At 66.5% G+C, this 97,193-nt stretch carries 102 protein-coding genes, 1 tRNA gene and 1 pseudogene; 47 read left to right on the forward strand and 57 right to left on the reverse strand.

Going from position 1 to position 97,193, the window contains the following annotated elements:
- Window positions 1–153: 153 nt before the first annotated feature.
- Genes AC07X5_RS25205 through AC07X5_RS25220 form a run of 4 tightly spaced genes read right to left on the reverse strand, consistent with a single transcriptional unit; the run spans window position 154 to window position 4,042 of the window.
- Window positions 154–1,320, reverse strand: coding sequence for a DSD1 family PLP-dependent enzyme (locus tag AC07X5_RS25205; RefSeq protein ID WP_494772346.1), 1,167 nt, complete (start codon window positions 1,318–1,320; stop codon window positions 154–156).
- A gap of 23 nt (window positions 1,321–1,343) precedes the next feature.
- A complete protein-coding gene (locus AC07X5_RS25210) occupies window positions 1,344–2,321 on the reverse strand; it encodes a threo-3-hydroxy-L-aspartate ammonia-lyase (RefSeq protein ID WP_494772347.1) in 978 nt (325 codons plus the stop codon).
- 53 nt (window positions 2,322–2,374) lie between these two features.
- Window positions 2,375–3,373 (reverse strand): ornithine cyclodeaminase family protein, encoded by a 999-nt coding sequence (locus tag AC07X5_RS25215; protein ID WP_494772348.1) that lies wholly within the window; start codon window positions 3,371–3,373, stop codon window positions 2,375–2,377.
- A 9-nt stretch (window positions 3,374–3,382) separates the two neighbouring features.
- Window positions 3,383–4,042 carry a helix-turn-helix transcriptional regulator gene (locus tag AC07X5_RS25220; RefSeq protein ID WP_494772349.1) on the reverse strand — a complete coding sequence of 220 codons (660 nt, stop codon included), beginning with the start codon at window positions 4,040–4,042 and terminating at the stop codon, window positions 3,383–3,385.
- 203 nt (window positions 4,043–4,245) lie between these two features.
- On the opposite strand from AC07X5_RS25220, the gene AC07X5_RS25225 reads away from it, so the two are divergent.
- The 4 genes from AC07X5_RS25225 to AC07X5_RS25240 are packed head-to-tail and all read left to right on the forward strand — an operon-like array spanning window position 4,246 to window position 7,552.
- Window positions 4,246–4,572: a hypothetical protein gene (locus AC07X5_RS25225; RefSeq protein ID WP_494772350.1), complete on the forward strand. Its 327-nt coding sequence runs from the start codon at window positions 4,246–4,248 to the stop codon at window positions 4,570–4,572.
- A 26-nt stretch (window positions 4,573–4,598) separates the two neighbouring features.
- Window positions 4,599–5,411 (forward strand): MlaA family lipoprotein, encoded by an 813-nt coding sequence (locus AC07X5_RS25230; protein ID WP_494772351.1) that lies wholly within the window; start codon window positions 4,599–4,601, stop codon window positions 5,409–5,411.
- Window positions 5,412–5,456: 45 nt separating this feature from the next.
- Window positions 5,457–6,338: a MipA/OmpV family protein gene (locus AC07X5_RS25235; RefSeq protein WP_494772352.1), complete on the forward strand. Its 882-nt coding sequence runs from the start codon at window positions 5,457–5,459 to the stop codon at window positions 6,336–6,338.
- 2 nt (window positions 6,339–6,340) lie between these two features.
- On the forward strand, window positions 6,341–7,552 hold the full coding sequence (locus tag AC07X5_RS25240; protein WP_494772353.1) for an alpha/beta hydrolase: 1,212 nt from the start codon (window positions 6,341–6,343) through the stop codon (window positions 7,550–7,552).
- A 13-nt stretch (window positions 7,553–7,565) separates the two neighbouring features.
- Here the strand turns inward: AC07X5_RS25240 and AC07X5_RS25245 are convergent, their stop codons facing one another.
- Complete coding sequence (locus tag AC07X5_RS25245; protein ID WP_494772354.1) at window positions 7,566–8,960, reverse strand: sensor histidine kinase; 1,395 nt, start codon at window positions 8,958–8,960, stop codon at window positions 7,566–7,568.
- Window positions 8,957–9,631 carry a response regulator transcription factor gene (locus AC07X5_RS25250; RefSeq protein ID WP_494772355.1) on the reverse strand — a complete coding sequence of 225 codons (675 nt, stop codon included), beginning with the start codon at window positions 9,629–9,631 and terminating at the stop codon, window positions 8,957–8,959. Before AC07X5_RS25250 ends, AC07X5_RS25245 begins: the two co-directional genes overlap by 4 nt.
- A 230-nt stretch (window positions 9,632–9,861) precedes the next feature.
- On the opposite strand from AC07X5_RS25250, the gene AC07X5_RS25255 reads away from it, so the two are divergent.
- Entirely contained in the window at window positions 9,862–10,185 is a 324-nt protein-coding gene (locus tag AC07X5_RS25255; RefSeq protein ID WP_494772356.1) for a hypothetical protein, read from the forward strand.
- 67 nt (window positions 10,186–10,252) lie between these two features.
- Here AC07X5_RS25255 and AC07X5_RS25260 read toward each other — a convergent pair whose 3' ends face one another.
- From AC07X5_RS25260 to AC07X5_RS25290, 7 genes are all read right to left on the reverse strand, one after another.
- Window positions 10,253–12,394, reverse strand: coding sequence for an NHL repeat-containing protein (locus tag AC07X5_RS25260; protein ID WP_494772357.1), 2,142 nt, complete (start codon window positions 12,392–12,394; stop codon window positions 10,253–10,255).
- 154 nt (window positions 12,395–12,548) lie between these two features.
- Window positions 12,549–13,379 carry a M90 family metallopeptidase gene (locus tag AC07X5_RS25265; protein WP_494772358.1) on the reverse strand — a complete coding sequence of 277 codons (831 nt, stop codon included), beginning with the start codon at window positions 13,377–13,379 and terminating at the stop codon, window positions 12,549–12,551.
- 50 nt (window positions 13,380–13,429) lie between these two features.
- Window positions 13,430–14,209: a UDP-2,3-diacylglucosamine diphosphatase gene (locus AC07X5_RS25270; protein ID WP_494772359.1), complete on the reverse strand. Its 780-nt coding sequence runs from the start codon at window positions 14,207–14,209 to the stop codon at window positions 13,430–13,432.
- A gap of 25 nt (window positions 14,210–14,234) precedes the next feature.
- Window positions 14,235–14,741 (reverse strand): peptidylprolyl isomerase, encoded by a 507-nt coding sequence (locus AC07X5_RS25275; protein ID WP_409961171.1) that lies wholly within the window; start codon window positions 14,739–14,741, stop codon window positions 14,235–14,237.
- Window positions 14,742–14,775: 34 nt separating this feature from the next.
- The gene (locus AC07X5_RS25280) at window positions 14,776–15,348 is read right to left on the reverse strand and encodes a peptidylprolyl isomerase (RefSeq protein WP_494772360.1); all 573 of its coding nucleotides are present in this window, start codon (window positions 15,346–15,348) and stop codon (window positions 14,776–14,778) included.
- A complete protein-coding gene (locus tag AC07X5_RS25285; protein WP_494772361.1) occupies window positions 15,345–16,625 on the reverse strand; it encodes a L,D-transpeptidase family protein in 1,281 nt (426 codons plus the stop codon). Before AC07X5_RS25285 ends, AC07X5_RS25280 begins: the two co-directional genes overlap by 4 nt.
- Before the next feature lie 84 nt (window positions 16,626–16,709).
- Window positions 16,710–17,792 carry a L,D-transpeptidase Cds6 family protein gene (locus tag AC07X5_RS25290; RefSeq protein WP_409961176.1) on the reverse strand — a complete coding sequence of 361 codons (1,083 nt, stop codon included), beginning with the start codon at window positions 17,790–17,792 and terminating at the stop codon, window positions 16,710–16,712.
- Between the two features lie 221 nt (window positions 17,793–18,013).
- Between AC07X5_RS25290 and cysS the strand changes: the two genes are divergently transcribed.
- From cysS to AC07X5_RS25325, 7 genes are all read left to right on the forward strand, one after another.
- Complete coding sequence (cysS, locus tag AC07X5_RS25295) at window positions 18,014–19,393, forward strand: cysteine--tRNA ligase (protein WP_494772362.1); 1,380 nt, start codon at window positions 18,014–18,016, stop codon at window positions 19,391–19,393.
- Window positions 19,394–19,530: 137 nt separating this feature from the next.
- On the forward strand, window positions 19,531–20,265 hold the full coding sequence (locus AC07X5_RS25300) for a DNA-3-methyladenine glycosylase family protein (protein WP_409961180.1): 735 nt from the start codon (window positions 19,531–19,533) through the stop codon (window positions 20,263–20,265).
- A gap of 211 nt (window positions 20,266–20,476) precedes the next feature.
- Window positions 20,477–21,454, forward strand: a complete 978-nt coding sequence (locus tag AC07X5_RS25305) for an acetyl-CoA carboxylase carboxyltransferase subunit alpha (protein WP_494772363.1) — start codon at window positions 20,477–20,479, stop codon at window positions 21,452–21,454.
- Window positions 21,455–21,619: 165 nt separating this feature from the next.
- On the forward strand, window positions 21,620–23,476 hold the full coding sequence (locus AC07X5_RS25310) for a methyl-accepting chemotaxis protein (protein ID WP_494772364.1): 1,857 nt from the start codon (window positions 21,620–21,622) through the stop codon (window positions 23,474–23,476).
- 93 nt (window positions 23,477–23,569) lie between these two features.
- A complete protein-coding gene (gene tilS / locus AC07X5_RS25315; protein ID WP_494772365.1) occupies window positions 23,570–24,541 on the forward strand; it encodes a tRNA lysidine(34) synthetase TilS in 972 nt (323 codons plus the stop codon).
- A 147-nt stretch (window positions 24,542–24,688) separates the two neighbouring features.
- Entirely contained in the window at window positions 24,689–25,957 is a 1,269-nt protein-coding gene (locus tag AC07X5_RS25320; protein WP_494772366.1) for an aspartate kinase, read from the forward strand.
- Between the two features lie 60 nt (window positions 25,958–26,017).
- Window positions 26,018–26,110 (forward strand) — tRNA-Ser (locus AC07X5_RS25325).
- Window positions 26,111–26,348: 238 nt separating this feature from the next.
- On the opposite strand, the gene AC07X5_RS25330 is transcribed toward AC07X5_RS25325, so the two are convergent.
- The 3 genes from AC07X5_RS25330 to AC07X5_RS25340 form a co-directional block, all read right to left on the reverse strand.
- Window positions 26,349–28,181, reverse strand: a complete 1,833-nt coding sequence (locus tag AC07X5_RS25330) for a putative bifunctional diguanylate cyclase/phosphodiesterase (RefSeq protein ID WP_494772367.1) — start codon at window positions 28,179–28,181, stop codon at window positions 26,349–26,351.
- A 165-nt stretch (window positions 28,182–28,346) separates the two neighbouring features.
- Window positions 28,347–30,497 carry a putative bifunctional diguanylate cyclase/phosphodiesterase gene (locus AC07X5_RS25335; RefSeq protein WP_494772437.1) on the reverse strand — a complete coding sequence of 717 codons (2,151 nt, stop codon included), beginning with the start codon at window positions 30,495–30,497 and terminating at the stop codon, window positions 28,347–28,349.
- Window positions 30,498–30,831: 334 nt separating this feature from the next.
- Window positions 30,832–31,140, reverse strand: a complete 309-nt coding sequence (locus tag AC07X5_RS25340) for a hypothetical protein (protein WP_494772368.1) — start codon at window positions 31,138–31,140, stop codon at window positions 30,832–30,834.
- A gap of 142 nt (window positions 31,141–31,282) precedes the next feature.
- Here AC07X5_RS25340 and AC07X5_RS25345 point away from each other — a divergent pair, with 142 nt between their 5' ends.
- Both AC07X5_RS25345 and AC07X5_RS25350 read left to right on the forward strand, forming a co-directional pair.
- Window positions 31,283–31,669 (forward strand): hypothetical protein, encoded by a 387-nt coding sequence (locus AC07X5_RS25345; RefSeq protein WP_494772369.1) that lies wholly within the window; start codon window positions 31,283–31,285, stop codon window positions 31,667–31,669.
- Window positions 31,670–31,900: 231 nt separating this feature from the next.
- Window positions 31,901–33,499, forward strand: coding sequence for a methyl-accepting chemotaxis protein (locus tag AC07X5_RS25350; RefSeq protein WP_494772370.1), 1,599 nt, complete (start codon window positions 31,901–31,903; stop codon window positions 33,497–33,499).
- A gap of 525 nt (window positions 33,500–34,024) precedes the next feature.
- On the opposite strand, the gene AC07X5_RS25355 is transcribed toward AC07X5_RS25350, so the two are convergent.
- The 3 genes from AC07X5_RS25355 to AC07X5_RS25365 are packed head-to-tail and all read right to left on the reverse strand — an operon-like array spanning window position 34,025 to window position 36,620.
- Window positions 34,025–34,453: an RNA-binding S4 domain-containing protein gene (locus tag AC07X5_RS25355; protein ID WP_409958558.1), complete on the reverse strand. Its 429-nt coding sequence runs from the start codon at window positions 34,451–34,453 to the stop codon at window positions 34,025–34,027.
- Window positions 34,450–35,925: a sensor histidine kinase gene (locus AC07X5_RS25360; RefSeq protein ID WP_409958560.1), complete on the reverse strand. Its 1,476-nt coding sequence runs from the start codon at window positions 35,923–35,925 to the stop codon at window positions 34,450–34,452. Before AC07X5_RS25360 ends, AC07X5_RS25355 begins: the two co-directional genes overlap by 4 nt.
- The gene (locus tag AC07X5_RS25365; protein ID WP_409958562.1) at window positions 35,922–36,620 is read right to left on the reverse strand and encodes a response regulator; all 699 of its coding nucleotides are present in this window, start codon (window positions 36,618–36,620) and stop codon (window positions 35,922–35,924) included. Before AC07X5_RS25365 ends, AC07X5_RS25360 begins: the two co-directional genes overlap by 4 nt.
- Window positions 36,621–36,809: 189 nt before the next feature.
- On the opposite strand from AC07X5_RS25365, the gene AC07X5_RS25370 reads away from it, so the two are divergent.
- From AC07X5_RS25370 to AC07X5_RS25380, 3 genes are all read left to right on the forward strand, one after another.
- Window positions 36,810–37,769 (forward strand): Bug family tripartite tricarboxylate transporter substrate binding protein, encoded by a 960-nt coding sequence (locus AC07X5_RS25370; protein WP_409958564.1) that lies wholly within the window; start codon window positions 36,810–36,812, stop codon window positions 37,767–37,769.
- Between the two features lie 109 nt (window positions 37,770–37,878).
- Window positions 37,879–38,394 (forward strand): tripartite tricarboxylate transporter TctB family protein, encoded by a 516-nt coding sequence (locus AC07X5_RS25375; protein ID WP_494772371.1) that lies wholly within the window; start codon window positions 37,879–37,881, stop codon window positions 38,392–38,394.
- A gap of 15 nt (window positions 38,395–38,409) precedes the next feature.
- Window positions 38,410–39,927: a tripartite tricarboxylate transporter permease gene (locus AC07X5_RS25380; protein ID WP_494772372.1), complete on the forward strand. Its 1,518-nt coding sequence runs from the start codon at window positions 38,410–38,412 to the stop codon at window positions 39,925–39,927.
- A gap of 90 nt (window positions 39,928–40,017) precedes the next feature.
- On the opposite strand, the gene AC07X5_RS25385 is transcribed toward AC07X5_RS25380, so the two are convergent.
- On the reverse strand, window positions 40,018–40,896 hold the full coding sequence (locus AC07X5_RS25385) for a LysR family transcriptional regulator (RefSeq protein ID WP_494772373.1): 879 nt from the start codon (window positions 40,894–40,896) through the stop codon (window positions 40,018–40,020).
- 99 nt (window positions 40,897–40,995) lie between these two features.
- On the opposite strand from AC07X5_RS25385, the gene AC07X5_RS25390 reads away from it, so the two are divergent.
- Window positions 40,996–41,778 (forward strand): class I SAM-dependent methyltransferase, encoded by a 783-nt coding sequence (locus AC07X5_RS25390; RefSeq protein ID WP_409958571.1) that lies wholly within the window; start codon window positions 40,996–40,998, stop codon window positions 41,776–41,778.
- A gap of 85 nt (window positions 41,779–41,863) precedes the next feature.
- On the opposite strand, the gene AC07X5_RS25395 is transcribed toward AC07X5_RS25390, so the two are convergent.
- Complete coding sequence (locus tag AC07X5_RS25395; RefSeq protein WP_494772374.1) at window positions 41,864–42,169, reverse strand: hypothetical protein; 306 nt, start codon at window positions 42,167–42,169, stop codon at window positions 41,864–41,866.
- A gap of 301 nt (window positions 42,170–42,470) precedes the next feature.
- On the opposite strand from AC07X5_RS25395, the gene AC07X5_RS25400 reads away from it, so the two are divergent.
- The 14 genes from AC07X5_RS25400 (at window position 42,471) to AC07X5_RS25465 (ending at window position 57,865) form a co-directional block, all read left to right on the forward strand.
- Window positions 42,471–43,076 (forward strand): DUF2325 domain-containing protein, encoded by a 606-nt coding sequence (locus AC07X5_RS25400; RefSeq protein WP_494772375.1) that lies wholly within the window; start codon window positions 42,471–42,473, stop codon window positions 43,074–43,076.
- Window positions 43,077–43,111: 35 nt separating this feature from the next.
- Complete coding sequence (locus AC07X5_RS25405; RefSeq protein WP_494772376.1) at window positions 43,112–44,632, forward strand: sigma-54 interaction domain-containing protein; 1,521 nt, start codon at window positions 43,112–43,114, stop codon at window positions 44,630–44,632.
- A 152-nt stretch (window positions 44,633–44,784) separates the two neighbouring features.
- Complete coding sequence (locus tag AC07X5_RS25410; protein ID WP_494772377.1) at window positions 44,785–45,981, forward strand: substrate-binding domain-containing protein; 1,197 nt, start codon at window positions 44,785–44,787, stop codon at window positions 45,979–45,981.
- Between the two features lie 323 nt (window positions 45,982–46,304).
- Window positions 46,305–47,789 (forward strand): extracellular catalytic domain type 2 short-chain-length polyhydroxyalkanoate depolymerase, encoded by a 1,485-nt coding sequence (locus tag AC07X5_RS25415; protein WP_494772378.1) that lies wholly within the window; start codon window positions 46,305–46,307, stop codon window positions 47,787–47,789.
- A 238-nt stretch (window positions 47,790–48,027) separates the two neighbouring features.
- Window positions 48,028–48,801 carry an ABC transporter ATP-binding protein gene (locus AC07X5_RS25420; protein ID WP_494772379.1) on the forward strand — a complete coding sequence of 258 codons (774 nt, stop codon included), beginning with the start codon at window positions 48,028–48,030 and terminating at the stop codon, window positions 48,799–48,801.
- On the forward strand, window positions 48,798–49,535 hold the full coding sequence (locus AC07X5_RS25425) for an ABC transporter ATP-binding protein (RefSeq protein WP_494772380.1): 738 nt from the start codon (window positions 48,798–48,800) through the stop codon (window positions 49,533–49,535). The genes AC07X5_RS25420 and AC07X5_RS25425 overlap by 4 nt, the downstream gene beginning before the upstream one ends.
- On the forward strand, window positions 49,532–50,560 hold the full coding sequence (locus AC07X5_RS25430) for a branched-chain amino acid ABC transporter permease (RefSeq protein ID WP_494772381.1): 1,029 nt from the start codon (window positions 49,532–49,534) through the stop codon (window positions 50,558–50,560). The genes AC07X5_RS25425 and AC07X5_RS25430 overlap by 4 nt, the downstream gene beginning before the upstream one ends.
- A gap of 16 nt (window positions 50,561–50,576) precedes the next feature.
- Complete coding sequence (locus AC07X5_RS25435) at window positions 50,577–51,650, forward strand: branched-chain amino acid ABC transporter permease (RefSeq protein WP_494772382.1); 1,074 nt, start codon at window positions 50,577–50,579, stop codon at window positions 51,648–51,650.
- 76 nt (window positions 51,651–51,726) lie between these two features.
- A complete protein-coding gene (locus AC07X5_RS25440; protein ID WP_494772383.1) occupies window positions 51,727–53,883 on the forward strand; it encodes a D-(-)-3-hydroxybutyrate oligomer hydrolase in 2,157 nt (718 codons plus the stop codon).
- 66 nt (window positions 53,884–53,949) lie between these two features.
- On the forward strand, window positions 53,950–55,113 hold the full coding sequence (locus tag AC07X5_RS25445) for an ABC transporter substrate-binding protein (RefSeq protein ID WP_494772384.1): 1,164 nt from the start codon (window positions 53,950–53,952) through the stop codon (window positions 55,111–55,113).
- 59 nt (window positions 55,114–55,172) lie between these two features.
- On the forward strand, window positions 55,173–56,147 hold the full coding sequence (locus AC07X5_RS25450) for an alpha/beta fold hydrolase (protein ID WP_494772385.1): 975 nt from the start codon (window positions 55,173–55,175) through the stop codon (window positions 56,145–56,147).
- Between the two features lie 69 nt (window positions 56,148–56,216).
- Entirely contained in the window at window positions 56,217–56,927 is a 711-nt protein-coding gene (locus tag AC07X5_RS25455) for an SDR family NAD(P)-dependent oxidoreductase (RefSeq protein ID WP_494772386.1), read from the forward strand.
- 107 nt (window positions 56,928–57,034) lie between these two features.
- Window positions 57,035–57,304 (forward strand): hypothetical protein, encoded by a 270-nt coding sequence (locus tag AC07X5_RS25460; RefSeq protein ID WP_494772387.1) that lies wholly within the window; start codon window positions 57,035–57,037, stop codon window positions 57,302–57,304.
- 183 nt (window positions 57,305–57,487) lie between these two features.
- Window positions 57,488–57,865, forward strand: a complete 378-nt coding sequence (locus tag AC07X5_RS25465; RefSeq protein WP_494772388.1) for a response regulator — start codon at window positions 57,488–57,490, stop codon at window positions 57,863–57,865.
- A 1-nt stretch (window position 57,866) separates the two neighbouring features.
- Here AC07X5_RS25465 and AC07X5_RS25470 read toward each other — a convergent pair whose 3' ends face one another.
- The 34 genes from AC07X5_RS25470 to AC07X5_RS25635 form a co-directional block, all read right to left on the reverse strand.
- The gene (locus tag AC07X5_RS25470; RefSeq protein WP_494772389.1) at window positions 57,867–58,661 is read right to left on the reverse strand and encodes a DNA adenine methylase; all 795 of its coding nucleotides are present in this window, start codon (window positions 58,659–58,661) and stop codon (window positions 57,867–57,869) included.
- Window positions 58,609–58,821, reverse strand: a complete 213-nt coding sequence (locus AC07X5_RS25475; protein WP_494772438.1) for a Com family DNA-binding transcriptional regulator — start codon at window positions 58,819–58,821, stop codon at window positions 58,609–58,611. Before AC07X5_RS25475 ends, AC07X5_RS25470 begins: the two co-directional genes overlap by 53 nt.
- 153 nt (window positions 58,822–58,974) lie before the next feature.
- A complete protein-coding gene (locus AC07X5_RS25480; RefSeq protein ID WP_494772390.1) occupies window positions 58,975–59,196 on the reverse strand; it encodes a hypothetical protein in 222 nt (73 codons plus the stop codon).
- On the reverse strand, window positions 59,189–61,036 hold the full coding sequence (locus AC07X5_RS25485) for a hypothetical protein (protein ID WP_494772391.1): 1,848 nt from the start codon (window positions 61,034–61,036) through the stop codon (window positions 59,189–59,191). The genes AC07X5_RS25480 and AC07X5_RS25485 overlap by 8 nt, the downstream gene beginning before the upstream one ends.
- A 52-nt stretch (window positions 61,037–61,088) precedes the next feature.
- Window positions 61,089–61,526: a hypothetical protein gene (locus AC07X5_RS25490; RefSeq protein ID WP_494772392.1), complete on the reverse strand. Its 438-nt coding sequence runs from the start codon at window positions 61,524–61,526 to the stop codon at window positions 61,089–61,091.
- The gene (locus AC07X5_RS25495; RefSeq protein ID WP_494772393.1) at window positions 61,523–63,004 is read right to left on the reverse strand and encodes a LamG domain-containing protein; all 1,482 of its coding nucleotides are present in this window, start codon (window positions 63,002–63,004) and stop codon (window positions 61,523–61,525) included. The genes AC07X5_RS25490 and AC07X5_RS25495 overlap by 4 nt, the downstream gene beginning before the upstream one ends.
- A 3-nt stretch (window positions 63,005–63,007) precedes the next feature.
- The gene (locus AC07X5_RS25500) at window positions 63,008–64,234 is read right to left on the reverse strand and encodes a hypothetical protein (protein ID WP_494772394.1); all 1,227 of its coding nucleotides are present in this window, start codon (window positions 64,232–64,234) and stop codon (window positions 63,008–63,010) included.
- Window positions 64,235–64,272: 38 nt separating this feature from the next.
- Window positions 64,273–66,141, reverse strand: coding sequence for a hypothetical protein (locus AC07X5_RS25505; protein ID WP_494772395.1), 1,869 nt, complete (start codon window positions 66,139–66,141; stop codon window positions 64,273–64,275).
- A gap of 7 nt (window positions 66,142–66,148) precedes the next feature.
- Window positions 66,149–67,894 (reverse strand): hypothetical protein, encoded by a 1,746-nt coding sequence (locus tag AC07X5_RS25510; RefSeq protein ID WP_494772396.1) that lies wholly within the window; start codon window positions 67,892–67,894, stop codon window positions 66,149–66,151.
- A gap of 3 nt (window positions 67,895–67,897) precedes the next feature.
- On the reverse strand, window positions 67,898–68,296 hold the full coding sequence (locus AC07X5_RS25515) for a hypothetical protein (protein ID WP_494772397.1): 399 nt from the start codon (window positions 68,294–68,296) through the stop codon (window positions 67,898–67,900).
- Window positions 68,297–68,298: 2 nt separating this feature from the next.
- The gene (locus AC07X5_RS25520; RefSeq protein ID WP_494772398.1) at window positions 68,299–71,769 is read right to left on the reverse strand and encodes a tape measure protein; all 3,471 of its coding nucleotides are present in this window, start codon (window positions 71,767–71,769) and stop codon (window positions 68,299–68,301) included.
- Between the two features lie 131 nt (window positions 71,770–71,900).
- Entirely contained in the window at window positions 71,901–72,653 is a 753-nt protein-coding gene (locus AC07X5_RS25525; protein WP_494772399.1) for a phage tail tube protein, read from the reverse strand.
- A gap of 14 nt (window positions 72,654–72,667) precedes the next feature.
- Window positions 72,668–73,141, reverse strand: coding sequence for a phage tail terminator protein (locus AC07X5_RS25530; RefSeq protein WP_494772400.1), 474 nt, complete (start codon window positions 73,139–73,141; stop codon window positions 72,668–72,670).
- The gene (locus AC07X5_RS25535; RefSeq protein ID WP_494772401.1) at window positions 73,138–73,632 is read right to left on the reverse strand and encodes a gp436 family protein; all 495 of its coding nucleotides are present in this window, start codon (window positions 73,630–73,632) and stop codon (window positions 73,138–73,140) included. The genes AC07X5_RS25530 and AC07X5_RS25535 overlap by 4 nt, the downstream gene beginning before the upstream one ends.
- Before the next feature lie 17 nt (window positions 73,633–73,649).
- Entirely contained in the window at window positions 73,650–74,024 is a 375-nt protein-coding gene (locus AC07X5_RS25540) for a capsid cement protein (RefSeq protein WP_494772402.1), read from the reverse strand.
- Between the two features lie 62 nt (window positions 74,025–74,086).
- Complete coding sequence (locus AC07X5_RS25545; protein ID WP_494772403.1) at window positions 74,087–74,470, reverse strand: hypothetical protein; 384 nt, start codon at window positions 74,468–74,470, stop codon at window positions 74,087–74,089.
- Window positions 74,471–74,569: 99 nt separating this feature from the next.
- Window positions 74,570–75,535, reverse strand: coding sequence for a major capsid protein (locus AC07X5_RS25550; protein WP_494772404.1), 966 nt, complete (start codon window positions 75,533–75,535; stop codon window positions 74,570–74,572).
- Window positions 75,536–75,571: 36 nt separating this feature from the next.
- Complete coding sequence (locus AC07X5_RS25555) at window positions 75,572–76,639, reverse strand: hypothetical protein (protein ID WP_494772405.1); 1,068 nt, start codon at window positions 76,637–76,639, stop codon at window positions 75,572–75,574.
- Window positions 76,640–76,758: 119 nt separating this feature from the next.
- Window positions 76,759–77,184 (reverse strand): Mor transcription activator family protein, encoded by a 426-nt coding sequence (locus AC07X5_RS25560; RefSeq protein WP_494772406.1) that lies wholly within the window; start codon window positions 77,182–77,184, stop codon window positions 76,759–76,761.
- Window positions 77,177–77,638, reverse strand: a complete 462-nt coding sequence (locus tag AC07X5_RS25565) for a regulatory protein GemA (protein WP_494772407.1) — start codon at window positions 77,636–77,638, stop codon at window positions 77,177–77,179. Before AC07X5_RS25565 ends, AC07X5_RS25560 begins: the two co-directional genes overlap by 8 nt.
- The gene (locus AC07X5_RS25570; RefSeq protein WP_494772408.1) at window positions 77,635–77,904 is read right to left on the reverse strand and encodes a hypothetical protein; all 270 of its coding nucleotides are present in this window, start codon (window positions 77,902–77,904) and stop codon (window positions 77,635–77,637) included. Before AC07X5_RS25570 ends, AC07X5_RS25565 begins: the two co-directional genes overlap by 4 nt.
- A gap of 343 nt (window positions 77,905–78,247) precedes the next feature.
- The gene (locus AC07X5_RS25575; protein WP_494772409.1) at window positions 78,248–78,472 is read right to left on the reverse strand and encodes a hypothetical protein; all 225 of its coding nucleotides are present in this window, start codon (window positions 78,470–78,472) and stop codon (window positions 78,248–78,250) included.
- The gene (locus tag AC07X5_RS25580) at window positions 78,469–79,170 is read right to left on the reverse strand and encodes a DUF2786 domain-containing protein (protein WP_494772410.1); all 702 of its coding nucleotides are present in this window, start codon (window positions 79,168–79,170) and stop codon (window positions 78,469–78,471) included. The genes AC07X5_RS25575 and AC07X5_RS25580 overlap by 4 nt, the downstream gene beginning before the upstream one ends.
- Window positions 79,167–79,565, reverse strand: coding sequence for a DUF2528 family protein (locus tag AC07X5_RS25585; RefSeq protein ID WP_494772411.1), 399 nt, complete (start codon window positions 79,563–79,565; stop codon window positions 79,167–79,169). Before AC07X5_RS25585 ends, AC07X5_RS25580 begins: the two co-directional genes overlap by 4 nt.
- Window positions 79,562–80,179: a DUF3164 family protein gene (locus tag AC07X5_RS25590; protein ID WP_494772412.1), complete on the reverse strand. Its 618-nt coding sequence runs from the start codon at window positions 80,177–80,179 to the stop codon at window positions 79,562–79,564. The genes AC07X5_RS25585 and AC07X5_RS25590 overlap by 4 nt, the downstream gene beginning before the upstream one ends.
- Window positions 80,180–80,191: 12 nt before the next feature.
- Window positions 80,192–80,491, reverse strand: coding sequence for a hypothetical protein (locus AC07X5_RS25595; protein WP_494772413.1), 300 nt, complete (start codon window positions 80,489–80,491; stop codon window positions 80,192–80,194).
- A 3-nt stretch (window positions 80,492–80,494) separates the two neighbouring features.
- The gene (locus AC07X5_RS25600) at window positions 80,495–80,920 is read right to left on the reverse strand and encodes a hypothetical protein (RefSeq protein WP_494772414.1); all 426 of its coding nucleotides are present in this window, start codon (window positions 80,918–80,920) and stop codon (window positions 80,495–80,497) included.
- A complete protein-coding gene (locus AC07X5_RS25605) occupies window positions 80,917–81,555 on the reverse strand; it encodes an HI_1489 N-terminal domain-containing protein (protein ID WP_494772415.1) in 639 nt (212 codons plus the stop codon). The genes AC07X5_RS25600 and AC07X5_RS25605 overlap by 4 nt, the downstream gene beginning before the upstream one ends.
- Complete coding sequence (locus AC07X5_RS25610) at window positions 81,552–81,938, reverse strand: hypothetical protein (protein ID WP_494772416.1); 387 nt, start codon at window positions 81,936–81,938, stop codon at window positions 81,552–81,554. The genes AC07X5_RS25605 and AC07X5_RS25610 overlap by 4 nt, the downstream gene beginning before the upstream one ends.
- Window positions 81,939–81,948: 10 nt before the next feature.
- Window positions 81,949–83,142, reverse strand: a complete 1,194-nt coding sequence (locus AC07X5_RS25615) for an ExeA family protein (RefSeq protein ID WP_494772417.1) — start codon at window positions 83,140–83,142, stop codon at window positions 81,949–81,951.
- Window positions 83,139–84,935 carry an integrase catalytic domain-containing protein gene (locus AC07X5_RS25620; protein WP_494772418.1) on the reverse strand — a complete coding sequence of 599 codons (1,797 nt, stop codon included), beginning with the start codon at window positions 84,933–84,935 and terminating at the stop codon, window positions 83,139–83,141. The genes AC07X5_RS25615 and AC07X5_RS25620 overlap by 4 nt, the downstream gene beginning before the upstream one ends.
- 8 nt (window positions 84,936–84,943) lie before the next feature.
- A complete protein-coding gene (locus AC07X5_RS25625) occupies window positions 84,944–85,951 on the reverse strand; it encodes a hypothetical protein (protein WP_494772419.1) in 1,008 nt (335 codons plus the stop codon).
- 30 nt (window positions 85,952–85,981) lie between these two features.
- Window positions 85,982–86,287: an HTH domain-containing protein gene (locus tag AC07X5_RS25630; RefSeq protein ID WP_494772420.1), complete on the reverse strand. Its 306-nt coding sequence runs from the start codon at window positions 86,285–86,287 to the stop codon at window positions 85,982–85,984.
- Entirely contained in the window at window positions 86,284–86,526 is a 243-nt protein-coding gene (locus tag AC07X5_RS25635; protein WP_494772421.1) for a helix-turn-helix domain-containing protein, read from the reverse strand. The genes AC07X5_RS25630 and AC07X5_RS25635 overlap by 4 nt, the downstream gene beginning before the upstream one ends.
- Window positions 86,527–86,633: 107 nt before the next feature.
- Between AC07X5_RS25635 and AC07X5_RS25640 the strand changes: the two genes are divergently transcribed.
- The 15 genes from AC07X5_RS25640 (at window position 86,634) to AC07X5_RS25710 (ending at window position 95,868) form a co-directional block, all read left to right on the forward strand.
- Window positions 86,634–87,089 carry a helix-turn-helix domain-containing protein gene (locus tag AC07X5_RS25640; protein ID WP_494772422.1) on the forward strand — a complete coding sequence of 152 codons (456 nt, stop codon included), beginning with the start codon at window positions 86,634–86,636 and terminating at the stop codon, window positions 87,087–87,089.
- Window positions 87,090–87,215: 126 nt separating this feature from the next.
- On the forward strand, window positions 87,216–87,455 hold the full coding sequence (locus AC07X5_RS25645; RefSeq protein ID WP_494772423.1) for a hypothetical protein: 240 nt from the start codon (window positions 87,216–87,218) through the stop codon (window positions 87,453–87,455).
- Window positions 87,452–87,955: a hypothetical protein gene (locus tag AC07X5_RS25650; RefSeq protein ID WP_494772424.1), complete on the forward strand. Its 504-nt coding sequence runs from the start codon at window positions 87,452–87,454 to the stop codon at window positions 87,953–87,955. Before AC07X5_RS25645 ends, AC07X5_RS25650 begins: the two co-directional genes overlap by 4 nt.
- Window positions 87,956–87,973: 18 nt before the next feature.
- Window positions 87,974–88,504, forward strand: a complete 531-nt coding sequence (locus AC07X5_RS25655; RefSeq protein WP_494772425.1) for a hypothetical protein — start codon at window positions 87,974–87,976, stop codon at window positions 88,502–88,504.
- Window positions 88,505–88,587: 83 nt separating this feature from the next.
- Entirely contained in the window at window positions 88,588–88,956 is a 369-nt protein-coding gene (locus AC07X5_RS25660; RefSeq protein ID WP_494772426.1) for a putative holin, read from the forward strand.
- Window positions 88,956–89,570 (forward strand): transglycosylase SLT domain-containing protein, encoded by a 615-nt coding sequence (locus AC07X5_RS25665; RefSeq protein ID WP_494772427.1) that lies wholly within the window; start codon window positions 88,956–88,958, stop codon window positions 89,568–89,570. Before AC07X5_RS25660 ends, AC07X5_RS25665 begins: the two co-directional genes overlap by 1 nt.
- Window positions 89,567–89,983, forward strand: a complete 417-nt coding sequence (locus tag AC07X5_RS25670; RefSeq protein WP_494772428.1) for a hypothetical protein — start codon at window positions 89,567–89,569, stop codon at window positions 89,981–89,983. The genes AC07X5_RS25665 and AC07X5_RS25670 overlap by 4 nt, the downstream gene beginning before the upstream one ends.
- A gap of 102 nt (window positions 89,984–90,085) precedes the next feature.
- Complete coding sequence (locus tag AC07X5_RS25675) at window positions 90,086–90,421, forward strand: DUF2730 family protein (protein WP_494772429.1); 336 nt, start codon at window positions 90,086–90,088, stop codon at window positions 90,419–90,421.
- Between the two features lie 3 nt (window positions 90,422–90,424).
- Window positions 90,425–90,730, forward strand: a complete 306-nt coding sequence (locus AC07X5_RS25680; protein ID WP_494772430.1) for a VpaChn25_0724 family phage protein — start codon at window positions 90,425–90,427, stop codon at window positions 90,728–90,730.
- A gap of 3 nt (window positions 90,731–90,733) precedes the next feature.
- A complete protein-coding gene (locus tag AC07X5_RS25685; protein ID WP_494772431.1) occupies window positions 90,734–91,279 on the forward strand; it encodes a phage protein Gp27 family protein in 546 nt (181 codons plus the stop codon).
- Window positions 91,279–92,694 carry a phage terminase large subunit family protein gene (locus AC07X5_RS25690; RefSeq protein ID WP_494772432.1) on the forward strand — a complete coding sequence of 472 codons (1,416 nt, stop codon included), beginning with the start codon at window positions 91,279–91,281 and terminating at the stop codon, window positions 92,692–92,694. Before AC07X5_RS25685 ends, AC07X5_RS25690 begins: the two co-directional genes overlap by 1 nt.
- Window positions 92,687–94,249 (forward strand): DUF935 domain-containing protein, encoded by a 1,563-nt coding sequence (locus AC07X5_RS25695; protein ID WP_494772433.1) that lies wholly within the window; start codon window positions 92,687–92,689, stop codon window positions 94,247–94,249. Before AC07X5_RS25690 ends, AC07X5_RS25695 begins: the two co-directional genes overlap by 8 nt.
- 3 nt (window positions 94,250–94,252) lie before the next feature.
- Window positions 94,253–95,125 carry a phage head morphogenesis protein gene (locus AC07X5_RS25700; protein WP_494772434.1) on the forward strand — a complete coding sequence of 291 codons (873 nt, stop codon included), beginning with the start codon at window positions 94,253–94,255 and terminating at the stop codon, window positions 95,123–95,125.
- Between the two features lie 4 nt (window positions 95,126–95,129).
- Window positions 95,130–95,582 carry a phage virion morphogenesis protein gene (locus tag AC07X5_RS25705; RefSeq protein ID WP_494772435.1) on the forward strand — a complete coding sequence of 151 codons (453 nt, stop codon included), beginning with the start codon at window positions 95,130–95,132 and terminating at the stop codon, window positions 95,580–95,582.
- Window positions 95,583–95,631: 49 nt separating this feature from the next.
- Window positions 95,632–95,868: a hypothetical protein gene (locus tag AC07X5_RS25710; protein ID WP_494772436.1), complete on the forward strand. Its 237-nt coding sequence runs from the start codon at window positions 95,632–95,634 to the stop codon at window positions 95,866–95,868.
- Between the two features lie 380 nt (window positions 95,869–96,248).
- Here the strand turns inward: AC07X5_RS25710 and AC07X5_RS25715 are convergent, their stop codons facing one another.
- Both AC07X5_RS25715 and AC07X5_RS25720 read right to left on the reverse strand, forming a co-directional pair.
- Window positions 96,249–96,491, reverse strand: a complete 243-nt coding sequence (locus tag AC07X5_RS25715; protein ID WP_409961758.1) for a hypothetical protein — start codon at window positions 96,489–96,491, stop codon at window positions 96,249–96,251.
- A gap of 153 nt (window positions 96,492–96,644) precedes the next feature.
- A pseudogene (locus AC07X5_RS25720) lies at window positions 96,645–97,193 on the reverse strand (hypothetical protein); the annotation flags it as partial.

Here is a 97,193-nt window from a genome sequence, read left to right on the forward strand (position 1 = left end):
GCCGCTTGGGTCTGGCTGGCGCAGGCTCGCATGCTCCTTGCGCGGCTCAAATAGATTTCTTCTACACCCTCTTGGCGGCCAAAAGAAAGTTACTGCGCCGCCGGGCGCACATCCCGGCTCCCGCCCTCCACCAAGGCATGCGGCAACCAGATCTCACCAGCCCCCAAACCGCTCCCACTGCGCCACCACGGCACCATCCTGCACAGCCTGGTACTGCGCATACTGCGCGCCCGTGGCACACGCATGGTTCGGCAGGATCCGCAACTGCCGCCCCACCGGGAACCGCTGCGCGATGTCGCCAGCGTCCGCCGACCCGGGGCCCGCGGCCAGCGACAGGATCCCATGCTCCTGGTTGGCGCCGCTCAGCACATAGCCTTCGAGCACCGTGCCGTCCACATCGCACACCTGGCCGTAGCCATAGTCGTGCGACTGCTTTTGTGTGCCCCGGTCGCGGCTCATGGCCATCCAGCCGGCATCGACGATCGCCCAGCCCTTGTCCACCTGGTGGCCGATCACGGTGGTGAGCACGCTCAGCGCGATGTCGTCGGTGCTGCACACGCCCACGTTGTGCATCACCAGGTCGAAGAACACATACACGCCGGCGCGCACCTCGGTCACGCCCGCGAGGTCCGCCGCCGACAGGGCCGTGGGCGTTGAGCCCACGCTCACCACGGCGCAGGGCAGGCCGGCGGCGCGCAGGCGCTCGGCCGCGCGCACGCAGCCGGCGCGCTCCTGCTCGGCCAGGGCGGTGAGGGCCTCGGGGGTGTTGAGGTCGTAGCTGCCGCCTGCATGCGTCATCACGCCGGCCAGGCGCATGCCGCCGTCGTGCAGTGCGCGGCCCACGTCGATCAGCACCGCCTCGTCGGGTCGGATGCCCGAGCGGTGGCCATCGGTGTCCACCTCGATCAGCACCTCGAACACCTCGCCGTGCTCGCGGCCAAAGGCCGCGATGGCCTGGGCCGCGGCGAGGTTGTCGGTGATGATCTTCAGGTCGCAGCCCTGGCGGCGCAGCGCCAGCACCTGTGGCAGCTTGTGCGGCACGGTGCCCACGGCGTAGAGGATGTCGGTGATGCCGTGGGCGAAGAACTCGGCCGCCTCCTTGAGGGTGGAGACGGTGATGCCCTGCGCGCCGGCGGCGATCTGCGCGTCGGTCACGGCCGGGCATTTGGCCGTCTTGGCGTGCGGGCGAAAGCGCACGCCCAGCGCGTTCATGCGCTCCTGCATGCGCGTGATGTTGCGCCGCATGCGCGGCAGTTCGATCAGGGCGGCAGGGGTGTCCAGGGTGTCGAGCGATTGCGCGGTGGTGGCGGCGTCAGGCATGGTGGAGGACTCCTCTGGATGGCTTATTGCTGGGTGGCCAGAAGGGCGCAGAAGCGCTCCATGTCCACGTTGCCGCCGCTGATCAGCACGCCCACCTTCCTGCCCTGGAGCTCGGCGGCGCGGGCACGCGCTGCGGCAAAGCCCAGGCAGCCGGTGGGCTCCACCACCAGCTTCATGCGGGTGGCGAAGAAGCGCATGGCGTCCACCAGCTGGGCATCGCTCACGGTGAGGATGTCGTCCACGTCGCGGCGGATGATGGGGAAGGTGATGTTGCCCAGGTGCTGCGTCTGCGCGCCGTCGGCAATGGTCTTGGGCGTGTCGATGTGCACGATGGCGCCGCTGCGGAACGACTGCTGCCCGTCGTTGCCGGCCTCGGGCTCCACGCCGTAGAGCTTGCACTTCGGCGACAGCGCGCGCGTGGACAGGGCCGAGCCCGAGAGCAGGCCGCCGCCGCCCAGGCAGACGAAGAAGGCGTCGAGCTCGCCCACCTCTTCGAACAGCTCCTTGGCGGCCGTGCCCTGGCCGGCCAGCACGTCGGCGTGGTCATACGGCGGTATCAGGGTCAGGCCGTTGCGCTCGGCCAGGTCGCGCGTGATCTGTTCGCGGTCTTGCGTGTAGCGGTCGTAGAACACCACGTTGGCGCCATAGCCCTGCGTGGCCGCTACCTTGGCGGCGGGTGCGTCCTGCGGCATGACGATGGTGGCGGGCATGCCCAGCTCGCGCGCTGCCAGGGCGATGCCCTGCGCATGGTTGCCCGAAGAGAAAGCGATCACCCCGGCCTTGCGCTGCGCGGCATCGAATTGGGCGAGCGCGTTGTAGGCGCCGCGGAACTTGAAGGCGCCCATGCGCTGCAGGTTCTCGCACTTGAAGAACACCTGGGCGCCCAGCTCGGCATCCACGGTGCGCGAGGTGAGCACGGGCGTGCGGTGCGCAATGCCCGCGATGCGGCCGGCAGCGGCGACGACGTCGTCATAGGTGGGAAGTTGTTGGGCAGTGGTCATGGCAGTGGTGGGTGTGGTGGATGGAGAAGAAAGCGAAAAAGCGCGGGCGGGCATCACCAGGGCCAGGCCAGCGCGGTGCCCAGCCCCCGCGCCAGCGCCTGGGTGCGCAGCATGCGGGCGACGGTCAGGTCCTGCAGGGCCAGGCCGGTCATGTCGAAGACGGTGATGTCCTGCGCGCTGCGCTGCACGGGCGCCTGGCCCGTGAGCACATCGCCCAGTTCGGTGCAGGGCAGGTCGGGGGCGGCCCATTGCGTCTCGCCGATGCTGCGGGCCTGGGCCGTGTCGTCCACGAACACATGGGCGCGCTCCAGCAGGCCTTGGGGCAGCTCGCGCTTGCCGCGCGTGTCGGTGCCCACGGCGTTGATGTGGGTGCCAGGCTGTACAGCTGCCGCATCGAACAGCGCGCCGCAGCCCGGCGTGGCGGTGATGACCACGTCGCTCGCGGCCACGGTGGCGTTCGCGTCGGTGGCGTGGGCGATGTCGCAGCAGCCCCGGAACTCTGCCTCGAAATCGGGCCGCGGCTGGCCGTCGTGCGTGAGGTAGTGCACGTGGGTGAGCGCGGGCAGCACCTGCAGCGCAAAGCGCAGCTGCACGCGCGCCTGCACGCCGGTGCCGAACAGGCACAGGCGCGTGCTCTCGGCGCGGGCCAGGTGCTGCAGGCCCAGCGCCCCGGCCGCGCCCGTGCGCTCGGTGGTGATGGCATTGCCGTCCAGCACGCATAGCGGGCGGCCCGTGGCCGGGTCGATCAGCAGCACCGTGGCCTGGTGCGGCTCGCCGCCCCGCGCCCGGTTGGCGGGCCAGAAGCCGGCGGCCTTCAAGCCCAGCAGCCCCTGCGCGGACACGTCTCCCGACTTGATGCCGAACACACCGCCCGTGGGCAGCGCCTCTCGCACCACGGGGAAGACCCGGCCCGCGCGCTGGCTGTGCAGGGTGAAGGCCTCGTGTACCGCACGCAGCACGTCCTCGGGCTGCAGCAGGGCCGTGACCTGGTGGGTGTCGAGCAGCAGCAGGGATGCCTGCGTGCGGTCGGTGGTGGCGGGGTTGGCACTCATGGTGTCACCTCACTTGGCCACATCGCCGTACACCGTGGCGCGCGATACGCCCAGGTGCTGCGCCACCACTTCCATGGCGCGGCGCACCTCCAGGCTGCCCGACTCGCGCAACTCGCGCAGCAGGGCGCGCCGCTCGGCCGCCTTGAGCGCACGCGGCGCGGTGGACAGGCGCGCCGCGAACTGGTCGATGCGCTGGCGGATGGCCTCGGCCCCGGCCGGGTCCAGCGATTCGGTGAGCCCTGCGGTGGCGCCATCGATGGCCGTGAACTGGCCCACCATGCTCTGCAGGCTGCGGAACTGCGTGAGGTCCACGTTCAGGCACAGCGCGGCGATGTACTGGCCCGTCGAATCCTTGATGCCCACCGAGGTGCTCTTGGCCTGCCTGCCATCCGCGAACTGGTTGGCGTAGTTGGCAATGACCTGCGGATAGTCGGGGTTTGCTATGCGCGCCAGGCCCAGCTCGGTCGTGGGCTCGCCCACGGCACGGCCCGAAAGGTTGTTGTGGATGGCCAGGATCGACTGCCCCGGATCCAGCAGGTCGTGCACCACCACCTCGCAGAACGGCGCAAAGGTGGCGGCCAGCCCCTGGGCCACCTGCTCGATCTGGGAGAGCAGGGCTTTTTGTTCGGGGGTGCGGTGCGGGGCGGGGGAGGGCGTGCGTTTTGGCATTTGGATAATTTATCCAAAAATAGATAAATTGTCAAAGCTGCAGCAAATTGAACACGACCGCCGTTTCCGGTGATGAACCCGGCTTTCTGCGCTGCCTTAAAAAATTCTTAATTGCGCTAAGAAGTCCTTAAAGCCGGGCCGGCACCATGCGGTTCAGCGGCGGCGAAACCCTCGCCGCACCTGTTGTTGAAAGAGTCGCCACCATGCCCCATGTCCGGTTCGCTTCGGGTCTTGCCCTTCTGTCCCTGTCGCTGCTGCTGTCCGCGTGCACCAGCATCCCGCAAAGTGCCATGCCCAAGGAGAGTTTTGCGCAGCTTGGCTGCCATGAGCTGGACAACGAGCTCGCCATGGCGCAAGAGAGCAACCGGGTGGCCGGCGAGGCCAAGAGCGCCTCCTGGCAGCTGGTGCTGCCGGTGGCGGTGGCGGCGCGCTATTTCAACGCCAACTCCGTGCAGATCGATTCCGAGCTGCGCATGGTGAGCTTGCGGGAGCAGCGCCGCAGCAAGGGCTGCCAGCAGGTGGCTGGCTGATGCCCCGGCAGCGCAGGGCCATGCACATGGCTGCGCGGGTCGCTGCGGCCGGGCTGCTCGCCCTGCTGCCCGTGCTGGCAGGCTGCGCCACCGCTGCCCAGCCCGACCCTCTGGAGCCCTGGAACCGCGGCGTCTTTCGCTTCAACGAGGCGGTGGATGGCGCTGTGCTGGCCCCTCTCGCGCGGGGTTACGCCCGCGTGCTGCCGCAGGGCGTGCAGACCAGCCTGGGCCATTTCTTCACCAACCCGCAGGACATCGGCTCGGCGGCCAACCTGCTGCTGCAGGGGCGGCCGGGGGCTGCGGCGTCGGACCTGGCCCGAGTGGCCGTGAACACCACCGTGGGCGTGCTCGGCCTGTTCGATGTGGCCACGCCCATGGGCCTGGTGCGCCACGGCGCTGACACGGGCCAGACGCTGGGCCGCTGGGGGCTGGGCGCGGGCGCCTACATCGTCTGGCCGCTGCTGGGCCCGTCCACCGTGCGCGATACGGCGGGCCTGCCGGCCGAGCTGCTGCTGGCGCCGCAAACCCTGGCTGCCAGCACAGCGGTGCGCAACGGCCTCACGGTTTTGCAGGCCACCCAGGCGCGGGCCGAACTGCTGCCCGCCACGCAGGTGATCGACCGCATTGCGCTGGACAAGTACCTCTTTGTGCGCGATGCCTACCTGCAGCACCGCCGCGCGCTGGTGCACGGTGAGGCGCAGGTGCCGGGCGATGCTCCGCCGGACTCGGCCGCTGCGGGTGGCGATGAGCGTTTCGACCTGGACGCCGGCTCCGATGCCGGCACCGCTGCTGCACCCGCCTTCCGCAGCGATGGCAGTGGCGGTGAGCAAGCGCCCTGAATTTCAATTTTCTGCTACGTTGTTTCAACCCTGAGGATCCCGACCATGCTCCCGTTCCCTTTCATCCCCGTCCCTGCAACCACCGGCCTGCGCTGGCGTGCGCGGCCTGCACCGGGCGCCCCCGCACCCACTCCGAGTGCTCCTGTGAATCGCCTGCGCGCTGCCGTGGCCGCAGCCGCCCTGGGTGTGCTGGCTTCGCCGGCAGCCTGGGCGCAGGACGGCAGCACACCCGGTGGCACATCGGGCACCGGCGCTGCTTCGCAATGGGGCCTGGGCCTTGGCGTGGCGGTGGACCGGGCCCCCTACCGCGACTTCGACGACAAGGTGCAGGGGCTGCCGCTCATCTACTTCGAAAACCGCTGGGTCAGCGTGCTCGGTCCCTCGCTGGACGTCAAGCTGCCGTCTGCCGGGCCGGTATCGCTCAGGCTGCGTGCGCGCTATGCGGGCGAAGGGTATGAGGCCGAGGATTCGCCCTACCTCACTGGCATGGACGAGCGCAAGGCCAGTTTCTGGGTGGGCGGCGCGGCCATCTGGCGCACCGGGTTGGCCAATGTCTCGGGCGAGTGGCTCGGCGATGCCTCGGGCCACAGCAAGGGGCAAAGGATCAAGCTGCAGGTGGATCGCCGCTTCCAGCAGGGGGCCTTCGACTTCACTCCGCGCCTGGCCGCGCACTGGGCCGACAGCAAGTATGTGGACTACTATTACGGCGTGAAATCCTCCGAAGCACTGCCCCAGCGCCGGGCCTACCAGGGCGATGCCAGCGTCAACCTGGAGCTGGGCCTGCGCGTGGGCTATGCCATCGCCCCACGGCAGAGCATGTTCCTGGACATCAGCACCACCCACCTGGGCAGCGGCATCAAGGACAGCCCGCTGGTGGACCGCTCCAGCACCACTGGCCTACGCCTGGGCTACCTGTACCGGTTCTGATGGTGCGGCATCTGCAACCGAGCCAAGCCACCCGGCAGTGGTCCCGCGCCCTGGCGCTGTTGGCCGCCATGGCATGCGCGGGCTGCGCTGCGCCGCGCGGGCCCATGGTGCCGTTGGGCCAGGGCAGCTTTGCCCAGTACCGCAGCGAAACGCAGGACTGGATGGCGCAGCACCGCGCCTTCCAGAGCGACGAGCGCGACAGCGAGCTGGCGCGCAACGCGCCCATGGAGTGGCGGCCGGCGCAGGCCGCGCGCAAGGGCGTGGTGCTGTTCCACGGCCTGGGCGATTCGCCCTGGTCGTTTGCCGACGTCGGGCAGGCGCTGGCGGGCCAGGGCTTTCTGGTGCGCACGGCGCTGCTGCCCGGCCACGGCACGCGCCCGGCCGACCTGATCGGCGTGGACCTGGACGACTGGCGCCGCCTGGTGGCGCAGCAGGCAGCCCTGCTGGCGCAGGAGGTGCCTGAGGTCTACCTGGGCGGCTTTTCCACCGGCGCCAACCTGGCGCTGGAATACGCGCTGGACCACCCCGAGGTCGCAGGCCTGGTGCTCTTCTCTCCGGCTTTGAAGTCGGGCGTGCCGCTGGACTGGATCGTGCCCTGGGTGGCGCGCGTGCGCACCTGGCTGCGCCAGCCCGATTCCGCCCAGCCCCAGCAGACCACCCTGCGCTACCTCAACGTGCCGACCAATGGCTTTGCGCAGTACTACCGCAGCGCCGCCGCCGTGCGCGAGAAGATTGCGCGCCAGCCCTATGCCAGGCCGGCCCTGTTGGTGCTGGCGCAGCACGACTCGGTGGTGGATGTGGAGCATGTGCTCGGCACCTTCGAGACCCGCTTCACACACCCCGCCAGCCGCCTCATCTGGTATGGCGAGCTGCCAGCGGCGCGTGCTGGCGACACGCCACAGCGCGAAGGCACCGGGCAGCACACGCGTGTGCTGGTGCGCACCGACAGGCTGCCGCAGCAGCGCATCAGCCAGTTCTCGCACATGGGCGTGCTGTTCTCCCCGGCCAACCCGCTTTACGGGACCGAAGGGACCCAGCGCATGTGCTGGAACGGGCAGGACGCCGCCGACCAGGCCCGCTGCATGGCGGGCGAGCCGGTGTGGTACTCGGACTGGGGCTACCGCGAGAGCGCCAAGGTGCACGCGCGGCTGACCTTCAACCCCTATTTCGACTGGCAGGCCGAGGTCATGCGCGAAGTGCTGGCCGCCGAATGATTTCGCGGGGTGTTCAGCCCGCCGCTTCACCATTGCCCTGCACCGCAGGAAAAAGCACACACACGCAGAAGCCTCGGCCCTCCAGCCCTGCGCAGGTGCTGATGGTGGCACCGTGCAGCTGCGCGATGCCGGCCACCAGCGACAGGCCGATGCCGCTGCCCTTCACGGCGCTGCCTGCCACGCGGTGAAAGCGCTGGAAGATCGCCTCGCGCTCCGAATCGGGGACGCCGGGGCCGTCGTCCGCCACCTCCAGGCATGCCTGGGTGGCGCCATCCTGGTCCACTTCGACGGGCCCGCAGGCGATGCGCACGCGACCGCCGGGCGCGGTGTAGCGCAGGGCGTTGTCCACCAGGTTGCGCAGGAGGATTCCGATCTCGTCGATGTCGCAGGCAATGGTGCAGGGCTGCAGGTCCAGCAGCAGGTGGCGCTGCTGCTGGTGCGCCTGCATGTCGAACTCGCGGCTCACATACGCGGCCAGCTCGCTCAGGTCGGCCAGTGCCTGGTGCGTGGCACGGGCGCCTGCGTTCAGCCGCGCCAGGTCCAGCAGCTGCTCCGACAGGCGCGTGCTGCGCTCGGCCACTGCCAGCAGCTTGGCCAGCGCGGCATCCTTGTCTGCCAGGGTGGTGGCGCGCACGGCCACCTGGGCCTGGGCCTGCAAGGCGGCCAAAGGCGTGCGCAGTTCGTGCGCAGCGTCGCCGATGAAGCGGCGCTCTCCCTCCACCGCCTCGTCCAACTGGTGCAGCACATGGTTGAAGGCGCCCACCAGCGGCTGCAGCTCGGCCGGCAGCGCGTCCGTGGGCAGCGGGGTGAGGTCGAATTTCTGGCGCTGGTGCAGCGCTGCCTCCATCGCGGCCACGGGCAGCAGGGCGCGGCGCACGGCGAACCCCATGAACGAGCCTATCAGCACCAGCAGCGCGGTGGCGATGCCCATCGCGATCAACGCTTTCTTGCGCAGTTCCGCGTCGATCACGCTGTGCAGGTTGCCCACCTGCACGGTAATGCGGCCCGTGCTGTCCGAGACGGAATACACGCGCCAGCGCTGCCCCTCGACCATGGTGCTGGCAAAGCCATCGGCGAAGTCTGGCTTGAGGGGCGTGCGGGGCGACCCTGGCGTGCCTACCGCGCGTTGGCTGCGGTACACCCACACCTGAAACGCCAGGTTCTCCTGCTGCGCCAAGGCATCGGCCCGCACCTGTTCGCTTTGCTCCACGCCACGCAGCTTGGCGTGGCTAGGTACCGTCTGCAGGATCTTGTGGGCAATGCCGCGCAGCCGCTTGTCCTCGATGCTGCTCTGGCTCAGCGCAAAGTAGCCGGCCAGCACCGCCAGCGCCACCCCCCAGCACAGCACGATGGTGGCGCCCCCGGCCAGCAGCATGCGGCTGCGCAGCGACCTCGCGGTCTTCGTCATGGACGCCATGCCCCCGCCTCGCCGAACAGGTAGCCGTGGCCATGCACCGTGGTGATCAGGTCGTCCCCCAGCTTGCGCCGCAGCTGGTGGATGAAGACGGCGATGGTGTTGCTCTCGACGGTGCTGGCATGGCCATACACCACGTCTTCCAGGTGGTCGCGCGTCACCACATGGCCCGGGCGCTCCAGCAGGGCCAGCAGCGTGCGGTACTCGTGGCTGCTCAGTGCCACGCGCTCGCCGCCGCGCAGCACCAGCCGCTTGCTGCGGTCGAGTTCGATGTCCCGGTACTTGAAGACCGGCACCACCCGCCCCTGCGTGCGCCGCACCACCGCGCGCACCCGTGCCCACAGCTCATCGACCTGGAAGGGCTTGATCATGTAGTCGTCCGCCCCGGCATCGAGCCCCAGGATGCGCTCGCTCAGCTGCCCGCGCGCGGTGAGGATCAGCACCGGCGTCACGTCGTAGCGGGCGCGCATGGCCTTGAGCACGGTAAGACCCGACTCGCGCGGCAGCCCCAGGTCCAGCAGCACCGCTCCGTAGGCATGGTCCACCAGCGCCAGCCGCGCGCCCGCCGCGTCGCATACCCGGTCGATGCGCCAGGCGTTCTGGTGCGCTGCATCGCACACGGCTTCGGCGAGCATGTCGTCGTCTTCGACGAGGAGGAGGTGCACGGAATTTTTCCTGGTTGCGTTGCCACGGACGGAGCCCGGGGGCTCCCGCGCTGGGCTTCGATCATCGTCCGAGGGGATTAACGACTTGTTAAGAGGCCTTGTCCCAGCCTCTTGGCCAATGGCCGTCAGTGTGCCCATGTTTGCCCACAGGCCCGGTGGCTGCAAATGCGCCGATTTGGTTTTACAGTGGGTACCTTGCCCAGGGTGCTTGGCCGGGGCGCCCCCAACCCATGCCCAAACCCCATCACAACGTCTACGTCGTGGAGCCCTCCATGGCGGTGCTGAGCGAGCGCAAGTTCCGCAGGTGCAACCCGAACTACATCGAGGGCAAGCCCTGCGTGTACGTGGGCATGACCGGGCTGGACCCGGATGTGCGCTTCGACAAGCACAAGGCCGGCATCCAGGCCAACCGCTTCGTGCTGCAGTATGGGCTGCGGCTGTTGCCCGATCTGTACGAGGGCTTCAACCCCATGCGCTACCAGGACGCGGTGGACCGCGAGATCGAAATCGGCATTGATCTGCGCTCGGCCGGGTTCGGGGTTTGGCAGGCCTGAGCAAAAAAGCCCTCGGACCACGTGCCAGAGCACGGAGTCCGAGGGCCTTGCTATCCCCCGGGATCGATCAGGGCAGCTTGACCTGGATCACCGCATTCGCGATGCTGGCGTACAGCACGGAATCACGGATGGCGATGCCACCGGGGCGGTTGATCACGCCTGGCAGATCACCCGCGGCGAATCCCTTGCGTCCCACCTGGCCCACCAGGGTACTGACCTGGCCGGCAGGGGTGATCTTGCGGATCACGCTGTTGGCGGGGTCGGAGACATACACGTTGCCGTTCTTGTCCACCGCAAGGCTGGCTGTTTTGAGCGATTCTCGCCAGTCCACCGAGAACAGTGCGGCTGCGCCAACGCCGTCGGCGTAGCCGGGTGCGGCATTGGGGTTGCCAGCCAGCGTGGTGACCACGCCTTCTGGCGTGATCTTGCGGATGGTCGGGCCCAGCTTGGCGCTGTAGTACAGGCCATCGACCACGTAGACGTTGCCCGCCGCATCGGTGGCCATTTGGCCCAGCCACGCGAATTGTGCGGCCTGGCCTGCGCCATCCCGGTGCCCCACCGTGCCTTCGGTACCCGCAAACAGGGTGGCCGTCCCCTTGGTATCGACCTTGTAGATGGCACCCAGGTAGGCGGACACATAGACGTTGCCCGCCGTGTCCGCCGCAATGCCGGTCAGGGCATTGGAGAGGAAGCGGTTCATCAGCGGTTTCAGGTCTGCCAGGAGAACGACCTCGCACTTGTTGCTGCCCATCTTCAGGATGCGCGAGTCGATGTACGAGTAGAGGTTGCCTGCGCCATCAGTGGCCAGGGCGAATTCGCGGGTCAGCAGTTCGCTCGCGAGGCCGGTGAGCGCAGTGCACTGCCCGCCGGGCTGGCCCAGGGTGCGTACCTGCCCATCGGCCTGCACCGTGCGGATGGTGCCGTTGCCCTTGTCGCGCACATACAGGGTGCCCGATGGACTGGCGACCAGCGACCAGGGGTTGTCAAAGCGTGCATCGGCGCCCTGCGCATCGTTGGTGCCCGTGGAGGCCACGGGGCCTGCGGCCACCGTGTACGTGCCCTGCTCGGTGTAGCTGCGCAACTGCAGGAAGGGGTTGAGCCTGTCGCGGCCGTAGCTGCGTTCGGCCACCAGGAGTTGGCCGTCGGCCTTGGCCACCATGGCGAGAGGCTGGCACAGGTCACTCACGGCGAAGGTGGAACATGCGAACTGGGAACGGACCAGGGTCGTGACGCTGCCATCGCTGCCGATACGGTGGATGGATGGTTGGTTGATGACGCCAAACACGGTGGTCGACGAGCTGTCCACAACGTTGTCCAGAACGAACAGACGATCCGCCGGGTCGAAGGCGATGGCCCTGATATTGCGGAACCTGCCACCAGACACCACAGTGGCTTGACCATCCGCATTGTATTTTCGGATCACCTGGTCGTTGGAGTCTGCCGAATAGAGGGTTCCCGCAGAATCGGTTGCCAGGAGCAGGGGCTTGTAGGCCGTGAAGCCGTAGCCCATGTTCGAGGGGCTCTGGCTGGCCTGGCCGACCAGGGTGCTGACTGTGCCATTGGCCGTGATCTTGCGGATCCGTCCCGACAGAGCGGGGTCCGTGCCCGACGAATCAAAGCGGCCGGTGGCTTCCGCCACATACACGCTGCCGGCCTTGTCCACGGCGATGCTGGTGGGGCTGCAGAGCGTGGCGCTGGTGCCTGCGCCATCCTGGTTGGCGCAGACCCCTGCCTGGCCTGCCAGGGTGGTGACGGCGCCCGCTGGGGTGATCTTGCGCACCAGGTGGTTCCCGGTGTCTGCCACATAGGTGTTTCCGGCGGCGTCCACGGCCACTGCGGTGGGGGCGTTGAACGCGCCAGGACCCGTGCCGCCGGCCAGGGTGCTGACCTGTTCCTGGTTGGCGCTGAGCTTGCGGATCAGGTTGTTGCCGGTGTCGGCGATGAGCACTTCGCCCGAAGGGCCCAGGGCCAGTCCCGCGACCCGCGTGCTGAAGCTTGCGGAGTTTTTGCTGGCGCCATCCTGGTTGCCATCGCCAATTGGGTTGCCGGCCAGCAGCGACACGGCGGTGGCGGGGGCTGGAGGCGGCGGTGGGGCGGGTGGTTCACCCGAGTCGCCAGAGCTGCCTCCGCAGGCGGTGAGCATGGGAACCACCAAAGCGGCCAGCAGGCCGATGCGTTGCAGTCGTTCGTTGAGGGCGGTGTCTGGCATGAATTCTCCCAAGGTTGGATATCGGTTCTTGTCGCGCGGGGCGAGGCCGCGGCGCTTTATTGCGTCCCTTGCATTTCGTGTAACGTTTTGTTGCGAGGAAGCAAGCGTTGAGACAAGGGCTATTCCAACAAGGAGCTCTTCAGGAGTCTGTGATTCAGCGCACCTCTTTGGGGCGGAAAAATGCATCCAGCACCGGCACCAGCCCCGCAAACTCCTGCGCGAAGCGCGCGCGGTTGACGAAGTAGGCCTCGCAGGCCACGGCAAAGAATTCCGATGGCGAGGTGGCCCCGTAGGCATCCAGCCAGGGCATCGGGGCGCCGAAACGCTCGGCCTTGATGACGGCCTCGCGGAAGTCCTCGTAGGCCGGCTCCCAGGCGTTCCACCAGGCTTCGTACGCGCCGCGGCCGGTGCGCGTGCCCATGAAGCCGGCAGGCAGGGGCGGGCAGCCGTTGGGTTCGCGGCCACCACGCATATCGAGCTTGTGCACGAACTCGTGCACCACCACGTTGGTGCCGCGCTCGGTGTTCTCGCGGCCGTTGGAGGCGTGCTCCCAACTGAGCATGATGGGCCCGCGGTCCATGGCCTCGCCCAGCAGCACCTGTTCATGTTCGTGCACTACACCGGCCTCGTCCACGGTCTGCCGCCTGGCCACGGCCTCGCCGGGGTGCAGCACGATGCCCACGAAATCGTCGTACCAGGCGAGCGCCTTGGCCGGATCGCCCCAGTGCAGCAGGGGCAGACAGGCCTGCGCGGCGATGTCGATGGCCATGGCGTCCGTCACTTCCAGGCCATGCGCGCCGTGGAAGCGCTTGTCGTGCAGGAAGAGGGCGGCGAGCGCGCGCAGCTTGGACTGGTCGTGCAGCGACAGCGCGGCCAGGAAGGGGTAGCGCTGCAGTGTATCGAGCCAGAGCGTGGCCGAGATGTCGGGCACGGGAGCGACGGTGGTGCGCACACGGCGCCAAAGCCGATTGAGGATGGGGGGCATGGTGTCAGAGCATGCCAAGAAAGGCATGCGCTTGGAATTCAGGACACCTGCTAACTGGGGGTGAGGGCGATCCGTTCCAAGCCCGCATCCGATAAACGCAATGTTTCCAACCGCGGGGGCAATGCGGCGGCATCCCAGTCGCTGAGCACCACGCGGGTAAGGCCGGGCGCGAGGGTGTGCTCGGCAGGCCGATGGGTGTGGCCGTGCACCAGCGTGCCGGCATTCGCGGCCTGCAGCCAGGCGATGGAGGCGGGGGCGTCCAGGTCGGCATATGTCGCGCCCGACTGCTTCTTGTTCTCGCTCTCCTGCCGGATGCCGCGCGCCTGGGTGCGGCGTGTGGCCAGGGGCTGGGCCAGAAAGGCCTGCTGCCAGGCGCTGCTGCGCGCCTGAACGCGAAAGCGCTGGTAGTCCACATCGTCCAGGCACAGCAGGTCGCCATGGCTGAGCACCATGCGCTGGCCGCCAAAGACCAGCACCGTGGGGTCGGCCAGCCCGGTCATGCCTGTGCGCTGCAGAAAGGCCGGGCCGGCCAGGAAGTCGCGGTTGCCGTGCATGAAGTACAGCGGCAGGCGCTGCGAGGCGGCGAAGAGGGCGGCGCAGCCCTCGGCCTCGAAGCTGCCGGGCTCGTCGATGGCGTCGTCGCCCACCCAGACCTCGAACAGGTCGCCCAGGATAAACAGGGCATCGGCCGGGGTGGTTCGCAGGTAATGGTGGAATGCGGCCACCGTGGCGGGCTCGCTGCCCTGAAGGTGCAGGTCCGAAATGAATTCGACCGTGCGCCAGCCCGAGGGAGCGATCAGCTCCTCGAACCGGGGCACGGTCGTGGTCACGGGGTGACGCTGCTGGCGCTTGTGATTACAGGGCCACAGCCTTTTCGATGATCACGTCTTCCTTCGGCACGTCGTCATGGAAGCCCTTGCGGCCGGTCTTCACGGCCTTGATCTTGTCCACCACGTCGGTGCCCGAGATGACCTTGCCGAACACGGCGTAGCCCCAGCCCTGGGCCGAGGGGGCAGTGTGGTTCAGGAAGCCGTTGTCAGCCACGTTGATGAAGAACTGGGCGGTCGCAGAGTGCGGGTCGCTCGTGCGGGCCATGGCCACGGTGTAGTTGGCGTTCTTCAGGCCGTTGTTGGCTTCATTCTGGATCGGGGCATCGCTGGGCTTTTGCGACATGCCGGGCTCGAAGCCGCCGCCCTGGACCATGAAGCCGGGGATCACGCGGTGGAAGATGGTGTTGTTGTAGTGGCCCTTGTTCACGTAGGCCAGGAAGTTCTCGGTCGACTTGGGAGCCTTGTCGGCGTCGAGTTCGAGGGTGATGACGCCGTAGCCGGCGATGTGCAGTTCGACTTGGGGGTTGCTCATGGGCAATGCTTTCTTCAGAGGGGGTGGAAAGGGCTTACTTCACGACCGTGGCGGAGGTGATGACGACCTGCGTGGTTGGGACATCGGCACCGGCGGTGGGCACGGCCTTGATCTTGTCGACGACTTCGGTGCCGCTGATGACCTTGCCAAACACGGCATAGCCGTTGCCATCGGGGCTGTTGGCCGCATTGAGGAAATCATTGTTCTTCACGTTGATGAAGAACTGCGCGGTGGCCGAGTTGGGGTTGGGGGTGCGCGCCATGGCCACCGTGTAAAGGTCGTTTTTCAGGCCGTTCTTGGCTTCCAGCGGAATGGGCGGGTTGGTGGGCTTTTGCTTCATGTCGGGCGTGAAGCCGCCGCCCTGGATCATGAAGTTGTTGATCACGCGGTGGAAGATGGTGCCGTCGTAGTGCTTGGCGTTTACGTAGGCCAGGAAGTTCTCGACCGACTTGGGGGCCTTGGCGGGGTCGAGCTGCAGCACGATGTCGCCCATGGAGGTGGCCAGCTTGACCTTGGGGGCATCCTGCGCCTGGGCGGGGGACAGGCCAACCAGGGCCGACAGTGCCATGCCGGCCAGCGACAGGGCCGCGTTTCTCTTGGAAATCATCCAATCACTCCTTCAAAGAATATTTGCCATTGCTGGCCCTTGCGTTTCCAGTACTGGCGCTTGACGGGGCCGGTGCGTGCGCCTTCGGCGACTTCGCCGAACGTTACCACCATGGTGTCGGCCGCGTCTGTCCAGCGCAGGTAAGACCTGTCCTTGAGCTGTATCTCCCGGCCCTTGAGGGCGCGCGACTCGGCCTGCAGCACGCTGGTCCATTCGGCCAGGGGCTTTTGCCGGTAGCTCTGGAAGTCGGGGGCATAGAAGCTGGTCAGCCGGGCCATGTCGCCTTGCGACTTGGCGCTGCGCCAGGCGTTGAGCACGGCCTCGAAGGCCTTGCGCTCGGCCTGCACGCTGTGCGCGGTCACCCACTGCAACTGGCGGGCGATGACCACGGGCGTGGAGCGGGGCTCCACCTGGCGCAGGATGCGTTCGAGGTCAGGGTTGGCCAGCACTACGCAGCCATCGGTGGCCAGCGGCGCGCGCGCGAACTGGTCGGGCGGCGTGCCATGCAGCCAGATGCCGCTGCCGGTCTTGCCGCGGCTCTGGTCCAGCGGGTTGGGGTAGTTGATGGGCAGGGCCCCGGCGCCGTAGAAGTCCTTGAGCGTGGCGGGGTCCAGGCGGCTGGTGATGAAGTAGACGCCCAGCGGCGTGCGCTGGTCGCCTTCGACCAGCTTTTCGATACCGAGCTTGCCGACCGAGGCGTAGTAGTCGGCCACCAGTTGCAGGCCCTTGTCCGTGTTCTCGAACAGGTACAGGCGCGAGCGCGATGCGTCGATGGCGATCGCATGGCGCGAGCGCGAGGACAGCTCCAGGAACTGGGCCGGGATGCGGTCTGCGCCCGGCCGGTGCTTGTGCGCCTGCACGCGCTGCAGCGATTCGGTGCGCAGCTCGTCGAGCATGCCGCCGGCTTCGGGGGCGCGCGCGGCGTCGCCCTCGGGCACGTCACCGAGCTTGCGCACCGGGCGCACGCGGGCGTTGAGCAGGTCACCGAGGGCCAGTTGCGCGAGCTGGAAGTTGGGGTAGTCGCGCGCCAGGCTCTCGGCGCGGGCCAGGGCCTCGCGGCCACGGCCTTCACTGGTGAGCTGGTAGACCTCGAGCAGGCGCGTTTCGGCCTGGCCGTCGCGCAGCGCCTCGGGGGCCTTTGCGGGCTTGGCCGCAGCGCCATTGCGCATGCGTGCCTGCGGGTTTTGCGCGAAGGCGGGCAGGGCCTGCGCCGTGCAGGCCATGGCAATGACAACGGCCGCCGTGCGGCGGCCCCAGAGGGACGGCTCCACCATCATGTCCGTGCTTCGCTCAGGGGCTGGTGGCGCAATGCCCGCCAGCCCACGCGGTGGTGGGCGCCGTCGCCATGTCGTGCACGCCCATCAGCCGCCGGTGGATTCCCGCACGATGGCCCAACGGCCGCCGTTCTGCACCAGGTCCAGCGTCTTGCGGCTGGTCACGTTGAGCGCATCGGCGCTGTAGGCCTGGCGAAAGCGCGCCGTGGCCTTGTTGCCGCTCACGCTCACGGTGATGTCGGAGACCTGCACCGCGATCTTGGACTTGCCGACGATGCGCGATTCGCGCTCCTTCTCCCAGGCGGCACGGGTCAGGCGGCCTGGCGGGTCGAAGTCCTTGTCGTAGGCGGCCAGGTAGGCCTTCATGTCCTTGGCGGCCCAGGCCGCGGCCCAGGCCTGCACGGCAGCGGTGACATCCTGGGTGGAGGCGGAGGCCGATGCGGCTGCTGGCGCTGCTGCTGGTGCCGGGGCGGCAGCCGCGGGGGCTGGCGCGGGCGTTGGCGCTGCGGCGGCAGGGGCTGGAGCGGGTGCTGCCGGGGCCGGGGTGGGCGCCGCAGCGGGCGCAGGTGTGGGTGCCGGGCGCTGCGTGGCGACCACGGCAGGCGCCGGTGCGGCAGCGGCGGGGCGCTTGCCGGCCGGGTCGGCCGAGAACAGTTCGCGGATCAGCGCCAGCTTGGGCTTGACGGAGTTGGCGTTGGTGGCGTCGAGCTGCAGCGCCTTGTTGTAGGCCTGGCTGGCCAGCTTGGCGTAGATGTCGCCCAGGTTTTCGTGCGCGGTGGCGTAGCTGGGGTTGGTGCGGATCGCCATTTCCAGCGCGGTTCGGGCCTTGTCCAGCTGGTTCTGGTTGGCGTAGAGCACGGCCAGGTTGTTGTAGGGCTCGGGCAGCTCGGGGTATTCCTCGGTCAGCTTGGTGAAGGTGGCAATGGCGTCGGCGGGCTTGCCCGAGTCGGACTGGGCCACGCCGCGCAGAAAGCGCAGCTGCGGGTCGCGCGGGCTGGCGGCCAGGCGCTGGTCGGCCTTGGCCAGGGCCTCGCCTGCCTTGCCGGCCCTGAGCAATTGCGTGATGTCGGCGTAGTCGTCCGCCGCGTGCGCCGCAAAGCCGGCGCTCACTGCGGCGGTCAGGGCCAGCAGGCGCAGGAGTCGGGGGAGGGTGCGGCGGACTTGCTTCATGAGGTTATGGAAGGTGTTTGACAGCGTCGGACCCCGGCGGGGCTTATACTGCGGCGGATTGTAGCTGAGGGGGTGGTCATGACGGTGCGCTGTTGCCGCTGGTGATTTCGATGGGCGTTCGCTGACGAACGCACCCCCAAGAGGGGGCCGGTTCCCCCTGGCTGCTGCCGGGTGAACGGGCTTCACCCGCACCCCCCGCCGATTTCCCCTACTGACATCCCATGAGTCTGCGCATCTACAACACGCTTTCGCGTGAATTGGAGAACTTTTCCCCGCTCGAACCTGGCCATGTGCGCATGTATGTGTGCGGCATGACCATTTACGACCTGTGTCATATCGGCCACGCCCGCATGATGATGGCGTTCGACGTGGTGCAGCGCTGGCTCCGTGCCAGCGGCCTGCGCGTGACCTACGTGCGCAACATCACCGACATCGACGACAAGATCATCAAGCGCGCGCTGGAGCGCGGCATCACCATCCGCGAACTCACGGACGAGATGATCGCCGCCATGCACACCGACATCGCGGCCCTGGGCATCGAGCCGCCCTCCATCGAGCCGCGCGCCACCGAATACGTGCCGCAGATGCTTGCGCTCATCGGCACGCTGGAGGCCAAGGGCCTGGCCTACCGCGCCAGCAACGGCGACGTGAACTACTCCGTGCGCAAGTTCGACGGCTACGGCAAGCTCTCGGGCAAGTCCATCGACGAGCTGCGCGCCGGCGAGCGCGTGGCCGTGCTCGATGGCAAGGAAGACCCGCTCGATTTCGTGCTGTGGAAGGCCTCCAAGCCCGAAGAGCCGCCACAAGCCAAGTGGGACAGCGCATTCGGCTCGGGCCGCCCCGGCTGGCACATCGAGTGCTCGGCCATGTGCGGCGCCACGCTGGGCGAGACCTTCGACATCCACGGTGGCGGCATGGACCTGCAGTTCCCGCACCACGAGAACGAGATCGCCCAGAGCGAAGGTGCCAATGGCAAGCCGCTGGCGAAGTTCTGGGTGCACAACGGCTTCGTGCGTGTGGACAACGAGAAGATGAGCAAGTCGCTCGGCAACTTCTTCACCATCCGCGAGGTGCTGGCGAAGTACGACCCCGAGACGGTGCGCTTTTTCATCGTGCGCGCCCACTACCGCAGCGCGCTGAACTACAGCGATGCCCACCTGGACGATGCCCGCAACGCCCTGAAGCGCCTGTACACCGCACTGAGCCTGGTGGCACCGGCCCCGGTGGCGGCCATCGACTGGGCCGACCCCTATGCCGCGCGCTTCAAGACCGCGATGGACGAGGATTTCGGCACGCCCGAAGCCATGGCTGTGCTGTTCGAGTTGGCGGGCGAGGTGAACAAGACCCGTTCGCCCGAATTGGCCGGCCTGCTCAAGGCCCTGGGCGCTTGCCTGGGCGTGCTGCAGGGTGATCCACAGGCCTTTTTGCAGGCAGGTGCCGGGCTGGACGAGGCCGCCATCGCCCAGCAGATCGTTGCGCGCGCCGCTGCCAAGGCCGCGAAGAATTTTGCCGAGGCGGACCGCATCCGCCAGGCGCTGCTGGCCAAGGGCATCGTGCTCAAGGATTCCGCTGCCGGCACCACCTGGGAAGCCGCCCAGTAAGCGACAGCCAGACCCGATAGATAGACAGACAGATAGACAGTTGAAAACAAGCAAGAACCGCATGCTCCCGAACGACCGACGAATGAACGAACAAGACCCCAAGAAGAACAACAAACATGGCTGCGGTAAGCAAAAAAATGGCTAAAGAAGAACTGTTGGCCCCCGAAGTCGCCGCCGCTGCCGCGGCCTTTGTATCCGCTGCTGCCGCCGCATCGTCGTCTGCTGCGGCCCCTGCCAAGTCCGTGGTCGTTTCCACGCCCACCTACTGGGCCGAGGCCTGCAAGCACCTGATGAAGAAGGACCGGGTGATGAAGCGCCTGATCCCGCAGTTCGGCGACGCCGCACTGCAGACACGGCGTGATGCCTTCACCACGCTGGCGCGCTCCATCGTGGGCCAACAGGTTTCGGCCCAGGCCGCCCAGGCTGTGTGGGAGCGCTTCTCCAAACTGCCGCGCAGCATGAAGCCGTCCAACGTGCTCAAGCTCAAGGTGGACGACATGCGCGCGGCCGGCCTGTCGGCGCGCAAGGTGGACTACCTGGTGGACCTGGCACTGCACTTCGACGGCGGCAAGCTGCATGTGAAGGATTGGGCGTCGATGGACGACGAGGCCATCATCGCCGAGCTGGTGGCGATTCGCGGCATCGGCCGCTGGACGGCCGAGATGTTCCTGATCTTCTACCTGATGCGCCCCAATGTCCTGCCCCTGGACGACCCGGGGCTGATCAGCGGCATCAGCCACAACTACTTCTCGGGCGAAACGGTGAGCCGCAGCGAAGCCCGCGAAGTTGCCGAGGCCTGGCGGCCGTGGGCGAGTGTGGCGACTTGGTATATTTGGCGCTCCATGGATCCGCAGCCCGTCGTGGCGGTATGAGCCAAGCCAAGGCGCCACCGTTTCGGCGGGGTGGCCTCGCAAAGTGGCCTTGCAGTGGGCCGTTGCCGCAGGCAAACGGTGGCGAAACAAGCGCTGCGCAGTGGATAGTTTTTATTTAGACAGGCGTCAAACCAAACTCGTAACGCGTCGGTTACAGTGCGTGCCTCATTCATGGCACGCCGCCTTCCGGCGCGACCCAAGGAGAACAACGTTGGCGAAAAAGACCTTTCTGGATTTCGAGCAGCCGATTGCCGAACTCGAAACCAAAATCGAAGAACTGCGCTACGTGCAGACCGAGAGCGCCGTCGACATCTCGGAAGAGATCGACCAGCTGAGCAAGAAGAGCCAGCAGCTCACCAAGGACATCTACGCCGAGCTCACGCCCTGGCAGATCACCAAGATCGCCCGCCACCCCGAGCGCCCCTACACGCTCGACTACGTGCGTGACATCTTCACCGACTTCGTGGAGCTGCACGGTGACCGCCACTACGCGGACGATCTGTCCATCGTGGGGGGGCTGGCGCGCTTCAATGGCCATGCCTGCATGGTGCTGGGCCACCAGAAGGGGCGCGACACCAAGGAGCGCGCGATGCGCAACTTCGGCATGAGCAAGCCCGAGGGCTACCGCAAGGCCCTGCGCCTGATGAAGACGGCCGAGAAATTCAAGCTGCCGGTGTTCACCTTCGTGGACACGCCCGGCGCCTACCCTGGCATCGACGCCGAGGAGCGCGGCCAGTCCGAGGCCATCGGCCGCAACATCTTCGAGATGGCGCAGCTGGAAGTGCCCATCATCACCACCATCATCGGCGAAGGCGGCTCCGGCGGCGCGCTGGCCATCAGCGTGGCCGACCAGGTGGTGATGCTGCAGTACGCCATCTACTCCGTGATCAGCCCCGAGGGCTGTGCCTCCATTCTCTGGAAGACCAGCGAGAAGGCCCAGGACGCGGCCGATGCGCTGGGCATCACCGCCCACCGCCTCAAGGCCCTGGGCCTGGTGGACAAGATCGTGAACGAGCCGGTGGGCGGCGGTCACCGCGACCACAAGCAGATGGCGGCCTTCTTGAAGCGTGCGCTGGGCGATGCCTTCCGCCAGGTGGCGGATTTGAAAACCAAGGACCTGCTGGAGCGCCGCTACGAGCGCCTGCAGAGCTATGGTCGCTTCAGCGATACCAAGGCGGATGCGCGCTGAGCGCCCGGCTGCCAACGCCTCCCCTCCAACGGCCCCTCGCGGGCCGTTGTTGTTTTTACGCCTGTGGCAGCCTGGGCGTGCCAACCCTCTGGCGCCGCGACCGTAACCGGATGTAGCATGACTGGTCGCCGTCCGTTCGGGGGCGGGTGATTCGAAGGGGGCAGCATGTCGTTCCTGAAGACTCTCAAGGGCCAGATCCTTCTGGTCTCCATCGCCTGCCTGGTGGCGGGGCTCTTGGCCCTGACGGTGGCCAACTACCTCACGGCCCGGTCCCAGGCCTATGCGTCGCTCACGGCGCAGTCGCAGGCCCTGGCCCACAGCCACATCGAGACCCTGCGCGACTGGGCGCGCGGCAAGGCCATGGTGGTCGAGTCGGCCGCCGCCGCGCTCGACGATGCCGAGGCCGCCAAGCCGCTGCTGATGCTGGCCAAGGCCGGCAACTTCCTCACCACCTATTTCGGCTATGCCGACAAGCGCACGGTGTTCTCGGAAAAGCAGAACCTGCCGCCCGACTACGACCCCACCTCGCGCCCCTGGTACAAACAGGCGGCCGAGGCGCAGGCCACCATCCTCACGGCACCGTATGCCGACGCGGGTGGCGCCGGCCTGGTGGTCACCTTCGCCAAGGCCGCACGCGAGGGCAGCGGCGTGAAGGCCGTGATGGCGGGCGATGTCTCGCTGTCGGCGGTGGTGGCCAATGTGGCATCGATCAAGCCCACGCCCGCGAGCTATGCGTTTCTGGTGGGGAGCGATGGCAACATCATCGCCCACCCCGAAGTGAAGCTGGCCCTGAAGCCCGCGACCGACCTCGCCCCTTCGCTCACGGCGAGCGCCCTGGCCGACATGGCCAAGCGCGCCGACCTCAACGCCGTGGACCTGCAGGGCCGGGCCATGCTGCTCACCGTGGCGCCTGTGACCGGCACACCATGGCTGCTGGCGATTGCGCTGGACCGGGGCGAGGCGCTGGCTGCCATCCGCACCATGCTGGGGGTGTCGCTGGGCGCGGGCATCGTGGTGCTGCTGGTGGCCCTGGTGGTGCTGGCGGGCATCCTGTCGCGGCGCTTGCGCCAGCTGACCCTGGTGCGCGACGCCATGCACGAGATCGGCGCGGGTGGCGGCGACCTGTCGCGCCGCATCGATGCGCAGGGCGAGGACGAACTGGCACAGATCGCGGCCAGCTTCAACAGCTTTGCGGGCAAGTTGTCGGGCGTGCTGTCGCAGATCCGCGATGCCAGCAACTCGGTGCGCGTGGCGGCCGAGGAGATCGCCACCGGCAACCATGACCTGAGCGGGCGCACGGAGCTCACCGCATCGAGCCTGGAGGAAACCTCGGCCTCGATGCAGCAACTAACCGAGACCGTGCGCCACAACGCCGATGCCGCGCGCCAGGCCAACCAGCTCGTGGGCCAGGCCGCCAGCGTGGCCCAGCACGGTGGCACGGTGGTGGGCAATGTGGTGACCACCATGGACGAGATCAACGCCGCATCGCGCAAGATCAACGACATCATCGGCACCATCGACTCCATCGCCTTCCAGACCAATATCCTGGCGCTCAATGCCGCCGTGGAAGCGGCGCGTGCGGGCGAGCAGGGCCGTGGGTTTGCCGTGGTGGCCAGCGAGGTGCGCAGCCTGGCCAGCCGCAGCGCCGAGGCCGCGCGCGAGATCAAGCAGCTCATCAGCGCCTCGGTGGAGCGGGTGGAGAATGGCTCGCGCCTGGTGCACGACGCCGGCGCCACCATGACCGACATCGTCAACTCGGTGCAGCGCGTGACGGACATCATGGCCGAGATCACCGCCTCGACCAATGAGCAGAGCACCAGCATCAACGAGGTGGGCCAGGCCGTGTCGCACCTGGACCAGATGACGCAGCAGAATGCTGCCCTGGTGGAAGAGAGCGCTGCGGCGGCGCAGAGCCTCAAGGACCAGTCGGTGCGCCTGTCGGAGGTGGTGGGCACCTTCAGGCTGTCGGCCGATGGCGGCGCCCAGGGCGCGGCCCGGCTGTCTGGGCCGCAGCAACACTGAGGCACCGCGATAATCGGCAGCCATGTGCTGCCTGCCCGCAACCTCCGTTCATCATGCCCTGCCACCTGCAGGCGGGGCACGGGGGCTCTGCGCATGACCCAGTCTTTCGACGCCGCCATGGCGGCCTTTGCGCCCGCTTTGCCGCTGGCCGTGGGGCTGAGCGGTGGCGCGGATTCGACGGCCCTGGTGCTGGCCTGCGCACGCCGCTGGCCGGGGCAGGTGCGCGCCATCCATGTGCACCATGGGCTGCAGGCGGCGGCAGACGGTTTCGAGCGCCACTGCGCGGACCTGTGCGCGCGCCTGGCCGTGCCGCTGGTTGTGCAGCGCATCGACGCCCGGCCGGCGCCTGGCCAGAGCCCCGAGGATGCTGCGCGCCAGGGCCGCTATGCAGCGCTGGATGCGGCGCTGCAGACAGTCCCCGCCATGGCCGGCATCGCAACGGTCGCACTGGCCCAGCATGCCGATGACCAGGTGGAGACGCTGCTGCTGGCCCTGTCGCGCGGCGCCGGCGTGGCGGGCCTGGCCTCCATGCCTGCGCAGTGGCAGCGTGTGGGTCTGCCCTGGCACCGCCCGCTGCTGCAGGTGCCCGGCCAGGCCGTGCGTGGCTGGCTGCGGGCGCAGGGCGAGCCCTGGGTGGAAGATCCCACCAACGCCGATCTGCACTACACGCGCAACCGCATCCGTGCACAGGTCCTGCCGGTGCTCGAAGCCGCGTTCCCCGCGTTCCGCGATACCTTTGCCCGCTCGGCTGCCAATGCGGCGCAGGCCAGCGAACTGCTCGACGAGGTGGCCATGGCCGACCTCGCCCAGGTGGGCACCCCGCCGCAGCTGGCGGCCTTGCAGGCCCTTACCCGTGCCCGCCAGGCCAATGTGCTGCGCCACTGGCTGCGCAGCGTGCACCGCACCACGCCCAGTGCCGCGCAACTGGCCGAGCTGCTGGACCAGGTGCGCGCCTGCACCACGCGCGGGCACCGCATCCGCATCAAGGTGGGGACCGGATTCGTGGTGCGCGTGGAGGGCGGGCTCGATTGGTACAATCCCCAGGTTTTGGTCCCTGGGGACTGATCCGTGTCGCCCTGATGAAACCGGCCCCGGTTTCTGCAGCCAACACGGGCCGGGCCCTGCTTTCCCATCTGCACGAAATCAACGGCGGCGCGCCAAAACAGTGTCCAACCGGCGCCGTGGCACGTGTTTCGTCACCCCAGAAATCCAATGGCATTGATCGTTCACAAATACGGCGGCACGTCGATGGGCTCTCCGGAGCGCATCCGCAACGTCGCCAAGCGCGTGGCCAAGTGGGCCCGCGCAGGCCACCAACTGGTGGTCGTGCCCAGCGCCATGAGTGGCGAAACCAACCGCCTGCTCGCCCTGGCCAAGGAACTGGCACCCCCGCGCGCCACCGAGGCCTACAACCGCGAGCTGGACATGCTGGCCGCCACCGGCGAGCAGGCCTCCTCGGCCCTTCTGGCGATTGCGCTGCAGACCGAAGGCATGGGCTCGGTGAGCTATGCCGGCTGGCAGGTACCGATTCGCACCGACAGCAGCTACACCAAGGCCCGCATCGAATCCATCGACGACCAGCGCGTGCGTGCCGACCTGGCCCAGGGCAAGGTCGTGATCGTCACGGGTTTCCAGGGTATCGATGACGAAGGCAACATCACCACGCTGGGCCGTGGTGGTTCGGACACTTCCGCCGTTGCAGTGGCCGCCGCGATGAAGGCCGACGAGTGCCTGATCTACACCGACGTGGACGGCGTGTACACCACCGACCCCCGCGTCGTGCCCGAAGCGCGCCGCCTGCACACCGTCAGCTTCGAAGAGATGCTGGAGATGGCCAGCCTGGGCAGCAAGGTGCTGCAGATCCGCTCCGTGGAATTCGCAGGCAAGTACAAGGTGCCCATGCGCGTGCTGTCGAGCTTCACGCCCTGGGACATCGACATCAACGAAGAAGCCAAGTCCGGCACGCTGATCACTTTTGAGGAAGACGAAAAAATGGAACAAGCCGTTGTATCCGGCATCGCATTCAACCGCGACGAGGCCAAGATCTCCGTGCTGGGCGTGCCCGACAAGCCAGGCATCGCCTACCAGATCCTGGGCGCCGTGGCCGATGCCAACATCGAAGTCGACGTGATCATCCAGAACCTGAGCAAGGACGGCAAGACCGACTTCAGCTTCACGGTGAACCGCGGCGACTACGCGCGCACCGTGGACCTGCTCAAGGAAAAGGTCGTGCCCGAGCTGGGCGCGCAGGAAGTCGTCGGCGACGCCAAGATCTGCAAGGTGAGCATCGTCGGCATCGGCATGCGCAGCCACGTTGGCGTGGCCAGCAAGATGTTCCGCGTGCTGAGCGAAGAGGGCATCAACATCCAGATGATCTCCACCTCGGAAATCAAGACCTCGGTCGTGATCGACGAAAAGTACGTCGAGCTGGCCGTGCGTGCCCTGCACAAGGCCTTCGAGCTGGACCAGCCGGCCGCCTGAGCGGCATTAGGCCCCCAACTCGGCTGAAGCGCCCCGAAAATGGGGCATAATAGCGGGATTGGAAACGTGACCGAGTGGCCGAAGGTGCTCCCCTGCTAAGGGAGTATGGGGTGTAGAGCCTCATCGAGGGTTCGAATCCCTCCGTTTCCGCCAAGATAGAGCCCTGCAAGTCATTGATTTGCAGGGCTTTTTTCTTGCCCGGCGGATCTCATTCAGATCGCTGAACCCGTTCTGGACCCATATCGCGCATATCGATCCTAGACCGCGTTTTTCTGGGCCTGCGTGGTGCCCTCAATTGCCAGGTTCACGGTAGCCAGGTTCGCCCGCTTGTCAGCGCTGGGGATCCAATTCGTCTTCCCTGCCGAATGAGGCCCTTGAGCGACCTGTGCTGCTAGGCGAGCGTGGCTTGCGTGTGCCCGGCCTCGAGCGCAGGCCCAGCCGGGGCGGGGTGTGCCGCCATGAAGCCGGGGATATCCGCCGCTTCCAGCGGGCGGGACAGGTAGTAGCCCTGGATGGCGTCGCAACCGGCTTCCACCACCAGGTCGTAGACGGCGCGGGTCTCCACGCCCTCGGCCAGCATGCGGTAGCCCAGGGAGTGGCCCATGAACACCAGCGACTTCACCAGGTGCAAGGCGCGCGGGTTGGTGTCCACGGGCTTGATGAGCGACTGGTCGAGCTTGAGCATCTCCACCGGCAGCTCGCGCAGGCAGGCGAGGTTGGAGTAGCCCATGCCGAAGTCGTCCAGAGAGATCTGCGCACCCATCTGCTGGAAGGCGGTCAGGGCGTCGCGCGTTTCCTGCTTGGTCATCACGGCGGTTTCGGTGCACTCGATGTGCAGGCTGTCCGGTGGCACGCCGTGGCGTGCACAGACCTTGCGCACCTGCTCGACGAAACCGGCCTCATCGAGGTTGCGGGGGGAGACGTTGAACGCCATCGTCAACTGGATGCCCTGTTCACGCCATTGCGCCAGTTGGCCGATGGCGGTGTTCAGCACCCATAGCGTGAAGGCATGGATCAGCGGCGTGCCTTCGATCAGGGCAATGAACTCCCCTGGCGCGATGTCGCCCAGGGTGGGGTGCTGCCAGCGTGCCAGGGCCTCCACCCCGCTGAAGGTGCGCTGGCGCAGGTTCAGCTTGGGCTGGTAGACCAGGCGGAAGCGGCCCTGTTCCAGGCCTGCCGGAACGTCCTGCAGCAGATGGAAGGCGCGCTGGTGCGCAGCGTCGAAGGCGTCGTCGTGCCAGAGGTAGTCACGCCCGCGCGCAGCGGCCTCCTGCATGGCCGAGGATGCCTTGCGCAGCGCGTCGGCCGCATTCTCGATGTGCGGCCGGTAGGCCACGAGCCCGGCCCGGGGCGTCAGCTCCACCGCCACGCCGCCGTGCTGGAACGGGGCCTGCAGCCCGGCCAGCAGCTGCTGCGCGAAGCGCTCCTGCTGCGCCGTGTCGGCCCCGCGCAGGGGAACGCAGAACCGCGTTTCCGACACATGGTAGATGGGCCAGTCGGCGCCCACGATGGCGCGCAGTTTGGCGGCGATCTCGCGCAGGATCTGCTCCAGCCGCCCGATGCCGACCGCGCGCACGGCGGCCTGCAGGCGCAGGTGGCCCAGGAGGTCGATGAGCACCATGCCACCGCCGGCCGTGCCCTGCGCCGATTGCGCGCGCAGGTCCTGCAGGTCGTGCATCAGCTGGGCGCGGTTGGGCAGGCGCGTCACCTCGTGCACGCGGCCGGCGCGCTGGTGCAGTTCGATCTGCGCCATGGCCAGCGAGGCCAGGGTGGCCAGTTGGCCCTGCTGCTGGCGGTTGAAGCTGCGTGCCTTGGTGTCGATGACGCACAGGCTGCCCAGGGCGTGCCCGCTGGCGAGGAGCAGCGGCGCACCGGCATAGAAGACGATGTGCGGAGTGCCCTGCACCAGGGCGTTGTCGGCAAAGCGCGGGTCGCGGGTGGCGTCTTCCACCACCAACACGTTGCGCTGCTCGATGGTCCAGGCGCAGAAGGCGTCGTCGCGGCTGGTTTCCTGCACATCGGCCATGCCCACGCTGGATTTGAACCATTGGCGGTGCGCATCGACCAGGGTGATGAGCGAGATCGGCATGTTGAAGATCTCGCTGGCCAGGCGGGTGATCTGGTCGAGGGTGTCCAGGGGCGCCGTGTCCAGCAGGTTCATGGCACGCAGGGCCATGAGGCGGTCCTGCTCGGCTGCGGGATCACGGGGTTGCCGGTGCTCCATCGTCTGGACTTTCCTGAAAGGAGTGAAGAAGGCCTGCCTCCCGAAAGATAGGCTTGCTTGCATTTGTTCCTTGTAGGACGCGAGCCAGCGATGGGGGCTGCGTGCAATGCCGCCCTGCGGATAAGAACCTGTTCAAAGGACTGGCGCAGCACCTGCCCGCCGGCTTCACAGGGGCGACAGCGCCCCCACCAGCGAAGGAGTGAAGTCCGCGCCGCCTTCGGGCTTGGCGCCATGGGCCCAGGCCAGCAGCGCGGCGGGCGGCATGGGCCGGGCAAAGAGAAAGCCCTGCAGTTCGTCGCAGTCCATGGCCAGCAGGATGTCGCGCTGACCCGGGGTCTCCACCCCTTCAGCCACCACGCGCAGGCCCAGGGCGTGGGCCAGGCCCACCACGGCGGCCACGACAGCGCGCGCATTGGCGCTGTGCTCCAGGTCGCCCACGAAGCTGCGGTCGATCTTGAGCTGCTGGGCGGGCAACTGGCTCAGGTAGCGCAGGCTGGAGTAGCCGGTGCCGAAGTCGTCGATGGACAGGAAGACACCGATGGCACCGAGGCCCTCGAAGGTGCGCTGCACGGCCTTGATGTCTTCCATGGCCACGGTCTCCGTGATCTCGCACAGCAGCTGCGACGCTGCGAGGCCATGGTCCTGCAGGGTCTGGGCGATGCGCTCGACCAGGTGCTTGTCGCGCAGTTGGTGCACCGAGAGGTTCACCGACACGCGCATGCGCAGGCCGTCGCGGCCCCATTCGGCAATCTGGCGGCAGGCTTCGTTGATGACCCACTGGCCCAGCTTGCCGATGAGCCCGATGCGTTCCGCCAGGGGAATGAAGACCAGCGGGCTGACCATGCCGTGGCGCGGGTGGTTCCAGCGCAGCAGTGCCTCGACCCCGCTGATCTGGCCACGCCGGCCGTCGAACTTGGGCTGGTAGTTCAGGGCCAGTTGCCCGCGCTCCAGCGCGTGGCGCAGCTCGTTCTGCAGTTCCAGTTGCTCGGACACGTCGGACACCATGTGCGGCTCGAACAGCGCGTAGCAGCTGCCCCCGGCGCGCTTGGCGGCGTACATCGCAGCGTCGGCATTGGCCACGATCTTGCTGCTCTCGCCCGGTCCGGGGTGCAGCACGATGCCGATGGAGCAGGAGATCTCGATGCGCCGGCCTGCTGCCTCGAACGGTTGCGACAGCGATGCCAGCACCCGCTGGGCCACGCGGATGGAGGCCTCTTCATCGGCCACGTCGTTGAGCAGGATGAGGAATTCGTCGCCGCCCACCCGCGCCACGGTGTCGCAGTCGCGCGCCTCGTCGCGCAGGCGCGTTGCCGCCTTGCGGATCACCACGTCGCCCACGGCATGCCCGAACGAGTCGTTGATGGGCTTGAATCCGTCCAGGTCCACGAAGAGCACGGCCATGCGCTCGACCACGCCGCCGTGGTTGCTGCGCTCCAGCCGCCGCGTGGCCTGGGCCAGGCGGTCCTCGAACAGCAGGCGGTTGGGCAGGCCCGTCAGCGGATCGGCGAAGGCGCGTTGCTTGAGCTCTTCGTTGGCGGCCTGCAGCCGGGCGTTGCTCTCGTGCATGGAGTGCGATGCGCCGCGCGCGGCGCGCTGCAGCCGCGCATCCAGGATGGACGTGAGCAAGGTGACCACCAGCAGGCCGCCGGCAATCATCGCCACCGCCGTCTGCAGGCCCGGGCCGCTGAGTTCATCGGCGGTGAGGCACACCGAGCCCACGGCAAAGCTGGCAGCCGCCATGCCCAGGTAGTGCGTGCCGCAGATCGCCAGGGCTAACACGAACGAGGCTGCCAGCTGGTAGCCGGTGCGCCGGGGCCGCTCCACCTGGCGCAGCAGCTTGAAGATGAGCAGCGCCAGCGCCGACGCGAGGACGGACACCAGCACCGACAGTGCCACCAGCGGCACATCCCAGGTGATGCCGGGCGACATGGCCATGGCTGCCATGCCCAGGTAGTGCATGGCGATGATGCCCCCGCCCATGGCCACGGCGCCGAGCACGATGCGCGGGTGGTCCAGCCGCTTGCGGCTGGCCAACTCCAGCGCCACGCCGGAGGCCGCCACCGCGGCCACCCAGGACACGAAGGTCAGCCCCGGGGAGTAGCCTACGGGAATGGGCAGCTCCAGCGCCTGCATGCCCACGAAGTGCATGGACCAGATGCCCGTGCCCATGACCAGCGAGCCGGCGGCCCACCAGGCCAGGCCGATGCCACGCTGCGAGGTGCGCACACGCCGCGCCATGTCAAAGCTCACGTAGGAGGCGAACATCGCCATGGCCAGCGACCCTGCCACCAGGAAAAGGTTGTAGCTGAAGGGCATGAACGCTGTCACGTGGGGCTTCCGATCCTGGTCAGGGGGGTGCAGAGGGCGCGTGGCTGCCGGCAGGCTGGTGCGAGCACTGTCTGCCCGCGCGCAAAAGAAAAGCCGCCCCCGGGGAAATCCCATGCCCCCCGGACTGGCTTGCGCCGCAGTGCCAGGGTACAGGTCCCGCCGAGAGACAACCGTCACGAATTGCAATTTCCGGCCAGCCATCATCCGAGGGCCGAGCACCGCGTGGTGTAGGCCAATCGCTTGAACAGGCCCCTGAGGACGGCACACTCAGTGCCCGATTGGCAGTGCGGAAAGGGCCCGGTGAGGCCGGCTGGGCCTGGCCCTAGCGAAACAGCGCGAACCAGAGCAGCGGCCCCACGACCAGGGCGCTCACGCCGCTGAGGACGGCTTCGGTTCTGGGGGAGAAGCGCCCCGATGTCTGCGCAACCTGCTGGACCAGCCAGCCTACACCGCTGCTCAATGCAAGCAGGTAGGCCAGGTTCAGTACGCCGACCAGGGCCACGGAGCCGCGCGGCGAGTCCATTGCCGCAACGGCAATGGCAGGAACGAAACAGATGGCCACCACGATCCAACGCATGGTTTCCCCCTTTGGACGCTGATGATTGTGCGCACCGGTGCTGCGTTTGACCATCACCGATTCGGGGGATGGGGAGGATCGGCTGGGGGCGCCAGGCCGATCTGCCAACAATTGGGTACATTCTCCGGTGGCTGCACGCCGCCGCGCGGGGGGCGAGGCCGTTGCCGGCGCTACCGATACAAGGAAACGAGAGCGAATGTTGAAAAGCAAGTTCATGCGCTGGATCTGCCTGCTGCCGGCCGCCTTCGCTGCCGCCTTTGTGGCGCAGCGCCTGACCAAGTTCGTCAGCGCCTGGCAGATGGGCCACGGCGTGTTGGGCACGCTGCTCATCGAACTGGGCTCCGGCGCGGTGCTGGGCGCCGTGTTCGTGCTGGCCGGCGTGGTCATGGCGCCGTCGCACCGGCGGCAGGTGGCGATGGCGCTGTTCACCATGGTGGCCATCGTCTTCGGGATCACGGTCTTCACCGCGCTCCTGTTCGAGGGCGAGATGTGGGTCTATGCGAACGGGACGGCCATGCTCGTGGGCGCCCTGGTGGTGGCGTACCCGCGCATCTCTGCCACCGGCCCGGCGCGCCGGGCATAGGCGACCAGCGGCCAGAGGTGGCAAGAAAACACTTGCAAGCGGGCGGCAGGAGGCGCAAGGTAGCGGCATTGAGCAGCGAGACGCCTGCACAGTGCCCACAATCCATACTTGAGCGGGCGGTGCAGTTTGCCAGCGAGGGGTTGGCAGGCGGTGTTCTGGGCAGATCACGCTGGACACCGGCCTTGGCCGGTGGATGTCGCGCATGCGCGCCCAAAGCAGGAGAACTTCGCCATGAATTTTCTGCAACGCCTGAGCATCCGGGCGCGTCTGGCCACCGGCTACGCCGTGCTGGCCTGCGCCCTTGTCCTGGTGGCCATCATGGGTATACGGGGGCAGTCGCTGACCCAGGCCAACCTGGACAATCAGGTCAACCACCTCGATGTGATCAAGAACCTGGGCAGCAGCGTCCTTGATGCGGCCAACGCCCGCGCGGTGGCTGCCCGCAATCTGGTGATCACCAGCACCCCGGCCGATGCCGAGGCCGAGGTCAAGCTCATCGCCGCTGCCCACGACGCGGTGGGCAAGGGGATCAAGAAGCTGGAAGAGGCCCTGGCGCAGGCCGGGCCCGAGGCGGCGGCCCCGCTGCAGAAGCTGCTGGCCAAGATCCAGGCCACCGAGACGGCCTACGGCCCCATTGCGCTGGAGATCACGCGCCTGGGCAGCTCCGGGGAGAAGGAGGCCGCCATCAAGAAGATCAATGCCGAGTGCCGCCCGTTGCTGGTGCGCCTGGTGGGGGACATCAATGCCTTTCTCGCCGAGGGCGACAGGATCAGCCAGCAGGCCAGCGAGCAGTCGATGCGCCAGTTCGAGTCGCTGCGCATGCAGCTCATCGTGCTGAGCGTGGTGGTCGTGGCGTTTGCCGTGGTGCTGGGCTACCTGACCACGCGCTCCATCGTCGGGCCGCTCCGGGAGGCCGGTGCAGCGACCCAGGAGTTTGCCCATGGCAACCTGGCGCGCCCGCTGGTGGCCCATGGCAATGACGAGATCGCCTCGCTGGTCGGCGCGATGGAGGCCATGCGCCGCAGCCTGTCGAATCTGGTGGCGGGCGTGCGCGAGGGGTCGGTGAGCGTGTCCACCGCCAGCTCCGAGATCGCCCAGGGCAACCACAACCTGTCCACCCGCACCGAGCAGCAGGCCAGTGCCCTGCAGCAGACGGCGGCGTCGATGGAGCAGCTGGGGTCCACCGTGCGCCAGAACGCCGACAACGCGGTCAACGCCAACCGGCTGGCGCATTCGGCCTCGACCATCGCCCAGCAGGGCGGGGAGGTGGTGGCGCAGGTGGTGGAGACCATGAAGGGCATCAACGATTCGAGCCGCAAGATCAACGACATCATCAGCGTGATCGACGGCATCGCCTTCCAGACCAATATCCTGGCGCTCAATGCCGCCGTGGAGGCGGCGCGCGCGGGCGACCAGGGGCGCGGCTTTGCGGTGGTGGCCGGCGAAGTGCGCACCCTGGCCCAGCGCAGCGCCCAGGCGGCCAAGGAGATCAAGCAGCTGATCACCGAGAGCGTGGGCCGCGTGGAGCATGGCTCGGCCCTGGTGGACAAGGCCGGCACCACCATGGACGAGGTGGTGGCCAGCATCCAGAGCGTGACCCGCCTCATGGGCGAGATCAGCTCTGCCAGCACCGAGCAGAGTTCGGGCGTTTCCCAGGTGGGTGAAGCGGTCACGCTGATGGACCAGGCCACGCAGCAGAACGCGGCGCTGGTGGAGGAGATGGCGGCCGCGGCATCCAGCCTGCGCTCGCAGGCCGACGACCTGGTGAAGTCGGTCTCGGTGTTCAAGATCGAGGGCCACCACGGGCAGCAGCAACTGCTGCTGCACTGAGTGAGCCCGATAGCGGGGTGCCCCAGGCGCCGGGCAGGGGCGGCGCAGGCTCTGGCACCCTGCATCTCCTGCAGGCGCCGCTGCGGACCTGCTCGGCAACGGGATCCTGGTGCTCAACCAGTCCGTGCGCCAGACGGAGCGTGCGCTCAGCTGCGCGCCCACGGTGCCCGTGTCGGCAGAGCCCTTCGATCCGGTCTATCGCGGGCCGGTGCCGGGGGCCGCAAAACCTGTCGCGCGCACCAAGCCCGCCATCTGGACCGGCCTCACCGAGGACGAGCGCCTGGCCATCGCTTCGCGGTGGCGGGTCGAGCTGCTGCATGCGGGGCGGTATGGCTGGATTGCCGACGCCCAGACGGTGGATGAGTCCACCCCTGGTACCACGGGCGGCGCCGTGCTGGGTGGTGCGCTGGGCCGGGCCGCCCACCCGGTTGTTCCGCACGCGCTACCACGTGCGCACGGAAGACGGCAGCAAGTACCTGCAGGGGTGGCGGTGCCTAGCGGCAGAAATCGGCCGCACCCAGACGCTTACTCTTCGATCGACGCGCTCCAGCGGCTGTCCCAGTCCGGAGCGCTCACGCGCTCGATGTTGCGCCGGTCACGCTTGGTCGGCCGGCCTTCCTGCAGCGTGGCGGCTGGTTCGGGCGCCAGGCGGCGCTGTTCGGCCGCAGCCTCGCGCGCAGCAATGCTCTCGGCCGTTTCTTCGTACAGCAGCTGGGCCACGGGCGCGGGGCCGCGCATGCCGCTCAGGCCGCGCACGGTCACGGTACGGGCCACGGGGCCCTGGCGCAGGGCCACGGTGTCGCCGGGACGCACATCGCGTGCGGGCTTGGCGGCCTGGCCGTTGACGGTGACACGGCCCTTGCCGATCTCTTCGGTGGCCAGGCCACGGGTCTTGTAGAAGCGGGCGCACCAGAGCCATTTGTCCAGGCGCATCGTCTCGGTAGCAACGTTCATGGCGGCGATTGTGCCGTGTCCGGCATGCCCATGTTGTCGGCGAGGGGCAGGCGCACCACAGCGTCGAGCCCGAGCACCCGGCCTGCCTGGGTGCGGTTGGTCAATGCAATGCTGCCACCCAGCGCCTGCACGATCTCCTGGCAGATGGCCAGGCCCAGGCCGCTGCCGGTGCGCACGTCGCCGGCCGAGAAAGGCTGGAACAGGCGCAGTGCCAGCTCGTCGTCGATGCCGGGGCCGTGGTCGCTCACGGTCAGGGCCGCGTGGCGGCCATCAGCGCGCAGATCCACCGACAGCTCGCTGCCCGGCGGCGCATGGCGCACGGCGTTGTGCAGCAGGTTGCGCGTGAGCTCGCGCAGCATCCATTCGTGCGCGACGACGGGCGCGGGGTCGGTGTGGATGCCGAAGTCCAGGTCGCGCTGGGCGATCAGCGGCGAGATGTCGAGCGCCACGCCGCGCAGGATCTCGTCGAAACGGGTGACGGGCGGGGCGCTCTGCTGGCGCAACTGCTCCACCTTGGCCAGGGCCAGCATCTGGTTGGCCAATTGCGTGGCGCGGTCGACCGTGTCGCGGATCTCGTGCAGCGCCTGCTCGGCCGGCATGTCGCCGCGCAGGGCCGACTGGACCTGGGTCTTGAGCACCGCCAGCGGCGTGCGCAGCTGGTGCGAGGCATCGCGCACGAAGCGCTTCTGGTGGCGCAGCAGGTGGCGCAGGCGCTGCAGGAACTCGTTCGTGCCTTCGATCAGCGGCTGCAGCTCGCGCGGTGCGGCCGGTGCGGTGATGGGGCTGAGGTCGCCCTCCTGGCGGGCCTGCAGCTCCTGGCTGAGCTGGCGCACGGGCTGGGTGGCGCGCTGCACCACCAGCACCACCGTGATGCCGATCACGGCGATCAGCAGGGCCTGGCGCAGCAGGGTGTTGCGCAGGTTCTGCAGCGCCAGGGTTTCGCGCACCTCCAGCGTCTCGGCCACCTGGATCACGGCCATGGCGCGGCCTTTGGAGCTGGCCACGGGCTGCAGCAGCACGGCCACGCGCACCGGCATGCCGCGGAAGGTGTCGTCGTAGAAATCCACCAGCGCCGCATAGGGCGGGCGCGCGGGGATGGTGCCCGTCCACAGCGGCAGTTCGTCAAAGCCCGAGATCAGCTCGCCCTGCAGGTTGGATACGCGGTAGTACATGCGGCTCTTGTTGTCCGCCTCGAAGGCCTCCAGCGCCGAGTAGGGCACGATGGCGCGCAGGTGCGCCGCTTCCTCGTAGCCGGTCACGTCCAGCTGTTCGCTGATGCTCTTGGCCGACGCCAGCAGCGTGCGGTCGTAGGCGGTGTTCAGCGAGGCCAGGGTCTGCTGGTAGCCGCTCACGGTGTTGTAGGTGATGAACACCACCACCGGCAGCAGAATGCCCAGCAGCAGCCGGCGGCGCAGCGAATGGGGCCGCGGCGTGGAGGGCGTGCGGGGTGTGCCCGGGGGCTTGATCTTCATGCATCCGTCCGCAGCAGGTAGCCCAGGCCGCGCAGCGTCATGAGCGTGAGGCCGGTACCCGCGAGCTTCTTGCGCAGCCGGTAGACCACCACCTCGATGGCCTCGTACTGCACGTCAAGCTGGCCGGGGAAGACCAGTTCGTACAGCCGCTCCTTGGTCACGGCATGGCCGGGCTGGGCCAGCAGGGCATGCATCAGCGCCAGCTCGCGCGGGGTGAACTCCATCACCTCGCCGTTCAGGTAGATGGCGCCGCTGTTGGTGTCATAGCGGATGGCGCCGATCTGCTGCACGCTGGGCGGCAGGGCGCTGCTGGCCACCGGGTCGGCGCTGCGCCGCACCAGGGCGCGCAGGCGCGCCTCCAATTCGTCCAGGTCGAAAGGCTTGGGCAGGTAGTCGTCGGCACCGGAGTTCAGGCCCATGATGCGGTCGCCCACGGTGCCCCGCGCCGTGAGGATGATCACCGGCGTGCGCAGCCCGCGCGTGCGCGCCTGCTGCAGCACCTGCAGGCCATCGAGGCCGGGCAGGGTCAGGTCCAGCACCACCGCATCGGGCGGCTGGGCCGCCCACTGCGCCAGCGCCGCCCGGCCATCGCCCACGGGCGTCACCTCCATGCCCCGGCGGCTCAGCGCCCGGTGCAAGGTCGCCTGCATGGTGGGATCGTCTTCGACAAGCAGCAATTTCATGCGCGGGACCATATCACTCCGCGTAGGCTTTTGGGTGCTCCTGTGGCCGCCCTGCCGCACGGGGAGCGTCTCTCTTGGGGGAAGGCGCGAAGCGACACAGGGGGCTTGCTGTCACGGGGTTTTCCCTAATCCTTTGGACAGCCGTTTGACAGGCAGGGCGCGCATCATCGACAGGTTCGCCAATCATTCAAGGAGACAACGATGCGTCGCGATACCTTCCTCAAGTCCCTGGCCGCCATGGCGGCAGCCGGTGCCTTGCCGCTGACCGCCCAGGCCGCTGCAGCCATCAAGATGATGATCCCTGCCAACCCCGGTGGCGGCTGGGACACCACGGGCCGTGCCCTGGGCAAGGCCATGCAGGACGCAGGCGTGGCCAGCTCGGTCACCTATGACAACAAGGGCGGCGCCGCTGGCGCCATCGGCCTGGCCCAGTTCGCCAACGCCAGCAAGGGCGACCCGAATGCGCTGATGGCCATGGGCGCCGTGATGCTGGGCGGCATCATCACCGGCAAGCCGCCGGTGGGCCTGGACAAGGTGACGCCGCTGGTGCGACTGAGCAGCGAGTACAACGTGTTCGTGCTGCCTGCCAACTCGCCCTTCAAGACCATGAAGGACGTGGTCGACCAGCTCAAGAAGGACCCCGGCAGCGTGAAGTGGGGCGGTGGCTCGCGCGGATCCACCGAGCACATCGCGGCCGCCATGATCGCCCGCGAAGTGGGCGTGGACCCGGCCAAGATCAACTACGTGGCCTTCCGTGGGGGCGGTGAGGCCACCGCCGCCATCCTGGGCGGCAACGTCACCGTGGGCGGCAGCGGCTACAGCGAGTTTGCCGAGTACATCACCGCTGGCAAGATGCGCGCCGTGGGCGTGACCTCGGCCACGCGCCTGAAGGGTGTGAACGTGCCCACACTCAAGGAGCAGGGCATCAACGTCGAGATCGGCAACTGGCGCGGCGTGTACGGCGCGGCCGGCATCACCGCCGAGCAGCGCAAGGAGCTGATCGACGCGCTGTCCAAGACCTACAAGCACAAGTCCTGGCAGGACGCGATGGAGAAGAACGGCTGGACGCCTGCCTGGCTGGCCGGCGACGAGTTCGCCAACTTCGTCGATTCCGAGTTCGCGAGCCTGCGCGCCACGATGGCCAAGTCCGGCATGATCTGACGCCGGGCCTAGAGCCCGGCGCAAGCCCATCGTCGTACCCTCCGGGCGGCGCGCAATACGGTGCTGGCAACAGTCCTCTGCGCGCCGCTCTTCCTTGCGGGATAAAAACATGACACAACATTCCTCTCGCTCCACGGCCCTGCAGACCGTGGTGGGCGCTGGCACGCTGCTGCTGGGCTGTCTGCTGGCCTGGGGCGCCACCTCCATCAGCTCCGAGGCGGGCTATGGCGGCGTGGGCCCCAACTTCTTCCCCTGGGTGGTGGCCATCGCGCTCATCGTCTGCGGGGTGCTGGCCGTCATCCATGCGCAGACGGGCGGCTTTCGCGACCTGGAGGAGGGCTCGGGTGACGAGACCGCTCACTGGAAGGGCTTCGTCTGGGTCTCCGCCGGCCTGCTGCTCAATGCCCTGCTTATTACCACGCTGGGCTTCATCCTGAGCTGCGCACTGTGCTTCGTGCTCGCGGTGCGCGGCTTCAAGAGCTCCGAGGGCAAGCTCGACCTGCGCCCGGTGGCCTGGATCAAGGACCTCTTCATCGGCGTGGCCGTGGCCGCCCCGGTGTTCTGGATGTTTACCCAATTGCTGGCGATCAACCTGCCCGGCCTCACGAACACGGGGTGGCTGTAAAGCCCGCGCGACACCATGGAAACCTGGAACCTCCTGCTGCAGGGCTTCATCACTGCAGCCACGCCCATCAACCTGATGTGGGCCTTCGTCGGCTGTGTCATCGGCACCGCCGTGGGCGTGCTGCCCGGCATCGGCCCCGCCGTGGCCGTGGCCATGCTGCTGCCCATCACCGTCAAGGTGGAAGCCACCGCGTCGATGATCTTCTTCGCCGGCATCTACTACGGCGCCATGTACGGTGGCTCGACCACCTCCATCCTGCTCAACACGCCCGGTGAGGCCGGCTCCATGGTCACGGCCATGGAGGGCAACAAGATGGCCAAGAACGGCCGCGCCGGCGCGGCGCTGGCCACGGCGGCCATCGGCTCCTTCGTGGCGGGCACCATCGCCACGGTGCTGGTGACCTTCTTCGCGCCCCTGGTGGCGGAGTACGCAGTGCGCCTGGGTCCGCCCGAGTACTTCATGCTCATGGTGCTGGCCTTCACCACGGTGAGCGCGGTGCTGGGCAAGAGCACGCTGCGCGGCATGCTGGCGCTGTTCCTGGGCCTGGCGCTGGGGCTGATCGGTATCGACCAGCTCACCGCCCAGGCGCGCTACACCTTTGGCGTGCCCGAGCTGATGGATGGCATCGAGGTGGTGCTGATCGCCGTGGGCCTGTTCGCCGTGGGCGAGGCCCTGTACAACGTGATGTACGAGGGCAAGACCGACGAGACGCAGAACAAGCTGACCAGTACGCACATGACCAGGCAGGAGTGGCGCCGCTCCTGGCCCGCCTGGCTGCGTGCAACGGCCATCGGCTTCCCCTTCGGCACCGTGCCCGCAGGCGGCAGCGAGATCCCGACCTTCCTGAGCTATGCGGCCGAGAAGAAGCTGAGCAAGCACAAGGAAGAGTTCGGCACCACCGGCGCCATCGAAGGCGTGGCCGGCCCCGAGGCGGCCAACAACGCGGCCATCACGGCCACCTTGATCCCGCTGCTCACGCTGGGCATTCCCACGTCGAACACCACGGCCATTTTGCTGGGCGCGTTCCAGAACTACGGCATCCAGCCGGGCCCGCAGCTGTTCAGCAGCAACGGCGCGCTGGTCTGGGCGCTGATCGCCTCGATGTACATCGGCAACGTGATGCTGCTGATCCTGAACCTGCCGCTGGTGGGCCTGTGGGTCAAGCTGCTCAAGATCCCCAAGTCCTACCTGTACGCCGGCATCCTGGTGTTCGCCACGCTGGGCGTGTACGGCATGCGCCAGAGCGCGTTCGACCTGGTGCTGCTGTACGCCATCGGCCTGCTCGGCGTGGTCATGCGCCGCTTCGACATCCCTTCGGCCCCGGTGGTCGTGGGCATGATCCTCGGCCCCCTGGCCGAAGCGCAGATGCGCAACGCAGTGGCCATCGGTGAAGGCAAGTGGACCATCTTCCTGGAGCGCCCGGGCTCGGTCACGCTGATCGTCATCGTGCTGGCCGTGCTGATCCTGCCGCGCCTGGCGCGCCGCTGGGCCGCGCGCAAGGCAGCGGCCGAAGGGGTCACGGCTGCGGGCTGAGGCTGAACACTGTTTTGGGTAGTTGGGGCGGCACGGCAGTTTCTGCAGTGCCGCCCTTTTTTCATCCCCAGCGCGCGCCTGCAGGCCGCTTCATCCTGCTTGCAGGCCCTGCGCCAGCGCCTCGAAGACCACCCGGATGCGCCGCGCCGTGCGCAGCTCGCGGTGGCTGACGAGCCAGATCGGGAAGCGCACGGGCGGCACATCGTCGAGCACGCGCACCACGCCCGGGGTGTCCCGGGCGATCTCTTCCATCATGGCGCCGATGCCCAGGCCCTGGCGTACCAGGGCCCAGTGGGCCACCGTGTGGTCGGCATAGGCGCTGAAGTTCGCCTCGGTCACAGGCAGGCCGTGGCGTTGCAGGTAGCTCAGGTACTGGCCTGAGCGGTCCGATCCCACGAAGGGCAGGCGGGCCGCGTCTTCGGCGCTGCGCGGGTGGCCATGGGCCTGCACCCAGTCTTCGGAGGCATAGAAGCGGGCCGAGGCCTCGCGGATCAGCCGGGCGATCAGCTCGGGCTGTTCTGGTTTTGCGTGGCGCACGGCGATGTCGGCTTCGCGGCGCAGCAGGTCGCTGAAGGCATTGGTCGGGATCACCTCGACCACGATGCCCGGCTCCTGCTCGCGCAGGCGCTGCACCAGCGGGGGCAGCAGAAAGGTGGCCACCGCGTCGCTGGCCGAGACCGACACCACACCGCCGACCTCTTGCGAGCGCCCGCTGGCTGCCACGCCCAGGGCCTGGGCCGCGGCGCCCATGGCGCGGGCGTGCTCCAGCAGGTCCAGCCCCGTGGGCGTCAGCGCCATGGCCTTGCCCACGCGCTCGAACAGGGTCACGCCCATGCGCTGCTCGATGGCGGCCACCTGGCGGCTCAGCGTCGGCTGGGTCAGGCCCAGCTTGCGGGCGGCGGCCGACAGGGAGCCGGCTTCGGCGGTTTCCAGAAAGGCCCGGAGCTGGTTCCAGTCGAGTTTATCCATGCATAAATGTATATGCTCACTGCAATTTGCGGCAATTCCCTGCGGTGGTGCGCATGGATAGCATCCATTGCTGTCCATCGCAAAGAGTTTGTCCCGCCCATGCCGACCACCACGTCCCCTGCGCCTGTCAAAGCTTCCGTGCAGCCCCCGCCGCCGGGCGCCGCTGCCGCCCGCAAAGCCCTTTTCTGGGACCGCATCGCCCCGAAGTACGCGGCCGATCCGATTGCCGACATGGCGGGCTACGAGGCCACCCTGCAGCGCGTGCAGGGCCTGCTGTCTGCCGGGCAGGAGGTGCTGGAGATCGGCTGCGGCACGGGCAGCACCGCACTGCGCCTGGCCCCTTTCACCCGCCGCCTGCTGGCGACCGACGTCTCGCCCGGCATGATCGCCATTGCCCAGGCCAGGCTGGCGGCCCAGCCGACGCCGCAACTGGGCTTCGCGGTGGCCGACGCCGATGCGCCCGGGTGGGGGCAGGGCACCTACGATGTGGTGATGGCCTTCAACATGCTGCACCTGGTGAGCGATCTGGACCACACGCTGCAGCTGGCCGTGCAGGCGCTGCGGCCGGGCGGCCTGCTGATCTCCAAGACGCCCTGCATCGCCGAGATGAACCCGCTCATTCCCTGGCTGGCGATACCGCTGATGCGCGCCATCGGCAAGGCGCCCGCCGTGCTGAGCTTCGAAGGGCCGGGGCTGCACGCGGCCATCGCCCGGCAGGGCATGGACATCGTGTCGGTCGAACGGCACGGCACCCGGGGCAAGGACATCCGGCTGTTCATCGTGGCCCGCAAGCCGCCCGAGTTTCCGCACTCGCCCAGCCGGCTGTTGCCCAGGCCGGGGGGCCGCGGTCCCGACCATTTCATCAACCGCGGCAATCCGTGAATCCGCCGCACCCCGTGCAAGCGATGCGTGGGCCTTCACCCTTGGGATGCGCTGCCTGCCTTGCTGCGCATTGCGGGACAGCACACTAATGGGGCGCCAGGAGCTCCGTGCCCTCCTGCCGGGGGCTGACGGACATGCGCAGGGCGGAGGACACCGCGACACCGAGCTTGCCGCACCACGATTCGAGGTCGCTCCTGGACGTGGCATCGTTGCTTTCATCCCAGGTGAGGGTGGCGACCAGCAGGTGGGGCAAGTCCATGAGCGGGTCGAAGGAGCGGCCTTGGCCCATCGACCAGTTCACAAGCACCGCATGCGCATAGGTCGAGGCGCTCGCGCCCTGGGGGGCAGGGCCCGGGCTGGCGCGCGTGAATTCAAACAGTGCGGTGATCACGGATCGGCTGCGGCAGTGGCTTCGTAGAACGGATTGAAGCGCAAGATGCCGCGATGCGGTATCCCCCAAAGGTCGGAGCGCGAGGGTGCAGCGGACGGCGAGCTGCCTGGCTTGCAGGGGTGGCGGGCAGGCCTTGGCGCACTGGGATGGTCCTGGGTGCACCTTGGCCTTGCCCGCCCAGCAAACTTCGCAAGCCAGACACCAAGGGCTCGCTTCCTTCGGTATCCCCCACCAGGTGGCTTGCTTAGACGGGCAAATCATACCATAAAATGCGAATCATTCTTATTATCGAGGATGGCGCATGCATACCCTGTCCGAAGAGTTCCTGGTGCTGTGCCGCCAGTTGGGGGAGGCGCAGACGCGCTGCAGCGATGCCCTGGCGCGGCAGGCGGACGAGCTGGAGCAGTTGCGGGCAGAGGTGGTGCGCCTGCGCGCGGCCGTGGTGGTGCGCGACACGCGGCTTGCCATGGCGCAGGACGAACTGCAGCAGCTGCAGGCGGCGCAGCCGGGCCTGAAACGCCGGCGCGACATGGCGCGCCACATCGCCGCGCTGGCCGAGCGCATCGCCAGCCTCTCGCGCGAGTGCCTGCGCTGGCGCCTGCAGGCGGTGGCACAGGTGGAGCAAAAGGCGCAGGCGGCGGTTCCCGAGGCCCTGGCCCCTGCACCGTCGCCGGCGCTCGATTCGAGCCTGGCGGCGGCCGACCTCGTGATCTGCCAGACCGGCTGCATCAGCCACGACGAGTACTGGCGCGTGCAGGACCACTGCCGCCGCACCGGCAAGCCCTGCATCCTGGTGGACCAGCCCCTGGGTGCGTCGGAAACGGCCCAGCCCGTGGTGGTGCTGCGCATGGCGCGTGGGCTGAGGGCGGTGAGCGGCCTGCAGTCCGCTCCGGCCACGGCGGATTGACCCGGGGCGGGTGGCGGGCTTGCTACCATCCGCACATGCCCGCGCTCATCGACGACGCCCCCGCCCTGCCGCTGGATGCCCAGGGCATCCTGGAACTGGCGGCGCGGTCCATGTTCCACCTGTTCTCCAGCGTCAGCCAGGGCATGTTCCTGGTGGACCTGAGCGGGCGCATCGTCTGGGTGAACGAGGGCTACCAGCGCTTCCTGCCCGACCTCGGCTTTTCGTCGCTGGACCAATTCCTGGGCCGCATGGTGGAGGAAGTGATCCCCAACACCGGCATGCGCCGCGTGCTGGAGACCGGCAACCCGGTGCTGATCGATCTGCTCACCAACAAGGCCGGCACCTTCGTGGTCAGCCGCATCCCGCTGCGCGACGATGCGGGCAGCGTCATCGGGGCCATCGGCATCGTGCTGTTCGACCACCCCGAGACCACGCTGCAGCCGCTGATCAGCAAGTTCGCGCTGCTGCAGCGCGACCTCGATGATGCGCGGCGCGAGCTGGCCAGCCAGCGCCGGCGCAGCCTGGTGGCGGCGGCTGCGGCGGGCGATGGCGAGCGACGCTCCAAATACACCTTTGCCAGCTTCATCGGTTCGAGCCCGGCCGCGGCCGAGGTCAAGCGCCAGGCGCGCCGCGCCGCGCAGTCCTCCAGCCCGGTGCTGCTGCTGGGCGAGACGGGCACGGGCAAGGAACTGCTGGCCCATGCCATCCACGCGGCATCGAGCCGCGCGGGCGGCCCCTTCGTGAGCGTGAACATCGCGGCCGTGCCCGACACGCTGCTGGAGGCCGAGTTCTTCGGCGTGGCACCGGGTGCCTATACCGGCGCATCGGCCAAGGGGCGCGACGGCAAGTTCAAACTGGCCGATGGCGGCACGCTGTTTCTCGACGAGATCGGCGACATGCCGCAGAGCCTGCAGGCCAAGCTCTTGCGTGCGCTGCAGGAGGGCGAGATCGAGCCGCTGGGCTCGAACAAGCTGGTGCCGTTCAATGTGCGCATCCTGGCAGCCACCTCGCGCGACCTGGCGGCGCTGGTGCGCGAGGGCAGGTTCCGCGAAGACCTGTTCTACCGCCTGCACGTGCTGCCGGTGCGCGTGCCGCCGCTGCGCGCGCGGCGCAGCGATATCCCGGCGCTGGTCGAGTCGCTGGGCGACGACCTGGCGCTGCGCAACGGCACCCCACCGCCCGAAGTGCTGTCCGATGCCATGGCCCTGCTGGCAGGCCAGCCCTGGCGCGGCAACATCCGCGAGTTGCGCAACGTGATCGAGCAGGCGGTGATGCGCAGCGAGGGCCAGTCCATCGACGCGGCGCAGCTTGAACGCATCCTGCGCGAAGCGGGCGTGGAGCCCGCGGCCCCGGTGCAGGACACCACCGCCGTGGTGGTGGTCGAGGCCGAGGACGAGTCGCGGTACCTGCGCCCGCTGGCCGAGCAGGTGGCGGAACTGGAGCGCAGGGCCATCCAGGCGGCCATGAAGGCGCATGGCGGCAACAAGCTGGCCACGGCGCGGCAGCTCGGTATCTCGCGCGCCACACTCTATGGACGTCTGGAAAACCCTGAATAAATTTCAGCCAAATGTCTAAAATTCAGACAAATTGATTGTCTAAAAATCAGACAAACCCATTCGGGTGATGTGTGCAAACCCATACGAATCAACAGCTTGTGCCTTGGCACGAACTGTGCAATGTTCAGGCATCACTACAAGGAGACATCGCCATGCACCGTCGCACCCTGGTCGCCCTCGCCACCGCTGCAGTCACTGCAGCCGCCACGCTTTCCGCTCCCGCATTCGCACAGTCCAACGAGATCCGCATCGCCCACATCTACAGCAAGACCGGCCCGCTCGAGGCCTACGGCAAGCAGACCCAGGTGGGCCTGATGATGGGCCTGAACTACGCCACCGGCGGCACCATGGCCATCAACGGCAAGAAGATCGTCGTGATCGAGAAGGACGACCAGGGCAAGCCCGACCTGGGCAAGAGCCTGCTGGCCTCGGCCTATTCGGACGACAAGGCCGACATCGCTGTTGGCCCGTCGTCCTCGGGCGTGGCCCTGGCCCTGCTGCCCGTGGCCGAGGAGTACAAGAAGATCCTGCTGGTCGAGCCTGCCGTGGCCGACGCCATCACCGGCGACAAGTGGAACAAGTACATCTTCCGCACCGGCCGCAACAGCAGCCAGGACGCCATCTCCAACGCCGTGGCCATCGACAAGGCCGGCGTGACCGTGGCCACGCTGGCGCAGGACTACGCCTTCGGCCGCGACGGCGTGAAGGCCTTCAAGGACGCGCTCAAGAACGCCAAGCTGGTGCACGAGGAGTACCTGCCCACGACCACCACCGACTTCACCGCCGGTGCCCAGCGCCTGATCGACAAGCTCAAGGACGTGCCCGGCCGCAAGGTCATCTTCATCATCTGGGCCGGCGCCGGCAACCCCTTCAAGATCGCCGACCTGGACCTGAAGCGCTACGGCATCGAGATCGCCACGGGCGGCAACATTTTGCCGGCCATGGCCAGCTACAAGAACTTCCCCGGCATGGAAGGCGCTACCTACTACTACTTCGGCATCCCCAAGAATCCGGTGAACGAAGCCATGGTGGCCGCGCACTACAAGGAGTTCAAGACGCCGCCGGACTTCTTCACCGCGGGCGGCTTCACCGCTGCCATGGCGCTGACCACGGCTTTCAAGGCCACTGCGGGCGACACCAACACCAACAAGCTCATCAAGACCATGGAGGGCATGAGCTTCGATACGCCCAAGGGCAAGATGACCTTCCGCAAGGAAGACCACCAGGCCATGCAGAGCATGTACCACTTCAAGATCAAGGTGGACCCGGCCTTTGCCTGGGGCGTGCCCGAGTTGGTGCGCGAGATCAAGCCTGAAGAGATGCAAGTGCCGATTCGCAACCAGCGATAAGGCTGCGCTGGACAGGTCTGAGTGATGGCGAGCACCCTGGTTTGGGATGAGCTGCAAGGCGCAAACCGCAGCCATGGCCTGTGCTATGGCGAGGATTTGCAACGCGGCAGATCGCCCAAGGCAGGGATGCTCGACACGCGAGAGACCTGTTCAGCGGAGCCTTAGGGTTTGCGTGGCCCCGCTGGCTGACGATCAATCAGCCCGGTGGGGATCCATCCCGCGGGGGCGGCCGCCCCTTTTTTTCCAGTGAATTGATGCATGAACCCCCGGGTCTACACGGGGGCTGGGTCGGTTTTTCTCAAAATTATTTGGAGACAAGACAAATGGCTTTCAACTTCATTCTCAGGTCGGCCGCAACCGCCGCTACCATCGCGGCAATGGGCATGGGCAGTGCACTCGCAGCGGTCAACCTCCCCGCGCTCAAGATCGACAAGACGCAAACCACCGTATCGGGCCTGTCGGCCGGCGGCTTCATGGCCGTGCAGCTGCACGTGGCCTACTCGGCCACCTTCGCCAAGGGCGCGGGCGTGGTTGCGGGCGGTCCGTTCTATTGCGCCGAGGGCTCCATCGTCAATGCCACCGGGCGCTGCATGGCCAGCCCTGCGGGCATTCCCACCAGCACGCTGGTGAACACCACCAACACCTGGGCCGGCCAGGGGCTGATCGACCCCGTGGCCAACCTGCAGGCCTCCAAGGTCTACCTGTTCTCGGGCTCGCTGGACAGCACGGTCAAGCCCGGCGTGATGGACGCGCTGCGCACCTACTACAACAGCTTCGTGCCGGCCGCCAACGTGGTCTACAAGAAAGACATCGCGGCCGAGCACGCCATGGTCACCGACGACTACGGCAACGGCTGCTCCACCAAGGCCGCGCCCTACATCAGCGACTGCAACTTCGACCTGGCCGGCGCCATGCTGCAGCACCTGTACGGCACGCTGAACGCGCGCAACAACGCCACCTTGCCCACGGGCAACTACGTGGAGTTCAACCAGAGCCAGTTCATCACCAACCACGGCATGGCGACCACGGGCTGGGCCTACATCCCGCAGGCCTGCCAGGCCGGCGGCAGCGCCATCTGCCGCCTGCACGTGGTGCTGCACGGCTGCAAGCAGAACGTGAGCGACGTGCAGCAGCAGTACGTGCGCAACACCGGCTACAACCGCTGGGCCGACAGCAACAACATCGTGATGCTCTACCCGCAGACCAGCCTGGCAGCCACCAACAGCTGCTTCGACTGGTGGGGTTATGACAACGCCAACTACGCCAAGAAGTCCGGCCCGCAGATGGCGGCCATCAAGGCCATGGTGGACCAGATCAGCAGCGGCGGCGGTACGACCAACCCGCCCACCAACCCCGCGCTGCCAGCCCCCACGGGCGTGGGCACCTCGGGCGCCACGGCGAGCAGCATGGTGGTGGGCTGGGGTGCCGTATCCGGCGCGGCCAGCTACAACGTGTACCGCAACGCCAACAAGGTCAACGCCCTGCCGGTGAGCGGCACGAGCTACACCGACACCGGCCTGGCCGCCTCCACCACCTACAGCTGGACGGTGCGCGCCGCCGATGCCAACGGTGCCGAGGGTGCCACCTCGGCCGCGGCCTCGGGCACCACGCTGGCAGGCTCGGGCGGCACCGCCACCTGCACCACGGCCAGCAACTATGCGCATGTGCAGGCCGGCCGCGCCACGCAGACCGGCGGCTACACCTATGCCAAGGGATCGAACCAGAACATGGGCCTGTGGAACGTGTTCGTGACCACGACCCTCAAGCAGACGAGCCCGAACTATTACGTCATCGGCACCTGCCCTTGAGATGAGGCACCCCCCTGAGTCGCTTCGCGCCTTCACCCCTCTCTCGCATTGCTGCGCAATGCGGGAGGGGGACGCTCCCAGCGCGGCGGGGCGGCCCTTGCGCGGGAGCACTGGCGTGGGCTGCGCCAGTGGCGCAGTGCGGTGGACAATGGAAATGAAGCAAGGCCTTGGCAACTGTCTCTGGGTTGCCAGGCTCCGTAAGTGAAAGACGACGACCCGTGAAAGTGAAGCACCACCCATGAGCACCTTGGCCACCAAGGACTTGACCATCCGCTTCGGCGGCCACGTGGCGGTCAACGCCGTGACCTGCTCCTTCGAGCCCGGCACGCTGACCGCCATCGTGGGCCCGAACGGTGCGGGCAAGACCACGTACTTCAACCTCATCTCGGGGCAGTTGCGCGCCAGCGCGGGCAGCGTGACCCTGGGCGGGCAGGACCTTACGGGCCAGTCGGTCTCGGCGCGCACGCATGCGGGCCTGGGGCGTGCCTTCCAGCTCACCAACCTGTTTCCCAACCTCAGCGTGCTGGAGAACGTGCGCCTGGCCGTGCAGGCCACGCAGGAAGGCAAGCACCGCCGCGGGCTGAACCTGTGGAGCATCTGGAGCGACCACCGCGCGCTGACGGAGCGCGCCCGCGCCATCCTGCAGGCCGTGGCCATGCTGGAGCGGCAGGACACGCCCGTGGCCAGCCTGCCGCACGGCGACCAGCGCAAGCTCGAAGTGGCCTTGCTGATGGCGCTGGAGCCGCAGGTCTACATGTTCGACGAACCCACGGCCGGCATGAGCCATGACGAGGCGCCCGTGATCCTGAACCTGATCCGCGAACTCAAGAAGGACAAGACCAAGATCATCCTGCTGGTGGAGCACAAGATGGACGTGGTGCGCGAGCTGGCCGACCGCATCATCGTGCTGACCAACGGCACCCTGGTGGCCGACGGCGCACCGGCCGAGGTGATCGCCTCGCCCGTGGTGCAGGAAGCCTACCTGGGCGTCACCAAGGAGGCCACGGCATGACCACCAGCACCTCCAACAACCTGCTCGAACTCAAGGGCGTGCACACCCACATCGGCGCGTACCACATCCTGCACGGCGTGGATCTGGCCGTGCCCAAGGGCCAGCTCACCATGCTGCTGGGGCGCAACGGCGCGGGCAAGACCACCACGCTGCGCACCATCATGGGCCTGTGGCATGCGTCGCAGGGCACCATCCATTTCGGTGGCAAGGACATCACGGCGCTCAACACGCCGCAGATCGCGGGCATGAACATCGCCTACGTGCCCGAGAACATGGGCATCTTCGCCGACCTCACGGTCAAGGAGAACATGCTGCTGGCCGCGCGCGGCGCCAAGAACGCCGCGCAGATGGACAGCTCGCGGCTCGAATGGATCTTCAAGCTCTTCCCGGCGGTGGAGAAGTTCTGGAACCACCCTGCGGGCAAGCTCTCGGGCGGGCAAAAACAGATGGTGGCGGTGAGCCGCGCCATCGTGGAGCCGCGCGACCTGCTCATCGTGGACGAGCCCAGCAAGGGCCTGGCGCCGGCCATCATCAACAACATGATCGACGCGTTCGACCAGCTCAAGAAGAGCGGCGTGACCATTCTGCTCGTGGAGCAGAACATCAATTTCGCCAAGCGGCTCGGCGACACCGTGGCCGTGATGGACAACGGCCAGGTGGTGCATGCGGGCAGCATGGCCGCTTTGGCGCAGGACGAGGCATTGCAGCGATCGCTGCTGGGGTTGGCACTATGAACACCACCACCGCAACCACATCCACCGCGGCAGCCGGCAAAAGCCTGCTGCGCGATTTCGACTGGAAGCCGCTGGCCCTGGTGCCGGCACTGGCGCTGCTGGTGCTGCCCTTCATCGGCTCGCCCAGTACCTGGCTCACGCTCACCGTCGCAGGCCTGGCCATGGGCATGATCATCTTCATCATTGCCTCGGGCCTCACGCTGGTGTTCGGGCTGATGGACGTGCTCAACTTCGGCCACGGCGTGTTCATCGCGCTGGGCGCCTTCGTGGCCACCAGCGTGCTGGGTGCCATGGGCGACTGGACCGGCTCGGCCCAGCTGTGGCGCAACCTGGTGGCGGTGCTGCCGGCCATGCTGGTGGCCATGGCCGTGGCAGGCGCCGTGGGCCTGGCGTTCGAGCGCTTCATCGTGCGGCCGGTGTATGGCCAGCATCTGAAGCAGATCCTCATCACCATGGGCGGCATGATCATCGGCGAAGAGCTGATCAAGGTCATCTGGGGCCCGCAGCAGATTCCGCTGCCGCTGCCCGAGGGCATGCGCGGCTCGCTGCTCATCGGCGATGCCGCCATCGAGAAGTACCGCCTGGTGGCGGTGGCCGTGGGCCTGCTGGTCTTCGGCGTGCTGGCCTGGACGCTGTCGCGCACCAAGGTCGGCCTCTTGATCCGCGCCGGCGTGCAGGACCGCGAAATGGTCGAGTCGCTGGGCTACCGCATCCGCCGGCTGTTCGTGGGCGTGTTCGTCGTGGGCTCGGCCCTGGCCGGCCTGGGCGGCGTAATGTGGGGCCTGTACCAGCAGAACGTGGTGCCGCAGATGGGCGCGCAGGTCAATGTGCTGATCTTCATCGTGATCATCATCGGCGGCCTGGGGTCCACGGGCGGCGCGCTCATCGGCGCGCTGCTGGTGGGGCTGATGGCCAACTACACCGGCTTCCTGGTGCCCAAGGTGGCACTGTTCTCCAACATTGCCCTCATGGTGGCGATCCTGCTCTGGCGCCCGCAAGGTGTGTACCCAGTGGCGAACCGCTGAAGCGAGGCACAAAGACATGCTGAACCGACTTCTCTCCGGTGACTACCCGCGCAGCAAGGTGCTGGCGGTGATCCTCGTGGCCATCTTCCTGGGCCTGGCGTTCGCGCCCTTCCTGTTCCCTGGCGTCAAGGCCCTCTCCGTCGCGGCCAAGGTGCTGATCTTCGTGGTGCTGGTCGCCAGCTTCGACCTGCTGCTGGGCTACACCGGCATCGTGAGCTTTGCGCACACCATGTTCTTCGGCATCGGGGCCTATGGCATCGCAGTGGCCACCACGCGCATGGGGCCGACCTGGTCGGCGCTGGCCGTGGGCCTGGGTGGCGCGCTGGTGCTCTCGCTGCTGCTGTCGCTGGCGGTGGGGCTCTTTTCGCTGCGCGTGCGCGCCATCTTCTTCGCCATGATCACGCTGGCCGTGGCGGCCGCGTTCCAGACGCTGGCCTCGCAGCTGTCGGACATCACGGGCGGCGAGGACGGGCTGACCTTCAAGGTACCTGGCCTGCTGTCGCCGAGCTTCGAGCCCTTTGACGAGCCTTTCCTGGGCGTGACCATCGACGGCCGGCTGATCTGCTACTACCTGCTCTTCGTGGTGGCCGTGGCCCTGGTGCTGGCGCTGCTGCGCATCGTGAACTCGCCTTTCGGCCGCGTGCTGCAGGCGATCCGCGAGAACGAGTTCCGCGCCGAGGCCATCGGCTACCGCGTGGTGGTGTACCGCACCACGTCGAGCGTGCTGTCGGCCCTGTTCGCCTGCTGCGCGGGCGCCATGCTCGCGCTCTGGCTGCGCTACAACGGGCCCGATACCTCGCTGAGCTTCGAGATCATGATGGACTGCCTGCTCATCGTGGTCATCGGCGGCATGGGCACGATCTATGGCTCGGCCATCGGCGCCGTGCTGTTCCTGGTGGCGCAAAGCTACCTGCAGGACCTGCTGCGCCTGGGCAGCGAGGCGGCCTCGGGCCTGCCCTGGCTGTCGGCGCTGCTCTCGCCCGACCGCTGGCTGCTGTGGCTGGGCGTGCTCTTCGTGCTTTCCGTTTACTACTTCCCCACGGGTGTGGTGGGGCGCCTGCGCGCGGCAGCAGCGCGCAAGGTGGCGTGAGGGCCGGGCCCGCGAGCCGGCCAGGGTAAAGCTGCGTTCCAGAAGTTCCAAAAAACACAACTCGGAGACAAACGCAATGAGCAACCTGAAAGCAAAGACGACGCAAAGAACCGCGCTGCTGGCCGTGTCTGCCGCCGTGCTCGCCGCCTGTGGCGGTGGGGGCGGTGACAGCGGCTCGGGCGGCGGCGCGAACCTGCGACCGGCCTACCTGGGCACCATCACCGAAACCCGCTACGACGGCGCCAGCAACGACCTGCTCACCGCCGGCCTGGGCGCCAGCGGCCTGGCCTCGGCCACGCCGCCGGCCTATGCCGATGCGGCCAAGCCGACCGCTGCCGAGCTGCGCCGTGCCGCCATCTACGTCAACTACCGCGCCATGCTGGACATGACGGCCGCAGGCGGCTACGGCACGCTGTACGGCCCCAATGTGGACGCCCAGGGCCGCGTGACCACGGGCGAGGGCAAGGTGCCCGGCACCGAGTACATCGCCTATGCCGACGACGGCAGCGGCCGCCAGAACGTGACCCTGATGGTGCAGGTGCCCGACAGCTTCAACCCCGCACGGCCCTGCATGATCACGGCCACGGCATCGGGTTCGCGCGGCGTTTACGGCGGCATCTCCACGGGTGAATGGGGCCTCAAGCGCGGCTGCGCCGTGGCCTATTCCGACAAGGGCACGGGCGCGGCCCCGCACGACCTGCAGAACGACACGGTGCCGCTGATCGACGGCACGCGCACCACGGCGGCGGCCGCCGGCAAGAACGCGGCCTTCAATGCCAACCTCACGCCCGCGCAGCTCGCGGCCTTCAACGCGGCCACGCCCAACCGCTTCGCCTTCAAGCACGCGCACTCGGGCCAGAACGCCGAGAAGGACTGGGGCACGACCACGCTGCAGGCGGTGGAGTTCGGCTACTACGTTCTCAACGAGCGCTATGGCGCGTTGCTCCCCACGGGCCTGCGCATCAAGTCGCTGACGCCGGGCAACACCATCGTCATCGCGTCCAGCATTTCCAATGGCGGCGGCGCTGCCATTGCCGCGGCCGAACTCGATACCCAGGGCCTGATCAGCGGCGTGGCCGTGTCCGAGCCCGCGGTGGAACTGCCGGCCAACCCCGGCGTCACGGTGCAGCGCGGCGGCACGCAGATTGCCGTCACCGGCCGCCCGCTGATCGACTACACCACCCAGGCCAACCTGTACCAGGCCTGCGCCTCGCTGGCGCCCTCGGTCAGCACCAGCCCCTATGCGGCGGCCTTTGCCGCCGGCTTTGCCGGCACCGCGCTGCCCATCGCCCCGGGGCGCTGCGCGGCCCTGCGTGCGCGCGGCCTGCTCACCGCCGACACCACGGCGGCCCAGGCCGAGGAATCGCTGCGCAAGCTGCGTGACTATGGCTGGGAGCCCGAGTCCAACGACCTGCATGCCTCGCTCGCCGCCTTCGAGGTGGCGCCCGCCGTGGCCGTGACCTTTGCCAACTCGCTCTCGCGCGCCAGTGTGCAGGACCACCTGTGCGGCTTCAGCTACGCGGCGGCCACGACCGCTGGGGCCGTCACCCCGCTCACGCCCCCGGCGGCGCTGGCCAGCATGTTCGCCACGGGCAATGGGGTGCCGCCTGCCGGCGGCGTGCAGCTCATCAACAACCGCGCCAAGCAGGGCCCGGCGCGCGACTTCCTGTCCGTGGCCGACAGCGGTGCCTTCGATTGGAACACCGAGGGTGCCGTCTGCCTGCGCAACCTGGTCACCGGCAGCGATGCCGCGGCGCGCAAGCTGCAGGCCGGTGTGGACGAAACGCGCCGCAGCGGCAACCTGCGCGGCAAGCCGGCCATCATCGTGCACGGCCGCGCCGATGCGCTCTTGCCCGTGAGCCACACCTCGCGCCCCTACACCGCGCTCAACAAGCGCGTGGAGGGCGCGGCCAGCAAACTGAGCTATGTGGAGGTGGCCAATGCCCAGCACTTCGACAGCTTCATCGGCCTGCCCACCGTGCTGCCGGGCTATGACACCCGCTATGTGCCGCTGCACGTGTACCTGAACCGCGCGCTGGACGCCGTGTACGACCACCTGGCCAGCGGCAAGGCCCTGCCCGCCAGCCAGGTGGTGCGCACCGTGCCGCGCGGCGGCACGCCGGGCAGTGCGCCGGCCATCACCGCCGCCAACGTGCCGCCGCTGGCCGACGTGCCTGCGGCGGGCAACGCCATCGCCGTGACGGCAGCCGGAGCCATTGCCATCCCCGAATAAGAACGACGACCCACCACAACAAAGCCGCCAGGGTGCATTGCGCACCCGGCGGCACAAAGGACGGACATGAACACATGGATCACATGGGGCCGCCGCATGGGCGCGGCACTCGCGATGCTGGGGGTGATGGGGCTGCTGGCGCTGCCGGCGGCGGCGCAGCCGCGCGGCACGGAGCTGGTGGTCGGCCAGGTGGCGCCGCTGTCGGGCGTGCTGGCGAGCACGGGCACGCAGATGGTGCTGGGCGGCAAGATCTACTTCGACGCCATCAATGCCCAGGGCGGCGTGCATGGCGCCACCATCCGCCAGTGGGTGGTGGACGATGGCTACAAGGTGCCCGACACGGTGCGCCTGACGCGCGAGATGCTGGCCAAGCCCGAGGTGGTGGCGTTGTACGGCTTTGCCGGCACGGCCAACATCACCCAGCTGCTGAGCGATGGCGTGCTGGAGCAGGGTGGGGCGGCCCTGGTGGCTCCCTATACCGGCGGCGAGTCGCTGCGCAGCCCGTTCAACCCCTGGATCTTCCACGTGCGCGCGGGCTACGGCGATGAGGCCGAGCACATGGTGCAGCAGCTCACCACGCTGGGCATGAACCGCGTGGCCGTGATGTACCAGGACGATGGCTTCGGCAAGGCCGGCCTGGCGGGGGTGGAGGCCGCGCTGGCGCGGCGCAACCTGAAGCTTGTCGTCTCGGCCGGCTACGAGCGCAACACCGACAAGGTGGACGATGCCGTCAAGGCCATCAAGGCCGCCGACGTGCATGCCGTGATCATGATCGCGATCAACAAGCCCGCGGCCGCCTTTATCCAGCGCTACCGCGAGCAGGGCGGTGGCGCGCAGCTGTACAACATCTCGGTGGTGGACCCGACCGAGCTGGTGAAGCTGGCGGGCCTGAAGAACGCGCACGGCCTGGGCATCAGCCAGGTGGTGCCGTACCCCTTTCGCCCGCAACTCCCCGTGGTGCGCGAGTACCAGACGCTGCTCAAGAAGTATGCGCCCGAGGCCGAGGTCAACTACACCAGCTTCGAGCAGTTCCTGGGCGCCAAGGTGCTGGTGGAGGCGCTGCGCCGCGCCGGCCCCGCGCCCACGCGCGCCAAGGTGGTCAAAGCCCTCGAATCGCTGCAGAACTACGACCTGGGCGGTATCAGCCTGGGCTACTCCCCTACCAACCGCATCGGCTCGCGGTATGTCGAAGTCACCGTCATCGGCGCCAACGGGCGCTTGATGAAGTAGCTGAACGCGCATGCCACCGGGCCGATCCACCCATCCACTGACTCACAAGGTTGTCCACCATGACCCCGTTATCGCGCTATGCCACCTGCGCCGGCTATGAAGTCCACTACACCGAATGGGGTGCGCCCGATGCCCCGGTGGTGGTGGCCTGGCATGGCCTGGCGCGCACCGGGCGCGACATGGACGACCTGGCCGCCCACCTGGCGCCGCGCTTTCGTGTGATCTGCCCCGACACCATTGGCCGGGGGCTGAGCCAGTGGGCGCGCAATCCGTCCGAGGAGTACCAGCTGCGCTTTTATGCGCGCATCGCGGCAGACCTGTTCGATGCCCTGGGGATCGAGCAGGCGCACTGGGTGGGCACTTCCATGGGCGGTGCCATCGGCACGGTGTGCGCGTCGGGCCTGTTCGAGCCACAGCTCAAGGGCCGCATCCGCAGCCTGCTGCTCAACGACAACGCGCCGCGCCTGGCGGACGATGCGCTCGGCCGCATCAAGGCCTATGCCGGGCAGCCACCGGCCTTCGATACGGTGGCCGAGCTGGAGGCCTTCTTCCGCCAGGTCTACCAGCCCTATGGCTGGCTCAGCGATGCGCAGTGGCGCCGGCTGACCGAGACCAGCACGCGCCGCCTGCCCGACGGCCGCGTGACCCCGCACTACGACCCGGCCATGGTGCAGCAGTTCACCCACCATGCCAACGACTACCTGATCTGGAACCACTACGACGCGCTCGACATCCCCGTGCTGTGCCTGCGCGGCGAGGATTCGGACCTGGTGCTGCGCGAGACCACCATCGAGATGCTGACGCGCGGCCCCGGCGCACGCGGCCAGGCGCGCGTGGTCGAGGTGCCGGGCTGCGGCCATGCCCCGGCCCTGAATGTGCCCGAACACTATGCGCTGGTGGACCGCTTCTTCGTGCATGGCGTGCAGGATCCCGGGCCCGCGGAACCGGTGCTGGTGCGCACGGCCGGCGGGCCTGCGGCGAATGCGCTGCCGCGCTCGCAATACCGGGCGCCCACGCGGCTGCAGTGGCCCTGAGATGATGGCGTGCTGACCGGATAGACTGCATGCCATGGCGCATCATCTGGGCACAGGCATTTCCTTCACATGCTGACAGACCACCTGCGTTCGTTCCCGCAAGGTTTTCGCGCCCTCGTCCTGGGTGCCTCGGGCGGCATCGGCAGCGCCTTCGTGCGGCACCTGCAGGCCGACCCGCGCTGTGGGTTGGTGGTCGGGCTGGGAAGAGGCACGGTGCCACCCGTCGATTTCGAGCGCGAAGCCACCGTGGCCGAGGCCGCAGCAGCGCTGGCGCCGCAGGGCCCGTTTCACCTCCTCATCGTCGCCACCGGCATGCTGCACGGCCCCGAAGGCATGCCCGAAAAGCGCCTGGGCCAGCTCCACTATGCGCAGATGCAGGCCTGCCTGCGCACCAACGCCATGGGCCCGGCGCTGGTCATGGCGCAGTTTGCGCCGTTGCTGTCCAAGGACCGCAGCGTGCTGGCGGTGCTGTCGGCCAAGGTGGGCAGCATTGGCGACAACCGCCTGGGCGGCTGGTACAGCTACCGCGCCTCGAAGGCGGCACTGAACATGTTCGTCAAGACTGCCGCGATTGAAGTGCAGCGCGGCAACCCTCTGGCCGTGCTGGTGGCGCTGCACCCCGGTACGGTGGACTCTGCCCTGTCGGCCCCGTTCCGCGGTGCCGAGATCGGCCGCCCGGCGGTGGACGCGGCGGCCGATATGCTGCGTGTGATCGACGGGCTCACGCCCGAATGCACGGGGGGTTTTTACGCCTACAGCGGGCAGCCCCTGCCCTGGTAAGGCCGCCCCGCAGGGGAGTTTGCGGTGTTCGCCTACAAAGAGCTTGGTACAGGCAGTACACCATGCGAAGGCTTTTCTCCTCGCTGTTTCCCTGACCTGCCAAGCCGATGCGTACCCAATCCGAAACCTTCAAATTCACCCGCGCTCGCAAGGTGGCCCACGGAAGATTCGCCCACGCCAGCACGGATGCCATCGGGGTACTGCAGTTCTGGACGGCGCTGGGCGCGGGCCGGTCGGGGGAAATTCTCTCGCAGCCGGGCGACGAGTGCCTGGTGGCCCGTATCACCTATCCGCTGCAGCAAAGCATGCTGGCCACCAGTGAACTGCATCAGTGCTGTGTGGCCCGTGGCATCACGCGCGAATCGGTACAGGAATAGCTCTTGGAGTGGCTGACTGAAGCGCGCCGCGATATTTGACGTCTCGGAAGCGAGATAAATCGAGGCGTCTCCGCTTTCACCCTACGAAAGGAAATTGCATACTGACGGGGTGGGTGCCGAAAGGGTGTAGGCTTCGGGAAGAGCAACCCTGAGGGAAAGGCAGTGCCGCGATCAATCCTGTTGGTGGACGACCAACCCGACATGCTGGAAGTCATGAAAGAGCTTTTTGAGCTCGATGGCCGGTCCGTGCGCACCGCTACCAGCGGAGCCGATGCAATCGCCCAGATGAAAGAGCAGCGCGCCTCCGTGGTCGTCATAGACGACGAGCTCCCTGACATCTGCAGCAGCGACCTGGCCTTTCACCTGAAGGCAGTGGTGGACACGCTCTGGCCCAAGCTGCCTTGCTTCACCATCGCGCTCAGAGGAGATTTGTTTCCTGCTGAGCTGGATAGCTGGCCCGGCTTCGATTACCTATTGACCAAACCAGTCGTCTTCGAGGAGCTCTCCAGCGTGCTTTCTCGATGCGACAAAGAGCTCGTCCAGCGCCTGGCTGCCCTGTGATTCAGAACAGCCCAGCCGGCTCGGCCTGGCGGTCCCAGCTGTAAATCACTAATTCACCCCGCTCGACCCGGTTGGCGCCGCCTCCCACCGTGTAATCGATCTTGAGCGCCTCCATTTCGTAAGCCGCGAAGCACTGGCGTATGGCCGGGTGGTCGTTGATGCTGATGACCGCCTTGCCCTTGATCTCCTTGAGCCTGGCCGCCATCAGTTCGTACTGCTCCCAGGGGAATGGCACGCCGTAGCCCTCGGTCTCCCAGTACGGCGGATCCAGGTAGAACAGGGTGTGCGGTCGGTCGTAGCGGGCCACGCAGTCAGCCCAGTCGAGCTGCTCGATGTATACGCCGTTCGCCAGGCGCAGGTGCGCCGCCGACAGGTTCTCTTCGATCCTCAATAGGTTGATGCTGGGGGCCGTGGTGGCGGTGCCCCAGGTTTGGCCCGCCACGCGGCCGCCGAAGGACTGTTGCTGAAGGTAGAAGAACCTGGCCGCTCGCTGGACGTCGGTGAGGGTTTCGGGGCGGGTCTCCTGCATCCATTTAAAGATCTGGCGGCTGGAGAGCGCCCATTTGAACTGGCGGACGAACTCCTCCAGGTGGTGGGTGACGACGCGGTAGAGGTTGACCAGGTCGCCGTTGACGTCGTTCAGGACTTCCACCTCGGCGGGGTGGCGGGTGAAGAACACCGCTGCGCCTCCCGCGAAGACCTCGACGTAGCAGCTGTGAGGGGGAAAGCGGCCGAGCAGCAGCTCAGCCAGGCGGCGCTTGCCGCCGATCCAAGGAATGATGGGATGGGGTGCCATGGGTAGGTCTCATTGCTTTCGACGCTCCATGGCGCTCTGGTGGGGGGCTCGCGGCCCTCAGAACGTTCATTGCCCCGCAGCGGGGGCACTTGATGGTGAGGACGGTGAACTCGCCCTCGCCCAACTTCTTGCGGCACGCGCCGCACCTGATCTCTTCCATTTTTTGCAAGCCTGTTTCTCTGTGCGAAAACTCTGGTAGGCTCGGCCGCACTCTGTACAGGGTGGCGGGCCTCGCCGGCTTGCAGGTCTACTCTGCAGTTGGGGCTTGGAAAGGTGTGACAGCACCCGACCAGGTCGCCCGTCTTTTTATCGTCTAGCCTTCCTCCTCTACGTAGGTCAGTGCGGGCGCCGGTCCCTCGATCACACCATCCCGTACCCACACGCGGCCGGTAATGCCGTCCTGGCCACGCGCGTGAATCCGAGCGCCGCCCGACAGCTCGATGGTGTAAACGCCGGCATCAAACCCTGCCACCGTGCCCACCTGCAGGGGCCGCTGTGGCAGCAGGTCCAAGAACTCGCGGAACAGGTTAGGCATGGGTCTCGATCTCCAGGGACTGGCGCAGCGTGGGGCGGTTCCACTCGACCGAGGTGCCTCGAACGATGCCGGCGACCGTGCGGTGCTTGCCCACATAGCGCACGAACTTACCCGGGTGAATGATCCCCGTGTCGGGCCGCACCTGCATGCGCAGGGTGACGGTGGTCTGCTGCCCGGTGTCGGATAGCTCGGCCTTGGCGCGCTGGCGCCAGGCTGGCAGATCGGTAATGAGTGCATGGGTGACGGCGGGAGCCAGGTTGGTGCCGTCTGTACCCGAGCGTGTGAAAGGCCCGAACACGCCGGCACTCACACCGCCCACAAACACCCGGTTGTAGGCGGGCCGGTCGACATAGTCATAGCCCGCGATCTCGGCGGCCGCAGCGGGGATCTCGATGTCCGGCGCCACGGTGTCCCACTCCCACGAGGGCGTGGGATAGCGCCGCAGCACGCGCAGCACCGCATCGGTCGGATGCGGCTGCACATAGCCCCCGGCCGCACCCGCGATATCGTTGATCGCCTCGATGTATTTGCCCTGCATGGCCCAGGCCCCGGCCGGCACCAGCCAGTCGTCCAGCGAGAAATCCACGCCCCACCCGATGGAAACTCCGTTGATGGTGAGCACATCGGCCATGAGCTGGGCGGCCGTGCGCTCGACGGTGTTGCCATAGGAGAGCACTGGCGCGCGCCAATCACCCAGGATGGAGGCCTTGCCCTGGCCCGATACGGCCCAGCGCCGGGGGCTGAACCGCTCATCCAGCTGCCTGCTGACAAGGCGCAGCCGGAACGGCCAGCCGTTGACGGACACCGCCAGCTCGGCGGGATCGCCGTTCAACTCGCGGCCCAGGTGCGGCTCCGCGTCATGGTGCAGGGATGCGGACCAGGACCACGTCCAAGACTTGCTGTCCAGCGACATGGAGAACGTGTGCGCGCGCAGCTCGGCGCCGGTGTCCACCCGGTGGAGCGTTATCGAATTAAGCACGATGTAGACCTTCTGTGTGGGGACGACGACAAGGGCCGGGGGCGTGGTGTGGCGCTCGCAGACGAACACCAGGCGCACCGGCAGCGAGCTGCTCGCCCGGTCCTTGAACAGGAGGCGGACGGGCAGCGTGGGCAGGTAGCACGGGTCGGGCAGTGGCGGCTCGGTCGGCACGATGACACTGCGCCCTGGGCGCGGTGGCCAGGCCACTTGAAAGTGGCTCCTCGTGGCCGATTGCAGCCGCACTGCAATACCCATGTCGTCCCTGACGCCTGCCCCGAGCTGCTCAGCCTGCTGGAACACCTGGCGCACAGCGCTGTAACGGTCGCGGTAGGCCTGCTGGAAGCCTTGACGCGCACCAATGGCCAGGCGCACCGCTGTCTGGAAATGCTGGCGCACTGCGGCCGGCGTGGGCACGCCCTGCTGGAAGTCGGAGCGCACGGGCGGCACGTCCAGGCGCGCGGCCTGCTCGTATCCCGTGTGCACAGCGTGCTGCAAGCGCTGGGTCTGCTGCCAGCCCGAACGGATGGCGGCTGGGGCGCGCTCGGCATCCTGCCAGCGCGATGCCACCGCCACAGGCAGCGGTGCCGACTGCTGCCAGCCGTCCAGCGTGCCGAGCTGCAAGGTGCCGGCCTCCTGCCAACGGTCTTGCACCTGGCCCACTGTGGGGCGTGAGACGTTGACGTTGTACGAGGCGGTGAAATGGCCTCGCAGCCCCGACAGCCTGGCCGTGCTGTTGAGCCGCGCCACTGTCCGCAGGGTGAAATGCCCGCGCAGGCCAGAAAGGCGCCCCGAGCCGTGCAGCGTGGCAGGCGGAATGCCTGGCCCGCCGTCTTCCTCGCCGAAGACGAGACGCACCGGCATGCCGGAAACCGGCGGCAGGGTGAATAGGAGCTTGACGGACGCCACATCGCCCTCAACCGAAAGTCAGCGCGCCGAGCTGCACCAAGCCCCCGGCCTGCAGCGTTGGGCTCTCGTCGCCTGGCGCGGTCACGGCGCCTTCAACGCGGAATTTGCCCAGGTGCGCAGGGTCCATGTCCACTACCTTGCCAGCGGCTAGCAACTTGCCATCCGAGCGCACCCAGCGGCCCCACAGGGGCACGCCCGAGGCCATCACCATCGAGCCCGCTGGCGCGGCCACATGGAGCGTCAGACCTTCGGCAGCGACAGAGCCGCAGGGCTTCGCCATCACCACCTCCACCTGGTGGGCCACGGGCGGCTCTTCGAGCTCCGATGCCGGCAGCATCGTGTACAGGAGGATGCGCGAAGCACCTGCAGGCGCGTCAGCGAACACCACCGTAGCGGCAAGGTGGGCAGCAGCGAGCTCGGGCCCGATGACCAGGTAGTCGCTCATGCCATCAGCTCCGGTGTGAGGTTGTCAGCGATGGTGGCGCGCTTGTCGCGCAGATGGTCGAAAGCCTGCACGCAGTACACCTCGTTCATGTTGAGGTAGTCAAAGCTCCAGGTTCCATCGGCGTTGCTCCACTTCTCGGCGATGGTGTAGCCATCCTTCTCCTTTTGAAGGCGCACCTTGCAACGCTTCGGAAAGTCTGGCGAGCCATCCACCTCGGTGGTCCCGTACAGGCGGCCACGGCCGCCGTGGTACAGGTCGAAGGCCATGCCAGCGGTTGGGCGCATCAGGGCCAGCGGGCTGGCGACACCGGGCAGGATCTGCCCATTGATCAACCCCAGCGCCACATTGAGGGTGTTCCGCAGGAACGGTGACGCGCCCACCAGGGCTTCATAGGGCGCAGTGGGCGGCGTGAAACTGGCGGTCCATGGGGCGAGGCCCTTCACCACCCGCAGTTCATCGATGTAGCCAGTGACAACCCCGAAAGGTCCGCCGCCGCCATAGAAGTAGCTGCCCACCACGCTCGGCCGCGTAGGGCTCACCACGCAAGGCGTGGCGTGCGTTGCGGTGTTCTCCAGCACCCCATTGACGAAGATGCGGAACACATTGCCCTCGCGGGAAATGGCGACGTGATACCAGGTGTTCAGCGCCAGGGTCGTCGTAGCCAGCAGGGAGAAGTTCCCGAGGCTGTTGTTCTCCACGAAGAACTCAGGCTTGCCGCCTGTCACGTACAGGCCATAGCCTCCGATGCGAGGCCCGTCATTGGAGCCGAACAGGCACGGCGAGTTGCCCCCGCCGGCATGGGTGTCCAGGCGCACCCAGCAATCAATGCCGAAGTTGCCCGTCTGCATGTCGAACGCGGGGTGCCCGGTTGGGCCCACGTAGCAGTAGGTGCTGCCGTTGCAGCGCAGCGAGGTGGTGCCGAACTTGGCAGCGGCGCTGCTGAAGGCCCCGCCGCTGCCGCTGAGGGTGAAACTGTTGGGGCTGCTCTCAATCGTCCCGCTCGCAAGGGCGCCGCTCGTGCCCTCGAAGTGCACAAGGGCCGAGGTAATCGCAGAGAAGACCGTGAAGGAAATTTCAGTGCCGAGCGTGCTGGCGCCAGGCCAGGCAAAGCTGCCGATGGTCCCGATGGGCTCCCAGTTCGTGCCGCTCCAATACTGCAGGTCCAGCTGCGCCGGAAAGAGGTCTTTCGCGGTGCCGCCGCCGATGCGAATCCCTGTCACCTCTGCAGCGGATGCGAGTTCCCATTCCAGCCAGAAGCCCGGCGAGCTGAAGTCTTTCCGTGCAAATGTGCAGAGGGTGGATAGGTTGGCGTCCTGCAGGTTGGCCAGGCTGCCTACAGAAGGCGCGTGGCTACAGGTGATCGTGGCCGTTGCATCCACGCGCGTGGCCCCTGCATAGAGCTGCAGCGAGGATATGGACAGGGCCCCGGTGCCATAGGCCACGGGGGAGCGCACACGCCATTTGGTGACAGCTGGCATCGCTTAGGCCCGCCAGTCACGGGTGACATCAAAGAAGATGGGGAAGTCTTGGCCGGATGAGCTGAGCGTGCCCCCGCCGATGAGGGACATGAGCTTGACCCCCGCATAGACACCAGAACCATCAACGAAGCCACCGCGCGAAAACTGGTTGTTGTTCGCCCCTGATTGAGGCATATAGGCCACGCCAGGGAACACCCCCCTCGGGCCGTTGGTTTCCAGCGGAGCGTGCCCTAGGACGATGTCGCAAAGGATCATCCCGTTATTGGCCTGCGCCGGGAACGGGCCCAGGCCGGCTGTATCGGCTCCGGAAACACCGGCGGTCGATGTAGAGGCCAGCCCCCGCCACGCAAGCACACGCGAGTTGCCCAGGCCGGTATGGGACCGCATGATGTGGCCAATGAATGAAGTGGCCGAATTGCTCCCCTGCTGCACAGTGCCAGAAGGCGTAGCGTTGACCTCGGATATGGCGGCCAGCAGGACACCGCAATAGGGATCGCCAGGCTTGTATGGCTTGATGTCCCCGAAGTAGTGAATTGTGCTTCCCAGGGTGGAAGAGCCAGAGAAGTGGGTGCAGGGCGCGAAGTAAAAGCCACGGCTGTCGCCCACGAGGGACCAAGCCTGCGCGGCCGATGTATTGGCGTTCGTCTTCCACCAGTAGTTCCCGTTCGCCAGGTTCGTGGTCGTGGGGCTTTGGTTGGTGCCGGTGTCCACATCCGTCATGGACTCGAACATGTGGACCCGCGCAGAAAAGGCACTGGCCGGCGCTGCTGCGGTGTCGAGCACGCGCAGGTAGGGCCGCGAGGAGGCTGGGTCCAGGGGCCGGAAAACCGCCTTGTTGGTGCCGGTGTAGATCTTTTCCCAGCCGAGGGGGGCAATCTTGAACGTGGCAGACGACAACGTCGCAGTGCCGTCCGGCATGTCGGTCAGGAAGGTGGCCGAGGTGGTCGAGACCGTCTTGACCCGCTGCTCCCCATTTAGCGCGGCATACGTGCCTGTGATGCCGGCCAGCAGAATGACGGCCTCAGGCGCCGCGGCGCTGGCCGGCGCGGCAAACCCGATGGTGGCCACGCCACCGGCGATCACCAGGGAGGTGATCGACTTGATGCCGAAGCCGGTCACAAGCACTGCGTCCAGCAGCGCAATCGCGCTCCCTGCCGCGTTGTTGAGGACAGGCGCGCCTGCCATCGTGTCGAAAATGATTTTGGTAGAGGTGCTGACGAGAGAAGCCATGGATGTGGTCCTATGAAATTGAGGCGTTCGAAGTTGCGTCAGGCGCTCGGCGGGCGGTCCACGTCGCCCCGGCACAGCAGCTCGAAGCTGTAGTCGGTGCCCACGGGGGGGCCGATCTTGATGGTGCGCACAGCAGCGAACGAAGCCATGGCGCCCACGGTGTGCACGAATAGCGCATTGCCTTGCGCCCAGCTTTCGCCCCACCCGATGGCGGGCAGCGTGAAGAACGGCACGCCGGCATCCGGGTTGATGGGGGCGAAATCCACGTTCATGCTGTGGATGCCCAGCGAGCCGGTGTACTCGCCGATGCACTCGAACGTGCTGCTGCTGCGAGCGAGCATCACCCAGCGCTGGGTGATGGCGCCGGCATTTGTGACCGTGATGGTCGCGTTGTAGCTGGCCAGGGCCGGGTTCCCGACGATGCTGTCCGTCCACACCTGATTCCATGTGGCCTGGTCCCAGTGAGGCAACACACGCGCGGTGAGGTTGCCTGCCAGCAGGGCCGAAGACACGACGGAGCCGTTGGGGAAATCGTGCGAGAGCTGGCCCACGAGGGTGAGCGTGCCGTTGATCTGCACGTCACCCACGCGGATTAGCTGCTCGATGCGGTGCTCATAGGTGACGGGCTGCGCCCAGCCAGTGACGTCCACCACTGAAAGCGTCCCGGCGTCGAGGTCCACGGTGTAGCCGGTGTGGATCGCCTGGCCATCGCTGCCAGTGACGCGCACCCGTGAGAGCCGCTCGCGCCCCATGGCGATAGTCTGTCCGTTGGACGCCGCAGCGGGGCCGACGAAGCCCGAGTGGCCCAGGACCACCATATCGCCCTTGCGCACCATGGGCACGCGGCCATCCTGCGGCAGGCGCACCGGGTCGAGGCCGAGGATGTCGGCGTCGATGGGCAGGTAGTAGTACGCCACGCTGTTGTAGCGCAGCGTGGTCGGATCGACCGGCCACGGGCGCCAGATCTTGTCCGCCTGCACCGCGCCCACGTCGGCTGGGTCGTACCACCATTCCAGCTTCTGAGCCGCCGTGAGCGAACTGTCGAGCACGAAGTCGCCGAACTGGATCTCGAAGACGCCCGTCTGGTAGTCCAGGCGGCCTTGCAGGTGGGTGCCGACCAGCAAGCCATCCGGGTCGGCCGTGGCCGTGAGAGAGTTGCCTTGCGTATCGGTGAGCTGCAACACGAAGCCGCCCGGGGCCAGGGGCGCTGCCTGGGTGCGACCCATCAACGTGGCGGTTTTCCATGGTGCGCGGCGGGTCCAGAGGCTTTCCAAGGTGAAGGCGTCAGGGCTCCCGTTGACAACCCAGTCCGTCATATGAGCCAGGCCCTGCGAGTAGTCCATGGTGCCCGAGGCGACACCAGGGTTGGCGTCGGTCCGGCCACGGTAGATGTTGCCCTCGAAGTCCCTGTACGTGTGGCCCATCCACGTGAATTGCACGCTGCCTGGCACCACGTAATCGGCTGAGAGCGGGCACAGGTCGATGGTGAGCAGTGGCGGGGCGAAGGTCTGAATGTGCTCGTTCGTGTCGGTGAAGCCCGTCGTGTAAATCACGTACACGTTGCCGCCGGCCAGCTCCTCGCTCACGGCCGAGGTTGAGTAGACCCCGCCCTTCGCGCTGTCGCTGCCACCGCCACCTTGGCCATTGGAGATCTGCGCGAACAGCTCCGCGTTCTCGTAATCGGTGTTGTAGCTCTGGGTGCGCGAGTCCTGCGACGCCACGCGGACTGACAAGGTCTTGGCGGTGTAGTTGCACACGCCGTGATAGGGGCCGAAGGTGCCGGCGCCGTTGTCGTGCAGCTCGTGGGCAATCAGCTCCTGCGTCTTGGACGTGGTCGACCGGGCCACGTTGTGCACGGCCTTGGCGCCGGGGATGCCGAATGATTGCTGTGTGGAGGTGTATGCCATGGTGAGATCAGTAGTCAGCGCGGAAGGCGTTTGGAGACATGCGGTCTTGCAGCCAGCCGTAGGCCACGTTGGCTGTGGACCCAGGGGTCACGGATGCCGGCGCGCTCGCGGTGGTGGTGACCACCTCGGTGGGGGTGGCCACGCCGCCCGAGTACGCCAGGCCAGGCTCTTTCTGCAGGTTGGTGCCCGAGTTGCTGCCCTCGGTGGCGGAGGTCGTGCGCGTGGTGAGCCACAAGACAACCATGGTTCCGGGCGTGGGCACCTCGGCCAAGGACATGTTCACGAAGCCTGAGCCGTCCGGGCTCAGCCCGCTGAAGGTCTCGACCTGGGTCTCCGAGAACTCGAAAGTGATTTGAAACTCTGCCCCCGGGTCAGGCATGGCCGAGGGCCGGATGCGCAGGCGGCCGGTGGCGTAGAGGATCTGCCCTGCGGCGTCGCCCGTGAGCCCGCCGCTGCCGTTATCGGTGGCGGTCTTGGTGACACCTCCGGACAGCCAGCTCACGGACAGGGTGCCAGGCTTGACCTCGTCGTGTTCGAGCACCAGGTCGTACTCAGGCTTGCGGAAGGTCGCGCCGCCCGAGCGGTTGGTGTAGCCGACCTTCTCACCCCATTGGATGATGACGCTGCTGCCGACATCCGGCATCTCCTGCAGGGTGATGGCCACGCTGCCGGTGGTGTAAACGATCTGGCCGGCGCCTGGGCCAGTGAAGGCACCGGCGCCGTCGTCCACCACGGTGTACCAGTTGCCCAGGGCCATGTAACTGATGACCACCGTGCCAGGCGCAGGAAGCGGGAGCAGCAGGTCGGTGTAGGCGCGGCGGCGGTTTTCTTGGCCCACCTTAATCCGGCGCGTATGCGGTGCCGCGCCCACTTCCACCCGTCGCGGCGCCTCAGCCAGGACCATGTTGCGCACTGCGGCCGGGCGCAGATCGAGCGCCACGGTCTCGGTCCGTGCGCTGGGCACGAGCTGGGTGTAGACGCTTTCCACCTTGATGGTCGATGCGCCCAGGTCGGCCGCAGCTGTCAGCGTGGTGGCACCGTAGTAGGTGGCAGCATCGGCCACCGTGGTATCCCGCAGCACCGTGCGTGCGGCGTTGCGCACAAACGCCCGGTCGGGGGCGGAACCTGGGAAGTTGTAGCGCAGGTCGTCGCTCAGCTCGCAGACCACCACATCGGCGGTGTAGTCCACAAACCCATTGCCCACGGAGTAGGTGAAGGTTCGCGTCTGCACTTCCACGCGGTTGACGCGGATGAACTGGCGTCGCTCGGTCGGCAGGTCTTCGTTGTAGACCAGCACCAGGGTGCGCCCGATTGCTGGGACCTGCGAGCCAGGCCGCTGGAAGATCTGAATGCTGTTCTGGCCCGCAACATGGTTCTCCAGTAGGTAGCCGGACCACTCACTGCTCTGGATCAGATAGCTCTCGATGGTGTTGGATATCTCGGGCCGGCGGGCAAAGGGCGCGCACTTGGCCAGGGTGATGGACACGTTCGGATCGTTGGGCGGCCGGGACACGATGATCTGCGCGTCTTGATAGGTGCCGGTGTTGTTGGTGCGCACCGCATAGTGAAGCGAGCGAATGGACACGTCCCCGATAGAACGGTCCAGTTCGGTGGCGTCATGGAAGACGCCGTTGCTACCGCCGTCGGCAACGACAACACCCGAGGGGCCGCCGCCGCCCTCCGGGTCATCGCTCATCACCTTGGATGCGAGCAGCTTGATGTCGCCTGCAAGGATGGGTGCGGGGGTGCTCATGGATCAAACCTCCAGAAAATGAAAGGTGGGCAGGTAGACAAGCTCGGGCGTGATCTCGCCGTCGAGCAGCTTCCAGATGGGCCGAGCTGTAAAGCCGCCCTGGGCGTGGTCGAAGATCACCGTGCGGGCGACGCCACGCACCACGAGTACGAGCTGGATGCCGGGCAGGGCCTGCCAGGCCTGGAGCGTGTCGCACAGCGCGCGCGAGATCCACGCGGCTGTTTCGGTGCCGACCAGCGTGATTGGCCGGCCTGCGGCCTTTGTGGCGACGTCCACGAGGAGCGCTCCCGTGGTGCTGTACGCAGTGGCCTGCTCCACTGGGCTCCAGTCGTACTCATCGGTCCAGTCGAGCCGATCGCTGATGTGCGCCGTGGTGCCGCTGTAGGTAAGGGTGATTGCCATGGTCAGATCGAGGACTGCTTGGCCTGGGCGAGTTTGCGGATCAGGCTTTCGTTGGTGCGCTGGCTCTCCTGGTCGGCATAGCGCACGGCGCCGCTGCCCACGCCGGTGATGTTCAGGTTGGTCATGTAGGTCGGGCTGCCCGCCCCGCTGGACATGCCAGAGGAGGAGGACGGGGCCGAGGCGGTGGGTGGTGCGTCGCGGCTCTCGGGACGCGCCTGGCTGGATGTCGGCGTGCTGGGCTGCTCGGTGCCGCCAGCTTTGCGCCGCGCCGCTTCGAGCACCGCGTTGCTGATCGCGTCATCCAGCGGCTGCAGGTTTACGAAGGGCGTGCCGCGCGAGCCGGTGTCCTTGAGCCTGTTCATGTCGAACGAGTCAGCAAGGGCGATGGCTTCCTCTTCGCTCAGGCCGGCCGTTTTTGCGCGGTCGTAGATGCCCTTGCGGGTCGGAATTCCGGTCTCTTCGCGCACCTTGCCTTCGGCGTCGAGGCTGCGGTGCTGGCTGTCCATGTTCCACTTCTTCTGGTACAGCTCCATCTCGCGCTCTTTGAGCTGGTTGGCCTTCTCCTGGGCCGCGATCTCGCGCTCACGGACCGCGTTCAAGCGCTCCAGCTCGGTGGTCGCGTCTCGGGTGGCGCGGTTGGAGCGGCCCTGGGCATCGGCGGCGCTGTTCGTGGCGTCTCTCAGGCGCAGGGTGCTCTTGCCGGCCGCGTCCACCTCCACGTTGAAGCCGCGCAGGGTGGCGCTGGCGGTGACCCATGCGGGGGCAATGCCGTTGTTGGCCGCAATGGCGGCTTCGGCGGCCTTCTTGAAGCCTTCGCTGAGCTCTCTTGCGCTGGCCTTGCCGCTGGTCGCCAGCGTGTCATAGGCTTCCTTGGCGGACGCGGCTACCTTTTTGAGCTCCTCGTCGCTGGTGATACCGAGCGCTTTCATGGCCTCGCGCACGCTGTTGATGCCGGGTGTGGCCTTGTCCAGGGCGTCCTTGAGTTCGAGGGCCTTTTCTTTGGCCTGGTCGAGTAGGCCGTTGGCGACCTTGTCGCCCAGTTCCTTGCGCAGGGTTTCGATGCGCCGGATCACCGCGTCAATTTCCGCCTGATTCTTGGCCCCGTCGATCATGTTGGACAGCGCCTGCCCGACGACAGCGGCCGTATCCACCCCGATCACCTTCAGCTCGGGCAGCTGACGGATCAAGATGCTCAGGTTGTCCTGCGACTCACGGAAGCCCTGGCTCATCTTGCCGAAGGCCGCCGGCACGTCGATGCCCAGCTTGGTCGCGGCCTGCTCAGCGATCAAGGCCAAGCCTGTGCGCATCGAGCGTTCGAAGCTATCCACCTTGGCCCGGAGCGCGTCAATTTCCGCCTGGGGCTTCTTCGTGTCGATGGCGTCCTGAAGCGCCGACTTGGCGGCATCCATGGCGCTGATGAAGTCCGCACGGAACTTCACCAGCTCAGTACCGCTGAGCTTGCCGATCGCTTCTGGCATCCTGGTGCGCAAGAGCTGGTCAAGGTCCTCGCCTCGCAGCTTGGCAGCGGTGAGATCCTTCACGATGTCGGCTATCGCCGTGGCCGGTGCGGGCTTGCTGTTGATCGCCGCTGCCAGCCCTGAGAGCGCCACGCGCGCATCCTCTGCGGCTTTGGAAACCTGGCCGATGGCCGCGACACCTTGACTCGCTCCTGCTGAAATCGACTGGCCCGCTGCCGTTCCCGCGCCGCCGAGCTTGTTCAAGCTGCCGGCGCCCGCATCCGCGGCCCCGGCCACTTTGGACGGAGCCCCCTCTGCGTCCTTCCACATGTCAGCGAGGATGACGTCCATTTCCTTGCCGCGCGCAATGTACCGGTCAAGCGCGGCGCTCACGGTGTCATCGGTGAAGACGGCAGCTGCAACGTCCTTCAGTAGGATCAGGTCATTGACCAGGGCCTGGAAAAAGCCGTTCAGTCCAACCCCGAGCTTTCGAGCCAGCTCGGAGTTGTTGTAGAGCATCTGCCCGATCTCGTAGCCGACCTCGAAGCCCACTGCTGCCACAGTGATGCTGAGTACTTTGGGGATCCGCGAGATGCTGGCTGCAAGCAGGTTGGTGGCGCCTGCAGCCACGGTCGCTTCGATGGCATACGTGCGGAGGGCCTGCGCGCCCTGAACTGCCAGGGCCGCTGTAAGAGCAGCGCCGGCCACGGCGGCCACCCGTGCAAGGGTGTCAAGATTTGCCGCGATGGCATTGATGCCCGTTGCCACATAGCTGGATGCATTCGTGCTGGCGTCCAGCCCCCCAATGAACAAGGTCCATTGAGTGCGCAAATCCTCCAAGGCACGGCCAGTGGTCAGAGGCAGAGACGCGAACTCTTTGTTGATGGCCTCTGCTTGTCCTTTGAGCGCCCTCACCACACGGGCGCTAGTGAGCTCCCCTTGGTCGGCCATGCCGCGCAGTGCTCCGATCGGCACTTGCAAGCCATCGGCCAGTGCCTTTGCCAGGCGCGGCGCCTGCTCCATGATCGAATTGAACTCGTCGCCACGCAGGGTGCCAGACTGCAGCGCCTGCACCAGCTGGCGCACGCTCGCCTCGCTAGCCTGGGCCGATGCGCCGCTCACCTGGATCGACTGGTTGATGGTCTTGGTGATGCCCAAGGCTTCAACATTGGTGATGTTCAGCTCTTTGGCGCTGGCAGCCAGACGCCCAAACAGCTCGGCCGTGGCGTCGAGGTTGCTGTGCGTGTCTTTGGCGACTTGGGCAATGCCGGCGACTGCGGCTTGCAGGTTGACTTGCTCGCCCACGGCCAGGCGCACGCGCGACTCAAGGTTCTTGAACTGGTCGGCAACCTCATTGATGGAAACGGCGAAGCTAGTTACCTGGCCAACAGCAAACGCGCCCGCTACGGCTTGGGCCACCTGGGTCAGGGTGCCCTGATAGCCCTTGGTGCTGGCGACCGCTCGCTCGGTGGCCGTGACCGTGTCATTGACCGATTTCGGTGCTGCGGCGCCCAGCTCCTTGAGCCGAGAGGTGGCGGCAGCAACTGCCGTCTCCACATCGCGCATACCATTGCGCAGCAGTGCCTGCTTTTGTGCCAGGCCGGCTGTTTCGATGCCGTTCTCTGCAAGCGTGCCGCGCATGGACTGCAGGCGCAGCTGGGCGGCCTGGTAGGCGTCCTTGGTGCTGTTGACGGCTTCGCGCGCGCGGGCAAAGTCTGTGACTTGCTTCTTGGTTGGCGCCTCAATCGCGGCCATCTCGCGGCCGAGCTGCTGTGCTTTTTGCTGCGCTGCTTCGAAGGCCGCCGCTGCGCCGGTGCTCTCCTGCTTTATCTTGGCAAAGCTGTCGATGAGCTGCTGTTGCTGCTGCATCTCAGCCAACTGCTGGCGTAGCAGCGCCGCTTCCCGCTTGAACTCGCTGGTCTCGACGCCGGCTTTCTCCAGCTCCTCGATAACCTTCGTGAGGTTGCTCAGGCCCTCACTCTTGATCCCGATGGTGTATTCAGCGCGTTTGTCCATACACGGCAATGTGCCGCGCGCGCGCGAGTTGGGCTAAATGGAGCGCATCACTGTTTACGTCCCCGTAGAGGCTCACTTTGCGCTGAGTGAAGCCTTGGGGTGTGGGAGGGGCTGGTCAGCCCCTCACCGGATTACACGTGCGTGGTGCGCATGTATTTGCTGATGCCCACGCCCGTCTTGGTGGGGTCCTGCAGCACTTCACCTTCCACGTCCAGCGAGCTGAATCCCTTCTTGATGAGCGTGAGTTGCTTGGCGATGCCTTGCGATACGCGCCAGAGATCCAGGATCACTGGGCGGCCGCCCTCGGCTTCGTTCAAGCCCCCAAGACGGAAGGTCAGCTCAGGGGCCTTTGTGGTGAGCGCCTCGATCGCCACTTGGTCGCCAAAGCTGTAGCTGACGGTGATGTCGTCGTCCTGGGCCAATCCAGCCGCGTCAGCACGGATCCAGATACCTTCGGGCAGCAGGTCGAAGTTTCCTGCGGATGCAACAGTAGTCGCGCCCTTCTTCACCACCAGCAAAGTGACGTTGACATGTGGCAGCGGGATCAAGCCGCCCAGGCGCGCCTTATAAGGAACATCCGTGACCGTACCCGCATCCAGCGGGGTGACGGTGCCCAGGACGCCGCGCGCCCAGTTGATGATGTTCAGATCGGCAATCTTGAGCTTCAGCGAAACGCCCGTGACGCGGCGGATCTCGCCGTGCGTACCGCCTCCGAGGATGGTCATGTCTTCCTGCTTTTCCACCGACTCGGTCTGCTCTGTGGTCGCCTCCAGCACGTTGCCGATTGGCGTGAGGGGCGCGGCACTGCCATAGACAGTCGCATAGAGCTTGCCCACCAAGGCGGTGGGGGCGTAGGTGCGCTTGATGATTTCGTTTGCAGCCATTGAGTGGGCTCCTATTACTGTTGCGGTTTGCGAAAAACGGTTTGGGCGATGAAGGCCGAAGGGAGGTACTGGAGGCCTGCGCTGTAGCGCGCGGGCGGGGGTGATGTCATGGATAGCGGAAGCGTTGCGCCTGGCACCCTCGCCGCGTACAGCGCGCCCACCACACGAGCCGCCAAGCGCCCCGCGCTGAGCCGAGCGACCTGGCCGCTTCGTACGGTTGCGGCGCTGGACACCACAGCAACCACGTACCAGGTGTGATCGAGCAGCAGCGTGAGGCCCTGGTCCTCGAAGACCCGATAGCCGCCGTAAATGATGTGGACGGCAGGCGTGCGTTGCTTGCTCTCCACCACATCAGCGATATCGGCGGACGTCAACACATGGACTGCCGGGCTCATGCCCTCCACTGCCTGGCGCACCAGTTCCACCAGGTGCGGCTCCAAGGCCATGAAGTCATTGGCCTCCTCGACGGTCATTCCCTGGGTGCTCATGCGAAGCCTCGCAGCGAGTCGTCGGTGATCTGGCGCGGGCTGAAGCTGAAGTGCACCTCTGCATCCCCTGGCGCATCGCCGACTGCCAACGTGCCAGGCGTACCGCCCCAGGGGCACGAAAGATTGATCTTGCCTTCGGAGATCTGCAGCAGCTCGCGTTCAGCGGCTTTGAACCGCAGATACACCTCGTGCTCCGGAGCCAACTGGTCATGCAGGTAATAGCGCGCCACGTCGCAAGTGATGCGGGCCAGTTGGGGCGGGGAGACGAGCTCGACGGCGCCGGGATTGCCTGGCACGGGAGCGGGCTTGCTGCAGCCGGTCAGCGGCAGCCTAAACACCCGACCCACGAAGCCGTCGACGAAAGCGTGCGCATCCGCCAGGGCCTGATCGACCTTGGGGGCCTTTACGGCGACCAGGTCGATATCGGTCAGCTCGATGAGCTCGCGCTCACCAAAGCGGGTGATCAGGTCCTGGACGGTGGCGTAGTTCATTGCGCAGCGCTACCTGGTCAGGCGTGGACGTGCTTGTACAGCTGCACTTCGATCAGCTGGCCGGCCTGGGTGGCAGCGCCCAATGCGCGGCCGCAGTGGTCAGCGGCCGAGCCGGTAATCGCCTTGCCATCGGTGCCGACCTTCACCAGCGCGCCGAAGGCGATCGCGGCCTCGGCTTCCACCAGGGCGCTGTAGCCGGTCGTCAGCGAGACGGCGTCGCCGATCTCGGCGGAGGACTCGGTGACACCTTGGCAATCCTTGGCGCCACCGGCGATCGAGGGATAGCCGCCGTCGTAGGCGGCGAAGCGGCAAGCCGCCAGTGCGGCCGTGGCCACGATGGTGACGCCGTGCTGTTTGTCGAACTGGCGGCCGGTATTGTTCTGCGATGGCATGTGATGCTCTCCAATGGGCAAAAAGATGGTTCGGGGCGCGGTGGCGAAGGCGCGGGAGCCGATTACTGTTTGGCGGCGGCGGCCTTGGCGGCGGCTTTCTCGGCCTTCTCACGGGCCTTGGCTTCAGCGGCGGCCTTGGCCTCGGCTTCCACCTTTGCAGCGGCCTCTTCGAGCTCCTTGGCCTCTTGCTCCGCCTTCTTGCGGGCTTCGTTCTCGTCCTCGATGAGGCGGCGGGACTCGGCAACCTCGCGCTCTGCCATGCTGGCCTCGAACGCAGCGTTGCCCTCTTCATGAGCGACCTGGGCAGGGTCCTGGGCTGCACGCGCCTGGACGAGCTCGCGTTCGTCGTGATAGCTCAGCTCGGGCAGAGGCTGGCCTGGCTGGATGATGGTGCGCTCGCCGCCGATGATTACGGCGGTGGCCACGAGGGCGATCAATTGGGACATGTCGGTTTCCTTGGACTGGGGATCAGGGCCCGGCGGCACGGCGGCCGCCGGGGGTTCTCGCTCAACGCGATATCGGGGCCTCGTGGCCCCTTCCAGAGGTTATTTCGGGTTCTGGAACAAGAAGGCGGCGGAGTCGTAGGCCACGTTCGGCTGACGCTCATAGGTGGCGCCGTAAATCCAGCTCTTAGAGCCGTTGTCGTAATACGGCGTTTCGCTGAAGGGGTGGCCTTCAATGACATTCGTGAAGCCGAAGCCTGGTTCTGCCAGGCTGATGTCCGCGCTGCCGCCCGAGCCGATGTTCGGCACGTACGCCAGGATGGCGTTGTTGCCCCACACATCGCGGCCGACGTCGGTTTCGTCCTTCCACACCGCATCACCCACCACGATCTCTGCGACGTTCAGGATCGTCTTCAGCTGCTCGATGGTGGCCGGCCCCAGGTTCGTGCTCGGCAGGTAGCCCTTCACTTCGGGGTTCATCGACAGAGCCGTGAAGGCATCAGCGCTCAAGGCCAGACGATTGGGACGCTTGCCGATCTTCTTGCGGATCACGTCGGCCGCTGTGCGAATGTCGGTGACAGGCGTGCCGGTGGAAGCGCTCCATTTCGTGCCGCCAGCCAAGGCGAGCACATGGCCGGCCGCATAGCTGGCTGTATTGGTCGCCACCGTTGCAACGTCGATCTCATAGTCCAGGCCGAGTACATCGTTGGCCGTGGCCATGGCGATGCGGGAGACGTCCAGGTAGTTGCCGACGTTCAGCTTGCGCTCCGCGTCCGCTTCGCGCAGCAGTTCACGAGGAATCGGCACTTCTACGGAGTATTGCTTGACCGAGTAGGTCTTGCCTTCGAAGTTGATGTTGATGCGCTTGGTCGCAGTGCCAGGAGCCCGGCGCAGGTTGTAGCGGCGCAGGCGTTCATCACCCAGTTGGGCCAGCGTGACGCTGGAGAGAGCCTGGGGCAGGCGCGGAAAAATGCGCTCCGCGATGAAGGTGCCCTGACCCATGCCGAGCAGCAGGTTGGTCAGGATGGGGTTTTGCTTGAGCCGGATCTCGGCCAGGGTCATTGTCATGGGGTAGCGTCCTTGATGGTGGATGGATAGGTCCGATCAGCTGGTGAAGCTGGTGGTGACAGCGGTCAGGGCTTCGGCGTAGTCCGAAACCTTGTGCTCCCGCATGTAGGCGCGGGCGGCCTGATCGATCTCGGCATCAGACTTGCCCTTCGCCTGGCCTTGCTGCGCCTGGCTCGCCCCGGAGTTGCCGGGTGCGAATTCGCCGAAGCTCACGGAGGGCTTGGCGTTGGAGATCAGTTCCTGCAACCACTGGGTCGGGCTGACCGTGCGCGTGGTATCGCCTTCGCTGAAGGAAACGGGCTTGGCGTCGGCCAGGCTCTCCAGGGTTGCGACGGCCATGTCCTTGTCCTTGGGCTGCAGGCGCCCGGCCGTCACCTGGGCTTCGGCGAAGGAAACGAAGCCGGCCTTGCGGTTGGCGCGGGCGGTTTCGGCAAACGACGCGGCCTGGGCCGTGGCAGCTTCAGCCGCCGTTTTTTGCGTGGCCAGGTCCTGCTCCGCTTTGGCGCGGGCCTGTTGTTCTGCAGCAAGCTTGGCATTGGCTTCGTTCAGTTGGGTTTGCAAATCGGCGGGCATGTCTTCGGGCTCCTGGGTGGTGATGACGAGATCAGTGGTGGCTACGGGGTCGGAAAAGTTGATGGCGCCGGTGGCGTCGTCCTCGGAGAACTGGATGCTCTTGAGGCCGGCGATCGCAGGCTGCTGGGCGCCGAGGAAGGCGACGTGGCGCAGGTACCACTTGCCAGGGGTGGGGTTGTTGGGAGCGCCAGGCGGATAGAACGAGGCGCTGCGCTTCTTGAAGCGCCCAGCCGTGACCATCTCGGCGAACTGCGGCTCGACCTGGTGGGTGCTGATCGACAGCGAGCCTTCGGGTGTATGGGTGACCGCCTTGACCCAGCCATAGGCAGGCAGGTTGTCCTTGGGGTGCCCGATCACGAGTGGCGCCTCGCGCAGGGCCGGGTCGTAGCTGGCCGCCATGCCAGCCACGTCGGTCTCCGAGAAGTTGTGCGCAATGCCCGAGTCGTCGATGTGACGGCCGGCGCGGAAAATCTCGATGCTGTCCGGCAGAGCGGCTGCGGCGGGCTTGATGGCGGTGGTCTTGGAAGGCATGGACCGGATGGTCGCGCGATCCCCTATCGGCGCCTCAATGGCGCAAATCACTTATTGAGAAGCAAAAAGGCCCCGACGCGTGATTCGTGCGGGGCCTTGGATGTGGCGTGTGCCTAGAGCTATTCGAGCTGGAGGGAACCCTGGCGAAGCGCCATCTGCTCATGGCGCCAGGCACGCTCAATGATACGCACACGGGCGGCGGTGATGCCAGTGCTGTCCGCAACCTGTTTGTAGGAGCTACCGCTCTCCAGCAGCTGGATGACGCGGCGGGTGCGCGCGCCGCTCATGACGCTTGCTCCCACGGGAATGTAGGGCTGCGTGCCGCCGAGGTCCTGGGCGATGCCCATCGTGAGCGCCACCGCCAGGCTGGCGAGCGAAGCGGAAGGCACCGCGCTGGAGCCAGGCGCGGAAATCAGCGTGATGTAGTGGCTCGTCGCCAGATCCTTCCACGTATCCGACCAGTCCGGCGCCATCAGCGCCTCCAGCGGCGCGAGCTGCTCGGAGGTCAGATCGGGCAGGTCGAGACGGTCAAACATTTCAGCCATGCTCAGCTCCTCGGTTCTGCCAGGCCTTGAGGGCCTCGATCAGTGTGTCCAGCTGCGGGCCGGTGGCAAAGCGCAGCGCCGTGACTTGGACTGTACGATCGACCCAGGCGTTGAGCGCCTTCTCACCGGTGTCGCGCACCAACCCATCGCGGCCGAGCTGGTGCCACAGCGCCCACACCTTGCGCTCCTTCGGACTCGCTGCCTTTTTGACCTGGTCGAACTGCGCGCGGCTGCGAGGGCGCGCGGCGCGCGGGGTGGCGCCCGGCAGGCGATCGGCCAGGCCCTGCAGGTGATCTCGCACGCGCTGTTGCTCGACGCCATTCATCTGCTTGGTGCTGGTCTTGCCGGGCGTGCTGGCTGTCCGGGTGAGATCCGCAAGCAGCACGCGGTAGTCGTCGTCGGACATGCGCAGCTTGGACTTGAGGACGTGGATGACCTGGATGTGGTTGCTCATCGCGCGCCTCCCTGCAGCAGCGGCATCAGCCACCAGTTCCAAAGCCCTAGGGCGCTGGTCGCGAGGAAAACCCACTGCTGCACGTGAAGCGGCCATTGCCGCTGCCAAGCGCTATAGGTCAGCCATGCCAGGTTGCTGGCGAAGAAGGCGGCGAAGCCCAAGGCCGACCAGCCACGGGCCACCAGCTCCGGAACTGCCAGGACGGTGGCACCGAGCACGCCGAAGACGGCGGCAACAATCGAGACGATGAGGGAGTGTGATTTCATGACTTTCGTTACAGGGCGTTTTAAAGGGCCTGGAGCCTCATAGGGCGCCAATCCCCTGCGTTTACTTTTTGGGACGATTTGGGACGGGTTTCCGGGCCTTGGGGCGTGTTTCACGCCGGTCGGGAGGATTGCAATCGCCTGCTGGGCTGACATGTCGACCTCCGCTTGGATAAGCCCAGGTGTTGCGGACACCTGGAACCGGCCATCTCAACGACTTCCCGGGGAGTGGGAGGGAGTCCGCGTCGGCCACCCTGGGCAGGGCTCCGGTACGGCGTCGCCGATGGCTGCGGTAGTTATGGCGCGTGGAGACACCTGGGCACACACCGCTTGCCCATCTGCGAAATCAGGCGTCTTGCCAACCTTTGACGGCGTCCCAGCGGATCAGAGCGCGCTGGCTGCCGTCTGCCGTTGCCAGGCGTAGCTTGGTGTTGCCTTTGGGGTCGGCGATCACCACCAGGTTCTGCGCTGCCACCTGCAGCGCCTCGGTGTCGGTGGCGTCCAGGTCGAAGGTCAGCGCCGTGCGCCACGCCCCGGCCTGGTTGATCTGGAGGTGCACAAGCCGGCTCATGTCAGCAGCCCCTGAGGCGCGACGCCGCCAACGGCACGGTTGAGCTGAGCGTTCTTTCCTGCCCGGTGCCCTGCAGCGAAATGGCCGGCGTCTGTCTTGCGCGTTCCCGCGACGTCGCGGGGTTTTACGGTCGAGAGGTCGGGGTGCTTGCTCTCCATGTAGGTGAGCAGCAACGCCTTGTCCGAGGCGGGCTGGGCTACGCGGTCCACCAGCGCCTGCACCGCCACCACCCAGCCCTCGGCGAATGCATCGCCGCGCGCTGTCTTGGTGATGGCCTTGCAGTTGCGTGGCTGCTTTCCGATGTGTGCCAGTCGGGCCTTGGCACACTGGCGCGACAGCGCCTCGTAGGCGTAACCAGCCACCGTGGGCGTGGCCCCCAGTCCAACGAACACGTAGTACCGTGTGCGGATGTAGCTGCCGCCGCTGTTGAACGTGCCAGTGAGGCTCGTGAAGTGCTCGCAGCCGAAGGCGTCCGCGATCATCGATGCCAGGCGCAGCTCCCAAAGGTTGGGCGCAGGGCTACAGGCCTTGGCCCGCACCTCGCTCACGTCTGCCAGGTCAACGTCCCGTTTCCCGAGTTGGAACTGCTCCATGAGCTTTTGCGCTTGGCGCAGTGCTGCTGCGGCCTCGTGCTCACCCGCGCTACGGCTGAGTGCCAGGCATTTCTTGACCTTCTTGATCGCTTCGTCGCGGGTCATGCCGCACCGCCTTTCTTCACCAGCGTCACGTCGGCGTAGAAGACCACAGGAACGACGTCAGCCACATCAACCAGGATGCCCAGCTCGTGTAGCGGAGGCCAGCCGTAGCCCAGGTGCCCGATCACCGGCCATGTCTTGTGCGCGTGGGCGGCCCCGCCGCTGAACTGTGCGCCTCCAACCGAAATGAAGTAGTTGATGGCCCCTTCGCCAAATTGCCGGATCACTGCCTTGACGACGTCGCCGTCCTGTTCGAGCAAGCGCTCTTCGGCTCCCTCGCGCGACTGGTTGATCTTGGTCGCCAGTTCGGGAGTCAGCACATCATGGTCAACCTGGAGGGTGACCCCGACATCCCCGAACGCGACGGCGGACACGATGTAGTAGGCGATCGTGCTCATACCGCCGCCATGTCCAGGCTGATGGCGACGTACTCGCCGGTGGTGGCGTTGCGCTTGTAGAAGCGCACATACGGCTTGGTGCTGGCCGTCTGCATGCTATCGGCGATCGCCTGCATGGCCGAAAGCCACTTAGGGTCTTTGATGTCCAGGCGGCGCAGGCCCAGCACGCGGCCCGTGTTGATCTTGCCCTCACGGTCGGTCTGGAACGCATGGTTGACCAGCGCTTTGATGTTGTCGCTCGCGCCCTGCGCCCACTCGTGCACGCACAGGTCGATCAGCGCCTTGGCGGCCATGAGCTGCTCGCCGAAGACGATCTTGTCTTGCATGGAGCGCACGACCTTGTACTCGCCGTCGAAGCTGGTGAGCGTGACGTTGCCCTTGTCGCCGCCTGTCTTCACGCCGTACTGTTCCAGGCTGGTGGACACCAGGGCGCCCACCTCCTGCATGGCGTGCAGCTTGTAGCTGCGCAGGCCGGCCTGGTGTTGCTCGGCGGCCTTGCACAGGTCGGTTACCACCTGGTGGCGCAGCTTGTCGATGTCCTTGACCTTGGACTCGGGGATCAGGTTGCCGTTGGCGTCTCGCCAGTAGCCTGCGGGGATGTCTTGGGTTTCCATGTGTGGCTCCTTTCAATGGGTGGTGGCGGCCGACTGCGGGTATGGCGCGGTGCCGTAGGGGTCGAGCCGTGCCGAGCGAAGCAGCAGGCCTTCAGAGGCGCGGCGCAGGAAGAACGATGCGGTCTCCATGTCGCGCACGTGCTGGTTGATTGCCAGTGCCTGGTAGCAGATGAGCAGGGACTTGAGCACCACCGGGATCGGCAGCTCCTTCGTGTCGAAGAGCGCTGCGATCTCCAGGGCGAAGTCCTTTGCCTGCTGGTCCATGGCGGCGATCTCGGCCGGCGAGGGGCGCGGGGGGCGATGGTTCGGCATGGGCTAGCAGCGGTTGCCGACGCTGGCGACGCGCTGAAAGTCCAGCGAGCCAGGGCGCACGGCCTGAAACGGACGCTGGATGTACACGCCCTCTTTGAAGCTGAACTGGCGAGGCTCCGCTACCGTTCCAGGTGGTGGAGTGACGGGCGCGGCCTTGCGCTTCGCGGGCCTCCTGCCAGCGCCCCGGGCCTCTACCTGGTCAACCTTGCCCACCACGCTCGCGTGAAGACTCCAGCTCTTTTGCCCGGTGCTAGAAAGCGTTTTGTTGAGCCAGCCCAGGTCGACCAGATTGGTCAGGCGTTTCATCAGCGCGGTGCGCTGCACGCCCTCGAATGCGGCCAGGAGCACGTCGATCGTGCTGGCGCCATGCTCCTGGATGAACTTGAGGACGGCCAGGCTTTCGGCGCTCAGGGTGGACTTGCGGGTCATTGAGGATCCTTCTTCGGTGTCTTGCCCGTGAGGGCTGCGATGCGGTCCCGCACTTCGGCGGGCATGGGGGCGGCGTTGCGCTTGCTCGCCTCGATGGCGGCCAGGGCCGGGTCTTTGCCGGCGAAAGTGACCTGCAGGGCTTCGCCGATCGGCAGCGTCTGGCCGCGCACCTGAACTGTGTCGCGACGCGGGCTGATGCGGCGGTCCTGCTCCTGCTGCTGTTCGGCCGCAGCTGCGGCCTTGTCGCCCAGGCCAGCCAGGATGGAGTAGAGGTACCCGTGGCCGGACATCGGCAGCTCCAGGCGGCCAGCGATGCGGGCGGCCAGCATCTGCTCGATGGCCTGCTCCCAGCTGACCAATGGCGCGGGCCAGTCACGGCCCTTGTGGGTGACTGCCTGGCGTTGCAGGTCGGGGAGCAGCTGCTCGACCAGGCGCAGCTTCTTGCGCGTGGTCAGGCGCTGCTTGGCGGGCGTAAACAGGCTGACGTACTGCATTACCAAGTGGGGCAGCGGCACGCTCAGCGAGATCAGGTGCGCGAAGGTGCGATCGCCCTCCAGGTGGCCCACCAGCTGCTCCAGCGTCACTTCGCTGGCGCAGACCGGGCAGGCGATGACTTCGGTGGTTTTCGCGCTCACAGAGCCCAGCCTCCGCCTTGCACGTATCCAGCCAGGCCGCCGATAAAGCCGACCACCACCAGCAGCATGCACAGCTGCTGCACGGCTCGGCCGAAGCGATCTTTTGCCACCCACCAATGGGGGGACGGCTTGAGCGGCTCCTCGACCGCGCCAGGCGCGAAGTAGAAGCCGCCGCTTGGAAGCCTGCCCGTGTCGTGCTGGGGGGCCTCCTGCTTGGGCTGCTGCGCTGCAGCCCAGCTGGCGAAGGTCTCGGCCTTGATGCGGACCGCGTCCGGAAAGGTGGCGCGCGCGATCTGCGCGGCGGCCAGGCCATCAACATACACGCCGGTGCGCTGGGCGGTCGTGCCGTCGGCACGGGTGATGTGAACCATGTAGGTGTGCATTGCGTTCTCCTCAGACTGCGCGGATGACGTCACGGTCCACGCGGGGAGCGCCCAGGCCAGCAGCGGTATTGAGCGCGGCGACGAGCCAGTTGTTGACGTTCAGGGGATACAGCAGGCTCTTGGTAGCCTCGCGCCCCTCGCCATTGATGGTCAGACGCGAGCGCAGCTCGTCCACGCCATCTGGCGTGATGAACTCTTCGAGCTTGCGGCCCACGACCGCGGTGCGAAATTGCAGGTAGGCGGAGAGGTCGGCCTCCAAGGGGCACAGACGGGCGATCTCGCAGCGCTGCATGACCTCGCGCACGTCGTAGCGGTTGAGCTTCTTTTCGAGCTCGGGATGGCCCAGCAACAGGATGCCCAGCATGGGCTTGCGGCCCAGGCGCATGCGCTCGTGCAGGCGCTTGAGGTGGTTCAGCGTGGGGACCGGCAGCGAGTGGGCCTCCTCGATGATGAGCAGGTGAGAGCGGCCCGAGGTGGCGGACTCCTCCAGCATGCGGAAGACCTGGCGCGTGCGTTGCTCGTTGGACTGGGCCACGCTGGTCTTCGCGTCCAGGGTCAGGACGATGGCGGTCTGAATGTCCGAGCTCTTCACGCGGCTCCCGCGCTTGTCGCTGTCGTCCATGCCCACCACGCTGGGCTCGATGAACACCATGGGCTTGCGCTCGGCCAGGACCTTTTCCTTGAGGTCCTGCAGCATCGTGGTCTTGCCCGCGCCAGACTCGCCGATGATGGCCACGAAGCGCCCGCCCATGGCGGCCTGCCAGGCCGCCTCGCGCACGAAGCGGATCTCGCCGTTGATGAACATCTCGGCATCGCTGGTGACCTCGCCGTCGAAGGGATTGACGAACAGGCCGAACTTCTTGCGGGCAGCGTCGGTCAGGGATTGCTTTGGCAGTAACATGGTTTCCTCCTCTGGGGTGTCGATTTCGGGGACTTCAGGGGCGGCCTCGGTGATTTCAGACATCACCGGGGCCAACTTCTTTTGGCTTGCCGTCAGCGCGACACGGCATGCCGCCAATTGCTTCTTGGTCAGGCCGCGCTCGGCCAGGTATGTCTCGATGCCTCGCCGGGCTTTTTGTGCGGCACGCGCGGGCCACTCGCCATGGGCGACCAGGCGGCTGATGGCAGAGCGGCTCAGCCCAGTGACGCGGCGCAGATCGGACTGAGGGATGCCCAGGTCCTTGAACAGTGCGGACAAGCTCATGCGCCACCTCCCACCGCGCGCAGGCCGGTGCCGGGCACGTTGTCGGGTTGCTGGCGGCGCGCGGCGATCAGGGCCTGCACCGCGTCTTCCGGCACGCCTGCGCTTCCGTGGCGTTCTGACAGCCAGGCATAGGTGCTGGGGTCGTATGCAGCACCCAGGGCCAGCTTGATGCGCTTGCATGCCTCGGCAACCGAGAGGCGCGCGGCCTCCACGCTGGGCGCCGCAGCGACATGCTCTACACCCTTGCGCGGCAGGAACGATGGCACCTTGGCGGCCTTGAGGTCCGCCAGCGGGTCGAACTGCCCCAGGTAGGGGGTAGCCTTGTCGCGCTTGGCCTGGTCGGCCTGCTCGACGGATGCAGGGCCTGCATCGGTGGCATAGGTCTGCGCCGCGATCGCCTTGCGGTGCGCGTCGGCAGGCGTGGCCGGCATCGCGCGGTGCTCCTTGCCCAGCTCTGGCGACTGCACGTCGAAGCCGAAGCGGTTGGTTTGCACAGGCTCGACCTGGTGCCACACGATCTCGCCGGTTTCGCGGTCTGTGACACCCACGCGCACGGCTGGGAGCGCGAATGGGTTGACCGTGACATAAACCTCCTGGCGGGGAGAGACGCCGGGTACATAGCGCACGTCGTAGTCGTTGCTGGGCTGGCCCTTGAGCGCGAAGCTCACGCGCATGTCATCGGTCACCTTGCGCGTCTTTGCCATAGTGGCTGGCAGCGTGCGCATCAAGTCCATCGGTGGGGCGATGCGCAGCTGTTGTGGCTGGATGAGACTCCACGCTGCGTAGCGGGCCATTCCGTGGCGGCTGTGGCGTTGGGTGCCGTTGAACTTATGCATCCACAGCTCTGCCATCGCGTTGAGGCGGTCCATGGTGATGGACTCGGGATCCAGGAAGCGCAGGCGGCTTTCCAGGCCACGCTCGACCAGGTTCTGTCCGTTCTCGACCTGACCTGTTGCCCGACTGTTGCGCGGCTTGTGGTGCAGCAGCTTGATGTCCATGGCGCGGCAGAAGTTGCCAAAGGCTGCGGCTTTAAACGCGCTGCCCTGGTCCGTGTAGAGGGTGAATGGCACGCCGTGGAAGGGGGCGGCCTTGCCGTTCGGGTCCAGGCGCTGGGTCATCACCCACATGAGGAAGCTCAGGGCGTTCTCGGTAGTCTCGCCGCCGATGAAGTAGCGGGTGGCGATCGCGCCCGAGGCGTGATCTGTGTACACGGCACGCACGAGCAGGTCGTTCATCACCCTGGTGTAGTTGTGCAGCTTGTTTTTGTAGTGGACCCCGTCCTCCTCCATGAGCAGCAGTTCGCCCTTGGGCGTGCGGTAGAGAACGCACACCGAGAAGTCCATCTGCCCGACTGCGTTGGGGTGCTCGGTGCGCATTCGCACGGCGGGGCTCGGTGCCGCCAGCTGCTCGGGGTGCATGCCCCGTTGGCGCAGCACGATTGCAATGCGACCTGGGCTCAGGCGGGCAGAGAGCTTGCCGGCCTCGAACAGCATGTCGATCGTTGCCTCTAGGCTCAGCTCCCACTTGCCCGCGCGGCGCGCGCTACTCATCGCCCCGCTAATCTGGAGCAGGTCAGCCTCGGTGACCGCAGTAGTGCCCGCGTCGCTTCGGCGCTGGCGCGCCTGCTGCAGGCCCAGGTCTTTGCTGGCCTTGGTGACAAGGGTGTGCGTGCGCTGCACGGACAAGCCCAGGGTGGACGCGGCACGCTCAACGATCGCCGTGCGTTCGCCCCAGGGTGCATCGGCGCGCTCCCGCGCCGCTTGGTGGATGACTTCCATACGAATGGCGTCCATGGCTTGCGTCACTTGTCGATGGGGGCGCCATCAGGCTTGACAGCGTTGCGGGCCTCGATGGCGGCGAGGGCCTCTTCGCTCAGCCAGGTAGGCGCGATGCGGTTCTCCAGATCGACGGCGATGCCAAATTCCTCGGAGATGTCCGCGAGCTTCTGCGCCAGGAACTCGACGGCCTGGCGGGCGCGCGCCTGGATGGCATCACCCGTGGACCCGTCCGCCAGCGCAGCGTCCGCAGCTTTGAAGGTGCGCTGCAGGCCCACGAGCGTGGCGCTGGTCGCGTTCTCCAGCTCCTCTAGCAGGACCTGCTCATCAGCCGTGCGGGCTTCGGAGCCAGGGCGGGGCTTGAACTTGCGGGCCGCTTGCTCTTCGAGCTTGTTGATCTTGTCATCCCGGCTCGCCAGAACGCGGTCTTTGGCTTCCAGCGTGGCTGTGGCCTCTTCGACTTTGGCGGTCAGCGCTTCCTTTTCCTTGGCGTGGCGAGCAATGATGTCCTCGGCCAGGTCAATGAACACGTCCTTGTCGCCGGTCTTCGCGGCCTCGATCAAAGCCAGCTTTTGATCCTCGGGCAGTTTGCGGAACTGGCGCATTTCCCGGTAGCCGATGCCCATGGCCGACATGGACTCCAGGGCCTCCTCGCCGAAGGCCTTCAGATTGGCGATGTCGCGGTCCACCTGGTCTACCGAGCGGTTGAGCAGGCCGCAGAACTCCTCCCAGGTGCCCGTCATTTTCTCCGCACCGTGCGGAGTCGATGAACCCCTAAGTTGTTGATATAGCTTGTTTTCCTTGACGAAGGCGAGCTTGGAAGTCCGCACCGTGCGGGAAAATTCCTCGAACGCGCCCGCCATTTGGGCTTGGCCGAGCAGTTGGTTGAGGAGGTCCCGCTCTTGGCCATAGCCAGCCTGCAGCGCTGCAAACTGGTCGGCGGCTTGGCTCGCCTGGGCAAGCGCTTCGTGATTCACGTCTACCACCACAGGTGTGGCTGCGCTCATGGCCTTGCGGCCGGGTTTCGTTGTCATTGATGCTGGTCCTGTGTGGATGCGGGGAAATCAGGCGCGGCTGAATCGCTGCGCTACGTCTTGGAGGTTCTGGTGGCCAGCCTGCAGAGCGGCGGCATGGCGCAGGGAGATCTGGACCACGTGTGGGCTGAGGCGCCAGCGGTCGCCCTTCGGCGTGAGCTCCGCCCAGCCTGCAGAGCGCAGGTTGTCGATGTCACGGGTCACGGCAGAGGGCGAGCAATTCAGGGCTTGCGCAATCTCGCCGGGCAGCAGCCCCTGCAGCTCGTGGCCGGCCAGCAGATCAATGAGCTGCAGGAGCCGCTGCTGCGCCACGTTGGTGTATTGACCTGTGCTCACGCCGAGGCCCCCGCAGTTGCAGGCTTCACGCGCCGGAGTACGGGCTTGTTCTTCGGCGGCCAGATCACGGTGATCGGCTTGCCGACGATCTGTGCGATGCGGGCCGCAATTCGGGCCGACGTCGCGCGGCCACTGATGACCTGTGAAACGCTGGAGTTCGCCACTCCCAGTTCGTCCGCCAACGCCGTTGGCGTTATGCCTGCCATTCGCATGGCTGCCTTGATCTCTTCTGGATGCATGTCTGTTACCCTTTCGCCTAACTATTTAGGTGCTATCTCTGCACAACTGCTTTAGGCGAATTATGGGTGTTCATTTGGACACCTGTCAATAACTTTGTGGTGTCCAAATGAGCTTTGAAGAGAGACTTCGAGAAGAGCGGGAGCGGCTGGGTTTTAGCCAGGAAAAGATGGGCTTGATCGGGGGGGTGCTTAAACGCGCGCAGATCCACTACGAGCAGGGGGAGAGAGCGCCTGATTCGAGCTATCTGGGAGCTATTGCCACAGCCGGGGCAGACGTGCTGTACATCCTGACCGGGGCTCGCGCGGCAGCCGTTCCAGCGATGGATATGGCAGAGCGGCTTCTCGTGGAAAACTATCGGCGCTGCAACGACGAGGGAAAGGCGCACCTGCTGCAGACCTCCACACTGCTCGTTGCTGGCATCGCCGGTCCTGCGAAGACGGCCCGCCGCAAGGCGGCGGTACAGGGAGAGGGTGTCCAAATTAGCCAGATGAGCATGAACTCAAACGGGGGCGTGCAGGTAGGCTATGCGGGCGGGAAAGTGACCGTTAAAAAAGGGAGATAGCAGTTGGGAGAGATACCGAGGCAGCTTTGGAATTGGGTAGCCAAGCTGCTGCCAAAACAACATAACGAGGGGGCTGGGGCGGTGCAAGTCGGCAAGGTCGGCGGCGACGTTGTGAGCAACGTGACGATGAACATCGTCAACATCCACGGACAGTTCACAAACACCCGGCCAGCTTCGTTGGCCAACCCCGAGCAAAGAGAGGTGCTGAGTTCGATCCGTCGGCTCCGCAAAACAGAGCCGGTGTTTCTATTCATGGAGCGAGAATTCGGGACCAGGATGGTCATCGAATTGCAGCCCCCACAACTGCTTCGCCTGAAGCGGTACGTCGAAGCAATTCATCGTCGAACGAAAGGAAAAAGCGTATGAAGAAAACGGTCATCTTCGCTGCCATCTCGTTAGCCACTATCCAGGCTTGGGCGGTCAACAAATGCATTGGTCCGGATGGCAAGATCGCCTACCAAGAGGCTGCATGCGCCGGGATAAACAGCAGCGTGGTCTTAGATCGATCAACGAGCCAAACGTCTCCTCGAAATGTCGTGAGTCCGGCTGATGCGGCCCGCGCGCTGGATGCCCAGATTAAGGGAGACGTTCTCGACCAAATGGACCGAAATGCTCAGGACCGCAAGCGCCTGCTTTCAGACGCAAAGCCGATAGCACAGCCCGCTGCCCGCACTGACAAAGTCTACATAGGCATGCGCCGCGACCAGGTCCTAAAGGCTTGGGGCAGCCCCTCCAGAACGAACGACCATGTAGCAGCGCACGGAACTACAGAACAGTGGGTCTATCCTCGCGGTACAGCTGCAGTTCAATACGTGCACATGGTCGACGGGGTGGTCACCTCGGTGAGCACATCCGATCTCCGGTGACTGAAGAGCCGAATTGGCATGGCCGATCAGGTTGTTTGGGTCGCGCTCATCAGCGCAGGCGGTGCGCTCGCAGCCGCTGCTACAAGCCAGTTCCTATCCATGCGGGCAGCAGCCAAGCAAGCAGCCCGCATGGCACAGCAAGAAGCACTGCAATGGAGCCGCAGCGAAGCCAAGAGAAAGCAGGAACTTCAGGAATCTCGGCTTCGTGAACTGTGGGGGCATGTACTGATAGCTCGATCGCAGATGCAGGACGCACTGGAGCGGGTACCGGTACGGGGCCAAGTGAAAAAACCAGCTGTTGACGTACCTGCAGCAGCACTGCCTGCCAGCGCCGCTGCGCAAGTCTATGCCGTAGCTCTGCTCGGCGTAGCCGCCTTGCGCCCATCGGCGAAGGAGTTTTATGTCGCCACGACCGAGCTACAGCTCGCCCTGATTGGGACTGACGAAGAGCGGATGGGTCAGGCGGTGAAGAGGTGGACTGATGCATACAAAGCGCTCGAAACGGACGTGGCGGAACGTGCCGACAATCTGGGTAGTGAAGTGAACTGACCACTGTGGCGTGTTCGTCTGCTGACCAAACAGTGACGCGCACCATTTATCGCTGATCGCGCGCGCGCGGCATCCTGCTGTGCATGACGCTCAAACCTCACATCCCCCTGTGGCTGCGTGCCCCGCGCAACAGCCTTTTCCTCGTGCTCGCGGTGGTGCTGCTCGCAGTCATCGCAGTGGTATCGCCGCAGCAGTTGCCGGTGGTGCTCTACAAGGCCGCGCTGATCGCGCTGGCTGCTGTGTTGGGCTACTGGCTCGACCGTGTTCTCTTCCCCTACGCACGCCCTGATGGGTACCTGTGGCGCGACTGGCGCCAAGGCACCGAGGAACCAGAGGGCGACGTGGACTATGCGGTGGCCTGCGAAGAGTACATGCCCGCGTTCTGCGTGGCGCAGCTGCGGCGGGCCATCATCGTGGGCGCAGTGATCTTCGGCGTAGCAACGGGGCTGTGATGCGGTCGCGCTCACGTGTCCCCGCCTTGGTCTGGCTGCTGGTGGTGGTGCTTGCCCTTGCCGCCAGCTGCGCCCAGGCCCAAGTGCCGCAGGAGGCCCTGCAATATCGTGCGCTTCTGATCCGCAATGCCCGTGCGGTGTGGGGGCTGGATGCACCGGTGGCTGTCTTCGCGGCCCAGGTGCATCAGGAAAGCGCCTGGCGCCCGAGCGCGGTCTCACACGTGGGTGCGCAGGGCTTGGCTCAGTTCATGCCTGCCACTACGGAGTGGATCTCGGGCCAGGACATGGCTCTCGCTGAGCGCGCTCCATTCAGCCCGAGCTGGGCACTTCGGGCGCTGGTCACCTATGACCTCTGGCTCTACGACCGAACGCCCAGCCGATATGCCCCCGCTGACCGCATGTGGGTGGCTCTGCGGTCTTACAACGGAGGGCTGGGCCACTGGCAGAAGGAGGCCGCAGCCAGCGGCCTGGCATTGCCGACTCGCGTCCAAGTTGACGCCGCGTGCGGGCAGGCTCGACGCGCCGCCCTGCATTGCCGCGAGAACTTGGGCTACCCCCACCGCATCCTCATCATCCTGCAGCCGCGTTATGCGGGTTGGGGGCCTGGACTATGACCGCCGCGACGGTAGCCGTCGGCGGCTTTCTGTTGGCCGTTGCCACGGGCGTGGGCGGCTATATCTATGGCCACGGTAACGGAGTACTTGCCGAGTCGGCCAAGCGCGACGGCCAGGCGGTGCAGCAGCTCACGCAGCTGCTGTCCGCGCATGAGGACCTGGTCAAGCAATCGGGCAGCGCGAGCCGAGCCATGCGCACGGCCCTGGCCGCTCGTGCGCAACACGACGATCAAACCACGAGGGAGTTTCGGGATGCGCTTGCTTCAACGTCCGACAGCCGCGCTGGCTGTGTGTTTCCTGCTGGCGTCATGCGCGACCTCGCCGCCGCCCGTGATCGCGCCGCCCAGGCCAGTGCCAGTGGAGTTCAGGGCAAGGTGCCCGGCGCCGCCGCAAGCGCCGCCGTTGAGCGGTGAGGTGGACCACGTGGCCGCTGCTCTCAAAGAAATGTACGACCACTACGGCATCTGCGCAGGGCGCCTGGTGGACCTCTTGGACTGGATGGATGGTGGTCAGCAATGAACGTTGAATTGATTGGGGTCTGGCTGCAGATCATCGCCGTGGTAGTGCTGCCCGTCGCATCCGCCATCTACACCTGGATCGCTACGCGGGACAAGGACAACACGGTGCACATCAAGGCCGTGGAGGAAGCCATGACCCGGCAGATGGCCGAGCTAAATAGCCGTGCCGACAAGCTGGAAACGCGTGTGCAGTACATGCCCACCCCCCAGCAGATGTCGGAGCTGCAGGGCGACATGCAGGCGATGCAGGCCACACGGGAGGCCATTCAGCGGGACATGACCACCGTGCGCATGTCCCTCAATCGGATCGAGGATTTTCTGCTCAAGAAGTAAGCCATGACCACAAAGAATGATTTTGCTGCCCACCTGGCGGAAGACCGCCGCCTGGTGATCTTGCGCGTTCTGCTGGAGAGCTCGGCATACACGGCGAACGAGTATTTGCTGCACTCCATGGTCGAGCGCCTGGGCCACGTGGTGTCCACCGACCGCATCCATACCGACCTGGTCTGGCTGCAGGAGCAGGATCTGCTGACGGTGGAGGAAGTCGCGGGCGTGCGCATCGCCAAGCTGCAGACGCGTGGCGAGGATGTGGCGCGCGGCCGCACTGAAGTGCCAGGCGTCAAGCGTCCAAGGGCGGGCTGAGCCATGGGGCGCAAGTCCACCGTGGCGGTGCTCGATGAGGCCATCGTTGGCGAGGTCAACCGCCTGATTCGTCTGGGCCGCACCATTGACGACATCCTGGCTGCGCTGGAGCCCTTGGGCGTGGATGTGTCGCGATCGGCGATGGGGCGCTACGTCAAGTCGGCCAGGCAGAGCCTGGAGCAGTACACCAAGGCTCAAGACGTGGCAAAGATCTGGATCGAAAAGTTTGGCTCGGAGCCAAGCAGCGATGTCTCACGCCTCCTGCCCCAGATGCTCGAAGCTGTCGCGCATCGCACGCTGGAAGACATGGCCGAGGCCGAGGAGATCAAGTCCCCCGAGGAGGTGCGCGTGATGGCCCGCGCGCTCAAGGACCTGAACGGCGCCAAGAAAGGCAACATCGACATCGAGCTCAAGATGCGCGAGGTGCGTGAGGCCGAGCGCAAGAAGGTGCTCGAAGAGCAGCGCGCCGCGCTTGATGCCATGCCGAACAAGGGCGGTGTGACGGCTCAGACCAAGCTCGAAATCCGCAAGGCCCTGGGGATCGAGTGATGGAGAAGCTCAAGGGCCGGGCCAAGTGCATTCCAAAAGATCGCGAAGCGATCTTTTTGCCGTTCCAGTCCAACTGGATCAGGGATCAGTCGCGCCTGAAGCTCATGGAGAAAACGCGCCAGGTCGGCGCCAGCTGGTCCACGGCATACGCTGCCGCCGAGCGCGCTGCAGCGCAGGGTGCACGTTTCGACGAATGGGTGAGCAGCCGAGACGACATCCAGGCGCGCCTGTTCATTGAGGACTGCAAGCTGTGGGCCGGCGTCATGGGCATGGCGGCGAAGGACCTGGGCGAGGTCGTGCTCGACCAAGAGAAAAAGCTCAGCGCCTACGCCCTGCAGTTCGCGAGCGGGCGACGCATCCACAGCATGAGCAGCAACCCCGACGCCCAGGCCGGCAAGCGGGGTAGCCGGGTGCTGGACGAGTTCGCGCTGCACCGCGACCAGCGAAAGATGTGGGCCATTGCCTATCCAGGTATCACCTGGGGCGGCAACATGGAAGTCATCAGCACGCACCGCGGATCGCACAGCTTCTTCAACGGCCTGGTGCGCGAGATCCGGCACGGGGGCAACCCCAAGAAGATCAGCTTGCACCGAGTCACCCTTCAGGACGCGCTGGACCAGGGATTCCTTTTCAAGCTGCAGCAGGCGCTGCCGGCCGATGCAGAGCAGCAGGCCATGGATGAAGCGGAGTACTTCGACTTCGTGAAGGCCGGCGCCGCCGATGAGGAGTCTTTCGACCAGGAGTACATGTGCATCCCGGCGGACGACGATGCCAAGTTCCTGGAATATGGGCTGATCACTGCGTGCGAGTACTCAGGCGGGACCGTGTGGCAGCGCGGCCTGGAAGGGCCGTTCCAGGGCCGCCTTTATGCGGGCGTGGACATCGGTCGCAAGAAGGACTTGACCGTCCTGTGGGTGGTTGAGCATCTCGGCGACGTGTTCTATACCAGGCACATCGACGTGATGGAGAAGATGCGCAAGAGCGAGCAGGAAAAGCGCCTCTGGCCCTGGCTGGAGATCTGCGATCGCACCTGCATCGACGCCACAGGCCTCGGCATTGGCTGGGCAGACGACGCCCAGGACAAGTTCGGTGAGCATCGCGTTGAAGCGGTGACGTTCACGGCCCAGGTTAAAGAGGCGATGGCCTATGCGCTCAAGGGAGCGATGGAAGACCGCCAGCACCGGATTCCAGAGGACCCCAAGATCCGGGCCGACCTGCGCAAGGTGCAGAAGGTCACCACCTCGGCCGGAAATATCCGCTTTGTGGCTGAGAGCACGCCTGATGGCCACGCGGACCGCTTCTGGGCCCTGGCCCTGGCTCAGCAGGCAGCGTCCAGCCCCTCGGCACCAATCGAATTCATGAGCGGCGGGCCTCGCGAGAGCAGCCAGCCGATGGGAGATTTCATTCATGGCTGACCCGATCACCAAATCCAAGCGCAGCCGCGCTGCATCGACCAATGCAGGCCGCCCCGAGCAAGATTCGGAGTTCGCCAACCGGCTGCGCGACCCGTTCGAGCAGAACTACATGGGGGTGTTGCGCACCAACGACCCCCTGCTGCTGGAGAAGGGCAACGGCGGGCACGAGCTGTACCGAGACCTGAAGCGGGACGGCAAGGTTTTCTCAGGCCTGCAGAAGCGCCAGCTCGCACTCATCGGCAAGCCCTGGCAGGTGGAGCCGATCAAGCTCGATCATCCGAAGGGAAAGGCTGACGCCGAAAAGGTCACCGAGATCCTGAAGGCGATCAGCTTCGACAAGTTGTCGTCGGAGCTTCTGGAGGCGCTCATCGCTGGATACGCGGTCTCGGAGATCGTGTGGACCGAGCGAGATGGCTACTGGGTGCCCAAGCGTGTCGTGAAACGGGCGCAACGACGGTTTGTGTATGTCCAGGACGACGAGCATTCGCCCCCATGGCTGCACCTGCTGACCCGTGAAAACCTGTTGCGCGGCGTGCCGGTACCGGAGCGCAAGTTCATCGTGCATCGTGTGAATCCTGAGGACGACAACCCATATGGAACGGGCCTCGGGCTGCAGCTCTACTGGCCGGTGTTCTTTAAGCGCAAAGGCATCGTGGCCTGGAACAAGCTCAATGACCGCTTCGGGTCTCCCACGCCGCATGGGAAGTACCCTCGCAATGCCACGCCGAAGGAAAAAGCCACCTTGGCGGACGCCCTCAGGGCCATGAGCAATGACGGCTACATCATGACGCCGGAAGGGATGGAAATCGGCATGCTGGAGAGCAAGCTCTCGGGCAACGTGACCACGCAGCAAGCGCTCTGCGAGTACATGGACGACTGGATCGGCGCCGTTTTGACGGGGCAGGAGCCGCGTGCATCTGGCGGCGGCGCTGTGGCCGCCGCGAGCAAAGAGCGCGAGGACGTGCGCCAGGACCTCACCCAGGCCGACAGCGACCTCTTGTCCGAAACGCTCAATGAGAGCTTGATCGCCTGGATCTGCGAGTACAACGGCTTCGAGCCCTGCCGCGTATACCGCCAGATCAAGGACGAGGAGGACACCAAGGCGCTGGCCGAGGCCGACAAGGTGATCTCCGAAATGGGCTTCGAGCTGGACGAATCGAGCGTGAAGGCCAAGTACGGCGAGGGCTGGCGCAAGCGCGCTACGCCTGCACCGGCCCCGAGCCCGGATGTTCCTGTCGAGCGCCAAGGCGCCAATGTGCTAGCCCTCAAGCCGGCCAGCTTCGCGGAGCCTGGCGCGGCCCCGGCGCAGCCGGATGCGCTCGATGCGCTGATCGATGCCGAGCGGGCGCAGTGGCAACCTGCGATGGAGCCCGTGGTGGACCCTATTCGCAAGCTGCTGGCCGATGCCGCCGCGCAGGGGCAAACGGCGGCCGAGCTGCTCGCTCGACTGCCAGAGCTGCTGGCCGAGATGGATGTGGACCTGCTCGCCGCATCACTCACCCGCTCCGCCTTCACTGCGCGCCTGGCCGCCCAGGCCGGGATCGAGAACGAGTAAGCGATGTCAGCCGCTACCGATTTCGCCGAGCTGCACAAGCTCGCTCCTGCAGAAGCCGTAGCCTGGCTGAAAGAGCGCGGCCAGCTCACGCGCAGCTTTGCCTGGCAGGACATTTTTCAGGACGAGCACGGCTACCAGTTCACGATCAGCCGCCTGACGCGCCTCGATCTGCTGCAGTCGCTGCGCGACGCCATTCTGAAATCGGTCGAGGGCGATATGAGCCGCACCGACTGGATGAAGGATGCCGAGCAGCTGCTGACGGACGCCGGCTGGTGGGGCACGCGCACCCTGATAGACCTGGCCACCGGCGAAAAGGTAAAAACCACTTTCGATCCGGCCCGCCTGCGGCTGATCTTCGACACCAACACGCGCCAGGCCTACGCGACGGGCCTCTGGGAGCGCGTGGAGCGCTCGAAGCGCACCCACCCCTACGTGCGCTACATCACGCGGCAGGATGAGCGTGTGCGGGCCAGCCATCGGGAGTGGGACAACCTGGTGTTGCCGGTGGACCACTCGTTCTGGCGGCAGCACTGGCCGCCCAACGGCTGGCGCTGCCGCTGCCGCGTCATGAGCATGAGCCAGCGTGACTATGACAAGGGCTACTCCACCAGCCGGCCGGGCGCGGAGGAGGACGAAAACGCGCCGTTGGTGCGCAAGCCCTTCAACAAGCAGGCGCCCAAGGTGGAGCTGGTGGACTACGTCAACCCCCGCACGGGCGAGGTGAGCCAGGTGCCCGAGGGGGTAGACCCTGGCTTTGCCTATAACCCGGGCCAGGCGCGCCAGCAGGCTCAGCAGCAGCTGGTGGACGGCAAGTTGCGCGCGGCAGACCCTGGCCTCGCCGATGCAGCCCGGCGCGGCGGCCTGCGCAAGGAGTAGCGGCATGCTGACCATTGTTCAATCGGGCGATCAGGACCTCGGCCGCAGCCTGAACGAGATCTATCGGCGCCTCGGCGACCTCACGCCAGTGATGCAGAGCATCGGGATGGAGCTGGAGAGCCGGATCAGCGGCCGGTTTGAGAGCCGCACCGACCCGAATGGCCGGCCATGGGCGCCCTGGGCGCCCACGACGCTGGCCGACTATCCAGAGGACGGCAACAGGCGGTTGCTGGACCGCTATGGGGACATGCTGGGCAGTTTGAACCACCAGGCGGACGCCTCAAGCGTGCGGATTGGCTTCGGCCAGCCGTATGCGACGTATCACGAGTGGGGCACGAAACACATGCCGCGCCGAGGGCTGTTGATGGGGGACCCGGATGCGGGCACTTTGGGTGCCGAGGACGAGGCGGCAGTCCTCGACATCTTGAGCGTGTGGCTGGATAACCTTTCCACTTGACCCGACCTCGTCGTGACGTTCAGATCAGGGCTCCACAACAGGAGCAACTATGGACGAAACAGAGTTTTTTAACGCGATTGAGAAGACGCTCGCCCTTCCCTACAGGGAAAATGCCGGGTACTACGATGGCCTTCTCACGCGGCTTGATGAAAGATTGGCCGCACCGCCTGGCGTGTTTGACATCCAGACGAGATCGGCGTTCGAGGCGTGCAAGGTGCGGCTGACGGAGAAGAAGTCGGCCGATATGGCACCGGTCATCGGCGCGAGCTTCACTCGGCTGGACTGAGGTAGCGGGACGACACCGGCAAAAATGGAAAAGGCGCCATTTCGGCGCCTCTTTCCTCTTTCGCTCCGCCTTTCGCAGAGTGACAGAGATTTGCATAGCCTTGTGCCAGAACATCCCGGCCGCGTCCCCGAAAATCCCATTTATCGCGCCTCTTCCTCTTTCTTTATCTCAACTCCCCTCAGCTGACAAAACTCTTCTGGCGTCGTTGCTGCGTGTTGTCGCACTGCTCGTACTGCCTGCGGCGCTGCGCTTGGCCAGAGCTGCTTCGCTGAATTTTGTTGGCCGCTCTCCATCGCGGGATTGCAGCGCTGAAAAGCGCTGCAGGGAATTGGGGTCGGTGCCCAAAGGCCTCTGCGCTGTCTGCGCCAAGGCCGCACCCATCAGCCAAACACATTGATCGGCGTTGGCGCCAGATGCTCCCTGAGCTTTTGCTCAGCGGTGTAGAGCGCTTCGGGGTAGCTGGCCCAGTCACGGCGCACGGTCAGCACGGGTGAGCCGTCCTCCGCGAAGATGAAAACCCGCTCCGGCACATTCGAGGGCGCAGCCAGCGTCAGCGGCCGGACCAGGTAGGTCGATCCGTCGATTTGGAGGTTGGGTGGCCAGGGGAGACCGATCGCAGGCATGGTGGTGAGGGGTGTAACCGAATGAACGATGCCCCATCCTACCCACGCAAACGCCCAATCCGGCGGTTTCGGGCCCAACTAGAGAGGATGTCCTACGTGGGCCGGGGAGGGCTGGCGCGGGTGGCTGCTGCCGCGCCCCCGGTGCATGCCACCTCATGCGCCCAGCGAGGGCAATCCGATCAGCAAGATCTCCTGGCTGGTGACGGCTTGTGCGTGGTCGCCCAGCGCGTAGCTCTGGTTGGGTGCCAGGCCCTCCAGGGGCACGCGCACCACCTGGCCACCGACCTGCAGCAACTCCACGCTGCGCAGCGTATCGACATCGCCGCTCGGGATGTGGCGCACCAGCACCTCCTGTTGGCCGTTGGCGCCGCTCTGCAGCCTGAAGCTGTAGTTCTGCAGCAGCCCCACATACACCGCCATGTCCGTGCCCTCGCCCCCGTCCAGCACATCGCTGCCGCCACCGCCCACCAGCACGTCGTTGCCCGCGCCGCCCAGCAGCGTGTCGTTGCCGCTGTCGCCGCTCCAGCCGCTTTCGGCAATGGTGCTGGCCTGGACCAGGTTCAACTGCGCGCCCGAAGCGGTCTGGGTGGTGATGGCGTTCTTGACCTGCGGCAGGTGCACCAGGAAGTCGAGCGCCTGCGTCCAGGTGCCGCCCTGCCCCAGGAAGTCCACGGCGATCTGCACGTTCTGCGCGCTGGCCAG

Source organism: Acidovorax sp. GW458-11-26-14-TSB4, from assembly GCF_059423865.1.

Bases quoted from the DNA above. Each gene is read 5' to 3' on its own strand.
- AC07X5_RS25205 (WP_494772346.1), bottom strand. From the start codon at position 1,320: ATGCCTGACGCCGCCACCACCGCGCAATCGCTCGACACCCTGGACACC.
- AC07X5_RS25210 (WP_494772347.1), bottom strand. From the start codon at position 2,321: ATGACCACTGCCCAACAACTTCCCACCTATGACGACGTCGTCGCCGCT.
- AC07X5_RS25215 (WP_494772348.1), bottom strand. From the start codon at position 3,373: ATGAGTGCCAACCCCGCCACCACCGACCGCACGCAGGCATCCCTGCTG.
- AC07X5_RS25220 (WP_494772349.1), bottom strand. From the start codon at position 4,042: ATGCCAAAACGCACGCCCTCCCCCGCCCCGCACCGCACCCCCGAACAA.
- AC07X5_RS25225 (WP_494772350.1), top strand. From the start codon at position 4,246: ATGCCCCATGTCCGGTTCGCTTCGGGTCTTGCCCTTCTGTCCCTGTCG.
- AC07X5_RS25230 (WP_494772351.1), top strand. From the start codon at position 4,599: ATGGCTGCGCGGGTCGCTGCGGCCGGGCTGCTCGCCCTGCTGCCCGTG.
- AC07X5_RS25235 (WP_494772352.1), top strand. From the start codon at position 5,457: ATGCTCCCGTTCCCTTTCATCCCCGTCCCTGCAACCACCGGCCTGCGC.
- AC07X5_RS25245 (WP_494772354.1), bottom strand. From the start codon at position 8,960: ATGACGAAGACCGCGAGGTCGCTGCGCAGCCGCATGCTGCTGGCCGGG.
- AC07X5_RS25255 (WP_494772356.1), top strand. From the start codon at position 9,862: ATGCCCAAACCCCATCACAACGTCTACGTCGTGGAGCCCTCCATGGCG.
- AC07X5_RS25260 (WP_494772357.1), bottom strand. From the start codon at position 12,394: ATGCCAGACACCGCCCTCAACGAACGACTGCAACGCATCGGCCTGCTG.
- AC07X5_RS25265 (WP_494772358.1), bottom strand. From the start codon at position 13,379: ATGCCCCCCATCCTCAATCGGCTTTGGCGCCGTGTGCGCACCACCGTC.
- AC07X5_RS25275 (WP_409961171.1), bottom strand. From the start codon at position 14,741: ATGAGCAACCCCCAAGTCGAACTGCACATCGCCGGCTACGGCGTCATC.
- AC07X5_RS25280 (WP_494772360.1), bottom strand. From the start codon at position 15,348: ATGATTTCCAAGAGAAACGCGGCCCTGTCGCTGGCCGGCATGGCACTG.
- AC07X5_RS25285 (WP_494772361.1), bottom strand. From the start codon at position 16,625: ATGATGGTGGAGCCGTCCCTCTGGGGCCGCCGCACGGCGGCCGTTGTC.
- AC07X5_RS25290 (WP_409961176.1), bottom strand. From the start codon at position 17,792: ATGAAGCAAGTCCGCCGCACCCTCCCCCGACTCCTGCGCCTGCTGGCC.
- cysS (WP_494772362.1), top strand. From the start codon at position 18,014: ATGAGTCTGCGCATCTACAACACGCTTTCGCGTGAATTGGAGAACTTT.
- AC07X5_RS25300 (WP_409961180.1), top strand. From the start codon at position 19,531: ATGGCTAAAGAAGAACTGTTGGCCCCCGAAGTCGCCGCCGCTGCCGCG.
- AC07X5_RS25310 (WP_494772364.1), top strand. From the start codon at position 21,620: ATGTCGTTCCTGAAGACTCTCAAGGGCCAGATCCTTCTGGTCTCCATC.
- tilS (WP_494772365.1), top strand. From the start codon at position 23,570: ATGACCCAGTCTTTCGACGCCGCCATGGCGGCCTTTGCGCCCGCTTTG.
- AC07X5_RS25320 (WP_494772366.1), top strand. From the start codon at position 24,689: ATGGCATTGATCGTTCACAAATACGGCGGCACGTCGATGGGCTCTCCG.
- AC07X5_RS25330 (WP_494772367.1), bottom strand. From the start codon at position 28,181: ATGGAGCACCGGCAACCCCGTGATCCCGCAGCCGAGCAGGACCGCCTC.
- AC07X5_RS25335 (WP_494772437.1), bottom strand. From the start codon at position 30,497: ATGCCCTTCAGCTACAACCTTTTCCTGGTGGCAGGGTCGCTGGCCATG.
- AC07X5_RS25340 (WP_494772368.1), bottom strand. From the start codon at position 31,140: ATGGTCAAACGCAGCACCGGTGCGCACAATCATCAGCGTCCAAAGGGG.
- AC07X5_RS25345 (WP_494772369.1), top strand. From the start codon at position 31,283: ATGTTGAAAAGCAAGTTCATGCGCTGGATCTGCCTGCTGCCGGCCGCC.
- AC07X5_RS25350 (WP_494772370.1), top strand. From the start codon at position 31,901: ATGAATTTTCTGCAACGCCTGAGCATCCGGGCGCGTCTGGCCACCGGC.
- AC07X5_RS25355 (WP_409958558.1), bottom strand. From the start codon at position 34,453: ATGAACGTTGCTACCGAGACGATGCGCCTGGACAAATGGCTCTGGTGC.
- AC07X5_RS25360 (WP_409958560.1), bottom strand. From the start codon at position 35,925: ATGAAGATCAAGCCCCCGGGCACACCCCGCACGCCCTCCACGCCGCGG.
- AC07X5_RS25365 (WP_409958562.1), bottom strand. From the start codon at position 36,620: ATGGTCCCGCGCATGAAATTGCTGCTTGTCGAAGACGATCCCACCATG.
- AC07X5_RS25370 (WP_409958564.1), top strand. From the start codon at position 36,810: ATGCGTCGCGATACCTTCCTCAAGTCCCTGGCCGCCATGGCGGCAGCC.
- AC07X5_RS25375 (WP_494772371.1), top strand. From the start codon at position 37,879: ATGACACAACATTCCTCTCGCTCCACGGCCCTGCAGACCGTGGTGGGC.
- AC07X5_RS25380 (WP_494772372.1), top strand. From the start codon at position 38,410: ATGGAAACCTGGAACCTCCTGCTGCAGGGCTTCATCACTGCAGCCACG.
- AC07X5_RS25385 (WP_494772373.1), bottom strand. From the start codon at position 40,896: ATGGATAAACTCGACTGGAACCAGCTCCGGGCCTTTCTGGAAACCGCC.
- AC07X5_RS25390 (WP_409958571.1), top strand. From the start codon at position 40,996: ATGCCGACCACCACGTCCCCTGCGCCTGTCAAAGCTTCCGTGCAGCCC.
- AC07X5_RS25400 (WP_494772375.1), top strand. From the start codon at position 42,471: ATGCATACCCTGTCCGAAGAGTTCCTGGTGCTGTGCCGCCAGTTGGGG.
- AC07X5_RS25405 (WP_494772376.1), top strand. From the start codon at position 43,112: ATGCCCGCGCTCATCGACGACGCCCCCGCCCTGCCGCTGGATGCCCAG.
- AC07X5_RS25410 (WP_494772377.1), top strand. From the start codon at position 44,785: ATGCACCGTCGCACCCTGGTCGCCCTCGCCACCGCTGCAGTCACTGCA.
- AC07X5_RS25415 (WP_494772378.1), top strand. From the start codon at position 46,305: ATGGCTTTCAACTTCATTCTCAGGTCGGCCGCAACCGCCGCTACCATC.
- AC07X5_RS25420 (WP_494772379.1), top strand. From the start codon at position 48,028: ATGAGCACCTTGGCCACCAAGGACTTGACCATCCGCTTCGGCGGCCAC.
- AC07X5_RS25425 (WP_494772380.1), top strand. From the start codon at position 48,798: ATGACCACCAGCACCTCCAACAACCTGCTCGAACTCAAGGGCGTGCAC.
- AC07X5_RS25430 (WP_494772381.1), top strand. From the start codon at position 49,532: ATGAACACCACCACCGCAACCACATCCACCGCGGCAGCCGGCAAAAGC.
- AC07X5_RS25435 (WP_494772382.1), top strand. From the start codon at position 50,577: ATGCTGAACCGACTTCTCTCCGGTGACTACCCGCGCAGCAAGGTGCTG.
- AC07X5_RS25440 (WP_494772383.1), top strand. From the start codon at position 51,727: ATGAGCAACCTGAAAGCAAAGACGACGCAAAGAACCGCGCTGCTGGCC.
- AC07X5_RS25445 (WP_494772384.1), top strand. From the start codon at position 53,950: ATGAACACATGGATCACATGGGGCCGCCGCATGGGCGCGGCACTCGCG.
- AC07X5_RS25450 (WP_494772385.1), top strand. From the start codon at position 55,173: ATGACCCCGTTATCGCGCTATGCCACCTGCGCCGGCTATGAAGTCCAC.
- AC07X5_RS25455 (WP_494772386.1), top strand. From the start codon at position 56,217: ATGCTGACAGACCACCTGCGTTCGTTCCCGCAAGGTTTTCGCGCCCTC.
- AC07X5_RS25460 (WP_494772387.1), top strand. From the start codon at position 57,035: ATGCGTACCCAATCCGAAACCTTCAAATTCACCCGCGCTCGCAAGGTG.
- AC07X5_RS25470 (WP_494772389.1), bottom strand. From the start codon at position 58,661: ATGGCACCCCATCCCATCATTCCTTGGATCGGCGGCAAGCGCCGCCTG.
- AC07X5_RS25475 (WP_494772438.1), bottom strand. From the start codon at position 58,821: ATGGAAGAGATCAGGTGCGGCGCGTGCCGCAAGAAGTTGGGCGAGGGC.
- AC07X5_RS25480 (WP_494772390.1), bottom strand. From the start codon at position 59,196: ATGCCTAACCTGTTCCGCGAGTTCTTGGACCTGCTGCCACAGCGGCCC.
- AC07X5_RS25485 (WP_494772391.1), bottom strand. From the start codon at position 61,036: ATGCCGGTGCGTCTCGTCTTCGGCGAGGAAGACGGCGGGCCAGGCATT.
- AC07X5_RS25490 (WP_494772392.1), bottom strand. From the start codon at position 61,526: ATGAGCGACTACCTGGTCATCGGGCCCGAGCTCGCTGCTGCCCACCTT.
- AC07X5_RS25495 (WP_494772393.1), bottom strand. From the start codon at position 63,004: ATGCCAGCTGTCACCAAATGGCGTGTGCGCTCCCCCGTGGCCTATGGC.
- AC07X5_RS25500 (WP_494772394.1), bottom strand. From the start codon at position 64,234: ATGGCTTCTCTCGTCAGCACCTCTACCAAAATCATTTTCGACACGATG.
- AC07X5_RS25505 (WP_494772395.1), bottom strand. From the start codon at position 66,141: ATGGCATACACCTCCACACAGCAATCATTCGGCATCCCCGGCGCCAAG.
- AC07X5_RS25510 (WP_494772396.1), bottom strand. From the start codon at position 67,894: ATGAGCACCCCCGCACCCATCCTTGCAGGCGACATCAAGCTGCTCGCA.
- AC07X5_RS25515 (WP_494772397.1), bottom strand. From the start codon at position 68,296: ATGGCAATCACCCTTACCTACAGCGGCACCACGGCGCACATCAGCGAT.
- AC07X5_RS25520 (WP_494772398.1), bottom strand. From the start codon at position 71,769: ATGGACAAACGCGCTGAATACACCATCGGGATCAAGAGTGAGGGCCTG.
- AC07X5_RS25525 (WP_494772399.1), bottom strand. From the start codon at position 72,653: ATGGCTGCAAACGAAATCATCAAGCGCACCTACGCCCCCACCGCCTTG.
- AC07X5_RS25530 (WP_494772400.1), bottom strand. From the start codon at position 73,141: ATGAGCACCCAGGGAATGACCGTCGAGGAGGCCAATGACTTCATGGCC.
- AC07X5_RS25535 (WP_494772401.1), bottom strand. From the start codon at position 73,632: ATGAACTACGCCACCGTCCAGGACCTGATCACCCGCTTTGGTGAGCGC.
- AC07X5_RS25540 (WP_494772402.1), bottom strand. From the start codon at position 74,024: ATGCCATCGCAGAACAATACCGGCCGCCAGTTCGACAAACAGCACGGC.
- AC07X5_RS25545 (WP_494772403.1), bottom strand. From the start codon at position 74,470: ATGTCCCAATTGATCGCCCTCGTGGCCACCGCCGTAATCATCGGCGGC.
- AC07X5_RS25550 (WP_494772404.1), bottom strand. From the start codon at position 75,535: ATGACAATGACCCTGGCCGAGATCCGGCTCAAGCAAAACCCCATCCTG.
- AC07X5_RS25555 (WP_494772405.1), bottom strand. From the start codon at position 76,639: ATGCCTTCCAAGACCACCGCCATCAAGCCCGCCGCAGCCGCTCTGCCG.
- AC07X5_RS25560 (WP_494772406.1), bottom strand. From the start codon at position 77,184: ATGGCTGAAATGTTTGACCGTCTCGACCTGCCCGATCTGACCTCCGAG.
- AC07X5_RS25565 (WP_494772407.1), bottom strand. From the start codon at position 77,638: ATGAGCAACCACATCCAGGTCATCCACGTCCTCAAGTCCAAGCTGCGC.
- AC07X5_RS25570 (WP_494772408.1), bottom strand. From the start codon at position 77,904: ATGAAATCACACTCCCTCATCGTCTCGATTGTTGCCGCCGTCTTCGGC.
- AC07X5_RS25575 (WP_494772409.1), bottom strand. From the start codon at position 78,472: ATGAGCCGGCTTGTGCACCTCCAGATCAACCAGGCCGGGGCGTGGCGC.
- AC07X5_RS25580 (WP_494772410.1), bottom strand. From the start codon at position 79,170: ATGACCCGCGACGAAGCGATCAAGAAGGTCAAGAAATGCCTGGCACTC.
- AC07X5_RS25585 (WP_494772411.1), bottom strand. From the start codon at position 79,565: ATGAGCACGATCGCCTACTACATCGTGTCCGCCGTCGCGTTCGGGGAT.
- AC07X5_RS25590 (WP_494772412.1), bottom strand. From the start codon at position 80,179: ATGGAAACCCAAGACATCCCCGCAGGCTACTGGCGAGACGCCAACGGC.
- AC07X5_RS25595 (WP_494772413.1), bottom strand. From the start codon at position 80,491: ATGCCGAACCATCGCCCCCCGCGCCCCTCGCCGGCCGAGATCGCCGCC.
- AC07X5_RS25600 (WP_494772414.1), bottom strand. From the start codon at position 80,920: ATGACCCGCAAGTCCACCCTGAGCGCCGAAAGCCTGGCCGTCCTCAAG.
- AC07X5_RS25610 (WP_494772416.1), bottom strand. From the start codon at position 81,938: ATGCACACCTACATGGTTCACATCACCCGTGCCGACGGCACGACCGCC.
- AC07X5_RS25615 (WP_494772417.1), bottom strand. From the start codon at position 83,142: ATGAGCTTGTCCGCACTGTTCAAGGACCTGGGCATCCCTCAGTCCGAT.
- AC07X5_RS25620 (WP_494772418.1), bottom strand. From the start codon at position 84,935: ATGGACGCCATTCGTATGGAAGTCATCCACCAAGCGGCGCGGGAGCGC.
- AC07X5_RS25625 (WP_494772419.1), bottom strand. From the start codon at position 85,951: ATGACAACGAAACCCGGCCGCAAGGCCATGAGCGCAGCCACACCTGTG.
- AC07X5_RS25635 (WP_494772421.1), bottom strand. From the start codon at position 86,526: ATGCATCCAGAAGAGATCAAGGCAGCCATGCGAATGGCAGGCATAACG.
- AC07X5_RS25640 (WP_494772422.1), top strand. From the start codon at position 86,634: ATGAGCTTTGAAGAGAGACTTCGAGAAGAGCGGGAGCGGCTGGGTTTT.
- AC07X5_RS25645 (WP_494772423.1), top strand. From the start codon at position 87,216: ATGAACATCGTCAACATCCACGGACAGTTCACAAACACCCGGCCAGCT.
- AC07X5_RS25650 (WP_494772424.1), top strand. From the start codon at position 87,452: ATGAAGAAAACGGTCATCTTCGCTGCCATCTCGTTAGCCACTATCCAG.
- AC07X5_RS25655 (WP_494772425.1), top strand. From the start codon at position 87,974: ATGGCCGATCAGGTTGTTTGGGTCGCGCTCATCAGCGCAGGCGGTGCG.
- AC07X5_RS25660 (WP_494772426.1), top strand. From the start codon at position 88,588: ATGACGCTCAAACCTCACATCCCCCTGTGGCTGCGTGCCCCGCGCAAC.
- AC07X5_RS25665 (WP_494772427.1), top strand. From the start codon at position 88,956: ATGCGGTCGCGCTCACGTGTCCCCGCCTTGGTCTGGCTGCTGGTGGTG.
- AC07X5_RS25670 (WP_494772428.1), top strand. From the start codon at position 89,567: ATGACCGCCGCGACGGTAGCCGTCGGCGGCTTTCTGTTGGCCGTTGCC.
- AC07X5_RS25675 (WP_494772429.1), top strand. From the start codon at position 90,086: ATGAACGTTGAATTGATTGGGGTCTGGCTGCAGATCATCGCCGTGGTA.
- AC07X5_RS25680 (WP_494772430.1), top strand. From the start codon at position 90,425: ATGACCACAAAGAATGATTTTGCTGCCCACCTGGCGGAAGACCGCCGC.
- AC07X5_RS25685 (WP_494772431.1), top strand. From the start codon at position 90,734: ATGGGGCGCAAGTCCACCGTGGCGGTGCTCGATGAGGCCATCGTTGGC.
- AC07X5_RS25690 (WP_494772432.1), top strand. From the start codon at position 91,279: ATGGAGAAGCTCAAGGGCCGGGCCAAGTGCATTCCAAAAGATCGCGAA.
- AC07X5_RS25695 (WP_494772433.1), top strand. From the start codon at position 92,687: ATGGCTGACCCGATCACCAAATCCAAGCGCAGCCGCGCTGCATCGACC.
- AC07X5_RS25700 (WP_494772434.1), top strand. From the start codon at position 94,253: ATGTCAGCCGCTACCGATTTCGCCGAGCTGCACAAGCTCGCTCCTGCA.
- AC07X5_RS25705 (WP_494772435.1), top strand. From the start codon at position 95,130: ATGCTGACCATTGTTCAATCGGGCGATCAGGACCTCGGCCGCAGCCTG.
- AC07X5_RS25710 (WP_494772436.1), top strand. From the start codon at position 95,632: ATGGACGAAACAGAGTTTTTTAACGCGATTGAGAAGACGCTCGCCCTT.
- AC07X5_RS25715 (WP_409961758.1), bottom strand. From the start codon at position 96,491: ATGCCTGCGATCGGTCTCCCCTGGCCACCCAACCTCCAAATCGACGGA.